The sequence below is a fragment of the Syntrophotalea carbinolica DSM 2380 genome (assembly GCF_000012885.1).
Classification (GTDB): Bacteria; Desulfobacterota; Desulfuromonadia; order Desulfuromonadales; family Syntrophotaleaceae; genus Syntrophotalea; species Syntrophotalea carbinolica.
Genome location: NC_007498.2, coordinates 865,074 through 979,793, shown reverse-complemented (window position 1 = coordinate 979,793; position 114,720 = coordinate 865,074). Strand labels below are relative to the sequence as shown.

The 114,720-nt window shown below is 54.8% G+C and carries 113 protein-coding genes, 2 tRNA genes and 1 pseudogene (2 of these 116 running past the window's edge); 41 read left to right on the top strand and 75 right to left on the bottom strand.

What is annotated here, in order from left to right:
- The 11 genes from PCAR_RS04955 to yedE form a co-directional block, all read right to left on the bottom strand.
- Positions 1-46: the start of an HAD family hydrolase gene (locus tag PCAR_RS04955; protein ID WP_200858987.1), read on the bottom strand. The gene continues 449 nt to the left of window position 1, outside the view; only the first 46 of its 495 coding nucleotides appear in the window; the start codon lies at positions 44-46; the stop codon falls past the left edge of the window.
- Positions 47-138: 92 nt separating this feature from the next.
- Entirely contained in the window at positions 139-849 is a 711-nt protein-coding gene (locus tag PCAR_RS04950; RefSeq protein WP_041531589.1) for a phosphate ABC transporter ATP-binding protein, read from the bottom strand.
- Between the two features lie 8 nt (positions 850-857).
- Positions 858-1,742: a phosphate ABC transporter permease PstA gene (gene pstA, locus PCAR_RS04945; protein WP_011340541.1), complete on the bottom strand. Its 885-nt coding sequence runs from the start codon at positions 1,740-1,742 to the stop codon at positions 858-860.
- A complete protein-coding gene (pstC, locus tag PCAR_RS04940) occupies positions 1,739-2,599 on the bottom strand; it encodes a phosphate ABC transporter permease subunit PstC (RefSeq protein ID WP_011340540.1) in 861 nt (286 codons plus the stop codon). The genes pstA and pstC overlap by 4 nt, the downstream gene beginning before the upstream one ends.
- Complete coding sequence (locus PCAR_RS04935; RefSeq protein WP_011340539.1) at positions 2,596-3,429, bottom strand: phosphate ABC transporter substrate-binding protein; 834 nt, start codon at positions 3,427-3,429, stop codon at positions 2,596-2,598. The genes pstC and PCAR_RS04935 overlap by 4 nt, the downstream gene beginning before the upstream one ends.
- Positions 3,430-3,574: 145 nt before the next feature.
- Positions 3,575-4,156 (bottom strand): nicotinamide mononucleotide adenylyltransferase, encoded by a 582-nt coding sequence (locus PCAR_RS04930; protein ID WP_011340538.1) that lies wholly within the window; start codon positions 4,154-4,156, stop codon positions 3,575-3,577.
- A gap of 55 nt (positions 4,157-4,211) precedes the next feature.
- A complete protein-coding gene (gene apgM / locus PCAR_RS04925) occupies positions 4,212-5,513 on the bottom strand; it encodes an alkaline phosphatase family protein (RefSeq protein WP_011340537.1) in 1,302 nt (433 codons plus the stop codon).
- 114 nt (positions 5,514-5,627) lie between these two features.
- Positions 5,628-6,446 (bottom strand): sugar phosphate isomerase/epimerase family protein, encoded by an 819-nt coding sequence (locus tag PCAR_RS04920; RefSeq protein WP_011340536.1) that lies wholly within the window; start codon positions 6,444-6,446, stop codon positions 5,628-5,630.
- A 155-nt stretch (positions 6,447-6,601) separates the two neighbouring features.
- Positions 6,602-7,669, bottom strand: a complete 1,068-nt coding sequence (selD, locus tag PCAR_RS04915; protein WP_011340535.1) for a selenide, water dikinase SelD — start codon at positions 7,667-7,669, stop codon at positions 6,602-6,604.
- Between the two features lie 245 nt (positions 7,670-7,914).
- Positions 7,915-8,133: a sulfurtransferase TusA family protein gene (locus tag PCAR_RS04910; protein WP_041531254.1), complete on the bottom strand. Its 219-nt coding sequence runs from the start codon at positions 8,131-8,133 to the stop codon at positions 7,915-7,917.
- A 10-nt stretch (positions 8,134-8,143) separates the two neighbouring features.
- Positions 8,144-9,229 carry a YedE family putative selenium transporter gene (gene yedE / locus PCAR_RS04905; RefSeq protein ID WP_011340533.1) on the bottom strand — a complete coding sequence of 362 codons (1,086 nt, stop codon included), beginning with the start codon at positions 9,227-9,229 and terminating at the stop codon, positions 8,144-8,146.
- A gap of 471 nt (positions 9,230-9,700) precedes the next feature.
- Between yedE and selA the strand changes: the two genes are divergently transcribed.
- Positions 9,701-11,086, top strand: a complete 1,386-nt coding sequence (gene selA / locus PCAR_RS04900) for an L-seryl-tRNA(Sec) selenium transferase (protein ID WP_011340532.1) — start codon at positions 9,701-9,703, stop codon at positions 11,084-11,086.
- A gap of 414 nt (positions 11,087-11,500) precedes the next feature.
- Positions 11,501-14,431 carry a sensor domain-containing protein gene (locus PCAR_RS17685; protein WP_011340530.1) on the top strand — a complete coding sequence of 977 codons (2,931 nt, stop codon included), beginning with the start codon at positions 11,501-11,503 and terminating at the stop codon, positions 14,429-14,431.
- A gap of 131 nt (positions 14,432-14,562) precedes the next feature.
- On the opposite strand, the gene PCAR_RS04890 is transcribed toward PCAR_RS17685, so the two are convergent.
- From PCAR_RS04890 to PCAR_RS04865, 6 genes are all read right to left on the bottom strand, one after another.
- Positions 14,563-15,765: an ABC transporter permease gene (locus tag PCAR_RS04890; RefSeq protein ID WP_011340529.1), complete on the bottom strand. Its 1,203-nt coding sequence runs from the start codon at positions 15,763-15,765 to the stop codon at positions 14,563-14,565.
- Positions 15,765-16,472: an ABC transporter ATP-binding protein gene (locus PCAR_RS04885; RefSeq protein ID WP_011340528.1), complete on the bottom strand. Its 708-nt coding sequence runs from the start codon at positions 16,470-16,472 to the stop codon at positions 15,765-15,767. Before PCAR_RS04885 ends, PCAR_RS04890 begins: the two co-directional genes overlap by 1 nt.
- Complete coding sequence (locus PCAR_RS04880; protein ID WP_011340527.1) at positions 16,469-17,773, bottom strand: efflux RND transporter periplasmic adaptor subunit; 1,305 nt, start codon at positions 17,771-17,773, stop codon at positions 16,469-16,471. Before PCAR_RS04880 ends, PCAR_RS04885 begins: the two co-directional genes overlap by 4 nt.
- Positions 17,770-19,209 (bottom strand): efflux transporter outer membrane subunit, encoded by a 1,440-nt coding sequence (locus PCAR_RS04875; RefSeq protein WP_011340526.1) that lies wholly within the window; start codon positions 19,207-19,209, stop codon positions 17,770-17,772. Before PCAR_RS04875 ends, PCAR_RS04880 begins: the two co-directional genes overlap by 4 nt.
- An 11-nt stretch (positions 19,210-19,220) precedes the next feature.
- On the bottom strand, positions 19,221-19,904 hold the full coding sequence (locus PCAR_RS04870; RefSeq protein WP_011340525.1) for a CerR family C-terminal domain-containing protein: 684 nt from the start codon (positions 19,902-19,904) through the stop codon (positions 19,221-19,223).
- A gap of 285 nt (positions 19,905-20,189) precedes the next feature.
- Entirely contained in the window at positions 20,190-21,014 is an 825-nt protein-coding gene (locus PCAR_RS04865) for a mechanosensitive ion channel family protein (protein WP_011340524.1), read from the bottom strand.
- 785 nt (positions 21,015-21,799) lie between these two features.
- Between PCAR_RS04865 and PCAR_RS19120 the strand changes: the two genes are divergently transcribed.
- A complete protein-coding gene (locus PCAR_RS19120) occupies positions 21,800-23,275 on the top strand; it encodes a flagellin (protein WP_011340522.1) in 1,476 nt (491 codons plus the stop codon).
- 32 nt (positions 23,276-23,307) lie between these two features.
- On the opposite strand, the gene PCAR_RS04855 is transcribed toward PCAR_RS19120, so the two are convergent.
- Entirely contained in the window at positions 23,308-24,498 is a 1,191-nt protein-coding gene (locus PCAR_RS04855) for a tyrosine-type recombinase/integrase (protein WP_011340521.1), read from the bottom strand.
- Positions 24,499-25,168: 670 nt separating this feature from the next.
- Here PCAR_RS04855 and PCAR_RS04850 point away from each other — a divergent pair.
- The 4 genes from PCAR_RS04850 (at position 25,169) to PCAR_RS04835 (ending at position 28,296) form a co-directional block, all read left to right on the top strand.
- The gene (locus PCAR_RS04850; protein WP_011340520.1) at positions 25,169-25,951 is read left to right on the top strand and encodes a hypothetical protein; all 783 of its coding nucleotides are present in this window, start codon (positions 25,169-25,171) and stop codon (positions 25,949-25,951) included.
- A 139-nt stretch (positions 25,952-26,090) separates the two neighbouring features.
- A complete protein-coding gene (locus PCAR_RS04845) occupies positions 26,091-26,825 on the top strand; it encodes a hypothetical protein (RefSeq protein WP_011340519.1) in 735 nt (244 codons plus the stop codon).
- Positions 26,826-26,951: 126 nt separating this feature from the next.
- On the top strand, positions 26,952-27,734 hold the full coding sequence (locus tag PCAR_RS04840) for a hypothetical protein (protein WP_011340518.1): 783 nt from the start codon (positions 26,952-26,954) through the stop codon (positions 27,732-27,734).
- Between the two features lie 139 nt (positions 27,735-27,873).
- On the top strand, positions 27,874-28,296 hold the full coding sequence (locus PCAR_RS04835; protein WP_011340517.1) for a hypothetical protein: 423 nt from the start codon (positions 27,874-27,876) through the stop codon (positions 28,294-28,296).
- Positions 28,297-28,365: 69 nt separating this feature from the next.
- Here PCAR_RS04835 and PCAR_RS04830 read toward each other — a convergent pair whose 3' ends face one another.
- The 7 genes from PCAR_RS04830 to PCAR_RS04800 all read right to left on the bottom strand — a co-directional run bounded on the left by PCAR_RS04830 (position 28,366) and on the right by PCAR_RS04800 (position 33,376).
- Positions 28,366-29,556 carry a tyrosine-type recombinase/integrase gene (locus PCAR_RS04830; RefSeq protein WP_011340516.1) on the bottom strand — a complete coding sequence of 397 codons (1,191 nt, stop codon included), beginning with the start codon at positions 29,554-29,556 and terminating at the stop codon, positions 28,366-28,368.
- A gap of 223 nt (positions 29,557-29,779) precedes the next feature.
- On the bottom strand, positions 29,780-30,220 hold the full coding sequence (locus tag PCAR_RS04825) for a DUF2787 domain-containing protein (RefSeq protein ID WP_011340515.1): 441 nt from the start codon (positions 30,218-30,220) through the stop codon (positions 29,780-29,782).
- 14 nt (positions 30,221-30,234) lie between these two features.
- Complete coding sequence (locus PCAR_RS04820) at positions 30,235-30,735, bottom strand: JAB domain-containing protein (RefSeq protein WP_011340514.1); 501 nt, start codon at positions 30,733-30,735, stop codon at positions 30,235-30,237.
- An 89-nt stretch (positions 30,736-30,824) separates the two neighbouring features.
- Positions 30,825-31,199: a hypothetical protein gene (locus PCAR_RS04815; RefSeq protein ID WP_011340513.1), complete on the bottom strand. Its 375-nt coding sequence runs from the start codon at positions 31,197-31,199 to the stop codon at positions 30,825-30,827.
- Positions 31,196-31,531, bottom strand: coding sequence for a YkvA family protein (locus tag PCAR_RS04810; RefSeq protein WP_041531584.1), 336 nt, complete (start codon positions 31,529-31,531; stop codon positions 31,196-31,198). Before PCAR_RS04810 ends, PCAR_RS04815 begins: the two co-directional genes overlap by 4 nt.
- Before the next feature lie 32 nt (positions 31,532-31,563).
- Positions 31,564-31,929, bottom strand: a complete 366-nt coding sequence (locus PCAR_RS04805; protein ID WP_011340511.1) for a hypothetical protein — start codon at positions 31,927-31,929, stop codon at positions 31,564-31,566.
- A gap of 325 nt (positions 31,930-32,254) precedes the next feature.
- Positions 32,255-33,376 (bottom strand): hypothetical protein, encoded by a 1,122-nt coding sequence (locus PCAR_RS04800; protein WP_011340509.1) that lies wholly within the window; start codon positions 33,374-33,376, stop codon positions 32,255-32,257.
- Between the two features lie 312 nt (positions 33,377-33,688).
- Between PCAR_RS04800 and PCAR_RS04795 the strand changes: the two genes are divergently transcribed.
- The 3 genes from PCAR_RS04795 to PCAR_RS04785 all read left to right on the top strand — a co-directional run bounded on the left by PCAR_RS04795 (position 33,689) and on the right by PCAR_RS04785 (position 37,612).
- The gene (locus PCAR_RS04795) at positions 33,689-34,237 is read left to right on the top strand and encodes a hypothetical protein (protein ID WP_011340508.1); all 549 of its coding nucleotides are present in this window, start codon (positions 33,689-33,691) and stop codon (positions 34,235-34,237) included.
- Positions 34,234-36,015, top strand: coding sequence for a DNA polymerase (locus tag PCAR_RS04790; RefSeq protein ID WP_011340507.1), 1,782 nt, complete (start codon positions 34,234-34,236; stop codon positions 36,013-36,015). The genes PCAR_RS04795 and PCAR_RS04790 overlap by 4 nt, the downstream gene beginning before the upstream one ends.
- 400 nt (positions 36,016-36,415) lie before the next feature.
- Positions 36,416-37,612 (top strand): hypothetical protein, encoded by a 1,197-nt coding sequence (locus PCAR_RS04785; RefSeq protein ID WP_148204299.1) that lies wholly within the window; start codon positions 36,416-36,418, stop codon positions 37,610-37,612.
- Between the two features lie 175 nt (positions 37,613-37,787).
- Here the strand turns inward: PCAR_RS04785 and PCAR_RS04780 are convergent, their stop codons facing one another.
- Entirely contained in the window at positions 37,788-38,408 is a 621-nt protein-coding gene (locus PCAR_RS04780; protein ID WP_158447403.1) for an MAE_28990/MAE_18760 family HEPN-like nuclease, read from the bottom strand.
- Entirely contained in the window at positions 38,408-39,472 is a 1,065-nt protein-coding gene (locus PCAR_RS04775) for a DUF262 domain-containing protein (protein ID WP_011340504.1), read from the bottom strand. The genes PCAR_RS04780 and PCAR_RS04775 overlap by 1 nt, the downstream gene beginning before the upstream one ends.
- 770 nt (positions 39,473-40,242) lie before the next feature.
- On the opposite strand from PCAR_RS04775, the gene PCAR_RS04765 reads away from it, so the two are divergent.
- A tRNA-Thr gene (locus PCAR_RS04765) sits at positions 40,243-40,318 on the top strand.
- A 702-nt stretch (positions 40,319-41,020) separates the two neighbouring features.
- Here PCAR_RS04765 and PCAR_RS04760 read toward each other — a convergent pair.
- Positions 41,021-42,961, bottom strand: coding sequence for a UvrD-helicase domain-containing protein (locus PCAR_RS04760; protein WP_011340501.1), 1,941 nt, complete (start codon positions 42,959-42,961; stop codon positions 41,021-41,023).
- Between the two features lie 371 nt (positions 42,962-43,332).
- Between PCAR_RS04760 and PCAR_RS04755 the strand changes: the two genes are divergently transcribed.
- From PCAR_RS04755 to istB, 4 genes are all read left to right on the top strand, one after another.
- Positions 43,333-43,551 (top strand): glyoxalase superfamily protein, encoded by a 219-nt coding sequence (locus PCAR_RS04755; protein WP_011340499.1) that lies wholly within the window; start codon positions 43,333-43,335, stop codon positions 43,549-43,551.
- A gap of 108 nt (positions 43,552-43,659) precedes the next feature.
- The gene (locus PCAR_RS18995) at positions 43,660-44,136 is read left to right on the top strand and encodes a hypothetical protein (RefSeq protein WP_245523336.1); all 477 of its coding nucleotides are present in this window, start codon (positions 43,660-43,662) and stop codon (positions 44,134-44,136) included.
- On the top strand, positions 44,051-45,145 hold the full coding sequence (locus tag PCAR_RS04750; RefSeq protein WP_245523323.1) for a Mu transposase domain-containing protein: 1,095 nt from the start codon (positions 44,051-44,053) through the stop codon (positions 45,143-45,145). Before PCAR_RS18995 ends, PCAR_RS04750 begins: the two co-directional genes overlap by 86 nt.
- Entirely contained in the window at positions 45,142-45,909 is a 768-nt protein-coding gene (gene istB, locus PCAR_RS04745; protein WP_011340498.1) for an IS21-like element helper ATPase IstB, read from the top strand. Before PCAR_RS04750 ends, istB begins: the two co-directional genes overlap by 4 nt.
- Before the next feature lie 568 nt (positions 45,910-46,477).
- Here istB and PCAR_RS04740 read toward each other — a convergent pair.
- From PCAR_RS04740 to PCAR_RS19200, 4 genes are all read right to left on the bottom strand, one after another.
- Positions 46,478-46,906 carry a protein-export chaperone SecB gene (locus PCAR_RS04740; protein ID WP_011340496.1) on the bottom strand — a complete coding sequence of 143 codons (429 nt, stop codon included), beginning with the start codon at positions 46,904-46,906 and terminating at the stop codon, positions 46,478-46,480.
- A gap of 1 nt (position 46,907) precedes the next feature.
- The gene (locus PCAR_RS04735; RefSeq protein WP_011340495.1) at positions 46,908-47,390 is read right to left on the bottom strand and encodes a toxin-antitoxin system HicB family antitoxin; all 483 of its coding nucleotides are present in this window, start codon (positions 47,388-47,390) and stop codon (positions 46,908-46,910) included.
- A complete protein-coding gene (locus PCAR_RS04730) occupies positions 47,377-47,637 on the bottom strand; it encodes a type II toxin-antitoxin system HicA family toxin (RefSeq protein WP_011340494.1) in 261 nt (86 codons plus the stop codon). Before PCAR_RS04730 ends, PCAR_RS04735 begins: the two co-directional genes overlap by 14 nt.
- A gap of 182 nt (positions 47,638-47,819) precedes the next feature.
- Positions 47,820-48,014 (bottom strand): thermonuclease family protein, encoded by a 195-nt coding sequence (locus tag PCAR_RS19200; RefSeq protein ID WP_425358611.1) that lies wholly within the window; start codon positions 48,012-48,014, stop codon positions 47,820-47,822.
- 588 nt (positions 48,015-48,602) lie between these two features.
- Between PCAR_RS19200 and PCAR_RS17675 the strand changes: the two genes are divergently transcribed.
- Positions 48,603-50,288 (top strand): glyoxalase superfamily protein, encoded by a 1,686-nt coding sequence (locus PCAR_RS17675; protein WP_011340493.1) that lies wholly within the window; start codon positions 48,603-48,605, stop codon positions 50,286-50,288.
- 222 nt (positions 50,289-50,510) lie between these two features.
- Positions 50,511-50,720, top strand: a pseudogene (locus PCAR_RS18275) (integrase core domain-containing protein); the annotation flags it as partial.
- A gap of 224 nt (positions 50,721-50,944) precedes the next feature.
- On the opposite strand, the gene PCAR_RS04720 reads toward PCAR_RS18275, so the two are convergent.
- From PCAR_RS04720 to PCAR_RS04705, 4 genes are all read right to left on the bottom strand, one after another.
- A complete protein-coding gene (locus PCAR_RS04720) occupies positions 50,945-51,571 on the bottom strand; it encodes a LysE family translocator (RefSeq protein WP_011340492.1) in 627 nt (208 codons plus the stop codon).
- 214 nt (positions 51,572-51,785) lie between these two features.
- The gene (locus tag PCAR_RS04715; protein WP_011340491.1) at positions 51,786-52,982 is read right to left on the bottom strand and encodes a multidrug effflux MFS transporter; all 1,197 of its coding nucleotides are present in this window, start codon (positions 52,980-52,982) and stop codon (positions 51,786-51,788) included.
- Positions 52,983-53,015: 33 nt separating this feature from the next.
- Positions 53,016-53,504 (bottom strand): MarR family transcriptional regulator, encoded by a 489-nt coding sequence (locus PCAR_RS04710; RefSeq protein ID WP_011340490.1) that lies wholly within the window; start codon positions 53,502-53,504, stop codon positions 53,016-53,018.
- A 284-nt stretch (positions 53,505-53,788) separates the two neighbouring features.
- Complete coding sequence (locus PCAR_RS04705) at positions 53,789-54,595, bottom strand: DUF364 domain-containing protein (RefSeq protein WP_011340489.1); 807 nt, start codon at positions 54,593-54,595, stop codon at positions 53,789-53,791.
- Between the two features lie 194 nt (positions 54,596-54,789).
- Here PCAR_RS04705 and PCAR_RS18770 point away from each other — a divergent pair, with 194 nt between their 5' ends.
- From PCAR_RS18770 to bamE, 4 genes are all read left to right on the top strand, one after another.
- Positions 54,790-55,278, top strand: a complete 489-nt coding sequence (locus PCAR_RS18770) for a hypothetical protein (protein WP_158447402.1) — start codon at positions 54,790-54,792, stop codon at positions 55,276-55,278.
- A 15-nt stretch (positions 55,279-55,293) separates the two neighbouring features.
- A complete protein-coding gene (locus PCAR_RS18765) occupies positions 55,294-55,479 on the top strand; it encodes a hypothetical protein (protein WP_158447401.1) in 186 nt (61 codons plus the stop codon).
- A 198-nt stretch (positions 55,480-55,677) separates the two neighbouring features.
- Positions 55,678-56,106 carry a nucleoside 2-deoxyribosyltransferase gene (locus PCAR_RS04690; RefSeq protein ID WP_011340487.1) on the top strand — a complete coding sequence of 143 codons (429 nt, stop codon included), beginning with the start codon at positions 55,678-55,680 and terminating at the stop codon, positions 56,104-56,106.
- A gap of 263 nt (positions 56,107-56,369) precedes the next feature.
- Positions 56,370-56,633 (top strand): outer membrane protein assembly factor BamE domain-containing protein, encoded by a 264-nt coding sequence (bamE, locus tag PCAR_RS04685; RefSeq protein ID WP_011340486.1) that lies wholly within the window; start codon positions 56,370-56,372, stop codon positions 56,631-56,633.
- Between the two features lie 118 nt (positions 56,634-56,751).
- On the opposite strand, the gene PCAR_RS18760 is transcribed toward bamE, so the two are convergent.
- The 8 genes from PCAR_RS18760 to hemG all read right to left on the bottom strand — a co-directional run bounded on the left by PCAR_RS18760 (position 56,752) and on the right by hemG (position 63,626).
- The gene (locus tag PCAR_RS18760; RefSeq protein WP_158447400.1) at positions 56,752-56,895 is read right to left on the bottom strand and encodes a hypothetical protein; all 144 of its coding nucleotides are present in this window, start codon (positions 56,893-56,895) and stop codon (positions 56,752-56,754) included.
- A 96-nt stretch (positions 56,896-56,991) separates the two neighbouring features.
- Positions 56,992-57,192, bottom strand: coding sequence for a cold-shock protein (locus PCAR_RS04680; RefSeq protein WP_011340484.1), 201 nt, complete (start codon positions 57,190-57,192; stop codon positions 56,992-56,994).
- A 390-nt stretch (positions 57,193-57,582) separates the two neighbouring features.
- Positions 57,583-58,638 (bottom strand): molybdenum ABC transporter ATP-binding protein, encoded by a 1,056-nt coding sequence (gene modC / locus PCAR_RS04675; protein ID WP_011340483.1) that lies wholly within the window; start codon positions 58,636-58,638, stop codon positions 57,583-57,585.
- Positions 58,635-59,324, bottom strand: coding sequence for a molybdate ABC transporter permease subunit (gene modB / locus PCAR_RS04670; RefSeq protein WP_011340482.1), 690 nt, complete (start codon positions 59,322-59,324; stop codon positions 58,635-58,637). Before modB ends, modC begins: the two co-directional genes overlap by 4 nt.
- A gap of 35 nt (positions 59,325-59,359) precedes the next feature.
- Positions 59,360-60,097 carry a molybdate ABC transporter substrate-binding protein gene (gene modA / locus PCAR_RS04665; protein WP_011340481.1) on the bottom strand — a complete coding sequence of 246 codons (738 nt, stop codon included), beginning with the start codon at positions 60,095-60,097 and terminating at the stop codon, positions 59,360-59,362.
- A gap of 276 nt (positions 60,098-60,373) precedes the next feature.
- Entirely contained in the window at positions 60,374-61,090 is a 717-nt protein-coding gene (locus tag PCAR_RS04660; protein ID WP_011340480.1) for an FKBP-type peptidyl-prolyl cis-trans isomerase, read from the bottom strand.
- 153 nt (positions 61,091-61,243) lie between these two features.
- Complete coding sequence (gene ylqF / locus PCAR_RS04655) at positions 61,244-62,086, bottom strand: ribosome biogenesis GTPase YlqF (RefSeq protein ID WP_011340479.1); 843 nt, start codon at positions 62,084-62,086, stop codon at positions 61,244-61,246.
- A gap of 127 nt (positions 62,087-62,213) precedes the next feature.
- Positions 62,214-63,626: a protoporphyrinogen oxidase gene (gene hemG / locus PCAR_RS04650; protein ID WP_011340478.1), complete on the bottom strand. Its 1,413-nt coding sequence runs from the start codon at positions 63,624-63,626 to the stop codon at positions 62,214-62,216.
- Positions 63,627-63,766: 140 nt separating this feature from the next.
- Between hemG and PCAR_RS04645 the strand changes: the two genes are divergently transcribed.
- Positions 63,767-64,657 carry a DnaJ C-terminal domain-containing protein gene (locus PCAR_RS04645; protein WP_011340477.1) on the top strand — a complete coding sequence of 297 codons (891 nt, stop codon included), beginning with the start codon at positions 63,767-63,769 and terminating at the stop codon, positions 64,655-64,657.
- 26 nt (positions 64,658-64,683) lie between these two features.
- Here the strand turns inward: PCAR_RS04645 and hemH are convergent, their stop codons facing one another.
- The 4 genes from hemH to PCAR_RS04625 form a co-directional block, all read right to left on the bottom strand.
- On the bottom strand, positions 64,684-65,709 hold the full coding sequence (hemH, locus tag PCAR_RS04640; protein WP_011340476.1) for a ferrochelatase: 1,026 nt from the start codon (positions 65,707-65,709) through the stop codon (positions 64,684-64,686).
- A gap of 44 nt (positions 65,710-65,753) precedes the next feature.
- Positions 65,754-66,785: a uroporphyrinogen decarboxylase gene (gene hemE / locus PCAR_RS04635; protein ID WP_011340475.1), complete on the bottom strand. Its 1,032-nt coding sequence runs from the start codon at positions 66,783-66,785 to the stop codon at positions 65,754-65,756.
- Positions 66,775-67,875, bottom strand: a complete 1,101-nt coding sequence (locus tag PCAR_RS04630; protein WP_011340474.1) for a radical SAM/SPASM domain-containing protein — start codon at positions 67,873-67,875, stop codon at positions 66,775-66,777. Before PCAR_RS04630 ends, hemE begins: the two co-directional genes overlap by 11 nt.
- 153 nt (positions 67,876-68,028) lie before the next feature.
- Positions 68,029-69,138 carry an NAD(P)H-dependent flavin oxidoreductase gene (locus tag PCAR_RS04625; protein ID WP_011340473.1) on the bottom strand — a complete coding sequence of 370 codons (1,110 nt, stop codon included), beginning with the start codon at positions 69,136-69,138 and terminating at the stop codon, positions 68,029-68,031.
- Positions 69,139-69,464: 326 nt separating this feature from the next.
- Between PCAR_RS04625 and PCAR_RS04620 the strand changes: the two genes are divergently transcribed.
- Together PCAR_RS04620 and PCAR_RS04615 are read left to right on the top strand one after the other, a co-directional pair.
- Positions 69,465-70,427 (top strand): sensor histidine kinase, encoded by a 963-nt coding sequence (locus tag PCAR_RS04620; protein WP_011340472.1) that lies wholly within the window; start codon positions 69,465-69,467, stop codon positions 70,425-70,427.
- Positions 70,424-71,134, top strand: a complete 711-nt coding sequence (locus PCAR_RS04615; protein WP_011340471.1) for a response regulator transcription factor — start codon at positions 70,424-70,426, stop codon at positions 71,132-71,134. The genes PCAR_RS04620 and PCAR_RS04615 overlap by 4 nt, the downstream gene beginning before the upstream one ends.
- A 90-nt stretch (positions 71,135-71,224) precedes the next feature.
- On the opposite strand, the gene PCAR_RS04610 is transcribed toward PCAR_RS04615, so the two are convergent.
- Together PCAR_RS04610 and PCAR_RS04605 are read right to left on the bottom strand one after the other, a co-directional pair.
- A complete protein-coding gene (locus PCAR_RS04610) occupies positions 71,225-71,890 on the bottom strand; it encodes an NAD(P)/FAD-dependent oxidoreductase (RefSeq protein ID WP_011340470.1) in 666 nt (221 codons plus the stop codon).
- Between the two features lie 79 nt (positions 71,891-71,969).
- Positions 71,970-72,335 carry a response regulator gene (locus tag PCAR_RS04605; protein ID WP_011340469.1) on the bottom strand — a complete coding sequence of 122 codons (366 nt, stop codon included), beginning with the start codon at positions 72,333-72,335 and terminating at the stop codon, positions 71,970-71,972.
- 300 nt (positions 72,336-72,635) lie between these two features.
- On the opposite strand from PCAR_RS04605, the gene PCAR_RS04600 reads away from it, so the two are divergent.
- Entirely contained in the window at positions 72,636-73,595 is a 960-nt protein-coding gene (locus tag PCAR_RS04600) for an ornithine cyclodeaminase family protein (protein WP_011340468.1), read from the top strand.
- 12 nt (positions 73,596-73,607) lie between these two features.
- On the opposite strand, the gene priA is transcribed toward PCAR_RS04600, so the two are convergent.
- A complete protein-coding gene (priA, locus tag PCAR_RS04595) occupies positions 73,608-75,806 on the bottom strand; it encodes a replication restart helicase PriA (RefSeq protein WP_011340467.1) in 2,199 nt (732 codons plus the stop codon).
- Positions 75,807-75,961: 155 nt separating this feature from the next.
- On the opposite strand from priA, the gene PCAR_RS04590 reads away from it, so the two are divergent.
- The gene (locus PCAR_RS04590) at positions 75,962-76,819 is read left to right on the top strand and encodes a metallophosphoesterase (protein WP_011340466.1); all 858 of its coding nucleotides are present in this window, start codon (positions 75,962-75,964) and stop codon (positions 76,817-76,819) included.
- Here the strand turns inward: PCAR_RS04590 and aroF are convergent.
- Entirely contained in the window at positions 76,788-77,828 is a 1,041-nt protein-coding gene (aroF, locus tag PCAR_RS04585) for a 3-deoxy-7-phosphoheptulonate synthase (RefSeq protein WP_011340465.1), read from the bottom strand. The genes PCAR_RS04590 and aroF overlap by 32 nt on opposite strands.
- A 241-nt stretch (positions 77,829-78,069) precedes the next feature.
- Between aroF and trmB the strand changes: the two genes are divergently transcribed.
- The 4 genes from trmB to PCAR_RS04565 all read left to right on the top strand — a co-directional run bounded on the left by trmB (position 78,070) and on the right by PCAR_RS04565 (position 82,013).
- Entirely contained in the window at positions 78,070-78,768 is a 699-nt protein-coding gene (gene trmB / locus PCAR_RS04580) for a tRNA (guanosine(46)-N7)-methyltransferase TrmB (protein WP_011340464.1), read from the top strand.
- Positions 78,761-79,957 carry a tRNA pseudouridine(13) synthase TruD gene (gene truD, locus PCAR_RS04575; protein ID WP_011340463.1) on the top strand — a complete coding sequence of 399 codons (1,197 nt, stop codon included), beginning with the start codon at positions 78,761-78,763 and terminating at the stop codon, positions 79,955-79,957. Before trmB ends, truD begins: the two co-directional genes overlap by 8 nt.
- Before the next feature lie 310 nt (positions 79,958-80,267).
- A complete protein-coding gene (locus PCAR_RS04570) occupies positions 80,268-81,053 on the top strand; it encodes an IclR family transcriptional regulator (RefSeq protein ID WP_011340462.1) in 786 nt (261 codons plus the stop codon).
- A 150-nt stretch (positions 81,054-81,203) separates the two neighbouring features.
- Positions 81,204-82,013 (top strand): alpha/beta hydrolase, encoded by an 810-nt coding sequence (locus tag PCAR_RS04565; protein ID WP_011340461.1) that lies wholly within the window; start codon positions 81,204-81,206, stop codon positions 82,011-82,013.
- On the opposite strand, the gene coaE is transcribed toward PCAR_RS04565, so the two are convergent.
- Positions 81,949-82,584 carry a dephospho-CoA kinase gene (coaE, locus tag PCAR_RS04560; RefSeq protein ID WP_011340460.1) on the bottom strand — a complete coding sequence of 212 codons (636 nt, stop codon included), beginning with the start codon at positions 82,582-82,584 and terminating at the stop codon, positions 81,949-81,951. The genes PCAR_RS04565 and coaE overlap by 65 nt on opposite strands.
- Positions 82,585-82,707: 123 nt before the next feature.
- Between coaE and PCAR_RS04555 the strand changes: the two genes are divergently transcribed.
- Positions 82,708-84,333 carry a HEAT repeat domain-containing protein gene (locus PCAR_RS04555; protein ID WP_011340459.1) on the top strand — a complete coding sequence of 542 codons (1,626 nt, stop codon included), beginning with the start codon at positions 82,708-82,710 and terminating at the stop codon, positions 84,331-84,333.
- A gap of 6 nt (positions 84,334-84,339) precedes the next feature.
- Positions 84,340-85,671 (top strand): HD-GYP domain-containing protein, encoded by a 1,332-nt coding sequence (locus tag PCAR_RS04550; RefSeq protein ID WP_011340458.1) that lies wholly within the window; start codon positions 84,340-84,342, stop codon positions 85,669-85,671.
- Positions 85,672-85,680: 9 nt separating this feature from the next.
- On the opposite strand, the gene PCAR_RS04545 is transcribed toward PCAR_RS04550, so the two are convergent.
- Entirely contained in the window at positions 85,681-86,280 is a 600-nt protein-coding gene (locus PCAR_RS04545) for a HEAT repeat domain-containing protein (RefSeq protein WP_011340457.1), read from the bottom strand.
- Between the two features lie 507 nt (positions 86,281-86,787).
- On the opposite strand from PCAR_RS04545, the gene PCAR_RS04540 reads away from it, so the two are divergent.
- From PCAR_RS04540 to PCAR_RS04500, 9 genes are all read left to right on the top strand, one after another.
- Positions 86,788-87,645, top strand: coding sequence for a sulfide/dihydroorotate dehydrogenase-like FAD/NAD-binding protein (locus PCAR_RS04540; protein WP_011340455.1), 858 nt, complete (start codon positions 86,788-86,790; stop codon positions 87,643-87,645).
- Between the two features lie 8 nt (positions 87,646-87,653).
- Positions 87,654-89,066 (top strand): NADPH-dependent glutamate synthase, encoded by a 1,413-nt coding sequence (gene gltA, locus PCAR_RS04535; RefSeq protein ID WP_011340454.1) that lies wholly within the window; start codon positions 87,654-87,656, stop codon positions 89,064-89,066.
- A 232-nt stretch (positions 89,067-89,298) separates the two neighbouring features.
- The gene (locus PCAR_RS04530) at positions 89,299-90,633 is read left to right on the top strand and encodes a sigma-54 interaction domain-containing protein (protein ID WP_011340453.1); all 1,335 of its coding nucleotides are present in this window, start codon (positions 89,299-89,301) and stop codon (positions 90,631-90,633) included.
- A 193-nt stretch (positions 90,634-90,826) separates the two neighbouring features.
- Entirely contained in the window at positions 90,827-91,300 is a 474-nt protein-coding gene (locus tag PCAR_RS19195) for a NifB/NifX family molybdenum-iron cluster-binding protein (protein WP_011340452.1), read from the top strand.
- A 2-nt stretch (positions 91,301-91,302) separates the two neighbouring features.
- The gene (locus tag PCAR_RS04520; protein ID WP_011340451.1) at positions 91,303-91,662 is read left to right on the top strand and encodes a NifB/NifX family molybdenum-iron cluster-binding protein; all 360 of its coding nucleotides are present in this window, start codon (positions 91,303-91,305) and stop codon (positions 91,660-91,662) included.
- 108 nt (positions 91,663-91,770) lie between these two features.
- Complete coding sequence (locus tag PCAR_RS04515) at positions 91,771-92,649, top strand: ATP-binding protein (protein ID WP_011340450.1); 879 nt, start codon at positions 91,771-91,773, stop codon at positions 92,647-92,649.
- The gene (locus PCAR_RS04510) at positions 92,646-93,545 is read left to right on the top strand and encodes an ATP-binding protein (RefSeq protein ID WP_011340449.1); all 900 of its coding nucleotides are present in this window, start codon (positions 92,646-92,648) and stop codon (positions 93,543-93,545) included. The genes PCAR_RS04515 and PCAR_RS04510 overlap by 4 nt, the downstream gene beginning before the upstream one ends.
- A gap of 76 nt (positions 93,546-93,621) precedes the next feature.
- A complete protein-coding gene (locus PCAR_RS04505; protein ID WP_011340448.1) occupies positions 93,622-93,960 on the top strand; it encodes a NifB/NifX family molybdenum-iron cluster-binding protein in 339 nt (112 codons plus the stop codon).
- Positions 93,961-94,179: 219 nt separating this feature from the next.
- Positions 94,180-95,037: an Mrp/NBP35 family ATP-binding protein gene (locus tag PCAR_RS04500; protein ID WP_011340447.1), complete on the top strand. Its 858-nt coding sequence runs from the start codon at positions 94,180-94,182 to the stop codon at positions 95,035-95,037.
- Positions 95,038-95,095: 58 nt separating this feature from the next.
- Here the strand turns inward: PCAR_RS04500 and PCAR_RS04495 are convergent, their stop codons facing one another.
- From PCAR_RS04495 to rpsM, 21 genes are all read right to left on the bottom strand, one after another.
- Positions 95,096-96,424: a KamA family radical SAM protein gene (locus tag PCAR_RS04495; protein ID WP_011340446.1), complete on the bottom strand. Its 1,329-nt coding sequence runs from the start codon at positions 96,422-96,424 to the stop codon at positions 95,096-95,098.
- Between the two features lie 303 nt (positions 96,425-96,727).
- A tRNA-Met gene (locus PCAR_RS04490) sits at positions 96,728-96,804 on the bottom strand.
- Between the two features lie 52 nt (positions 96,805-96,856).
- Positions 96,857-97,588, bottom strand: coding sequence for an SPOR domain-containing protein (locus PCAR_RS04485; protein ID WP_011340445.1), 732 nt, complete (start codon positions 97,586-97,588; stop codon positions 96,857-96,859).
- Positions 97,589-97,603: 15 nt separating this feature from the next.
- Positions 97,604-99,268, bottom strand: coding sequence for an arginine--tRNA ligase (gene argS / locus PCAR_RS04480; protein WP_011340444.1), 1,665 nt, complete (start codon positions 99,266-99,268; stop codon positions 97,604-97,606).
- 275 nt (positions 99,269-99,543) lie between these two features.
- Positions 99,544-99,900 carry an FtsB family cell division protein gene (locus tag PCAR_RS04475; protein ID WP_011340443.1) on the bottom strand — a complete coding sequence of 119 codons (357 nt, stop codon included), beginning with the start codon at positions 99,898-99,900 and terminating at the stop codon, positions 99,544-99,546.
- Positions 99,901-99,972: 72 nt separating this feature from the next.
- The gene (locus PCAR_RS04470) at positions 99,973-100,278 is read right to left on the bottom strand and encodes a ComEA family DNA-binding protein (RefSeq protein ID WP_041531246.1); all 306 of its coding nucleotides are present in this window, start codon (positions 100,276-100,278) and stop codon (positions 99,973-99,975) included.
- A gap of 134 nt (positions 100,279-100,412) precedes the next feature.
- A complete protein-coding gene (locus PCAR_RS04465; protein WP_011340441.1) occupies positions 100,413-102,518 on the bottom strand; it encodes an LPS-assembly protein LptD in 2,106 nt (701 codons plus the stop codon).
- The gene (locus PCAR_RS04460; protein ID WP_011340440.1) at positions 102,515-103,783 is read right to left on the bottom strand and encodes a bifunctional folylpolyglutamate synthase/dihydrofolate synthase; all 1,269 of its coding nucleotides are present in this window, start codon (positions 103,781-103,783) and stop codon (positions 102,515-102,517) included. Before PCAR_RS04460 ends, PCAR_RS04465 begins: the two co-directional genes overlap by 4 nt.
- Positions 103,784-103,788: 5 nt before the next feature.
- A complete protein-coding gene (gene accD, locus PCAR_RS04455; protein WP_011340439.1) occupies positions 103,789-104,637 on the bottom strand; it encodes an acetyl-CoA carboxylase, carboxyltransferase subunit beta in 849 nt (282 codons plus the stop codon).
- A 328-nt stretch (positions 104,638-104,965) separates the two neighbouring features.
- Entirely contained in the window at positions 104,966-105,640 is a 675-nt protein-coding gene (locus PCAR_RS04450) for a uracil-DNA glycosylase (RefSeq protein WP_011340438.1), read from the bottom strand.
- Complete coding sequence (locus PCAR_RS04445) at positions 105,637-106,938, bottom strand: DEAD/DEAH box helicase (protein WP_011340437.1); 1,302 nt, start codon at positions 106,936-106,938, stop codon at positions 105,637-105,639. The genes PCAR_RS04450 and PCAR_RS04445 overlap by 4 nt, the downstream gene beginning before the upstream one ends.
- A 177-nt stretch (positions 106,939-107,115) precedes the next feature.
- A complete protein-coding gene (locus PCAR_RS04440) occupies positions 107,116-107,736 on the bottom strand; it encodes a phosphoribosylanthranilate isomerase (RefSeq protein WP_041531575.1) in 621 nt (206 codons plus the stop codon).
- A 90-nt stretch (positions 107,737-107,826) separates the two neighbouring features.
- Positions 107,827-108,627, bottom strand: coding sequence for an indole-3-glycerol phosphate synthase TrpC (gene trpC / locus PCAR_RS04435; RefSeq protein ID WP_011340435.1), 801 nt, complete (start codon positions 108,625-108,627; stop codon positions 107,827-107,829).
- The gene (gene trpD / locus PCAR_RS04430) at positions 108,624-109,682 is read right to left on the bottom strand and encodes an anthranilate phosphoribosyltransferase (protein WP_011340434.1); all 1,059 of its coding nucleotides are present in this window, start codon (positions 109,680-109,682) and stop codon (positions 108,624-108,626) included. Before trpD ends, trpC begins: the two co-directional genes overlap by 4 nt.
- A 22-nt stretch (positions 109,683-109,704) precedes the next feature.
- Positions 109,705-110,271, bottom strand: coding sequence for an anthranilate synthase component II (locus PCAR_RS04425; protein ID WP_011340433.1), 567 nt, complete (start codon positions 110,269-110,271; stop codon positions 109,705-109,707).
- Position 110,272: 1 nt separating this feature from the next.
- Positions 110,273-111,757 carry an anthranilate synthase component I gene (gene trpE, locus PCAR_RS04420; RefSeq protein ID WP_011340432.1) on the bottom strand — a complete coding sequence of 495 codons (1,485 nt, stop codon included), beginning with the start codon at positions 111,755-111,757 and terminating at the stop codon, positions 110,273-110,275.
- Positions 111,758-111,895: 138 nt separating this feature from the next.
- The gene (gene rplQ / locus PCAR_RS04415; protein ID WP_011340431.1) at positions 111,896-112,363 is read right to left on the bottom strand and encodes a 50S ribosomal protein L17; all 468 of its coding nucleotides are present in this window, start codon (positions 112,361-112,363) and stop codon (positions 111,896-111,898) included.
- 41 nt (positions 112,364-112,404) lie between these two features.
- Positions 112,405-113,421, bottom strand: coding sequence for a DNA-directed RNA polymerase subunit alpha (locus PCAR_RS04410; protein ID WP_011340430.1), 1,017 nt, complete (start codon positions 113,419-113,421; stop codon positions 112,405-112,407).
- Between the two features lie 43 nt (positions 113,422-113,464).
- The gene (gene rpsD, locus PCAR_RS04405; protein ID WP_011340429.1) at positions 113,465-114,094 is read right to left on the bottom strand and encodes a 30S ribosomal protein S4; all 630 of its coding nucleotides are present in this window, start codon (positions 114,092-114,094) and stop codon (positions 113,465-113,467) included.
- Between the two features lie 20 nt (positions 114,095-114,114).
- Positions 114,115-114,510 (bottom strand): 30S ribosomal protein S11, encoded by a 396-nt coding sequence (gene rpsK / locus PCAR_RS04400; protein ID WP_011340428.1) that lies wholly within the window; start codon positions 114,508-114,510, stop codon positions 114,115-114,117.
- Between the two features lie 11 nt (positions 114,511-114,521).
- Positions 114,522-114,720: the 3' portion of a 30S ribosomal protein S13 gene (gene rpsM, locus PCAR_RS04395; RefSeq protein WP_011340427.1), read on the bottom strand. It continues 170 nt past the right edge of the window; only the last 199 of its 369 coding nucleotides appear in the window; its start codon lies off the right edge, out of view — the gene reads right to left on this strand; the stop codon is at positions 114,522-114,524.

The following is a 114,720-nucleotide window of genomic DNA, read 5'->3' as shown; positions in this document are numbered from 1 at the left end:
TGGGGATGGCAAGGGGCAACATGGGCAATACCTTTCGTTGAAACACCAGGCGATGGCCAGTCCTTTAAAAACCGCCCCCCGGTTAAAAATGTCAGACGATGATCCTATGTACGGGACGAACGGCCAAACGTCCGCAGTTTATTTCTCTGTTTGCGCAACAACGGTGTTCCCGTCAAACCTGACGATGTTGTCCGAGATCCGCATCACCTGTTCCTGATAGTGGGAAACAACCAGGATGGTCAGACGATCCTTCAACCCGACCAGAAGTTCTTCAATCACGGCGGTAGAAGCCTGATCCAGAGAAGAGGTAGGCTCATCCAGAAGCAACACTTCCGGCTCCATCACCAAAGCACGGGCGATGCAGAGTCGCTGTTGCTGCCCCCCCGACAGCGTGCGGGCATCGTCGTTCAGCCGGTCTTTGACTTCACTCCACAAATTGGCCATTTGCAGGGCCTGCTCCACCCTGGCGGCTACCGTTTGCCGATTTGTCTCACCGGACAGCTTCAGGGGAAAAGCGATATTTTTACGGATGCTCATCGGCAGCGGGTTGGGGGCCTGAAAAACCATGGCCACCATTTTTCGCAAGTCCGTCACCGACATGCCGCGGGCGTAAACATCCTGCCATTTACCCTGCAGCTCGATCTCCACCCTGCCCGTCATAGCCGCATCCGGCAGGTTTTCCCAGAGGCGGTTAAGGGTCATGAGAAAGGTGGATTTGCCGACCCCGGAAGGCCCGGTCAAAGTGCTGATCGCATGCTTGGCAAAACTCACGTTGACATCGTTCAATATCGCCCGATCCCGGTAGAAAAAATCAAGATTGGCGACACGTATCTTAACATCGTCGGTCATGACATGGCTCATGGTCGGTAAAAAATAAAATGGCTCAACCCCTTTCTGATGCCGTACGCCACTGCGAACAGCAGAGCGCAGAGCGACAGAAGGATAATGGATGCCCCATATCCCTGCATCAGTTCATCGGGGTTGGAATATTGGGATGAAATATAATAGATGTAAAAGGGCAGCGCTTCGTACTGGGAAAACAGGGAGCGCGGCAAACCGGCGGAGGCAACGGCTCCCGTGAGCATGATAACCGCCGTGTCTTCGGCGCAGCGCCCAATGGCGAGAATAATCCCGCTCATAATCCCGGATAAGGATTTGGGTATCAACACCAAAAAGATGTTCTGTAATCTGGTCGCCCCCAGCGCCAGTGCCGTCAGACGAAATCGCGGGGATATCCCCTCAAGAGCCGCCTGTGTGGTCCGGATGATGTAGGGCAACACCAGAAACGACAGGGCGAGGCTCGATATGAGCAGGCACGGGCCGATATCGTTCGAATACTGTTTATGCAGAAAAACGGCAAAGGAAAAACCGAACAATCCGATCACAATGGAGGGAATGCCGGACAAAACGTCGAACAGGGCATCGAGCACTCTTTTCACCCGCCCCCCGGCATACTCGGCCAGATAAATTCCCGTGGCGATGCCGATCGGTATGGCCCAGAAAATGGACAGAAGGATAAGCACCAGGGTACCGACAATAGCCGGGAAAAGGCCGTCAAAGACCCGTTGCTTAAAGAGCAGTGCCTGCAACGGTGAAGCATCGCCAAAAATCAAGGACAGATCGACGGCCCGCCCCCCTTTGACGAACAAATAGCCCATCAGCAGAAATACCGCGCAAAGCAGCATCAAGCCGGCGGCCCATGCGAACAGGACCGTAAGCCTCTCGAGGATGCGTAATCTCAAGGTTTTCTGTCCTCCGCATAGCTTATATACCGAACCAGAAAGGTCACTGCCATGGTGAACAGATAAAGCACAACCCCGCAGGCAAAAATGGACCGGAACTCGGGGCTCTCGTAATCCGCTGCAATCACCAGGGCGATATGCGCTGTGAGCGTCCGGGCCGGCTCCAGAACCGATGCCGGCACCCGCACCGCATTGCCGGCCAGCATAAGGGCAATAAGAGTGTCGCCCACAGCCCGTCCCAGTGCAAGGATAACCCCGTTTAGCATCCCTTTTTTCGCGGCAGGCAGCATGACATACAACAGCTTTTGCACGTGACTGGCCCCCAGCGCATCGGCTGCATCCAGGTACGAGCGGGGAATCCGGTCGAAACTGTCACTAAAAAACAGTGTCATGGTCGGTGAAATCATGATGCCGAGCACCAGGGCGGCGGTGAAAACGCACATCCCCGATCCGCTCTGAAACCATTCCCGAACCAGCGGAACGACAAGGAATATCCCCACGAAACCATAGATAACCGTCGGGATCCCGGTCATCAGCTCGATGATCCGGCGCAACCCTCTGCTCACCGGTTTCGGGGCGATGGTCGCAATCAGGAATGAACAACCGAGGCTCACGGGAAAGGCAACCGCCAAACTCAAAAAAGAGATGGCCGCCGTACCCACGATCATCGGATAAATCCCGAACGATCCCTGGTACGGCGACCATGATTTCAGCAGGAGGTGATATCCCCCGCCCTCTCTTATCAGGGGCAGGCCCATGAACACCATAAAGACCAGAATCCCTATGGTGATCGAAGAGCTTGCCACTGCGGAGAGGAAAAAAGCCCTCTCCGCAACCAGTTCCCCGATTTTTTTCATCGGACGGGAATAAATCCGCGCTGCTCAATAATCTTTTTGCCGTCGGTTGTATAGAGAAAATCGATGAATTTCTTTGTCAGGCCGTGCGGTTCGCCCTTGGTATTGCTGTAAAGGCCACGAGCGATCTTGAAGCTTCCGTCCTGTACGCTCTCGATAGTCGGCACCACGCCATCCAGTGCAACCGGAGCCACACTTGCATCGATATGCCCCACGGACACATAGCCGACGCCGTAGGGATCCTGCGCAATAGCCGATTTCATCGCACCGTTGGATACGACGACATGGGCACCGGTGGTCATCTGCGCCTTATCCAGCCCTTTTTTCCAGAAAACCGCCCGGGTGCCGCTTGCTTCATCGCGGGTATAGACGTTGATTTTCCGATCTGCACCACCCAGCATCTTCCAGTTATCAAGCTTGCCGGAAAAGATATCGATCATCTGGGTTTTGGTCAACGCCTTCACCGGATTGTTCGGATGAACCACCGGCGCCACACCGTCGATGGCCCACTTGTAGAGGTTGAGCTGATAGCGGCTGATTTCTTCCTCGGTCGCTATGCGTCCGCTGTTGCCGATATCGACCAGGCCCTCTCCCACCTGCTTGATACCGACACCGGAGCCGCCCCCTGCAATACTGATCTGGATGTCGGGATTGATGACCATGATTTTCTTGGCGACGTCTTTCATCACGGGAATATGCGCCGTACCGCCAGAGATCTTCAACACCCCGCTCTCGCCTTTGAACACATCCAGACTACCGGCAAAAGCCGGTGCATACGCTGCAAGCGAAACAGCAACAACCAATACCAGTTGAATCAAAGAAAACTTCCTCATACGCTCCTCCAATAAAAATAGAAAAAATACTCCAAGGAAGCTAACAAATGCCCCGTTTGTTGTCTAATTGTAATTTTAAATAAAAGTGATACTAGCTATTGGTTTTATCAATAGCACAGGAAAGGCTCGATGCCGGTCCGGGTATTCAGGAAGACTGAACCATGGCCCGCAAGCGTCCGGGAATACCCCACCTCTTCATAAGATCGGCTACGGCAGGAGGGACCAGATCTTCCCAGGGCTCGTTGTTTGCCATCCGGCGGCGGACATCCGTAGCACTGAGGCCTTTCCGGGTGAGCGGCACCTCCCTGAGAACATGCGTCGCCAGACCGAGGGAGGTGAAATACGCCAGCTTCCGCCTGCCCCAGTCGTCGTAGATGGAGAGAAAAAACAGCGCATCGAGGGGCACATAGTATCGATACAGCTCGGGCATGTTGACGGGAAAAGGAACCACGGAATAGTGAGACGATGCGATCCCCGCCTCTTCCAGGGCGGCGCGCACCATGGTGTAACGCTCGAAATAGGTCAGAGGGTTGGCGACCGAACTGCTACGATGCGGATCCGCGGCTTCGGTTTTGGTCAAAAACGGATCCGGATTGGTGATCCCCACGACCAGATGGCGGCAAAGGGCCTTCCCCGCCAGAAGATAGGCCAGATGATCGTTGTGGAGAACCTGGAAACGGCCATGAATGACCCCCGTTTCGGCATCCGCCATCGGTTCATGTGTCATGGTCCAGACCTCTTCCTTCTATGCTTCGAGCCGTAACAAAACACAGGCCCAAGGCTCAATCGATTCGGAGGGGCGTTGATATCCCCGAAGCGAAGGGCCGCTCATCCGGTGCGTCCCTGAGTCCCCAGAGTTTGCCCCGGTCAAGAAAGTTCAGGATCAAATACATGAGTTCCGTGCCCCTGACGAGGCTCAAACCTCCTGAGGCGCAGCTTACCTCGTCGAAGGTCTCGACGTCATCGCGCCGCACATACTGTCCGACCATAACCAGCGGCACCGTCTCGCCGCTATGGATCATGCGACCGGAAGAAGCTGTGGAATGGTCGGCGGTAACGACAAAGAGGATGTCATCATCGGGGACGATCTCCTCGAGCACATAGGCTATCGCGGTGTCGATGGATTCTATCACCCGCTTTTTGAGAAGGGGATTTTTGGTATGACCGGCCTGATCGGCAATCTTGGTATGCACATGGACGAAATCAAACTCTCTGGCCTGACACGCCATGGCGAGCCGCGCCTGCAGATCCCTGCCGGGGTCGCCCGTGTCCCTGACCCCGCGGGTGTCCATGCCGAGCACCTGACCGATCCCATGGTACACGGCGCCGGAAGCGATCAGCAGCCCCTTAAGCCCCCACTTGTCGGCAAACGATGGCAGGCTGTGCAGCATACCGGCCCGCTGCGTACCGACGGCATTGACGGCAGCAAGCCCCTCCCGGATACGCTGTCGATTGAGAGGGTGTTCCGAAAGCGTCCGATAACTCCATCGCAGGTAATCATTGAGAAACCGCGCCGTGTTTTGCGCACAAGCATCATCCGCCATAGCGCGCAGAGGGAAAACCTCCATCAGGGGACGCCCCTCGATGATCGGATTCGAATCGGTAACGCCTTTCGACACCTTCCCCCGGAGACGGAGGATGCCGCCGATCCCGCCGGTAGGCAAAAACACCGCATCGATGCCGGATCGGCTGAAGTTTCGTACCGCCCCCTGAAGTATCTGGCAGTCCTGCCGGTCCAGCGCGGGGTTTTCGTGACGCAGCACAAGGGCCTGCCGCCGCTTCTCCACGGAGAAGATGCGGGCCAGCAAAGCCACATCGTTTTCCCGGATATCGAGACCTTCACCCAGCGCTTCCACAACACCCCGCCCGGGAAAATCCTCCATGCGGTATCCGAACATGAGAAAATGGGCAAGCTCGCTGGGTAGCGCGGTTCCCTGGAGATGGGCATGAAAAAGCCCGTTCATGCCGAGGGAGGCAAGTCTGTCAAGATTGGGGGTGTGGGCAGCCTGGAGAGGAGTCCGGCCGTCAAGGCAGGAGTGACTTCGGTCGCCGAGACCATCGAGAAGAAGAAGAATACAGCGCATGCCCGGTCCTCTGGAAAAAGAAAGACGGATTTCTCAGAGTATACCGAAGACTGTGCGGTTTCCTAAGTGAAAACGGTGCGAGTGTCCACCCGACGCTGCCGGACGCACGTTTGCCTAGATTGCACCGAGGGGAAAGGAACTTGGTTGCCGAACCTCAACGGTTTGCGGAGAGGAGGCTTCGAGGTAGTTTTGCAGCAGGTCGCGGGTGTGCAGCAATTCGGACGGATTCATGAGTTCGATGACCCACCAGTCGCAGGATTCGGCCAGGCCGAGAAGATCCAGCCGATCGCTGATATCCGCCAGATCGGCGGGCGGGACATGGCCATAACCGTCAAGCTCCGTATGGTAGACATGCGCATTAAGGAGCCTGTCCCGATGGGGCAGAATGTATTCGTCGAAAATGGATTTGTGCGGATGCAGGTGGCGCACCGCGTGGGCGTGGCCGATATCGATGGTGACGTAAGCGTCGCTTTCCGTCACGATGCGGCGAAACACAAGGGGATCGTTGGTCAGCGGCGTGGTCAGGTTTTCCAAGGCCACGGCAACGCCATTGCGTCGGCCATGCTCCACGAGAGTGGTCAGGTTGGTAATGGCACGGTTCAGGTCGATCCCCTCGCCGGAGGGGTTGCCAAGCCCGGAATGCACCGTCATATAGCGCCCGCCGGCAGCGGCTACCTGGTCGACGGTACGCAGCAACAGCGCCAGGGAGTCATCGCCCCGCTGATCGCTGTAAGCCACATCCACGCCATGAAAACGACAGTGGTAGCGTACCTGAAACCCGTCAAGAACCTTTATCTGGGAGAGAAGCTCCCTCTCCGGAAGCGAGGGATCCAGGGACCAGTCGATAGCGGAAAAACCGTTTTGGTCGGCAAATGCTGCGAGTCTTTCCGCATCCTGATCGAATATGTTGCACATGGCGATGGTCGGTTGCATGGGCCGAACATATACCTTCGTTGGTGATAAATCAAATCGATAATACCAACAAAAGGCTGCACTTCAATCGGTTTTACCGATAGACACTAACACCCACCCCGGCCTCGCTGGTTTGCAAAAAAAATTCGTTGCTTTAAAAACCATGGGAAGACAAATCACCGGATCTCGACAGCATGTCCGCGGTCCGCAACAACCTCGCCGATCGGAACGGCAAAACAGCCCTGGTCTCCGGCAAGACGGATATACCTCTCGGCGGATTCGACGGCAAGGGCAATCAGAAGCCCGCCGGAAGTCTGGGGATCGTACAAGGGGATGAGATCGTCCGCGGCAAAGGGCTTCAAATCCTCTTGGCGTCCAGGGCGGGCGTCCACCAGCAAACGGGAGTAGAAATCCCGGTTGCGGTAGCAGCCACCCGGCACCAGACCGTCGTTGATCAGATCGGCAACACCGCTGATAACCGGTATCGCACTCACATCCAGAAGCAAGGTAACCCCCGCTCCCCGGGCCATCTCCGAGGCATGGCCGATAAGGCCGAAACCGGTGACGTCGGTACAGGCGTGGGCGCCGCATTCCGTCATGATCCGTGCGGCCACATTGTTCAAGGTGCTCATCCAGCGGCAGGCCTCATCCAGCGTGGCGTCGGCCACCATCTCCGCCTTGATCCCGGTAGACACGATGCCGGTGCCGACAGGTTTGGTAAGAATCAGAATATCGCCCGGGCGGGCGGTGGAATTGCGTATCACCCGATCCGGATGCACAAGACCGGTCACCGCAAGACCGTACTTGATCTCATCATCCTCGACGGTATGCCCTCCGACCAAACATGCCCCGGCTTCGCGAATCTTTGCGCTGCCGCCGGCCAGGATCTCCCGCAGCACTTCGGGGGAAATGCTGCATTCCGGGTAGAAAACCATGTTCATGGCGGTCACGGGCTTGCCGCCCATGGCGAAGACATCGGACAGGGCATTGGTCGCGGCGATGGCACCGAACTGAAAAGGGTCGTCTACCAACGGGGTGATGATGTCCGTGGTCTCGACCAGGGCACAGTCGTCCCCAATGCGATAAACCCCCGCGTCATCGGCAGTCTCCGGCCCTACGAGGAGATTCGGGTCACTGCCTTCGAACAATCCGGACAAAGCTTCTTCCAGGCCCCCCGGGCCCAGTTTGGCAGCTCAACCGGCCGCTTTGACCATATGGGTAAGTTTTATTTCCTGTCTGCTCATATAAAACACATTCCCTTTCGGATGCTTTCGACACCGGTCGTGCGGGAAAGCAACAAATGAACTCCTGCGTCATTCCTGGGTCAGGCATCTCTACCACAAACCGGCAAAGCGATTCAAGTTCCCCCGTCAAAACTCCGGTTGCAGCCAGTAACCGTCAATGGCAGCGGAAGACCTGTTTAAAAGAAGCCCCCAGCCCAACGAAAAAGGCAGAGGGCTTCTCCACGCACCCCAGGGGAGGGTCGCTACTAGCCCTTTTTCATCGTTATGGAGAACTCGCCGGACTCATCCGTAATGTCAGCCACCGTCCACCCGCGATTGTTCGCGGCGCGACAGACGTTCTCCTTGGAAACTTCACTATCGACCAGAACCTTAATTTCACTGTCGTTGCCGGCCTTTATCGCATTCAGCGTCATCAGGACCGGTTGAGGGCAAGATAGTCCGCGAGCGTCTACTGTCTTTGTCATGGTTTCCTCCTTAAACAACACTTTTTCTCATGGTAAACCCGATAAACAGGCACACCACAAGGCCGATCACAACAGCCTGGATGCCATAGGGGCCAACACCGGCCGGGGAACTGGCCAATCCGAAATTGTGACTGAACGCAGCCCCTGCAATCATGCCCAGCACAAAAATGGCGGCATCACCATCACCCTCGCCGGCCAGAAACAACTGGCGACCGGGGCAGCCCCCGGCAAGACAGAAGGCCAGCCCCGCCAACATCATCCCGGCAAAATTCCAAATCTGCATGGTGTGGGCAACGGGCTGTCCTTCAAAACCCGGATGGAATTGGCCGAACAACAGGTTGGCAACAAAAGCGGCAACGATAAGCGCGATGAATCCCGACATCAGGTGCATGTGCCGGAAGAGCACCAGGTCCCGAACAGCCCCCATGGTGCAGAACCGACTGCGCTGAGCTATAAACCCGATAAACAGACCGATCCCCAGGGATATCAGCAGCGGTGCATGCATCGCACCCGGCCCTTTCAAACTGTAAAAGAGCACCCCGCTTTTTGCCTCACCGGAAACGGCGGGAAAAATAAACATCAACACCAGCAAGCCCAACATCATAAGGGGCAACATCCATCCAGCCGCAACATGCGTGCGCTGGGTACGGCCAAGATTGTATCCGCCTTTTAAGAACAAGGTACCGATCCAGATACCTACGCCCAGCCCGAGCAATCCGAAGATTGCGGAACCATCACCGCCGGCAAGACGCAATGCCGCCCGCCACGGGCAACCGAGAAACACCAGCGCCCCGATCATGGCAAAAGCACCAAGAACGAATCGGACGATGGGAGCCGAACCAAGACGCGGCCGGAATTCCCTGAACAGGTAAGCTGCGATCAACGCCCCGAGGACAAAGCCGATCACTTCGGGACGAACATACTGCACCACCCCGGCACGATGAAGCCCCAGCGCTCCGGCAATATCCCGCTCGAAACAGGCGACGCAAACGCCCATGTTGCCCGGGTTTCCCAGTTTCTGCAAAAGAGCCGCAAGAACACCGATTACAGATCCGACACCGATGATGCCCCAACGTCCCGCCAAAAAGTTCTTCATTCCTTCCTCCTTACCTCACGCATAACTCCCGATAGAATGGACAATCTGTGCCGGTCCGTATGGCGACAGGCACATCTCTACAAAACCCCTTACAGACCATACGGAGAATGCCCGCATAACCCAACGGGCACCCACCCTGGCCGGCGTGGGATCAAAAGATTCATAACTGATTTTCGGGCGAATTAATTTGAAGGGAAAATAAACACATACAATTTTTCATAACCCATGTCCAATGGGTAATATGGATAGAAGATCGCCGTTCTATCGATTTACTCCATGCATCGTAAAAAATCGCAGACGCTCCCGACGCCCATGCGACGAGCTCTGCGCCCTTGACAATTCATTTCGAGCCTATAAAATGAGGCCGCTGAAATCGCAACCCGACCCATTTATCGCGCACTCAGAATTTCCGGAACCCAACTGCAAACAGGGCTGCTCAAATCGCCGTTTTCCACAGGAAAGGCCACGCTCTTGCTCAGAAATATCCCCAAAGTAGATAAGGTCCTGGAATGGCCCGGCATCAAGACCCTCATGGAATCATATCCCCGGCCGGTCATTATCACGGCGGTGCGTAATGCCCTCGACCAGCTGCGCGCCGAACTGCTGGCCGGTACCGCAACCGTTGAGGTTCTCGCTGAAGAAGCACTGACCGGACGGGTAGCCAACACCCTGGAAAAAATGAACATGCCCGGTCTGCGGCGGGTCATTAACGGAACAGGCGTGGTCCTGCATACGAACCTGGGACGGGCTCCGCTGGCCGAAGCCCTGCACGACACCATGCGCGATACGGCTTTCGGATACAGCACTCTCGAGTTCGATGTGGAAGCAGGAAAACGGGGCAGCCGCGCGGTCCATGTGGAGAAACTGCTTTGCGACCTGACCGGGGCCGAGAGCGCGGTCGTCGTCAATAATAACGCCGCGGCGGTGATGCTCGCTCTTTGCTGTCTGGCCCGTGACAAGGAAGTCGTCGTGTCGCGCGGCGAACTGGTAGAAATCGGCGGATCGTTCCGTATTCCGGAAGTGATGGAACAAAGCGGAGCGATCTTGAGGGGAGTCGGTGCCACCAACCGGACCCACCCCCGGGATTACCGCGCAGCCATCACGGAAGAAACGGCCCTGCTGCTCAAGGTGCATACCAGCAATTTCGCCGTGGTCGGTTTTACCACCGAGGTTTCCACCGAGGAACTCGTCGGCATCGGCCGCGAAGCATCCCTGCCGGTCATGGTCGACGCGGGAAGCGGCACCCTGGTCGATCTTTCGGCCTACGGACTGTCCGGCGAAAAAACGGTACGCCAATACCTCGATGCCGGGGCGGATCTGGTCACCTTCAGCGGCGACAAACTTCTGGGCGGGCCGCAAGCAGGCATCATCGTCGGCAAGCGCCGCAGTCTGGAAGCCATGAAAAAACACCCACTGTTGCGGGCGCTGCGCGTCGACAAAGTCACCCTCGCTACCCTTGAAGGGACATTGCGCCTGTACCGGGACGAGCAACAGGCTTTGCAGCAAATCCCCACACTGCGCATGATGACGCTGCCGGCAGAGGAACTGGCCTCCCGTGCCAGAAAAGCCGTGCGGCGCATGCGACGAACCCTGCCTGCAAGCGTATCCCTGAAAACCGCGCAAGGTTTTTCACAGGTAGGCGGCGGCACCTTTCCGCTATTGCAAATCCCCACAACCCTGATTTCCGTTACCGTGGACAACCTCTCGGCACAACAGCTGGAACAAAAGCTGCGCACCAGGGCGCTGCCCATCATCGGCCGGATATCCCAAGGCACCTTCCTCCTCGATCCGCGCACTCTGGCGGACAAGGATATTGCGGATATCATCGCCGCCTTGCAGAGCATCGCAGCCAGCTAAGATCGCGTTCGATGCCGGCATACAATTAGCCGCAAAAATGCGGCTTCGAAAACATTTGGTGCTGCCCCCTCTTTGTGGCACCCCCAGCAGACTTCATCTTTCACTTCGCCCATCTTTGTCCCTGCCCGCCGGAAACAAAGTATCGATCCCGTGACAAAACCGGTACACATGTGGGGCAACAGGGACCTTCATTCCCCACAAATGCCCGGGGCAGCCCCTGCCAACTGCCACAAAACCAGGCTGACTACCGCCCCGCAATGCATGGCATCAGTTTTGAATAACGTACAGTAAGCCATCTGCCCTGATAAATTTCGAGGACATTCCGGGCACATGCACTTTATGTTCTTTAAATGGACTTGAACAACGGACCCTGCGACATAGCCGGCAAGCGTTAAATGTAACAAAGGGGCAACAATGAGAAAACGTACCGTGCAAGTTACGGCCTTTCCCGGGAATCGCTGTTTTCGGCGCACCCTACTCCACATCGTCGCCCCCTTGAGCCTATGCCTGCTGTTTTTGGTCGTTTTACAGACAACCCTGCCTTTGTGGGTCACCGTTGCACTGTGCCTCGGCTTGCTCATTCAGATGTTGGCAGGTTGGCACGGCATGGAGGAATATCGTCGCGGAGAACGGTTGCGGGCAGATACACAGAGAAACCAACTGCACATCGAAAATGCCATTTCAGCCATAGCCGTTCAGGAGATCGTACTGGACACCGACGGCCAGGCAGTGGACTTCATCTTTTTGAGTGCCAACCCGGCCTTCGAAACGCACACCGGCCTCAAGGTCGCGGACATTCTCGGACGCCGCGTCACAGAGGTCCTTCCCGGGATTGAAAAAACCCATTATATTGAAAGCTTCGGCAAGGTGGCTCTGACCGGCGAGGTGCTTATCTTCGAAGAGTATTCCGACCTGCTGGGCAGGCACTTCCGCATCCATGCCTACCCCCTGGGCGAGAAGTGTTTCGCCACGATGTTTAGCGATATCACCGAATCCCATAATGCCAAAGAAGCGTTGCAGGAAAACCAATCTCTTATACAGTCGCTGCTGCGAAGCATGCAGGATCTGGTTTTCGTCCTCGACACGGATCTTGTTTTTCAAACCTATCACCAACCCGCCTGCGGAAAACTTTTCGTCCTCCCCGAGCAGTTCATCGGCAAACACCTCGATGAGGTAAATCTTCCTGAAGAGGTTGTCCAGGCTACAAAAACAGCACTGGAGCATACTCTCACCACCGGCACCGTCACGCACACGGAATACTGGCTCGACCTCCCGGACGGACGGACCTGCTTCGACATGTGCATAAGCCCCTATCGCGCGCAAAATCGTCAGATCAAGGGCCTGACCTGCGTTGCACGCGATATCACCGAACGCAAACAGGCGGAAGAGACCCTCGAAAAACGCATCCAGGCTCTGACCCGGCCGCTGCACGATGCTGCGGAAACCACCTTTGAAGAGTTGTTCAATCTGAAGGATATCCAGCAATTGCAGGCCGATTTCGCTCAGGCGACCGGCGTTGCAGCCATCATCACGCAACCGGACGGCACGGCCATCACCGCACCGAGTAATTTCGGTCGTCTTTGCAAGGATATCATTTGCAAAACAGCCAAGGGACAAGCCAATTGCCGGCATTCCCGTGCCCTGTTGGGCCAGCCATCCAACCAGGCACCGACCATTCGCACATGCTTTAGCGCCGGGCTATGGGAGGCGGGCGCAGCCATATTGGCCGGCGAGCATCACATCGCCAACTGGCTGGTGGGACAGGTTCGCGACAAAACTCAAAGCGAAGAACAGATGCGCGCTTACGCCCGGAAAATCGGGGCCGATGAAACCGTTACCATCGAAGCCTTTCGCGAAGTACCCGCCATGACTCGCCAGCAATTCGCGAAAGTGGCCCAGGCTCTGTATTCCATGTCCAGGCATTTGTCGGTTTCCGCTTACCAGAATATGCTGCAGGCACGCTTTATCAGCGAGCAGAATAAAGCGCAGAAAAAGATCGCCTATCTGGCTCATTACGATCAACTCACGGGATTAGCCAATCGCAGTCTGCTAAAAGAGCGATTTGACTACGCCGTCCGGCACGCCATGCGCTCCGGTTCCCAGGTAGCCCTTTGCCTTCTCGATCTGGACGGCTTCAAAGCCATCAACGATCTGCAGGGCCACCATGTCGGCGATCAGTTGCTGTGCGAGGTGGCCAAACGGCTGCAAACCTCGATCCGCTCCACAGATATGGCGGCCCGCATCGGCGGAGACGAATTCGTCATACTGTTTACGGATATGCAGAAAACCAGCGTTGCCACAACCTTGGTTCAAAAAGCCATGAGCTGTTTCACTTCGGCTTATGACTTACAGGAGCATACCCACACCATAACCGCCAGCATGGGCGTGGCGATTTTCCCTGAGGATGGTCACGATTTTCCAACCTTGTTCAAACATGCCGATGCGGCCATGTATTTTGCCAAAGAGTCCGGCCGCAACGGCGTCCAGTTTTTCCGGCAGGAGATCGGTCAGCGGGTACAGAATCGCCTGACCATGGAAACGGAATTGCGTCAGGCCCTGCAAGAAGATCAACTGGAACTACACTACCAACCCATCTGGCAACTCACTGAAAAATGTATCGTTGGTCTGGAAGCCCTGGTGCGCTGGCGACATCCGCAAAAAGGACTGCTCCCGCCCGACCGGTTCATTCCCATAGCCGAGGAGTCCAACCTCATCCAGGCCCTGGGCCAATGGGTTCTCAATGCGGCCTGTCGGGACATGCGTAGCTGGCGCAATCAGGGATTTGAGAGTTTGCCGGTCTCCGTCAACATTTCCGCCCGCCAACTCTTCCACGACGATTTCACCTCCTCTCTTGCCCGGCTGCTGAAAGAGTATGCCCTGCCCCCCGAGCAGTTGGAACTGGAGGTAACGGAGACCATCTTCCTGCAAAAAGACACCACAGTGGAAAAAGTAATGAACCATCTCAAGAATATCGGGGTGGGGCTTGTGCTGGACGATTTTGGCACCGGGTATTCGAGCCTCAGTTACCTCAATCGTTTTCATATCGACAAACTGAAAATCGACCGGTCGTTCATGGCGCATATCTGTCAAAAAGAGCAGGATGCCATTCTGACGGCCACTATCATTCGCATGGCCCAGAGCCTGGGCATGCAGGTCGTTGCCGAGGGCGTAGAAACCGCCGGTCAGGAACTGTTCCTGATGGAGCAGGGATGTGACCTGGCCCAGGGATATTTTTACTACAAACCCCAACCGATAGAATCTCTCCGGGATATCTTTGTCCAGAACAAGCTGTGCTCCCGGGCACTGGAAGATCCCGAGCAACCCATGCCGCAACCCTCGGCATAGACAAGGCTGTCACAGCAAAGCGGCAACCACCGTCCCGATCCCCGCCCTTTGCCGGTAGCGAGACCGTCCATCCCGCCAAGCGGAGAGACGGCCGCGCCTGCCATCCTGCAAACCTGCCTCCAGGTTTGCGTTCACTCGTGGCGCAACGCGTCGATGGGGTTAAGACCGGCTGCGCGACGCGCCGGGAAATAGCCGAAAATCACACCGATGGCGGCCGAGAACAAAAAGGCCAACAGGTTGATGCTCGGGTCGAACAGGTAGGGAATGCCCATCAGCCCGGCAAGCGACAGGGACGCCACGGTCGCTATCACAATGCCGATGAAACCGCCGAGGCTGGAAAGCACCACGGCCTCGATAAGGAATTGCAGCAGCACTTCCCGCTCCAGCGCGCCGATGGAAAGGCGGATCCCGATCTCGCGGGTGCGTTCGGTCACCGACACCAGCATGATATTCATAATCCCGATCCCCCCTACCAGCAGGCTTACCGCTGCCACCGCGCCCAGCAGCATGGTAAGGATCTTGGTCGTACCGGTAAGGGTTTCGGCAATCTGCCGGGTGTCCATCACCTGGAAATCATCGTCTTCGCTTTCCCCGATGTTGCGCCGTTCACGCATCAGCAACGTCAGCTGTTCCTTGACCGCATCGATGGAAGCACCATCGTTTACCGATATCATCAACCGGCCGATATCCTGGCTTCCTGCGAGACGACGCTGCACCGTACGCAAAGGCATCACCACGGTATCATCCTGGTCCGAGCCCATAGCCGACTGGCCCTTGGGTTTAAGCAAACCGATGACTTCGCAGGAAAATTGCTTGATGCGGATATCGGCTCCCACCGGGTTCTGCTTGCCGAACAGCTTCTCCCGTACCGTTTCACCGAGAACGCAGACCGCCCTGCCGGAGCGTTGTTCGGCTTCGGTAAAAGTACGCCCTGAGGCCAGATCCCAACCTCCCGCTTCGAAATAGTCGTCATTGCTGCCGGAGATGGCCGAAGACCAGTTCTCGGCCTGATACACGGCGGTCGCCGACGTCGTAACGACCGGAGCGACCAGCTTGGCGGCGGGTATCTGGTTACGGATAGCCTCGACGTCGGCACTCTTGAACTTGGCGGCATCTCCGGACCCGGGTCCGAAACGCTGCCCGGGCATCACCATCAACAGGTTGCTGCCCATGCTGGAAATCTGGTCGGAAACCGACTGGGTGGCACCATTGCCGAGAGTCACCATGGTAATGACGGCGGCCACGCCGATAACGATGCCGAGGATGGTGAGAAAAGAGCGCATCAGGTTGCGCCGGATCGCCCGCAATGCAAGAAGCAACGTGTTCCACAGCATCAGGACACCTCCCCGTTACAGCTATCGCTTTCCACCTTGCCATCAACGAAATTGACGACGCGTTTGGCATACTCGGCCATCTCAGGTTCGTGAGTAACCATGAGCACGGTAATGCCGTGTTCCCGGTTGAAGTTACCGATCAGGTCCATGATTTCCTCACTGGTTCGCGTATCGAGATTACCGGTAGGTTCGTCGGCCAGCAAAACCTTGGGGCGGGACACGATGGCTCGGGCGATGGCGACGCGCTGCTGCTGGCCCCCGGACAGTTCCGCCGGCGTGTGCTGTTCCCAACCCTGCAGGCCCACCTGCGCCAGGGCTGCGCGGGCAGCGGCATGGCGGGCTGCCGCCGGTTCCCCACGGTAGATGAGGGGCAATTCGACATTCTCCAGTGCCGTGGTGCGTGACAACAGGTTGAAGCCCTGAAATACGAAGCCAAGAAAGTACCGCCGCAACAGTGCGCGCTGATTGCGCGACAAGCGCTCGACGTGTACCCCCTGAAACTCGTAACTGCCGCCAGTGGGCGTATCGAGGCATCCGAGAATGTTCATGGTCGTGGACTTCCCGGACCCGCTGTGTCCCATAATGGCGACAAAATCACCGCTTTCGATAGAGAGATCGATACCTTTCAGGGCCTGAAAAGCGGCCTGTCCGCTACCGTAGGTCTTGGTGATGCCGGTCAGCCGAATCAAGGGGTCGGAGATACTCATGGCTGCATACTCACGGTTTCGGTTATGACATCCATGCCGACCTGCAATTCTCCGTCGAGGATCTCGGTAACACGCCCATTGCTGGCTCCCGTTTTGACCTGCACCGGGGCCGCCTGTCCGTCACGCAATACCCATACGCACTGGCTACCGTCTTCAGCGACTGCCGAAGCTTGGGCCTTATGGGTACGGGCGGGGGGATGCGGTATCAGAGAACTGACCAGGCTACCGCCCGATTTTTCTGCCGACGTATCCTCCGATGGCGTAAAGCGCAACGCGGCATTGGATACCAGCAGCGCATTTTCGTGGGTAAGGGTTGTAACCACAGCGGTGGCGGTCATGCCCGGACGCAAACTGAGATCGTCGTTCGCAACCTTCAGTACGGCAGGATAGGATATGACTCCGTCATCATCGGAAGCATTGAACCCGACCCGGGTGATCACGGCCTCGAAGTTTCTGTCCGGCCACGCATCGACGCTGAAACTGGCACCTAATCCGGCTTTGACCTGACCGACGTCGGCTTCGTCCACATCGACTTCGAGTTCCATCTTGGAAAGATCCTCGGCCAGGGTAAACAGGGTCACGGCTTGCAGGGAAGCGGCCACCGCCTGTCCCGGATCTACCGCCCGCTCCAGCACCACCCCGTCAATGGGCGACCGGATATGCGCCTTAGCGAGGTCCGTTTCGTCGCTGCGCAAATTGGCTTTGGCCTCGGCGATGCCGGCCCGGGCATTCTCCTGGTCGGCTTTGGCGCGGGCAACGTCCGCCTCAGCGGCTTCCATTTCGGTTTTGGATGGCACCTTGCCACCGGACAAGCGCGAAACCTCACGGTATCGATCAAGTTTGGCATGGGTCTCTTCGAACGTCGCCAGAGCCTGTTGCAGTTCCGCCTCGGCAACTTCGACAGCGGCCCGGGAATGGGCCACCGCGTCTTCGAACTTGGACAGGTCGAGTTTGGCCAACAGCTGCCCCTTGGTCACGCGATCGTCGTCGTCGACATAAACGGCATCCACCGTACCGGAAAGCTCACTGCCGACCTCCACCTGATTGGTCGGTTCCAGATTCCCCGTAGCGGTCACCTTAACGACCAGCTTACCCTCGGTCACCTTTTCGGTCAGGTACTGCGGCCCCTGAGAATCTCCGTTGCCCCTGAACAGGAAAAATCCCGTCAGCAACAACACGATGGCTGCCGTAATCAGGGCCCAACGCCAACGGCGCAGGACACCGCCGCCAGCATGGGCGGTTAGCAGGGCTTCAAAACCGGTTTCGGCACTATCACTATTGTTTTTGGAAATATCGTTCATGACGCGTCCCTGTTATCTTCCGTTTGAGGCTCCGGCGACCAGCCGCCGCCAAGGGCCTTGTAGAGTTGAATCTGCGCACCGGCCAGATCCCCAGCACTGCTGGCGAGGTCGTCCTCGAGACCGAGCAGAGTTCGCTGGCTATCGAGTACGGTGAGAAAGTCGACAAGACCACCCGCGTAACGCTGCTCGGCCAGTTGCAGCGTTTCGCGGGCCGAGTCGGCTGCCAACGTCAGCGTCTCTCGCCTTTTGCCGGCATTGTTGACCGCAACCAGCGCATTCTCCACATCTTCAAGGGCGGTCAGCACCGCCGCCTTGTAGGCCAGCCGAGTCTGTTCGAGCAGGGCATCCTGGGTCTCGATATTGGCCCTGATGCGCCCGGAGTCGAAAATCGGCGCGGTGATCGAGCCCAGCAACGAGTAGACGGCGGCACCGCCATTGCTAAGCGCCGACAAGGTAAGAGCTTCCAGCCCGATAGAACCGGACAGCTTGAAACTCGGATAACGTTCCGCTTCAGCCTCGCCCAGCCGCGCAGTCTGCGCCGCCAATTGGCGCTCGGCGGCACGCACATCGGGACGCTGACGCAGGATATCGGCCGGGATACCGACCGCCGCAGCACGCTCGGCCAACGGAATCGCGCCGGCAGACTCCAGCCGGGAGCCCAGTTCAGCGGGGGAACTGCCCAGCAGTACGGCAAGCCGGTTACGAGCCTCCGCCCTGGTTGTCCGCAACGCGGGCAGACTTGCCCGCGTACTTTCCAGCTCGGTGCGGGCCTGAGCAACATCCAGCTCGGAAACCAATCCTGCCTGGAGACGCCAGCCGGCAAGTCGATAGGTTTCGCTCAGAGAAGCAATATTATTCTCCGCAACACTCAGGCGACGCTCGGCGGTACGCAGATCCACATAGTTAAGGACCACTTCGGCAACCAGCGAAACCTGCGTATCGCGCAGACTCTCGACACTGGCATCGACGTCGGCCGCCGCCGCTTCCACACCGCGACGCAGGCCGCCGAAGACATCCGCCTCCCAGCTCGCATCGAACCCGGCGCTGTATAACTCACTGGTGGAGCCTGATCCGCTTTCTTCGCTCGACTGGCTGCGGGAAGCCGAGGTCGCCACGTCCACCGAAGGCCCGAGCTGAGATCCAGCCAAGGCACGTTGCGCCCGTGCCTCGCGCAGCTGCGCCCTGGCCGTGGCCAGATCCAAGTTGGCCGTCAGCGCATCGGTTACCAGGTCGTTAAGCACCGGATCGTTGAACTCCTCCCACCAGCGACTCAGGTCACCCGGTTCGGCAGCTTGTCCCTGGTTATCGGTCGCCATACTCCAGGTTGCCGGTACATCCGCCACCGGCGGAACGTAATCCGGCCCGACAGCCACGCAGGCGGTAAGCCCGAGACAGGCCAGAACAAACATGGTGCGAACGCAACGTATCGTATTCACGGAAACCAACCTCATATCTTCGACGCAGGCGTGTTGTCGGATTCAGGGGATGATGAACCTACGGGTAAATCCTTGCGGATGGCGGCAATCCCCGCCAGGGTAAAGGTCAACACATGTTCAATAAAGGCATCAAGATCCTCAACGGGATGGGGACCTTCGAAGTTTTTGGTTCTCTGATTGACCCTCTTTATCAGCATTGGATGAAAACACATACTGATAAGGCAGGTTTCACAATAAACAACCTGTTGTTCGCTGGCGTTCGGCCCGAGCAGCTCCCGCATCAAGGACAAAGTCTTTTCACGCAGGGGAATAAATTCGGCCTTCATGATCTCCTGAAGAAGGCCGGTAGGATTAACTATCTCCATCCAGGAAATGAAGAATTCCCTACTGTCTTCGTCGGCAATCCGCCCCACCAAGGCCTTTACATGCCCGCGCAACCGTTCGGTGGCAGGCGCACCCGCACTCACCCCGCCGTCCACCGGATGAGCCTTGACGGATTCGGTAAAGCAATGCCGCCACGTCTCCTGATAAAGAGCCTCCTTGCTGCCGAAATAATAACTCACGGCGGAAACATTGGCGCCAGCGCGCTTGCATATCTCCGACACCGTCGCATCGCGAAAGCCCTTTTCCATAAACACGACACTGGCCGCGGCCAGCAGCTTTTCCCTGGTTTCACCCGATCTCTGTTGTGCCATAAATGCTCCAAATAAATTCAAACGTGTATTTTAAATCTACATTTAAAATACACGTTTGAATTTGTCAAGCTATAAATTTGATCTTTCGACCGACGCCGTTGGCCCAGTATCCCAACCAGGCATCATGTCTGGAACATGCGGATCCTCCTCAAGCCTCGTCCATCGCCCCGTACCCTTGTTTCCCGCACCTCCGAACAACAGGCTCGGCAGGCCTTTTATGCCTTTCCCCGGGCACAAAAAAAGGCCGGCAAAACCGGCCTTTTCGAAAAACGCTCTCTACGACTGTTATTTATCCAGGTGAACATCCATTTGCGGAAACGGAATATTCAATCCGACTTCAGCGAACCTGCGATAAACGTTTTCCTGCATATAGAAAAATACCGGCCAGTAATCCGCAGAATTTACCCAGGCCCGCACGGTGAAGTTTACGGAGCTATCGGCCAGTTCTCCCAGTTCCACAAAAGGTGCCGGATCATCGAGAACCTTATCATTGCTTTTCAGTAACCCCATCAACACTTCTTTGGCCTTGTCGATATCGTCACCGTAAGCAATCCCGAACACCCAGTCTACCCTGCGGGTCGCCTCGGTGGAATAATTCACCATCGAGGAAGTAGCCAGTCCGCCGTTGGGAATGATAATGGTCTTGTTATCCGGAGTTTTCAGAATCGTATTGAAAATCTGGATTTCCTTGACCGCCCCCGTATACCCCTGGGCCTCGATAACATCGCCCACCTTGAATGGCCGGAAAGTCAGGATCATCACTCCCCCGGCGAAATTCTGCAGCGTACCGGAAAGGGCCATACCGACGGCGAGACCGGCGGCACCGAGGATGGCAATGAAGGACGTCATCTGGATACCGACCATCCCGAGGACACTGACAACAACCAGCACCTTGAGGAGATTACCGATCAGGCTTTTAAGAAACGGTCGCAGAGATGGATCCATGCCTTTCTTTTCCATCAACCGGTTGAAACCCCTGGCGATCATATTTGCCAGGTATAACCCGATAACCAGGGCGAGTACCGCGCCGACCAGTTTAGGCCCCCAAGCCACAAACAGGTTAATCAAAGTGTCCAGATACTGTCCCCCGTTTTGCAATTGCTCCTGCATAACAACCTCCTTCATCGTTCCAAACGCGTTGCGATGTTAAACGGAAAATCCCCATATGAAAACCGCACTTGTCAAACCGCGGTATCTCCGCAAACCATTTAAAATGTATCCTGACCAAGATGGTTTGCAATGAATAAAGACACTCTACAACAAATAAAAGGTTTTCCCAATGAATTTCACCTGACCAACCATCTATTTAATCTTTTCGCAACAGCGTACCGGAAATTACCCGTCTACAAAATTCAGCAACATACCGCGTCGGTCGCAACTCCCGGACAGTCCCTGACCCCGCCCGAGCATGGAGTAGCTCAGGTTTGATCCCATCCCCGAAAGAGATTGACATCCCATCCGTTTTGCGCTAAATACATGAACCTCACGCAGCATGAACCTCATACAGTTTTGCCACCCTAGCTCAGCTGGTAGAGCAACTGATTCGCAAGCCTTCAAACGTCCGATATTAGGGCGTTTTTTTGTTTCTGATTCCCCTTATTTTTCATCAACTTTCGCAAATCCCTGCAAACATCCACGGCCCCACCACCGGAACCTGCGGTCCATCTGCGGTCCACAACCTTGTTCCCTTGGACCAAATCGTTTTTGACCGCCTGTCCCTCTCAAGCACATAGCGAATAGAATCACAACACGCTCCTTGGTGCCAAAATGCGCCCAGCCTCCCCCCTCATCAAAAAGAAAAAACCAATAAAAAGCCGTTTTATTAATTTTTCTAAAGTCTTTAGGAGGTTGGTCGATAATAATGTAGTAAGGCAAACAAACCACGAGGAGCCACTATGCCTTTTGTCATCAACACCAATCCCCTTGCGCAAATCGTCCAAAACAATCTCGGAAAAACCAACAAATCACAGGCCGATGCCATGCGGCGACTATCTTCCGGTCTCCGGATCAACAGCGCCAAAGATGATCCCGCAGGATTAGCAAAAAGCAACCGAGTCCAAACCGAGATCCGATCCCAAAACAAGGTCATTGAAAACCTCAATCAAGGGGTCGGCTATGCCCAGTTTGCCGACGCAACCCTTGAGGAGATAGGCAATCTCATTCAGAGGGGCAGGGAATTGGCTGTGCAAGCAGCAAACAGTACGCTGTCAGACAGTGATCGACAATCTCTGAACGAAGAATTCGGTCAAATCAAGGAGCAGATCGACCAATTGGCACAAACATCATCTATGTTTGGGCAGTATCCTTTAGGAGGGGATTCCAGTAACACGGCCGTGGTTCCAAGTCTCGGTGAAGTTTTCAGTGAAACAAGCACAGCCGGCGGCATAACAAGTGGAATAACATTGATTGATCCAGATCTTTCGCCTATTGCAAAAATTCCCCAGGGAGCGACTAATGTTATGGTCGATGTTGCACCAGAGTGGCTAGGCAATCCATACCAGCCAGATATTGATATTCAGGTTTTCACGGTAGATGGGAAACATCTCGTCGGAACGGGATTGGGCGATTTTACCTGGGAATCTAATGGCGTCAACAACGCTCAAGACATGAACACTCTCTTCATTTCCGAATCCAATGGTTTCGCTTCAGGCGCTGCCTATGATCCTACAAATCTCCTATTTGTCGACCATCTTGGAATGGGTGCTTTTGCCAACACCGGAAGCTACGGAGGAATGAATTTTACCTATAGTGGAGATGGGGATAGTTTTGAATCCATCGCACCGGGTGGTGATCCAGAGATAAACAATGGAATAGTATTTTCAACCCAAGCAAGAGAACAATTCACCGTAGATGAGGCAACCGAAGACCTCTTGGTATTTGCCCATGGTGCGGGGCAGGTAAGATTAATTGCTGAGTGGAGCAATATGCCAGAGCCGTCGTCGGGGCAAGCCACTCAAACTATCCCACAGACAATGAAAATATTGGCCAACACAACCGCCAACTCCGATAGTGACTATATCGACATACAAAAAACCCCTGCAGACCTAGCAGCATTAGGCCTTGAGTCAGTTGTCATCGACCCTCCGGAAGCAGCCGAAATTGCTCTAACAAAATTGGCTGAAGCTCTCCAGATTATGGACAACCACCGTAGCTATTACGGCGCTACCATGACCTCTTTAGAGGGACGTATCAGCGCCACGGCAGCTGGTCGCGAAGCAAATTCGGCATCCCTAAGTCGCATTCTGGATGCAGATTTTTCTACTGAAGTCTCTGAGCTAACCAAGGCAGATGTCCTACAGCAAGCAGGGGCGTCAATCATGGCCCAAGCCAACAGTCTCCCGCAGATTTCTCTAGAGCTTTTGAAAATGTAGCGTTCCCCAACTGGTAGGGGAACGCTACATTTTTACTGATTCATCACCTCTTTTAACTGCTCGGCCAGATGGTCCGAAGCGTCCTTGGTTTTGCTACCGGAAATATGGGCATACCTCTCGGTCATTTTAACCGAGCTGTGCCCCAGACTTACCTTGATCGTCTCCAGCGATTCCCCCAGGTTGGCCAACAGACTGGCATGGGTGTGGCGCAGGGTGTGGATGACCACATCCGTCCCCTGCAACCCCGCCAGCTTCAGCGCGTGCTCGAAGGTCTTGCGCACCGTCCCCAGCGGCTTATCCTCCGAACTCCCGGGGAACAGATAGGGATTGCTAGGGTTCCGGAAGTCCTTGAGCTTCTCGATCTCGGCAAGACTCAGCGAATTGAGATGGACCACCCGCGACTTGCCGTTTTTTGTCTCGGGAAGAAGCATGGTCCGCCCCTCCATGGACACATCCTCCCATTTGCTCTTGAGTACCTCCCCCGCACGGCAACCCGTGAACAGAAGCAATCTCAGGGCACAGGCCGCTAGCTGACCAGGCGCCTCCTCCAGGGCCGCCAGGAACCGCTTACACTCCTCCATGCTCAGGTAGCGCGTCCGTCCCGGATTGTCCCTAAACTTGGACACCCCAGGCATCGGGTTCTTCCACGGGTCGATTTCGCCCCACTTCACCGCCAGATTGTAGAGGACATTCAACACGGCATAGTGCCGGTTGGCGTTGGTCCCCGAGGTGCGGGCCTTGACCTGATTCAAATATCCCTGGATCTCCTTCGGCGTCAGGCAGGTCAGCGGCACCTCGCCCCACTTGGGAATAATCTGATTGGTGAGCTTATTGTAGTCATCCTTCCACGATTTCTTGGTCTGCTTGGCGTGCTCCAGATACTTCCGGGCAAACTCGCCAAAGGTCTTCTGCTGTTTCTGCTGCGCTCTCGGGGATACCACCCGTTCTCCGAGGGCCAAATTGCGCTGCATCTCGTTGGCCATCTGCTTGGCCAGAGGGGGCTCGATGGACGGATAGGGTCCGATGGCGACGACCTTCTTCCGCCCGTAGAGCCGGTAGCGGAACAGCCAGCGCTTATTGCCCCGCATGTTGACGCAGATATGCAGGCCCGGTTCGCCGGTCGAATACTCCGTGGCCGTAGCCTGTGTTCCGGCTGGATCGTGGGACGGAAGGCCGTCGATGGCCTTTTTGGTCAGTGGAATGGATCGGTTCGTGTTCGCCATAGTTCTCCTCCTCCGGGGACATTTTTTCGATGGAACTGATACCATGCTTTCGGCGGTCCATCTGCGGTCCGCAAAATGCTCTGAGAATTCTCTCGACCTTTCTATTCCCTCGAAAAAATACGCAAAACCCTCTGCCCTCTTCCGCCGATGCGCAACTTCCCTCTCCGGCCCTTGAAAAACATGGCTTTCTCCATCCTCCCCTCCTCCCCGAAAGAGATTGACATCCCGCCCGTTTTGCGCTAAATACATGGACCTCATACAGTTTTGCCACCCTAGCTCAGCTGGTAGAGCAACTGATTCGTAAATCTTCAAACGCCTGATATTAGGGCGTTTTTTCGTTTCTAGTTTTCCTTATTTTCCATCACCTTTCGTAACTTTCCGCAAACATCCACAGCCCCACCACCGGAACCTGCGGTCCATCTGCGGTCCACGCTCCTGTTCCCTTTCCATTCCTACAAAACTCTAAAAACTCTCCCTGAAAAAGGGGCTCCATCACACCGTCCGGGCATCGGCCTACTCCGCCATTTCATTCCGCCATCCACACTCCCCCAAGACTTGCCACGACAAAAAATCCGGTGCTTTTTTCTTGGCACACTCCAATGCTGGTGATATCTTAGTCGGCGTTTATTTGTAACATTTCGAAATTATTTCACCTAGTGTGGAGGTTGCCATGAAGAGTCATTTTTACGGAGTGGTTCTCGGTCTATTTCTGACCCTGTTCGCCGGCACGGCGATGGCGCAAGGCCCGGCGGTTTCCGCCCTGAACGGCAAGACCGAAGTGTTCGGCGGCAGCGTCGACGGCGACGGGGCGATCATCGGCGCGGGCAGCGTCTCGGTGCCCCTGGGCGATTTGCTCGGGCTGCAGCTCGACGGGGCCTGGGGCGAGCTGGACGGCGACGACGAAATCAGCGGCATGGGGCTGCACCTGTTCGCCCGCGATCCGTCACGCTACCTGCTCGGGTTCAACATCTCCCACGCGGAGCTGGAGGATTTCGAGATGCGCCGCTACGCCCTGGAGGGCGAATACTACGCAGGACGCTTCACCCTGGCGGCACTGGGCGGCCTGCAGGAGGGAGATGTGGACGATGCCGGGTTCGGCAGTCTTGACCTGCGCTGGTATCCGCTGGACGACCTGAAGCTGGAACTCGGTGGCAGCATCGCCGATGACGACGAGCGCGTACACCTCGGTGCGGAATATCAGGTGGTGGCCGGTCTGGCGGTATTCGTCGACGGGGCGCTGGGGGATGACGATTACGACCACGTGCTGGCCGGTGCCCGCTACTACTTCGGGGCCCAGAAACCACTGATCCGGCGCCACCGCGAGGACGATCCGGCCAACAACATCGTCGCGGGGCTGCTGCAGAGCCTGGGGAGTATCTCCGACGCGGCATCATCGTCCCGGGCGGCGGAGAGTTCTGACGGCATCATCGTCCCGGGCGGCGGACTCTTCTAGCGGCACCGGGGAGTTCTTTTAGGAGAGTTTGCCGGGGCTGTTTCCGGGCTGTCAATCAAAATTGGAAATCGAAGTCCCCGGGGGAGGGCCCTGCTTTTTCCGGGGCTCATACCTATGATTTGAAAAGGTGAAAGTGGACATGCAAGAGCTTGCCAACGAATACCGCGAAATTCTGAAAGATTTAGACGTCTCATTTCTCGATCCTCATCATCCCTCAGGGAGAAGAGAGGAGGGACTCTCCGGACTATTTTTGACCAGCATTCCGAAACAGTACAAAGCTGCAAAGAATAAGATCATGATTATCGGCAGGGAAACAGCCGGATGGAACGTACTAAACAGGAATATTCAGGAGGAGTTTACAACCCTCTCAAGTTATATCGAGAAGGCACTGACCAAACACCGGGAGTTTTTCGAAAAACAACTCAACATAAGAAACTCTCGGGGACAGACCTTTCATAACTTCACCAGAGCCGTGGCGAAGAAATGTGGAAAGGAAGGGATCATCTATTCCAATCTTTTCTGTTTCGATTGGAAAAAGGGAAGTCCGATAGGTTGCCCCTATTTTGAAACAATCAAAAAATTCTCCGAGCAATTGGTAAAACTACAGATCCGGTTTTTCGCACCGGACATCATTATTTTCGCCAACGGGATGGATTCGGTCCCCTACCGCAGGGAATTTTTCCCGATCGCAGGGGATAACAAGGTTTGCCATAACGGGCGTGATTATTCCGATCAGGGCATCCCCAATGGACAGCTATGGGAGTTCGATTTGTTTGACAGCATCCGTTGTTTCCGGATTCATCATCCATCGGCTTACGCCCAAAAAGCCAAAGTTGCCCGGAAGTTCCTGGTTGACCTATTGCCTTCCGCATAGTCGAAAGATTAGTCGGTAATGGGACAAAAATGTCCGTTTCCGGTTCCGACATGTGAAACAAAAACAATCATTGAAAAGCCGGAAAGACCCTTTTTCATCGGTGCTTTTTCCGGTATGGAGGTTGCCATGAAGCAGCGTTTGAGCAGTGTTATTTTAGCTCTTTTTCTGACCCTGTTCGCCGGCACGGCGATGGCGCAGGGCCCTGCGGTTTCGACATTAAACGGCAAGGCCGAAGTGTTCGGCGGCAGCGTCGACGACGACGGGGCGATCATCGGCGCGGGCAGCGTCTCGGTGCCCCTGGGCGACCTGCTCGGGCTGCAGCTCGACGGAGCCTGGGGCGAGCTGGACGGCGACGACGAAATCAGCGGTATGGGGCTGCACCTGTTCGCCCGCGATCCGTCCAGGTATCTGCTCGGGTTCAACGTCTCCCACGCGGAACTGGAGGATTACGAGATGCGCCGCTACGCCCTGGAGGGCGAATATTACGTCGGCCGCATCACCGTGGCGGCGCTGGGCGGCCTGCAGGAGGGGGATGTGGACGATGCCGGATTCGGCAGCCTCGATCTGCGCTGGTATCCGCTGGACGACCTGAAGCTGGAACTCGGCGGCAGCATCGCCGATGATGATGAGCGCGTACACCTCGGCGCGGAGTACCAGGTGGTGGCCGGTCTGGCAGTGTTCGTCGACGGGGCGCTCGGAGATGACGACTACGACCACGTACTAGCCGGCGCCCGCTACTACTTCGGCACGCAGAAACCGCTGATCCGCCGTCACCGCGAAGACGATCCGGTTAACAACGTCATTGCGGGTTTGCTGCAGAGTCTGGGGAGCATCTCCGACGCGACATCATCGTCCGGGGCGGCGGAGAGTTCTGACGACATCATCGTCCCGGGCGGCGGAGAGTTCTGACGACATCATCGTCCCGGGCGGCGGAGAGGATTAATAAATGTGCGCAGCGTTTTTCCGAGCTGTCAAACAAAATCAGTGACGTTAAACCCCGCAGGACCTTTTTTGGGTTTTGCGGAGTTTGCTCTTCCGGGAGGACACCATGACTCTAAGAGATCAACTGGTTGCACTCGCATTGAAGTGGCAAGAAAAGTACGGCGTGGCACCGGCGATCACATCGGCGGTTTCCGAGTATGATGCGGCGATGATTCTGGGCATGAGCGAAGAAGAGTACTCTTCGTATATGCAGGATAAAACCGCCGTAGCGAGAGGTCACGATTTCGTTTTCCGGGGGGGACGCTACCAGATCAAGGCCCACCGCCCCAGCGGCAAGCCGGGCAGCAGGATCACCAATGCCGGCAAGGTCCGCAATTATGACTGGGACGTGCTGATCTGGATTCGCTACGATGTGGATTACACCATCGAGGAAGCCTGGTCCTGGGAGAGGGACGCTTACATCAGGGCATTTGATGCAAAGTCCCGGATTTCCCCGGAAGATATGCGAATGGGTACGCGAATCGCCTAGAACGTTCCCGAATTGAAGACAACACGCTAAAAGACAGCATTCCCCGCTAGAGAGGGAATGCTGTCATCATTATTGATTCATCACCACTTTTAACTGCTCAGCCAAATGGTCCGAAGCGTCCCTGGTCTTGCTACCGGAGATATGGGCATACCTCTCCGTCATCTTCACCGAACTGTGCCCCAAACTAACCTTGATCGTCTCCAGCGATTCCCCCAGGTTGGCCAGCAAGCTGGCATGGGTATGCCGCAGGGTGTGAATGACCACATCCGTTCCCTCAAGCCCCGCCAGTTTAAGCGCATGCTCGAAGGTCTTGCGCACCGTTCCCAGCGGCTTATCCTCCGAACTCCCCGGAAACAGATAGGGGTTGTTCGGCTGCCGGAAGGCCTTAAGCTTCTCAATCTCGGCAAGACTCAGCGGATTGAGATGGACCACCCGCGACTTGCCGTTCTTGGTCTCGGGAAGAAGCATGGTCCGCCCTTCCATGGACACATCCTCCCATTTGCTCTTGAGCACCTCCCCCGCACGGCAACCCGTGAACAGAAGTAATCTCAGGGCACAGGCCGCCAGCTGCCCCGGCACCTCCTCCAGGGCCGCCAGAAAACGCTTGCACTCCTCCATGCTCAGGTAGCGTGTCCGTCCCGGATTGTCCCGGAACTTGGACACCCCGGGCATCGGGTTCTTCCCCGGATCGATCTCGCCCCACTTCACAGCCAGATTGTAGAGGACATTCAACACGGCATAGTGCCGGTTGGCGTTGGTCCCCGAGGTGCGGGCCTTGACCTGATTCAGATACCCCTGGATCTCCTTCGGCGTCAGACAGGTCAGCGGCACCTCGCCCCACTTGGGAATGATCTGATTGGTGAGCTTATTGTAGTCGTCCTTCCACGATTTCTTGGTCTGCTTGGCATGCTCCAGATACTCCCGGGCAAACTCGCCAAAAGCCTTCTGCTGTTTCTGCTGCGCCCTGGGGGATACGACAGGTTCTCCGAGGGCCAGATTGCGCTGCATCTCGTTGGCCATCTGTTTGGCCAGAGGCGGCTCGATGGCCGGATAGGGTCCAATGGCGACGGCCTTCTTCCGCCCGTAGAGCCGATAGCGGAACAGCCAGCGCTTATTGCCCCGCATGTTGACGCAGATATGCAGGCCCGGTTCGCCGGTCGAATACTCCGTGGCCGTAGCCTGTGTTCCGGCTGGATCGTGGGACGGAAGGCCGTCGATGGCCTTTTTGGTCAGGGAAATGGTTCGGTTCGTGTTCGCCATAGTTCTCCTCCTCCGGGGACATTTTTTCGATGGAACTGATATTGAGTCAGTCGCTCTTCCCTCCAAATGGGTTGAAATCCAATAGAATGTTGGTTGCCTCCGGGCATCCGGCGGTCCACTAGCGGTCCGGAAGGTGGGTTTCGACCAGAGGTGTCTCCTCCTTTCCGGGCAAAAAAGGGGGAGGCAGACGGCTCTACGCCCCCACCCTTTTTCTACCTCTGGGTCACAGCGGTTCGACCTCGACCCGGAACACCCCCATGCGGTAGTACACGCAGAAATTGTGCTGCCACAGCTCGAACATCCCGGCCCCCTCTTCCAGGGGGAAGTCGATCCCGCCCTGCTGGAACAGTCCCAGCGACGCGTCGAAGTCGAGGTCCTTGACCAGTTCGGCGTAGGGAGGTTGGCCGAGATAGAGAAAATCGGTCACGTACAGAATGCTCCCGTCAGCCGCGACGGCGATCTCCACCGGATGGTAGCCACCCTCCAGGGCGGAATAGTGTGGGTCCCGAAAGTTCAGAACCAGCCCCTTCCCCTCCGGAACGTCGGCCTTCCGGATTTCGTCTTCAAGGATTTTGGCCAGTTTGGGATGTATCGGGAGCGGAAAGGATCGGGTATTGAATCTCGTGGGAGAGTCTTCTCGGGAAGCTGAAGTTCGGTCGGACATGTCGGATACTCCTTTCAAAGCAGGCCCTGTTCGGCAAACGAGAAGAACCCGTCGCCCAGGATGATGTGGTCGAGAACATGGATGCCCAGCATCTCCCCGGCCTTGACTAACCGGGTCGTGACCTCCTCGTCCTCGTGGCTGGGTTCGGTCTGACCGGAGGGGTGATTGTGGACCAGCACCAGACCGGCCGCCGAGGACAGCAGAGCACTCTTGAAGACCTCGCGGGGATGGACGATGCTGGCGCTGAGACTGCCGACGGACACCCGGTCCAGACACAGCAGACGGTTCTTGTTGTCCAGGTGCAGGGCCATGAAATACTCCTTGCTCTCCGCTTTCAGGAAGGCGAGCATTTCGGCCACCTTCCGGGGAGAGGTGAAGGCTTCGTCCAGGTAGCCAGCGGGAAGCTCCTTAACTTTGAGCGTCTCGAACACGGGACGGATGACTTTCAGGCGCAAAGGCAGCTTGCGCCGGATCAGGGACAAAGGTTCGGACAGGGATGTGATGACTTCGGTCATGGTGACAATCCTCCTGAAATTTCGGATACAAAAGACAAAAGCCCATTCCCGCGAAGGAATGGGCCTATCTGTTAGGGCGGAACAAAAGGTCAGGCGATTTCGGCCAGCGCTTCGAGCTGAAGACGCAGACCGGTGTGCAGCCAAGGAGCGTCGGGGATGATCAGGGTCAGGGTTCTGTCGTCGTCGATCTGGATGACCGCCTCGTACACGGCGCTCTCGCCTTCCCGGTAGGCGAACACGTAGTCGAAGAGAACCTCCTCCGGTCCGGACAGCAATCCTCCCGGACCGGCTTCGGGGAAATCCTTTTCCACATCGTCGCCGGGTTCCAGAACCACGATATGGCCATGGCGTTCCGGATCGTACAAACCGTCCGTCCCTTCGAACTGGGCCATGCGCAGTACTGCCAGAGGGGGGATACGGTCTTCAAGAATTTGGGCCTGGGCGGTCGAGGTCAATCGGATCACGGGGACTCCTTTCCGTCGCCGAGCAACCGCGTCAGACGCTGTTCCGCCCTACCGCGCATGTCGTCGGAGACCAGATAGTTCACGTTGCCCAGCAGCGCCGTCATGGCCGCTACATCGTCGGCATAGCCCACCACAGGCAGCACGTCGGGCACCGCGTCCAGCGGCAGGATCAGGTAGCCGAGCACGCCGAGGATGGCGGCCCGCACCCAGATGGGGACTCCGGGAGAAACTAACAGTTCCCGCAGCAGCAGGGCCTTAAGCAGAAGAATGCGTCCGGCGGATCGGGGAATGACACGGAGCTTGGTCCAGAAGTCTGCATCGCTATAGTGCACGGAGCAGGATGCGTAGTCGTCGTGGCGTTCGGTCATGGTCTACCCTCCCCGCACAGATGTTCCCGGAGGATGGCGGCGACCTGCGGTGCATAGTCTTTCTCCCGGGGGCAGACGAGGGTCACGCCGGCCCCGCTATTGCCCCACAGCACGACGCCGACCAGACAGTCACCGTCGAGGAAGACACCCTCCAGGGCAGAGGACAGGTCCCGCCCGATGGCGCAGGACACGCTAACGGGAGTATCCCCGCGCTCGACGTAGGCGACGAAGCCGTGGTCTTCGGGATCGGGGTTGCTGCCGTAGATGGCCTGGAGGTGGTCCAGGGCGTGCTCGACGGCGCTACGGTGGGACAGTGGAAGTTGCTTGAGGTGGGGATCGAAAAAATCGCTGAATTTGTGCATGGAAAGCCTCCTTGGTTGGTTCTGATCATCACCAAGGAGGTAATATCTGCTTGAAATGGGGTTTGTTACGGTTTTGGGCAATCCTCAGATTGCTAAGACGTATCCCCGCCGGGGAGAGGCAGGGACAATTAACACCGCTGACTGACCGGCCAACCGACCGGGAAAAAGTCTTTCTTTCTAGATAGGTAGACATGCACGGCCGATAGGTACGATCGCCTCTCCCTTTTTCCTTTTAAAAAGAAAAGGAGAAAAAAGAGTTTAAACTATCGACCGTGCCGACCGTGTGGGGAAGTCTCTACGACTCTTCGCCTGACGCAAATCTTCCCTACCGCTCATCGTCACCGGACGAATCGTCCCGGATTGGAATAGATACCCTTTGGTTGAACTCTAGCCTATCCTGGCGGCTTCTCCGGTCTGGAGGATATACTCGCCAGAGCCTTTGTCGGGGAGTAAAATCCTGCCATCTCTTCCCCTTGCCCACCTTGCGCTTCACACTATTGTAGAGATTGGTTTTCTTGAAAATCTCAACCTCCAGGGTTTTCTGGTCCGGGTATATCCCCGGAAGAACGATCCTGTCCGGTCGATGGGGTGTTTTCTGGGGATCAAAATTGATCTTCGGTGCTTTGTCGAACCGGCCTAGAATAATCTCCGAGATCCCACTCTCAGTATCTTGAAGGACCGTCGACTTTTCCCCTCCCCACCCCTTTTCGCTGTAGAAGTTAACCAACTTCACCACCCTGATCTCTATAGAGCACATGCGGAGAAACCGGCCAACGCTGCTCGCAAGACTGCCGGCGCTGATTCTGTCGCGGTACACCTTGAGATAGGCCATCCCGGTATGCCGCTCGAAAAGACATAGAACTTCGCCGTTCACGGGAATGGGGGCGGAGCCTTCATCCTGGGCGGCCTCGAACCACTGAATCCCTACCGCGTGAAGAGCCAAAGTACCGACCTCCGGCGTTTCTCTATCAAAAACATCCTTGAGGTCATCTCCCAGGCTTTCTTTCAAAATCCGGTAAAGCGTTCTGGGGCTATAGGGAACATCCGGCTTGAAAAGCTTCCCCCCAACCTCTAGCACGTACCTTCCTCGATGGCCTCCTGCCTTCCCGGACGATACTGTCCCCTTCTTTTTTTGAATATCCCTGAAATACGATAGGCGCTCCAATCTGTCGGAAGAGGGCAATTCCTTCCAAAGAGGAGCGAGAAATTCGACCAGTTTTTTGTAAGGGTAGCGTGTCACCCAAATGCATTCCCGGAACACGGCTTTTTCAAACTCCGAAACCCTTCCGGAATACTTAGGGATTGTCCCCCGTCCCCGAAAGTCCTCCCGATTCTTCCATCGTGCTACCGAAGCCACGGAGATGCCAAATTCCTCGGCAATTTCTCTATACGTTTTCGGGGACTCATGGATTTTCCTTCTATCTTCAGGACTTAGCCGCTTAGCCATTTCACCATCCCGGTTTTTTTTAGCAACCCCAAGTGTTCACTTAGGACTTGTCAAATAAGAACAAAAATTTTTCCCTATACATATCAAATAGTTACAAACAAGAAAACAGTTATGCGGAGTATCGACTGCCAAAAAAGCATCCGAAAGCGTTTGGCCAGTCGATTCTCCCGAAACCCCTCCACAAAAACCTTAAAAACCTGAATTCCTACACAACTACAACACCTTACACGGTTTCCGTGAGACAACTACACCATCGAAACGCCAGGGCCCGGCGGTGAAGACAACTTTTACTTTTTAGAGAGGAATTCACAAATGGAAAACTTCAACTTGAAAGATTTGGTTTTGTCCGACTCCTACGCCGCACCGGCTACCGCTACCCCCCAAACAGGAGAGATCGAACTGGGATATCCTGGAAAACTGGATTTCTGCCGGGTCCATCCTGACAAAGAATATTTGGCGCAGTTGCTGATCCTGGACGATCCCCGGGGGAAGCAAACCTATATCACCTCCCCCCGCTTGGCTGACGAGCTAGAGGGCGATGCCGTCCCCGCCGTAGTGGCCCTCTGCGCCAACCAGCACGGCGAGCAATTCCTGTGGGTTGCCAAACTCCCGTGGTACGACGGTGAGCCCTTTGCGACTACCCGTCTCGAAGCCATGGATCGGGCGCGTACCGAATGGGTCCGCTTGCGCCGCAGCATTACGCGGAAGGGATACGATATCATCTCGGCCGCAAAACCTTTCCCCGAACCCGTATGGTCCGACGAAACGTTTGAAAACCTTATCCGTCAGGCGTTTAAAAACAACGTGATCGGTTCTCTGGACCACCCCATCGTCAAGAAGCTCCGGGGGGAAGAGGCATGATCCTCTGTGGAAAACCTTTTGAAAAGGTAATCCTTTTGGATTCTGAATTTTCTCAACCTCCGGGGGAAAGGCCGACGCCGCATTGCTTGGTTGCTAAGGAACTTTTCTCGGGGAAAACAGTGCGAGTCTGGATCGAAAAGGGGGAGCAGCCGCTGGCTGCTCCCTTCCCGACGGACAAGAATACTCTTTTTGTTGCCTATTTGGCCAGCGCGGAAATGACCTGTTTCCAGGCTTTGGGTTGGAAGTTGCCGGCCTATGTCATCGACCTGTATGCGGAATTTTGCCTCCTCACGAACGGCTTCTTCTTACCGAGGGGCAAAGGATTGCTTGGTGCCTTGGCGTATTTCGGCGAAGAAATACTAGATGCCGTCGAGAAGAAAGACATGCGGGAACTGGCCCAGAGGGGGGGACCCTATACCGAGGATGAGAAAACGGACTTACTCGACTACTGCCAACGCGACGTGCTGGCCCTTGAACGCCTCTGGAAGCACATGGTTCCTCACCTGGATGGTGACCGGTCCCTGTTACGGGGGGAATATATGAAAGCCGTTGCGAAAATCGAAATGACGGGCATTCCAATCGATACTCTTGCGCTCGCCGATCTTCGCGAAAACTGGGAGGTAATCAAAACCTCATTGATCGAGGAATTGGGAGCACCATACGGAGTCTACAAAAATGGCAAATTCAAAACCGACCTCTTCGTTCAGTACCTGAAAAACAAGGGTATCCCTTGGCCCCTTACGCCGACGAGAAAACCGAAAACCGATGCCGATACATTCAAGGAGATGGCCAAGTGTTACCCCGAGTTGAAACCGTTGAAAGAACTGCAGCAACTATTGGGAAAGTTGAAATTGAACAAACTACAGGTCGGAACGGACGGACGTAACCGCTATCTGTCGGGGGTTTTCGGCTCGAAAACAGGGCGGAACCAGCCTTCGAATAGCAAATGTATTTTCGGTCTCCCCTCGTGGATGCGAAAACTCGTGCGGCCGGGGCCGGGAAACGGTTTGGCGTATCTCGACTACGAACAGCAGGAATTCGGTATTGCCGGAGCCCTCTCGGGGGATGAAGCCATGAGACAGGCCTACATTTCGGGCGACCCCTATCTTGCATTTGCAATCCAGGCCGGAGCGGCCCCTCGGGGAGCAACGAAGGAAAGTCACGGCGACATCAGAAGCAGGTTCAAAGCTACAGCTTTGGGAGTTCAATACGGGATGGGGCAGGACCGACTGGCCATGAACCTGAACATTAGCAAAGGGGAAGCCAAAGCGCTGTTGGATTTGCACCGGAAAACCTACGCCAGATTTTGGCAGTGGCAGCAGGACATCGAGAACAAGGCGTTGATCGAAGGAAGTATAGGCGGGGTTTTGGGCTGGAAGATGCGGATCACTTCCAAGACCAAAGACCGGACGTTGGCAAACTTTCCGATGCAGGCAAACGGTGCGGAAATGTTGCGACTTGCCGTGTGCCTCTGCGCAGAGCGAAATATCAAGATCGTCGCCATGGTACACGATGCCCTAGTGATCGAAGCTCCGATTGCTGGGCTCGAAGCCGCAAAAAGCATTGCGATCCAGGCTATGAAAGAAGCCAGCGAGATCATTTTAGCGGGATTTTCGCTCAGAATCGAGGCTGAATCGATCATCTATCCTGACCGGTTCCCGGCCAAAGACAGCAGCCAACTCTGGGAACGCGTGTGGAAGATCATCGATAGGGCAAAAAAAAGAAAGAAAACGGAATTAACCGCAGATAATCAGGAAGGAAAAGATAATGGGTGCTGAAAAAGGGAAAAAAACACCGGACGATATTTTGCTTGAACTTACGGAAGACATTTTTCGGTTCCATACCCCGGAAAAGCTTCCTTGCGCCATCTTCGAAAGGGAAGGACACCGGGAAACGCACAGGATCGAATCCAAAACATTTGCTTACTATCTGTGCAATATATACCTGCGCGAAACGGGTCGGGCGATTCCTCAAGGATCCCTGGATACGGTCGTACGTCAACTTGCGGCCCAAGCGATTCACAATGGACCCGAAATACCTGTCTTCTCTCGCGTTGCTCCATGCAACTCGAACGGTATTGCCGTGGATCTGGGAAACAGCTCTTGGGATTCCGTAGTCGTAACCCCCGAGGGTTGGGGGATGGATTCGCCTCAATTCCCTTTCACAAGGACGGCAGCGATGACTGCCCTGCCCTTTCCCGACCAATCGGGAAAAATGGAAGAACTTTGGGATTTCGTCAATGTGAGATCCGAAGAAGCCCGACTGCTCCTCGCAGCCTGGATCATGTGCGCATTTTTCCAGAAAATGCCCCACCCCATCCTGGTGCTCCAGGGTCAACAGGGTGCGGCCAAATCCACTACGGCGAAAATGCTGCTGTCCCTCGTGGATCCCAGCGCAGTCCCTTTGCAATCGCTCCCTTCGTCGGAAAGGGACATCCTGATCGCGGCCCAGAATTCGTGGGTTTTGGCCTTTGACAACATTCGACGGCTCTCTCCCGAAACTTCGGATAGCATGTGTCGTCTATCGACGGGCGGTGGCTTGCGGACCCGGAAATTGTACACGGACTGCGACGAAATCTTTTTCAACGCGACCCGACCTTTGATTTTTACGGGCATCTACAACATCTGCAAAGAGCAGGATCTGTTGAGCCGCGCATTGGTCATCGAATTGGAGGCTATTTCGCACCATCAGCGAAAAACCGAAAGCGAGTTGATGGCCCGTTTTGAGGAAGCGCGTCCGCGCATTTTCGGAGGCATTCTGACAGCCCTCAGCGGAGTCTTGCGCGAACTCCCGCAGGTTCATCTTTCCAGCGCTCCTCGTATGGCCGATTTTGCGAAGATCGGGGTCGCATTGGAGCAGGCGATGGGTTTGAAACACGGGGCGTTTTTGGAGGCCTACGCCGCCAACATCAATCAAGCCATTGGCGCTAGTCTGGACGACGACCCGGTGGCCAAGGCTGTCATGGATCTGGTCACCGAAGAGGAAGAATGGAAGGGCACTGCTTCACGACTTCTCAAAGCCCTGAGCCGTTTTGTCTCCACCGAAGCGAAAAGATCGTCGGATTGGCCCAAAGCGCCCAATCGCCTCTCCAACCACTTGCGCCGTCTGGCTCCCGGACTGGCTGCGGCAGGTATCGATGTATCATTCGACCAGAACATCGGCGGGGAAAAGCGCGTAATCGGCATAGCGCCAAAAATCGGGGAAGAAATGGAGCAGGAGCAACCTCCGGTACCGGCCGCCGAAGTACGTATCGAACCTGGAGCGTCCGGTGAAAACCTTGAAAATACTGACACTTCCGAACCGACGGCCGAAACCACCGATGATTGTCTTCCAAAAATAGCTAAAAAATTCAGCTTAGAAGACTTCAAATTGTAAGTATGGGACCTACCGGCCGGACCGTCCGCCGGCCGGTAGGTTTTAGGATCTTCGAGCTTTTGCTTCTCTTAAACATTAATGGGTCTAGGGGTGAGTCGTTACGCTCCAGTTGATTATTCAGAAGTATCCGCCCCTTGTCCTCACCGATCTCGAAAAGGTCCGGGCCTCCAGGGCTTCATTGGGTTGAATATGGTGGTAACGACAGCCTATTATCGACCTGAATTGCGAGGTCGTACATAATATCATATACGGCATCCTCGTAAGTACGGTAGTATCCCACCTCTGAAATTATATTGTTTTCTCCGTGAGCAATCTGGTTACGGCGACCGACAAGTGTGTTCAGCTTTACCCGATGTTCCCTCACCTTATCGGCACTCAGGTCTGCGGCCTCCAAGAGCTCAATAAGCACGCTGGGCCACAAATTAGACTGAGTATCCACGTCGGGGAATTGAGGAGGAGCAGAGAGATGACATGATTGGAAATTGACGATCTCACTCAACAAATCTCCATTAGGCATATTTTTCAGTATTTTCAGCCGACTTCCTAAGGCAAATAATCTTGTAGACTGGGGCAAATCCCGACAAATAACACCAGATCTACCAATCACATCATAAAAGGAAGCCAAAGTATTTTTGCAAAAGCCTTCATAGTGAGCATAAAGCATTGCCCATGCTGCCCGTAAAAGCCCGAGTTTTTGGCCTGCAGTAACTCCTGGAGATGAAAGTAAAAGCCGCATATTTGCGATTTCTTTTTCCCTCCAGTCTAAGTCATTCGAGATGGTTTCCAAAATGCTCATCATTCACTCAGATATTTTGAAACCACCGAAATCCGGTTCTCTAGTTTTTGAATGGTGTTCGCCCCAGGACCTGTAGCTTCCAAAAAGTCAGGATCGGAAAAGGCTAACCGCAATTGGTCTTTAACATGCTGCGGTGTCATCTGTTCAATAGCCGGGTAATTATTGCTAAATGCACAAACTGCCGCTTCGTAGTAGGCCGGGGCTAATCTCCCGGTGGGCTCACCATCTTCATTGAATCGGGTAAATGCCTCATCCCCCGCCTTATCATTTATCAGTTTGAATACCTTTTCGAAATGACTGCGCTGTTCAGACAAGTTGAACCCGGCTCTCTGGAAGAGGACATCTTCCATAAATGAATCAAGCCACTCCTCAATGTTACCCTTATATCTTTCTCGATAAGTAGTGGCCGCGAAAAAGCGCAAAACCAGTTCTTCGTCCGCCCGTTTTTCCTTGAAAGAGTCCGGCAATCGGGATGTTGTTTCAATAAATGCAGGATACTTTGCCATTTCCTGAATGGCATCATAAAATAAATCGCCGCCATCAACCATGCGCGAACTACAGTTCCTGATTTCTTGGGCTGACAACAGAGAGCCTCCAGTATTCAGGCGTTTAAACATCTCATACTTAACAAATGCGTCTCCAGATTTGTTGATTATGGTTGCTCGAATTGGTGATCGCTTAACCTTCAACCGCACGGCCAAAGGAAGGTCCTGGAATCGTCGACCATTTAACTCAGGGAGGATATCACAACCGACCAGAATTAGTTCCGGTTCGCCAATTGCGGAGTGATCAAGAAACTGAAGAACCGAACTTGTTCTCTGCAAGCCATCAATTAACTCCAAAATGCCGTTATTGCCTTCAATTAGGAAAATGGGAGGTATCGGGAGGCCGAGAATAATCGACTCAATTAGCCTAGACCGCTGTTCAGTTGACCAACGGAACAGTCTTTGGTATTCAGGGCGAATGACTATCTCTTTATCATTGTGAAGGTTTAATATTTCCCCAAATGAAAAATCAACAGCGGTAGTGCGTATCTCACGGTTAAAATTTGATGTATCATCCATTTGATATCCCTCACCATGGTTTAGTTTCGCGGGAAAGATGAGTCTTTGTTATCCAACGAGTCTGTAGAAAAACACAATAACCCTCTCCGTTAGAAAGTCGCCTTTGAGGTCTTATCTCAGGTCCAATTTCTTAGATCGGAGAAGGTTTCTTATGCCCTGAAAATTTGTTTCTGAAGAAAATAAATTTTTCTCTTACAGCCTCAAAGGTCATGATAATCAGCAGAGACATGATGTTTCGGCCGCCACAACCCAATTTGCTTTTCAATTTAGCACCGAACTATTACAGCCAGGAAGCTTTTCACCCGCCGGATTGTGTCCAACTCCGAAGATTTTTGGATCGGTAAAGCGTAGCCTTAACACGCCTTTTTCTGGAGTCCACAAAAAATAAACAAAAATCAATGTAGCTAAACTAAACCCCTAAGGTCAAGCGTAAGATGTCTGAAAAGTTGTTTTCGGCTTTAAAGAAAACCGGAAAAGAAGGGTACGGGGAAATTTCCACTACCCCCCGAATATCGCAACAATGCTGAAGATCAGATCAATGTAACATCGAAATTTGGCGGTCCATCTGCGGTCCGCAAAGTGCTGAGAGTATTCTCTCAGCCTTTCTATTCCTTCGAAAAACTTTGCAAAACCATCCTCCCTCTCCCACCGATGCACAACTTTCCTCTCCGGCCCTTGAAAAACATGGCTTTCTCCGCCCTCTCCTCCTCCCCGAAAGAGATTGACATCCCGCCCGTTTTGCGCTAAATACATGGACCTCATACAGTTTTGCCACCCTAGCTCAGCTGGTAGAGCAACTGATTCGTAATCAGTAGGTCGTCGGTTCAAATCCGATGGGTGGCTCCATAAAATCAAGGGGTTAGCGATTTTCTTGCTAACCCCTTGCTGGTTTTTGTCTTTTAGGTAGCGCATAGGTAGCAATAAAATTTCGGTCCCTCCATCCTGAGAGAGCCTTCAATCCTTACCTCGAACCGTACATAATAGTTTTGTTTCGCACCCAAACTATTCTCAAAAAGGGCAGTTCAGTTAAAGATTAAATTTTTCATAACAGTTTTGCATGGCCAAGCCTAACCTTGAAGCTCGCCGTTAAGTGTCCGAGTTGCCCACGGAAAATTCAACTCACGTCACAAACCAGAAATGCTTCAATATTCCCCCTATCCTTTTCTGCGAAAAGTGAACTCACAATTCCATTAACCACAGCAAAACATTACCCTGAAAATCCCAAACTTTCTTTTTATAAAATCAGCTTACTGCAAGATTTGCAGGTTTTAGAAAAATACAAGGTAGGGGCGGCCAAATTATAGCGCTCGGGATACCAGGCGCAAAACCCTTCCCCATCCTCCCACCTAGCATTTCCAAGGCACTATATAGTGCCTTGACCTCACCCCGCTGACTGGGCCAGTTGCAGGCTAGTGATTCCAGGAATTGGAGGAAAAGTTTCGGCATCGCCTCTTAAGAATGTGCAACATCTATTCAAGGGGGAGTTTAAGGAAACATCTCGACATAGGTCGTATTATTACAAATGTCCTACAGCTCAAGTACGCGGCATTACGATTGCGATCCATTTTTTTCTTCAATCCATTCTTGAAGGGCGATTGGTGCCAGAAGCACATGCTTGGTTCGGGTAATCGCAACATAAAGGGCTGAGCTTGCCTTAGCGTAAGATTTTTGCTCCTCATCCCATAAGACATCAACTGTATCCGGGGCCAACATCAGCCGGTTAAATTCCATGTTACGAGAATCTTCGGCGCGTCCAACGGCATAAGAGTTGTCGACTTCTGTGATCTTGGATCTGGCCATGGCCCAGTCCTTGGCTGCATATCCCCGTTCGAGCATCTTGTAAATTCCCTTAAAACTGCTATTGCCTTGATTTTGAAAATAGTCGACCAGCTCTGACCATTTCCAGAACTTCCTCAGATCTCGATGCGTCGGACATATCCCGAAATTTTTTAGGCTCAAAACATCGCTGACAAAGGCATGGATGTCCTTAATATTAGAGATAAGTTTGAAATTGATATTTTCGTTTGCCAGTCTCTGAATCCACTCCCATAACGACCATTCGTTTGAGACCAAGATAGTCGTAGGGAGATCCGGGATAGAGGCTTTTTTGTAATATTGCACGTCAGAGATGATCTCTGAATTACCGCAATATAGACCTCTTGACTCAAGGGGGTGGGCATTGATTACGGGATTTATAATTTCTGACAGTTTGGTTCCGGAACGATATGAATGGGTAATCCTGCGTTCGCGAATGCTTAAAGATCGCTGATGTGAAACACCTTTGAGGTTCTGGAAGCACTCACCAAGAGTGATTGTATTCTGGGGACTTACGTCGAGAATTTGCAGGATGGAAGGCTCAATGTCATGCGCTTCATCAATTATCACAAAAGAAAAACGTGCCGGGATCGGCAGCCCCAACAAAGAGACCAGTTTGACCTGATGATATACCCGTACGGGTAGTTCTATGCCCTGACTTGGCTGTCGCGTTATTTCCCAAATACCATTGGCTGCCTTGAGCACCGCCTCGGAAAGCCAAGCAAATTCTGCCGACGAGGTCTTTTGGCTAAATTCTGTAAACCAATTTGGGAGATGATGGTTCCCGATCACGGTATCAGCACTAAAGCAATAATTGCTTACCGTACCGATCGCTGCTAGAACAAGGGTTTTGGAGGTGACTTGCCCGATTGGTGTCAGGTTGAATAAGGCAATGATTTCCTTATGAGGAAACGGCATGTTTTGGGGAGAGGTGTTCTTAAGGTGAGAAAATTCGACGGGGAGGATCTCTGACACCAAATGCCCGAATGTCTTATGGGTGTATTTCTTTCGTAGTTCTTTTGGTAACGCCTGAATCTGGTTGTATGTATAGGTGAGGATCAGCATTTCGTTTGGGTTAACCCCTCGAGATTCAAGCACCTCCAGAAGCTTGGCGATCAGAAATGTCTTCCCGGTTCCAGCATAGCCCTGCAGATGAAGCGGTTCATCAATCTCGGAGGCTACAAGATTGATAATTCGCGCCTGTTCTTCGGTCAGAAAGTAAGAGCGGTTCGTTCTGACAATGCTTTCCCCTAGATAAAGTCCGCCTGTGTACCTTTTTTTGAATTCAAAGTCCCACTCTTGTTTCGCTGTCAGATAGTCTCTTTTCTGGATGGTTTCGCTAGTGACCAGCTTGACCCCTAGTCGATACATGTCGGAGGCGCCAGCCTTAATCATTTTGATCGCCAGATTCTCAATCAGCCCTCTTTTGAGGATATCTGCACGTCCTTTTTGCGTTTCTGCGCAGGCGATATCGAAAGTGTCGCTGAGGATTCTTTCAAGAGCTAGAACGTTGAACGTTTTTTTTATGAGGTTTGGAATCTGCTGCAGGGCAAACAGCCCGAGTATTTCATCCAAGTGGGTTTCTGCAAGCACGGCTTGAAAAGAAGAGCCGGCCTCAAGCAGGCCATAAAGAGTTTTTCCTGATACGGGTATATATAGGGTTTCTTGCAGCATGCGGCACTCCTCCTGCGAGCCTTCAAGTTGCAGTTGATATATTCGGCTTCTTAAAGTTTCGTTACCAATTAAACCAGTCATACAATTCACACACAAGACAAAACCGCTCATCAAGCTTAGCATAAAGGCTTTACATGCCCCTTTTGGGCCGGTATCCTGAGACAGCTTCATACAACTGCGCAAGCGACCCTATGGGGCACTATGGCCTGTCGCGCCACCCGTCCGCACCGACAGCTTGTCGGAAAGGTAAAGCGACCATTACTCACAACCACCAAAGAGACCCCTCATAGCATCTGTCACCGGGTCAGTAACGCGGGCAACTGACATTCTTTGGTAAAGGACAGATTCGATTTATTAGGGAGATTCTCTTGATGAAGTCTTTTGATTCCGTTGAGCATGCGAAAGCTCACGCGAAAAAACTCACGCTTCCCCTCCTACAATCAGTCATCCCCAATGCAAAACTTGCTAACGCTCTTGAGTTAATCGCCAAAGAGTCAGGCTTTAAGACTTGGCGAGCGCTCAAGTCGCACTTGGAGTCGCCCGCCTACCGTTTTGGACTTCAAAATCTCGGCATGGTTTTGATAATCTAAATTTGACCAGTTTAAGGGCCTTGTGATTACCCAAAAATGACCACCCCCGGCATTCCTTCGGTACTATGGTTTTTCACCACGACAATCGAAGGAGAGAGGATGCTCAGGATGGATCAATACGAACACGTTCGCACGGCCCATCGGGTCTACGGCCAAACCATCAGCGAGATCGCCCGCATTACCGGCCACTCGCGCAACACCATACGCAAGGCGCTCAGCGAATCCCACAGCGGCTATTCGCCGCGCCAGCAGCAGCCCTATCCAGTACTCGGCCCATTCATGAAGACCATCGACGACTGGTTGAGCGAAGACAAGGACCGACCTCGCAAACAACGCCATACCGCCCAGCGCGTCTTCGACCGGTTGGTGGCCGAGCGCGGCTTTACCGGCAGTGCCTCCAACGTGCGCAAATACAGTGCGCGAGGCCAAAGAGCGGCTGGGAATCAATGCTCAGCGGGCCTTTATTCCGCTGAAACCCGAACTCGGTCAGGAAGCCGAGGTGGATTGGGGCACGGCCACGGTCATCCTGCAGGGTCAGGCGATGAAGGCCAAGTTTTTCTGCATGCGCTCGAAAGGTTCGGGTAAACCGTTTGTCCGCCTGTATCCCTGCGAACGCCAACAGGCCTTCTTCGATGGCCTGATGCACGCTTTCGCCTTTTTCGGCGGGGTCTTCCCACGGCTGATCTTTGACAACCTCACCAGCGCGGTACGCAAGGTGCTGCAGGGCAAGGCAAGGGTGGAACAGGAGTCCTTCACCCGCTTTCGGGCCTATTACAATTTCGAGGCACGTTTCTGCAATTCGGACGCCGGACATGAAAAGGGCGGCGTCGAGGGCCTGGTCGGTTTTGCACGGCGCAATTTCATGGTGCCGATACCCGAGGCACAGTCTCTTGACGAGATCAACGAGCGTCTGCTGCAGCAATGCATTGCCTACGGCCGGCACACCATCAGCGGCAGGGATAAGCCGGTAAAGGTGCTCTTTAAAGAAGAGCGTTCCTGCCTGCTGGCCCTGCCCGAGGTGCCCTTTGTCAACACGCGGCTGCTGTCGGCCAAGGCGGACAAGTACGCCACCGTCATCGTCGACAAGAACCGTTACTCCGTGCCGACCGCCCTGGTCGGCCGCACCCTGCGGGTGATCTGCCACGTCGATCAGGTGGAGATCTTCGCCCAGGGACGGCGCGTGGCCGGCCATCGGCGTCTGTTCGCCAACAACCAGTGGCAGCTTGATCCCGACCACTACCTGGAACTGCTCCAGCAGCGTCCGCAGGCTTTCCACAGCGCCCGCCCGATCCGCGATTGGAAGAAGCGCTGGCCGCAGGCCATGCACCAGCTTCTGGAGCGTTTTTGCCAGAGTCACGGCGAAAACCGCGGCATCAAGGCGTTCATCGAGGTGCTGCTGTTTCGTCATCACCCGGCCGAACAGGTCCAGCAGGCCATTGCCACGGCCGTTAAGGCTGAGATCAGCGCCAGCGCTGGTGTCCAGCATCTGCTGCACCGCAACCAGCCCACGCCGCAGATTGTTTCCCTGGAGCGCTACGCCCGGCTGCCCGAGGCCGACATCTCGGTCTATGCCCGACTGGGAGGTGGATCATGAGCCGAGCCGCCGACGCGCTGCTGGTGCAACACAACCTCAAGGCCCTGAACCTGACCAACATGGCCCGTCACTTTGAACAGCAGTTGCGTCAGGCCCGAGACGGCGGCCTCGACTACAGCCAGTTTCTGCTGGAGCTGACCGAGCTGGAGCTGCGCATCCGCTGCGAGAACCGCGAGAAACGCCGCCTCAAGGAGGCGAAGTTTCCGTTGCTCAAATCCTTGGAAACCTTCGATTTCGAAGCCGTCCCTCAGCTTGACAAGCGCCTGGTACGGGACCTGGCGGCAGGCGATTACCTCAAGGACCGTCGCAACGTGATCCTGATGGGAAAAAGCGGCACCGGCAAGACCCATCTGGCCACCGCCCTGGGCATCGAAGCCTGCCGCCAGAGCAAACGGGTACGCTTCGTCACCGGCTACGCCCTGGCCAACGAATTGATCGAAGCGCGTACCGAAAAGGACTTGAGCCGCCTGCTCGGAAAATACGCCCGGCTTGACCTGCTCATCCTCGATGAACTCGGGTACGTGCCCTTTTCCAAGGAAGGGGCGGAACTGCTCTTTCAGATTCTGGCCGAGCGTCATGAGCGCGGGTCGGTGGTCATCACCACCAACCTCGGTTTTGCCGACTGGACCCAGGTCTTCGGCGGCCCCAACATGACCGCCGCGCTCTTGGATCGGCTCACCCACCGTGCCCGTATTATCGAATGCACCTGGGACAGTTACCGCCTCAAGCAATCCCTGAAAGGAGGTAGAAAGAAAACAACGTAGCTTTGAAAACCGCCCGTTTATCACCCGCTGGGGGTGGTCAAAATTCGGTAATCACAGGTGGTCAATTTTCGGTTGTCATTTCCAGTCACATTTTCGAAATTCCATTTTCAACCCCTTGCGGGGACAAGCAAATTTTCAGACCTCTATCTAGCGAAAGATCGGGCACTTCGCGTCACCCCCGTGACCTGCCCTACCAAGGACCCGTAAGTGCCCACAGGACGATGTTTTCGCCCTGTGCCATGCGCTCTGCTGCCATGCATGTGAGAGGGGGGGTAGCACTTCGTGGTGCGTTGCTTGTAAGGGAGATGTAGGGCTGTGGTGGGGTGGCCGGGATACTGGTCCACGGCTTGGCGGCCACTGTGTCGCGTGTGTTGCCGGTCATCCGTTCTGGTAAATTGCGCAGGTCAGTTGAATTGTTCTGTTTCAGATTCGCATCCCGCCTCATCCTTGCCCGTTCCTGCTCAATCTTCTTTAGCTTACGGAACTCACCAGCATAGATAGGGATGTTTGAGAATGGAAAAATAAAAATCGGGTATGAAAATTGTTCATACCCGATCAAGCTTCGTAGCTATTTCTTGATTTTTAAGACAGGCAAGGTGAAAGGAGGAAGTCCTGTTTTTGCCATTGAGCTTTGAATCAACTCTCTAGCAAAGGGATGCAGATTCATAGGAACGTTTCTTTTTTGAAACATTTCAAGTAAATCTTCATCGGCTTTCATTTCTGTATGATAGAGAAGAAGATATTTTGCTTTTAAATCAAAAACCTTCCTAGTCTTTTTTTCGTCTTCAGAAACTTCCTCCACAGAGAAATTAATCTCTTGATTAATTTCGAGAAACTCATTTTTAAGTTTTGAGGCAACTTTTCCCAGGCCAAAATTGGCTGTAAACTTTGGATAAATTTTTGGATCCGGGAAGGCTAGCCTTTTGTATTGAGTTGAAGACAGATAAATATCAACAAGCTCAATGCTTCCAATAAATTCAGAGTATTTCTTGTCCATATCACATTCCCACAGCACGGCGATAACACGAAAAAGGCACAACTGTTGGGCTTGGTTTCGTAACAGAAAATTTTACTTCAGGCACAGGCTCAGGTGTCAAACACAGATCTTGCACCAATATCCCAACCTGCCAAATCGCCTGTCTCTCAGCTAACAGAGCTACAATGTGTTGATTTAAGCTTACACCTTCCCTCTCAGCCGCCATGGCAAGCTTGCCATGCATAGACTTGGGCATACGTAACGGAAATTTTCCGCTATAACTCGTCTCTCTCAAAGCTTCAGGTAAAGGGATATCCAAGCCATCTTCAATGGCTGTGGCTAACCATTCACGCATAGCATCTTCAATCATCTCCAAGGCTTCGGCTTTAGTCTCACCAACAGAAATGCAGCCTTCGAACTCGTTGACTTTAACAAAATAGCTACCATCATCGGGGATAATTGTAGTTGCATATGGAAGGCTCATGTATTCTTCAACAGTTTTCATCGTACCACTCCTCCAGGTTCAGTTGTTTGATGACGCTTTTCACATATGCCTGGTTGACGGGTCTTTTCTTTGGAACCGTAATTGGATAGGAGCCCTGCTTTCTAAAGGTGTAATGGCTGCTGCCGCCGCGCGGCTGGCAGCATGTAAACCCGAATCCCTCTAAAAGGCGTTTCAGTTCTTCGAACCTAACATTTTTGGGATTGCTCAGAACCGTTTCGACTAATTTTAAAAGTCGTTTTTCTGTCATGCAGAGCTCCTATGTGGGACTTGCATGATATCACATACGATATCACAATCAATAAAAAAATCAAAAACCAACTATTTGTCCTTATCAGAAAAAAGCCCGAAGCGTCACGCCTCGGGCCAGTGATTCCCATTACCACTTCGGCTTTTTCCCACCGTCATACGATTTCGCCAATCCCCGATCGATCAACTTCTGCCTAGGCTGCTTTCATCCACAAACACATCGGCTACGATCCGGAAATATTTCCCTCGCTGCATGTTCCGTAAAACAATCCGCTGGCCTACACGTGATCGCTGAACCGTGTACTGTTTCGCCCGCCTGGCCAAAGCCTTCACTGTGGGCCGATTATCTCTCATTTCAGGTGTATCGATGCCGTTAATCTGGATTCCAATCCGTTCACCAACGACGGGCGGGTAACCCTGAAGGTTTACCCGGAAAGTGTTCCGATCTTAGATACTGATCACCTTAGGAAACCGTAAACCATAAGGGAAATCGCCCCACCACATAAGGCAGTGTCGCCCGCAATGGGAGCAAAAGTTTCCGCGAACATTCGCCCGACAATCTGGGCAGGCCATGACACAATCCTTCCCCCTAACGTTCTGCCTATTAAAAACGCAGTATCAATTTGTGATGCACAACGAAAAGAAAACCCCGGTCTGGTGATCAGAGGCATTCGATAAAACGTCTTGCTTGCTTAACTCTGCGACAGTTGTGAGATACGTCGATGACCAGAATATATGTATTGACTTTCGTTAAATTATCTCCTTTACTAAAGACAAGGGCTTTGCGGAGTCCTGACCGCTCGCAGGCTTTAATGCCATGGTGAAGCTCTTCGCAACCGCAAGCACATCAAGTTTTTCCTCATCCGAATCGGTCGACAGCAAACTTCCAAAAGGGCTGTTCGGTTCGTCAACGCGAGCACACGAAACGCCGGGCGGCAACTATCCATACTTTTTGGAGGTATAGTTATGTCCATCGCTTCAATGTCAAACTCTCTCCCCATAGTTCAAGCTAAGAAAAAAGCCAAGCGCCTCAAATCATTTCTCAAACCCCGATTGCCAGAAATAAGTCTTGGCGAGTGTCTGAACATTATTTCAAGGCTGGAGAATGAGAGAGATTGGAATTCTTACCTCGCCAAACTGCAACAAGCAGCATCAACTAGAGAGCACGGGGATAAGGCCGAGAATTACATAAAAAAAACAATCCTCCCGTTGATCGCCAGTATTGCTGCCAAGCACAAGATGAACGTTATTTTGGATCCGGCCAAAATAGAGAACTGTGAAGCTACGGATCTACAGCCGAATCGAAAAAGAATATCAATGCGCATTGAGCCTATTCAGCCACACGGAGGAACCTATTGTGAGCCTTTTCTTGATGCCTCTATGACATCACTGAGATTTGGGTGTGATTGGACCAATGTTAAACTCAACTTCATCTTTCCAAAAGAAGCATTCTCTGTTGTGGCAAAACTCATATCTGGAAATAAAATTTGTAACGACGCTGAACCACAAATAACCCGCTTCGAAACCCTGCAAGAGAAACAATACATGCTTACGCTCAACACAAGCGGCGTCAGCGACACAGTAGACCACGGCCTAAACATTCAGACTGATCAAACGATGTTAAAGGTCTTGCAAAAGGGTTTCGACCGATTCTTCGTGCGCTATTGCAGGGTGATAAATGCATATATGGCTCTGCGTGGGCGATGGGGCAATAAGAAGCTCGTTACAAATTTGGAAAATTCCATCTGGAAATTGAACTGCGACGACCCTACATACATGGCCGTTTCAAACTATTTCTATTCTACAACTATTGCAGGCCTTGTTTTTCATGGTGTTCTTGGCAGTGCTGGACCTTATATTCTCGGGGAGGATGGCTCGATTGAAATAGGGGTATGTTCCATCATTTACCTTGAGAATGAGGATAACGAGACACCGAAGGGTTATTACATTGCAAAATACGGCGATAGTTGGCAAACGTCAATTTACCTGAAGGGGTTCAATGAAAGTGACATCAATACACTCACCGCTGAATTCGGAATACCCAGGGGCCGTTTTCCCGAAAAAGAGACTTCATTTTATCAAACATCTGCATTCGATGCCCTTTGCGATTGGACGGTGAAGAATCCCCTCTACGCAAAAAGAGTCGGTCGGGACGAGGGAAGGTATCTCCCCGACTGGTACGAGAAAGTGGTCGCAAGGAAATTCACCCAAGACACAAAAACTACTAAGCAAGATTTCTTAAATGCAATCGAAAAAGAGCCATACCTGATCGACCAAGGAATTCGGTGCAGTTTCCACATCGACCAGAAGAAGTCTGCAGAAGAAAATAAAGCAGTATTTCATAGCCAAAGAGAATCATTTGCACGCTTTGGTTACAAGGAATTTATTCTTTGCTGCGAATGGCTCCATGGATGCAACCAGAGGAAAACAATCAATTCATCTTTTAGCAGCTACAAGCTGAAACACATGGTTGAGGCTTGGGCAAGGAAAAGTGGTAAAGGCAATCAGTACGTGAGCAATGGAGCATTTATTGCTGCTGCAATTCACATGGGATTTGACTGGAAACCTGACTTCGATTCGCCGAATGTCAGATTTAACATTTCAGGGAAATCTCCAGCTATAACAGCATTAAAAGAAACTGTTATCATTTGAGGTAATATAAGAATAGGGGGTGCCATAAAAGCACCCCCTTCATTCGCAAACTGCCCCTGTCTTAATAGGTCAAAATGGAGGTATGTCAATGAAATGGTGATGCCAGACCGCTCTAAAAGTCGTTTTGTGAGCTTCACCGATACATTCAAGCAAAGTCCCATAATTCCCGCAAACCGGAACACGTAGGGCCTCTCTATTAAAAATTGCTGGGTGGTTTAGAGCTACATCCAGCCAGGAAATCCGCAGCAGAACGCTTACATTGAGCGCTATAATCGGACGGTCCGCTATGACTGGCTGTCGCAATATTTATTTGATTCCATAGCTGAAGTTCAGGACTATGCAACTCGTTGGCTCTGGACATACAACAATGAACGACCGAATATGGCAAACGGTGGAATGACACCGAAACAGAAGCTGGCCATGGCGGCCTGAACCCTACTTTTGAGTCCTGTTAAAAATGGGATGATTACCCTCAGATATTCCAAGCGTTACCACCCCACCATGGGCCAACTTAAAGAAATGAGATATCAATTCAACACAGACAAGCCAGTGGTAGCCCAAGAGGCAGAATTACGAACGTCTTGGGATCAGAGACTTTAGGTTGGGAATTGCTGCATAGTTAATCCAGCAAATCGTCAGGTGAATACATTTGCTGCTTACTGCCTTATCGTAGCAAGTTTCAGTGCGAGGCCCATAAAAACAGTACCGGCAATTTTATTCAGGATGTTCTGAGTTCTGTCCGAGCGCTTAAGCAAGCCACCAAGGGTACCTGCAAGAAGCGCAATGCCTCCGAACACCAGTATTGTCGCTAGAATGAATAATCCCCCAAGCAGAACAAGTTGGACAGCTACGGGACCTTTGGTTGGTTCGGTAAATTGTGGAAGAAAGGCCAGAAAAAAAATGGATACTTTTGGATTTGTGATGTTCATGATGATGCCACGAGCATACAACTTCCGGTAACTGACAATTCCTTCCGGCCCGCCCTGGATAGTCTCTGCTGAGGCTCGAAAGGCTTGCCACGCGAGATAAACGAGATAAGCCGCACCCAGTAATTTGAGAACTGAAAAAGCAAGAATGGATGTTTGAAAAATTATAGCGACTCCAAGGGAAACAGCGATAGTATGTGCAATAAGCCCAGTACACAAACCGAGCATAACAATGAGTCCCGGCCCCTTTCCACGCAAAGCAGACTGCGTCAGAACAAAGATGTTGTCAGGGCCTGGTGCAAGGCCCAGTAAAACAGAGACGCTGAAAAAGGTCATTATCGTTTCGGTAGATAGCATATCATCACCTTGTTATCGGTTCGCACCAGCAAGACGGACATGACATGATCTGTCGATGCGACACAAGTTGGCATCCCTTCCCCCCGGCAAATCGACTTCAATGTTTTTCCGTATTTTTGAATAGCTATGTAGTGTGCATCCAGAAACTCAGGATGCACACTGCGTAGTTTTATCTGTCAGATATGCACCCATTTCGTTCTTTCAGGGTTTAGGATCATGCTGGCTGTCGGATGAAGGAGCGCTCCCTGAGGAGCAGCCAGAGGCTGCCGCAAACTATCCCTACAGTAAGCTGCATGAGCCCCAGGCTAGGAATCAGCTCGCTTTGCGTTTCAAAGGATATGAGAAACATGCCCACGCTCCCCATGAATAACGCCATGAAATTGATCAGGGAGGCTGCGGACCCGGTATCCTTGTCCTGTTGGGATAAGAGCAGATTGGCTGTAGGTGGCCGCATCATGCTGATGGCAACAGTGGCCGTTAGCATTGGCAGGGCAAACATCACTGGTGATGAGTCGCCGGTCGCCTCAATACAAATGCCGCTGACAGTTAAAAGGGCCAGACAACCTGAAATAATATGGGCGGATGATATCCTTCTGGACAACTTGATGTACAGCAAAGGGCCCACAAGAGATCCCAGTGCATTTAGACCGAAATAATAACTGTACATTTGTTCTGACATCTCAAAGCCCTGAATATAAACATAGGCTGATGCGCCTATAAAGGCAAGTAACGGCAGCGGCACCAGAGAAAACAGAATCAGGGGGACGGCGAATCCGGGGTTTTTCAGCACCACACCGAGTCGGGCAAGGGAATGAGTAAGAGATCCTCCATATCGCGTTTCAAGAGTTTCATCCAGAAGCAGGGAAAGGCACAGGGACAGCACTCCGACCCCTGTTAAAACCCAGAAAATAGCATACCAGGACATGACCTTCAGGATTATAGCCCCTGCTACCGGAGCTACAACCGGTGCTACAACAACCATGGCCATGACAATAGCCAGGACCGATTCCCGTTTTCGTCCTGAATAGAGATCCTTGACCATGGCCGTGACCACTGCTTCGGCTGCCCCGCCGCCAAAACCTTGGACTACCCTGGCAATAATAAGCATCGTTACGTTGCCTGAAAGGGCGCACCCGGCGCTGCCCAAAGTGTAGAGGGTCAGTCCTATGAGAAGAATCGGCTTTCTTCCGTATTTCTCACTGACAGGTCCCCAAACAAGTATTCCCAAGGCAAAACTAATCAAAAAAAGGCTAAGGCTCAGATTGACCAAAGTCTGATTTGATTGCAGCGTCTTCACCACATGGGGAAGTGCCGGCAAGTAAAGGTCAGTAGACAAGGGTGGAAAGGCACTAAGCAGAGCAAGCATAACAATAATTGACCGATCGCTGAAATATCTCTGCTTGGTATTCATTTAAAGAACTCCTGAATGTTTTAACCCAATTTCTTATTTTTCTTTATTGCAAACTTTAATTTCGTCCTGAAGGACCTTGTTCAGAGTAACCATGACGTTGTGCCATTTCTCAAAACTTTCCATGCCCATCTTATTGACCAGAATTTCAAACCAGTGAGTCAACTGTGTTCGGACATGACTCACATGGGCATCGAAATCAGGATTTACCGAGAGCAGAACTTCTCTTCTATTCTCCGGATTGACTTCGCGCAAGACCAGACCTGACTTGACCATCCTTTCCACCAGAGCTGATGCCGCAGCTTTGGACATTCGCATCGCCTCTGCAAACTGCTTCAAGGCGCAAGGGGATATATTTTTCAAGATCAAAGCGGCATGAAGGTGATTGGAGGACACGTTTTTAAAGGCGTCATCAATCATCTCTGATTTAATATTCTTGATCACAATGGACTCCAGGTAGTCTTTTAGAAGGCCGTCGGTCTCAACAATGAAAGCCACCTTGGCTTTGAATGAACTATCTGCCATCTGACATCTCCCCGATATACTTACGGTCGGCTTACTCTGAATAATCGCCAGGAGTAATATCCCCAAAAAGTGAGCCTGCCTGGCTGACACGGCACACAATAATATCAATGGATTTGATTGTCAATTTTTTTGACAGTCAAGCCCGTAAACATTATTTGCGCCACTATGAGAAAATATGGGTAAACCAGGACGCGAAGCAAACAATGTCATAATCGAACGGTTCTGGTGCCCCTGAAAACCAGTGTATTAACCTGAGCACTTTCGAGGCATCCAGAGACATACAGTCAGCGGGCGGGCATAGCCCATATCTTGGATGTGGCTTCCCCCCATTTGCCGCCGCTTGAAAAACGTTCCAGGAACAGGTCCAGATCTTTTACGCGGGTAAACCCTACGGCATCGACGCCGAGAGCGAACACCGTATCGGGAAGAAAACCCGCCGTCGGCCCCATCATGGCCACAAAGGCGGCGTCGATGCAGTGGGGGATCACTGTCAGCAATGAATCGTTCAGAACGGTTGTAGCCGTAATAAGTATTTTGTCGCATCCGCGCAGTGCTTCAGGATCGTCGGTCATGGTAAAGGGATGGGATCCTTCCCGCAGGTCTTCGGACAGTTCGACAACCACGACTTCGCCCGCTTTTTCCACCAGTTTATCCATCATCGGGCGAAAAAAGCCGACCACTCCGACGCGGCTCGATTTATCCAACCGCAGGATGTCGAAAAGGTCAGACTCCGTGTCCAGTCTATATGCACCGGGATTTGTATTTAAGAAGTCCTGCGACAAGGCATTCAGTACGGCAAGGCCCGCGGTCTTTTTCAAGGTATCCTCGGTAAGCAGCCATGACATGATTTCATCGGCAGTTTTGCCCACTATCTCGTCCGGATCCCAGGCCACATAGCGTTGCATGGCTTGGTCATCACGGTGAAACAGATTATAACTGAAACCGACAGCTCCGTTTTCCAAAACCGCCACAGTGAATGGGGGGATCTTTGTATCGCACACCGGCGTTTTGACAAAACGTTGTACCTTGACAGACAAACTGTCCGGGCATTTATTCCGTACCGATGCAATCAGATCTTTTCTCAGCGACATGGCATTTTCTCCCTGCAGGTTTGTTCACTACGTCGAAATAAGTTTCTTCTCACGTTTCGCTAGCACATTTGGACTTTTTAAGCAAGTCCGGAGAGCCGCCATTTCGATCATCGACACGGTAACCAGGAGTTGAACGATCCTAAAAAGACTTCGCCTCAATGCGATAAATCTTTTGATCCGGGATTGCGTTCCTGGTGAAAAACAACATTAAAATATGCCGGATGCCGTTGGGGCCACAGCAAAAAGGTCACCTACAGCAAAAGCTGCACGCGACCTTCTCCGGCAACGGAAAGCCGGCCTTGGAATCCGAGGCATGTGAAAATTCAAGCGCGCGGTTCGGAGACTGTATCCTCCCTGGCCTGCTCGTCCACGGCCTCGATAATCTCAGCAAAAGCATTGCCTTGCACCGATCCCGCTTCCATCAACTTCTGTGCTACAGCCTGAATCTGGCACCAGTTTGCGGCGACCAGATCATCCGCTTCCTTCAACAACGCCTTGATTTCGCCGGTGGACATAAAGTGGGTGAGTTGGCAGATTTTGCGATGATCCGATCTGGAGGGCTTTCTCGTATGGGCCTGGCAAAAACGTTTTTCTGCGGCATGCCCAGCCAACAGAACAAGTGCCGTATGCCTTGGATTTTGGTGTCCCGAAAAAAATTGGCAAAACCCCTCCACTTCTTTTGATGTATGGATGGAGAGATGGGCAAACCGTTGCCCGAAGCGGTAGCCAACCACCGCGTGGCCGGCTTCATGATAAGCTACGGTCGCTTTGTCTATCGGCACCATGGGTCTGACCTGATTCTGCCGAAGTGCATCGCCTACGGCATTGAAATGTTCGCGTTCAAGTTGTGGAAAAAGCTCCCTGACTATCACGCATTTCGATAGCTACCCGCTCCAGCGGACAAGCAGGGGGCCGCCTGCCTCGTCGCAGCATTGAACCAACCCCTTACCATGGTATAGTTAAGCCCCGCGAAGACACCTGAAGCAAAGCCATACTTCGGGGACAGCTGCAAAACAAGGGATAAATAAACAATACCCGCCATAAGCAGATAAACAACCTCAGGATTTTCTACGGAGACGTACATGAAGATATTTTTTTCGGGATCCATTCGCGGTGGAAACAAGTACCGTCGACAATACGGTCAGATACTGGCATTCCTGCAGGCCTTTGGCGAGACTATTTCGGAACATTCAGACCGGCCCGAAGCCTTTGACGACGGAGGGTTAAAGGGGGATGCGGCCATTTATGCCCGGGATACCCATTGGATCAGGGAAGCCGATCTTCTTGTCGCGGAGGTTTCCCAACCATCCATTGGAGTGGGCTACGAGATTGCCTATGCGGAAGCCAGGAATATTCCGATCCTGGCGCTCTACCATGTCGGGGCCGAAAGCCCCATGTCGGCCATGGTTTTCGGTAATCCGAAAATCACCTCCATCCGCTACGATTCCCTGTCCGAGCTATGGCCCGTGCTGAAGGACACGCTTGCCGAAACGCACTTGCCTCCCAAGTAGTCACACCCGGCTGAACTTGAATTCTAGCGGGCATAGCCACTACGACCCTGCTCTTTTCAGGCAAACACCGCGATTAACCAAGGAGCCATCACGCAGGCCACTGCTTCGAAGCAGCACTCGGTAAGCGTGCCGCGGCACAGGATTTATTTGACTTTACACATGGATAACTAATAGACTTTGCCAATCCATATGTTACCTGAAGACCAAACTGCGTCCATCGTGAAACCACGGAATTTATGGATCAACCATGAAGGAGACATCCTGTGAAATTCAAATTTACGTTTATAATTTTCGTCTTTTTGGTGTTATCCGGATGCGCCCCGTGGAAATCGGTCGACAAAATTGATTTGGGGATGACAAAAGCGCAGGTTCTTCAGCTGGTAGGAAAACCCGAAAGTGTCAATGGGGCTGGAAATGAAGAGTATTTCTGGTACGTTCCTGCCAATAAGTTCTGGACAAGTTATTATGTGCGATTTATCGACGGTAAAGTCGAATCCTACGGACTCGTGGACGCCGACAAAGAATAACGCCTTAACTGGGCCTGTCTGTTGCCTAACAAATACCAAAGCAGCCAAACAGCATCGTACCTGAGTGCAGTTTCCGTTGAAACACCTGTCTTTTCTAAGTCATCGGATGCGCAACAGACTATTCCTCCTCAGGCGATTGCTGGAGTTTTTCCTCCCTTTTGCGCTTCTTCTCTTCCTTTTTAGCTTTCTTGGCAAGTTCTTTCTGGCGTTTTTCATAGCCGTAATTCGGTTTCTTGGCCATGGTGTAACCTTTCCGACGCATGTTGCGCCTGCTATGAGACGGCAATACCACCACAGATAAAAAAAGAGCCCCGCGATTATTCGCGGGGCTCTTTTACAGATTAATGCTTAATTTTACTTAAACTCTGCGTACATTAACCGATTGGGGGCCCTTCTGGCCCTGGGTAACCTCGAAAACTACGCGGTCACCTTCGGCGAGGGATTTGAAACCTTCGCCCTGAATTTCGGAAAAATGTACAAACACATCAGGTCCGTTATCCTGCTCGATAAAACCAAAACCCTTTGCGTCATTAAACCATTTTACTGTACCTTCTGCCATTTTTTCTCCATGATCCCGAATGGGAACTTTTTGTTGTGTAAATTCGGACCACCCGGAAAATAAAAAACACACATCCCAAGAAGGGCCTGTGTGTTTGATCCATGCTGACACCTTGTCAGACTGGTGATCGAAAAAACGCTTACACAAACTTGCTTAAGTGAAAACACAGTAGCACGATGCAACGTTGAATGCAACGCTTAAATACCTATAAAATAAATAAAAATTCGTTTTTAAGCTCCCCGCTCTGAAAAAGAGGGGCCGACCTCCTTAATGGAGACATGGCACGATGGCCACGATCCGGCCTTTGTCGGCCCCTATTCCACGGTTGCCACACCAAACAGGAGAGCCCGCTGCTCCCGCCACGGAACAAAAAATCGAATTACGAGGCAATCAGTAAAGCTTTCGAAATGCGGAGGCTTTGATCACCGCGATGGTCGCGCCCCCCTCTTCCAGGCCGAGATCACGCACAGCCTCGCCTACCACCTGCGAAACCAGTTGCTGGCCGTTGCAATCGAGCTCCACAGCGACTCGATTGCCGACATCAAATATTTTTTTCACCCGGCAATGCAATATATTGCGTGCGCTGCTCGCTTCCGGATGACGTTTGAACAGGGTTATTTCCCGGGAAGACAGCTCGAACATGCTCGCCTGCTCTTTACCGCCAACGGTCACAATCAGGTCCTGGTCTCCCCAGCGATAAACAAACAGGTCCTTTTGATTACGCGGATCACGCAATTCAAGGATGTTGGTATACCCTTCCTGGGTCGTCCCCATGCGATGCAAAGCCAGTTGATGAGCGGAAGTCTGAGCACGGATCCGGCCGTTGGCGAACTCAAATACCTGATCGGTCATCAAACGCATCTCGCTAAGCGAATGGCTGATGAACATCAAAGGTATCTTAAACTCCGCAAAAACGTTTTTAAGATAAGGAATGATCTGAAATTTAAGTCTCTCATCCAGACCGTTAAGGGGTTCGTCCATCAAAACCAGGCGCGGACACGAAAGTACCGTGCGGCCAAGAGCCACCCGTTGACGTTCTCCTCCGGAGAGTGCATCCACTTTGCGGCTTAGCAACGGCCCCAGGTCAAGCACCTCGACCAGCGCATCGGGATCAATCACTCGCTGGGCTTTGGGGATCCGTTTGTAGCCGTAAAGAAGATTGCGTCTTACCCCCATGTGAGGAAACAGGTGGGCATGTTGAAACACCACGCCGATACGGCGGTTTTCCGTTGACCGATTGATTCGCGACCTGCCATCGAAGAGCGTTTCGCCATTAAGACGAATAAAGCCGCGATCCGGCTTAAGCAGACCGGCGAGCATGTGCATCAGGGTCGATTTGCCGCTACCCGAAGGACCGAAGATCCCGACGCGCCGACAGCGCACGGAGAAGTCCGAGGCAAAGCAGAAATCGCCAAGTTGCTTTTCGACGGAGACTTCAAGGTTCATGGGCGATGGCCTCGTTTGAAACGCCTGATCATCCCTTCGTTAAAGATCAGGACCGTCAATGCCAAGCCGATGGACACCAGGCACAGCCCCAGAGCCATACGATCGCCGCCCGGGGTGCTGGTATAGTCGAAAATCGCCAACGGGATGGTCTGGGTTACCCCCGGAATATTGCCGGCAAGAACAATAGTCGCCCCGAACTCACCGAGACTGCGGGCAAACATCAGGGTAGCACCGGCAAGGATCGCGCGCGCCGACAGCGGAAGGATTACCGTAAACAAGGTGTCGTACCAGCGCGCTCCAAGGGTGCGGGAGGCCTGTATCAGGCTATCGTCGATTTCCTCCATGCCGATACAGATCGACCGCACCAGCAGGGGAAAACCGACCACCATCGACGCAATCACCGCGGCCTTCCAGGTAAATATGATACGTATGCCCATATCGGCCAGCATCGCTCCAAGCCAGCCATGGTTCCCCAGAGATAACAGCAGCAGGTAACCGACCACAACCGGCGGCAGCACCAGCGGCAGGCTGACCATGCCATTAAGCAGAGGCTTGCCCGGCAACCTGGAAAAAACCAGCAAGTACGCAGCCGCGAAACCAAACGGTATGGATACCAGGGTGGCCGTAAAAGCCACCCGGGCGGAAAGGGCCATGGCCTGCACATCGGTCGGAGAAAATGCGATCATGATATAGGCTCTTGCAAGAAGTCCTTTACACAACCTCAGCGCACGACAAAACCGTATTTTTTCAGAATCGTCGCGGCCTCAGCGGTTTTGAGATAAGCCAGAAATGCAGCCGCTTCGGGCTTTTTAATCCCTTCAGCGGTCAAGGCAATCGGGTAGGTCACCTCATTGTAAAGAGATTGCGGAACCTCCAGCAGGATCACCGCGTTCTGGGCCAGCAGAGCATCGGTCTTGTACACAAATGCTCCGTCGGTCTCGCCGCGATCGGCGTACATCAGCGCTTGGCGCACATCCTTGGCCAGAATAAGTTTAGGTTGCACTTTTCCGTACAGCCCGGCAGCCTGCAGGGCCTGCTGAGCATATTGGCCGGCCGGTACGCTTTTGGGACTGCCGATAGCGATGCGCCGGAGGTTGAGGATATCTTCGAGTTTGCCGACCACCGGCCCCTTCTGGCCGACCAGAACCAGAGAATTATAAGCGAAACTCTGAACCGCATCGGCCGAAATCATGTTCTTTTCCACCAGATAGTTCATCCACTTGGGATTGGCGGAAATATAAAGATCCGCCGGCGCCCCCTGGGCAATCTGTTTGGCCAGGGCCCCCGAAGAGGCGAAGTTAGGCAGGACTTTGACATCTTTGGCCTTTTGCTCATAAGTGGCCACGAGTTCCTTGACCGCATCGGTCATGCTGGCTGCCACCGAAAGCCGAACCTCGGCAGCAAGGGCAGGAGACACCAGAAGAATGGAAAGCAGCAGGGCAACCAGAAGCGAACGCATAAAAAATTCCTTTCCAGAAAAAGAAGAGAAGTGTTGCTGAAACTGTCGCAGCCTGAGGGATTGTTGCCGTCATCGTTGGCGGGAAGCACCCTGTCCTTTGATACGATAGTGCCACTAGGCCACAATCGTGTCAATGAGAAAATGTTCCTATCCCCCCCAGGCGAATTGCCATCATCGCTGCAAATACGAACAGCCTTCAGGCAAGGACCTGAAGGCTGTTCGTTCTGATTCTTATAACGTTTAAATATCCGATTACACATCGGAAGAATTTCTGCGCTATTTTTCCTGCGGCTTGACTTCCAGCAGTTCGACTTCGAACACCAACGTGGCGTTGGGACCGATGCGGGGGCCGGCACCACGCTCGCCGTAAGCCAGTTCGGGAGGCAGCACCAATTGCCACTTGGAGCCTTCCTTCATCAACTGCAAGGCTTCCGTCCAACCGGGAATGACCCCGCCGACGCGGAGTTCGGCAGGCTCCTTACGGGCATAGGAACTGTCGAACTCGGTGCCGTCAACCAGCGTTCCGCGATAATGCACCTTGACCATATCTTCGGCTGCAGGCTGTTTACCGGTGCCTTCGGTGATCACCTTATACTGCAGACCGCTGGGCAAGGTTTGAACACCCTCTTTTTTAGCGTTGTCCTCGAGGTACTTTTTGCCCTCTTCCGCATTCTTGACGGTGGCCTCTTCGAGACGGGTCTTTTCCTTGGCCACCATTTCCTTCTGAAACGCCACCATGGTTTCCCGAATTTCGTCATCCGTCAGCAACGGCTCGGTACCGGCCAGGCCGTCTTCGATACCTTTCATCAAAAGATCGGTACTCAATTCGACCTGCTGGGCCTTGAAATCCCGCCCAATGCGCAGACCGATACCGTAACTCACCTTGTCTTGCAGCGATTCCATTTTGACGACGGCCTGCTCCTTGCCGGAACAACCGCCGATGGTAAGCACCATGGCCACAGCGGCCAGGGAAATGCTCATGCCACGTTTCATTGTATTACCTCCATGGGTAAAAAGGGCTGGTTTAAGCGTGATGGATAGCCAGACTATCTTCAGCGCATGCAACTTGTAAATTGTTTTTATTAGACATCGGTTAAACGTCTGTCGCTATTCGGAACAAAGCAACGATACACCGGGTTGCTGGAATCACTCCGTTCCCGTATCGGCCAGACTCTCCATACTTATACGGCCCAAACGGCCTGCCTGCAGATCATGCAGCACAATCTCGGCGGCACGTTGCCGATCAACGACACCTCCCGCCATCAGACAACCGCGACGGCGACCGACCTGCTCGATCAGCAATTCGCCGTTTTGCGGAAGCTCCTTCAGGCGATAGCGCTCTATAAGCTGTTGGGGATAACGTTCCAGCAGAAAATCCCCGGTAAAAGCCGCAATCCGTTCGTGGTCCATGGCGTTGTCGCCGATGGCCCCAGTGGCCGCCAGACACATGGCGCCGCGCTGATCTTCCAGATTGGGAGCCAGCACGCCAGGGGTGTCGAACAACAAAATCCCGTTGCGCAGATCAACCTGCTGTGCGCTGCGGGTGATGGCCGGCTTATCCCCGACTTTGGCGATTTTGCGGCCGCACAAGGTGTTGATGAGGGTCGATTTGCCCACGTTGGGAATACCGACAATCATGATACGCAAAGGCTTTCCCGGCCCGCCACGATGGGGAACCAGACTGCGGCTGAGACGAACCAGACGGGTCAATTCGGCTTTGCGCGTGGCATTGATGGCCAAGGCCTTCATCCCCTTGCCGCGGCTTTCGAAAAAACGCACCCACTCGCCGGTAACTTCGGGATCGGCAAGGTCGTTTTTGTTCAGAACCTTGATGCAGGGCTTGACGCCCCGCATTTCGGCGAGCAGCGGATTACTGCTGGCCATCGGCAGACGCGCGTCGAGCACCTCGATGACGAGATCGATTTTGGGCATGGCCTCGGCAATCTGTTGCCGGGCGCTATGCATATGTCCTGGGAACCAATTAATCATTTAAGTTTCTCACTACAAAACCAGGCAGTTGTAGCGCTGCCCGGCCTTTCATTACTGCGACCCGATATTAAGCAAACGCCATGCCGGGTCGCATGGGTTAACATTCGAAATACGGTCTGAAACCGGTTCAAGCCTGCTGGCGCTGCTGCATCAACGTCAAGACCCGGCTTGCCACACGATCTGCGGCGGCGACGCAATCGTTAAGCCCGACGCCGTAAAAGGCGTTTCCGACCAAAAACAGGCCCGGATAGGCGGCCGCCTTGTCCTCCAGAACCTTCAGGCGCGCCCCGTGACCGGACACATATTGGGGAATGGCCGCTGTATGGCGGATAATCCTAACAAAATCGGGCGCTTGTTTTATGCCCATGGATCGGGACAAATCTTCCTCAACGCGTTGCTGTACTTCATCCGCACTCAGCTGGGCAGCATCGGGACGGGTGGCGCCGCCGAACATGGTGCGCAGCAACACGTACCCCGCCGGGGCCCGGCCGGGAAAAATGGAAGAGGACCACAAGGTTCCGAGGCTGTGCATGCCCGAACGGCGCGCCGCCAGGTAACCGAAGCCGTCCAGCGACAACGGCAGGGCTTCGCGACGGTAACCGAAACAGGCAATCTGCAGCGGCGCGTAGGGAATCTGTCGCAACTGCGCCGCCATCGGAGCGGAAAACCCTTCCACCTGGGTGGCCAACGCCATGGCCGGCACCGCAGCCACCACGATATCGGTTTCATGCACCCGCCCCTTATGCGTCCGAAGGGAAAATCCCTCCTTCAGCGGCGTAATAGCGGCCACCGCATCGCCCAGGTGAAGGTTTGGAGCGAGAAGCCGGGAGAGTCCGTCTGTCAGCTCCTGAATCCCTCCGCCGAAGGAGGTAAGAATCCCTCCGGGTCCTGCCGCTCCGGCCACCGCTTTACCGGCCCGGCGTTCGGCGCGTTTTTTTCGTGCTAACAGCAACAGAGCGCGTATCAGGCCACCGTATTGCTGTTCCAGTTCGTGAATACGCGGGAAACAGCTGCGCAAACTCATGGTTTCGGGATCCCCGGCAAAAATTCCCGCCGCCATGGGGCCGACCATTTGATCGAGAGCCTCCCGCCCGAGGCGGCGGCGTACGAAATCGGCCAAGGTCTCATCCGTCAGGTCTTTGCGGCGAGGTACCAGCAACTCCGCCGCCAGCCGCAGCTTGCCGGGCCATGACACCAGCGAGGAGCGAAAAAAGTCGGCAGCCGATTCCGGCACCCTTTGCAAACGCCCCCCGGAAAAGATAAACCTTTTGCGCGCTGCGTCGTTGGATCGCAACAGCTGCTCGGCCAGGCCGGCCTCGCGGCACAGGTCCAGAGTCATCGGCTTGCTGTCGAGAAAACCGTTCGGACCCCATTCGCAGAGATAGCCGTCAACCTTTTCGGAGCGTATCTTGCCACCGGAGCAGTCCTCTTTCTCGAAAATATCGAGAGTCCATTCGAGACCGAGCCGACGCGCCTGCTGCTGAATGGCAAAAGCCGTGGCAAGACCGGAGATACCGGCTCCGACAACGGATATGTTCATGCGACCATCCCTTCTGTGCACCAATTTCCGACCGCGCTACGCCACCTGCGCAAAGGGGAACCTTGACGACATCAGTCGGGCTACTTATATTACCATGTAGCCCACGCGGCTGACTTCGTCTTTTCAATCAGGAGAAATTCATGGCCAAAGACTACTATGCCATTCTGGGCGTCGCTAAAGACGCCGATACCGATACCATCAAAAAAGCGTACAGAAAACAGGCGCTCAAATACCATCCGGACAAAAACCCCGGCGACAAGCAGGCCGAAGAACGTTTCAAGGAAATCACCGAGGCTTACGCGGTGCTCTCCGACGCCGACAAACGCCGCCAGTACGATCAGTTCGGCGAGGCCGGATTCCACCAGCGTTATAGTCAGGAGGACATCTACCGAAACTTTGATGTCGGCGACATGTTCCGCGAGTTCGGCTTCGACACCAACGATATTTTCGGGCGTCTGTTCGGCGGCGGCCGGGGAGCCTCCTTTTTCCAGGGCGGTCGGCCGCGTGCGGTCAAGGGCCAGGATTACGTCATGCACCTCAATCTGCCTTTTCGCCAGGCGGTGCTGGGCGGACAACGCCGTGTCGACTTTCGTGGCGAGGGCGGCGTCGAACACCTGCAGGTCAACATCCCGCCCGGCGTCGAGACGGGTCAGCGTCTGCGTATTGCCGGCAAGGGCGGCGCCAGCCCGGCAGGAGGCCCCCGCGGCGACCTTTTTCTGGAGATCAAGGTCGACCCGGACAGCCGCTTTACCCGCGAGGACCGGAATCTCTATGTCACGGTACGCGTGCCCTTCAGCGGCGCCTGCCTGGGCACCAGCGTGGAAGTCCCGACTCTCGACGGAGAAAAACGGGTCAAGGTTCCGGCGGGCATGGCCAGCGGCGGCAAAATCCGCCTGAAAGGCTTTGGCGTACCGGCCCACGGCCGCAATAAGAACGGCGACCTGTTCGCCGTCATCGAAATTGCCGTACCGAAAAAAACCTCAGCCGAACAAAAAGAATTACTGGAAAAACTTGCCGAGGCCGGACTTTAAACCGGGCCCTGAGCATTTGACGAACCTTACGGCGTTCCCTGGCAGGGAGCGCCGTTTTCATTCTGCCGCGAATCCCGCCAGGAAGCGGGCACCCGGGACGCCACCAGAGAGGCCATGGCACGAATAAAACCGGGATCATCGTTAAACGCCGCAACCCGCTCAAACCGCGTCATGCCCCGCCGCAAAGCATAATCCCGATACCCCTGATCGATTTCATGCAATGTCTCGACGTGATCCGAGACAAAAGAAACCGGTACCACCAGCACCTCGCGGACGCCCTCATCCACCAAGGTGTCGAGAGCCTCGGTTACGCTCGGCCCGATCCATCGCACCGGACCGCTACGGCTTTGAAACGCCAATCTGGAGCGGGATCGATATTCCGGCAGACGCTCCAGCACGCCGCGCATGGTGGTACGAACCTGATCCAGATAAGGGTCGCCTTCCAGGATAAGTTTTTCCGGCAGGGCATGGGCACTGAACAGCAGCGTGACCCGATGACGCTGTTCCCCGTCAAAACGCGCCAGAGCCTCGCGAACAAGGTGCGCCAGGGCATCCAGAAACGGTGGCCAGTCGAACCAATCGTGAATCAAGCGGTAGTCCAGCTCGGGACAGAAGCGGACCGCATGGCGGCAGAAATCGTTGATACTGCTGCCGCTGGTAGCTGCCGTAAAATGGGGATAGAGCGACAGCACCATGGCGCGTTTCACCCCCTCGCGTCTCAGGTGGGTCAACACCTCCTTGGCGCGCGGTTCCCAGTAGCGCATAATCACGGCCGTACGCCACTCCTCTCCCAACAACCGACCGATGGCGCGGGTCTGGCACTCGGTCCAGATTCGCAAAGGGGACGCACCGCCGATGGCCTCATAAGCGCGCCGCGCCTTGGGTGCCCGCAGGCGCGCCATGAGTCGGGCAAAGGGCCGCTGCAGCCATGCCCCCCCCGGCAGTCGAATCAATTCCCGATCCGAAAACAGATTGCGCAAAAACGGCGCCACCGACTCCGGCCTGTCCGGCCCTCCCATGTTGAGCGAAATCAGAGCCGTTTTTTCGGCCATACAGGCTTTTGTCCGCCATACCGGACGATCCACTGCAGGCTCCATCAGCTTTGGGTCAAACGGTGTACGCAATCGACCAGAAAGGCGGCGTTCTCCGGTGGCACCTCCGGCAGAATACCGTGACCGAGATTAAAGATGTGGCCGGGGCGTCCGGCATTTTCATCCAGAATGCGCCGCACTTCGCGCTCAATGATATCTTGCGCGCCCAGCAATACCGATGGATCGAGATTGCCCTGCACCGCCATACCGTTGCCGAGGATATCCCTGGCACGGTTCAAAGAGGTACACCAGTCCAGTCCCACGACCTGTCCACCGGCCATGGCAACCAGATCGAGCATGGCACCGGCCCCTTTGACGAAGTGGATCAGGGGAATCCCGAAATCCCCCAGTGCAGACAGCAGACGACGGCTGTAAGGCAACACGTAACGCTGGTAATCGGCAGGCGAAAGGATACCTCCCCAGCTGTCGAAAACCTGCAGAGCCTGGGCACCGGCCTCGGCCTGGGCCCGCAGGTAGACTATGCTGGTATCGGTGATCTTGTCCATCAGCCGGGCGTAGGTCTCGGGGGCTTGATACATGAGACGTTTAAGGGCCAGGAAATGCCGGCTGCCGGCGCCTTCCACCATATAACAGGCCAGGGTGAAAGGCGCGCCGCCAAACCCGATCAGGGGAACGCGACCGTCCAGCTCCCGCCGCAACAGGCGGATGGTCTCCAGCACAAAGGGAACATCCTGCTCCGGCTGCAGCACGCGCAACGCTTCCACATCCGCCGCAGTGCGCACCGGCGGCTCCAGCACAGGGGCCGGCCGATAAAACAGGTTCTGCCCCATAGCTTCGATAGGAATGAGAATATCGGAAAACAGTATGGCGGCATCGACGCCCAAGGCGTCAACGGGCTGCAAAGTCACTTCGGCAGCCAGTTCCGGCGTTTTGCATAATTCCAGAAATTTTACCCGCTCCCGGATCTTGCGATATTGGGGCAGATAACGACCGGCCTGCCGCATCAACCATACCGGGGTGCGCGTTACCGGTCGGCCATAACAGGCATTGATGAAATCGTAGTCCTCAGGCATCATTATTATCCTTCAAAACCCCAGCCTTGCGCGGCTGGTAACTGCAAAACGGTTCTTCCGCGAGATAATCGCCGTACACGGCATCCGCCCGGGCCCGGCACCCCCCGCAGGTTCGCAGATATTCGCACACCCCGCACTTGCCGCGATAGGCACTGAAATCCCGCAACTCCTGCAGCAGGGAGGATTCGAACCAGAGTTTGCGAAACGGGGTCTGTTTGACGTTACCAACGGCCCGGGGAAAATAGGAACAGGGTTTGAGATCCCCGAAAGCATCGATAAAACAGATGCTCTGTCCGGCCAGGCAGCCCTTGCCGCCACCGGTGGAAAACGACAGGCTGCGCCTTGCCAGACGCTGACCGTCGGCTTGCGCCAGTTGCGGTGCGATGCGGTAATAGTGGGGAGCGCAGGTCGGCCGCATGAGAATGTCCTGTTCGTCCCGCTCCTGCCGGTAGTGCCAGGCCAGGATGTCTTCGTAATCGGCGGCGCTGATCAGTTCGTCCAGAATATCCTCGCCGCGCCCGGTCGGCACGATCATGAACAGGTACCAGGCTACAGCCCCGAGCTTTTTGGCCAACGCAAAGGTGGCGGCGATGTCCGCCTGGTTGCGTTTTGTAAAAGAAGAGTTTATCAGAAAAGGGAGACCATTGCGGCGCAAGGTCTCGGCCGCGCGTATAGTGGCATCAAAAGCCCCAGGGCAACGGCGAAAGTCGTCGTGGATGGCAGCGCGGGAGCCATCCAGGGACAGCGAAACCATGCGGATCCCGGCGGACTTCATTTCACGACAGATCGCATCAGTCACCAATGTGCCGTTGGTGGCCATGCACATGCGCAGGCCCTGATCGGTGCCGTAAGCGGCAATATCGAAAATATCGTCGCGCAACAAGGGTTCGCCGCCGGATAAAACCAACACCGGCTTGGAAACAGTGCAGATATCGTCGATCAGGCGAAACGCCTCTTCCGTACCGAAACTGCCATCCGGCGCATCGGCATCGGACGAACAGCGGCAATGGATACATTGCAGGTTGCAACGCCGGGTACTCTCCCAGGCGATCCATTTGGGCAAGAATTGTTGTGCGGTGTCATTCAATCTCATCCTCCCGACCGAAAAACAGGTCTGATTCTGGGATGATACATCACAATGGCAGTCGGGAACAAGCGATGCCGACTCCCTCAAGGGCAGGTCATATAAAAAAAGCGGGGTACGCCAGGCGCCCCCGCTTTGTTTACTGTTGTGAAAAATACGACATCAGGCATTAACCGCCAGGCACCGGCTGTCCTGATGGGACAAAGCGAACAGATCGTCGAAAATTTCCTGTACGGTCGTTATTTTATCGGCTTTCCAGGCATTGGTCCCGCAAAAAATCAAGCCGGTATCGACATCTCCGCGTTGGGCCCGGTCGAGCGCTGAGACAATGCAGAAACGCTCGCCGGTTTCTTTATAGGTGCATTTTTTCAGGCACGCACACATGCAACCGGTGCCGCTGTCGAGATCCCGCTGACGGACACGGTCGATATTGCCGACCAGCGCGCGCCCCGGCAACCCTGCGGGACTCATGATCAGGCCGATATCCTCGGGGCGGCTGTCGAGATAAGCCTGTTTGAAAGCGGGCTCGGCATCGCACTCTTCGGTGCAGACAAAGCGGCTTGCCATCTGCACGGCATCGGCACCCTGCGCCAGAGCTTGCAGCACGTCCTGACGATCCCAGATGCCGCCGGCTGCGATCACCGGTACGTCTTTCTGGTAAACCTCCTGGAAATGGGCTTTCACCTGACGTACGGTTTCATACTGATCGTAGCAACCGGTACCGATCTTCTCCGGTTTTTCACCCAGATGTCCCCCGGCAGTATCGGGATCTTCCACCACCACCGCATCGGGCAGACGCTTGTAATTCTGCGACCACTTGCGGGCAATGAGCTGGGCGGCACGCACCGAAGATACGATGGGAATCAAGGCCACGTGAGGATAATCGGCGGTCTGGGCCGGCAGGCTCATGGGCAGGCCGGCACCACTGACAATATACTTTGCACCGGCTTCACAGGCAGCCCGTACCATATCGTCGTAGTTGGTCACGGCCACCATGCAGTTCACACCGATAACGCCTTCAGGGGCAATGGCATAAGCTTTGCGAATTTCATCCTTGAAAGCCTGAATGTCGGCGGCAAAAAAGTTACGTCCGTTGTAATGAGAACTGTTGAGGCCGATACCGGCGGCGGCCACCGTGCCGAAACCGCCACAACGAGCAACGTGACCGGCCAGGTTGCCGCCGGAAACCCTTACCCCCATCCCCCCAAGAACCAGGGGAAAGGGAGTGGAATATTGACCGATGACCAGTTTTTTAACAACGGTATTTTTCATAATACAAATCTCCAAGTCTGACCCGGCCGTCTCCATACGCCTGATCGCCAAACCACCTGAGACGCATAACATACGCCGCGTGGAATGATCGGCCGCTTGCACACATGACGGTGCAATAAGCGCCATGAATCAAAAGACTCTGTTCAGGTGTTCGCAGCAGAAAGCTTCATTTTGCAAGCCGGGTAAAATAGCCTTTACAGGTGCATCATACTAGCAGAAAGCCCCACCCCCCAATGTAATACTTGTGTAAAACCCTCCGTTACATTGAGCAGTGCAAGCCTGCTTTTCTCTTGTCCCCGGCGGCTACCGATGGTAAACAAAGGAGCATGAAAACATGGCGTCGCGTTATCAATCCGTTAATGGCCCTGATCGGCATCCAGTTGGCCTGGGTGCTGGTCGTTGTGTGCTGGGTAACCTGGTTTTTGCAGAATCACCGCAAGCTGAGGCTGCTGGCCGAAAAGTACCACCCGGAGCTGCTACTCGGACGTTACGACTGGCTGCTGCTCATCGAGGGTTTAATCCTGCTGATCGCCATACTGGCCGGGGTTTATGTCATCTTTATCTACTGGCGGCGGCAGACCTCGCTATATCGGGCCCAAAAACAATTCATCTCCCAGGTCAGCCACGAACTACGCTCTCCCCTCGCCTCCTTGCAACTGCATCTGGAAACCATCCGGATGCGAAAACCCGACCCGGCCCAAATGCAGGATTTTCTCGACACCATGCTGGACGATACCGTTCGCCTCAACAACATGGTGGACAATCTGCTGACGGCCAACCGCCTGGAACAGCGCTGGCCGCGTCTGGACCTGCGTCACGGCAACCTCTCCGAAACCATCGAACAGTACCTGCAACAACAAGCGGCCAGCTTGCCCGAGGACTGTTCTCTCGAAGCCGACATCGAACCGAATCTGTTTTGCCGCTTTGAACCCCATGCCATAGAGATCATACTGCGCAACCTGCTGGAAAACGCCATACTTTACGCCAACGGCCCCGCCCGTATTCGCGTGGAACTGGCCAGTGAAAGACACCGCTGCCATTTGCGTGTAACGGACCAGGGGCGCGGCATTGCCCTTAAAGAGCAGAAAAAAGTTTTTCGCATGTTTTACCGAGGCAGACACGAGGGCGAAACCATTCGCGGTTCAGGCCTGGGGTTGTTCATCGTAAAAACCCTGGCCTGGCGGCACAAGGGCAAGGTGTGGCTGGAGAGCAAAGGCGTTGACCAGGGCACTACGGTGCACGTCCTGCTGCCGCGCACGTTCGACCCTTCGACAGGAGGCGCACCATGATCTCTCCGCACATTCTACTGGTTGAAGATGAACTGCACATCGCCCGTGGCCTGATCTTCAATCTGGAGCAAGAGGGATACCGCGTCATCCATGTCAGCTCCGGCGAACAGGCGTTGGAACTGGCCCCCTGGTCGCAATGCCTGCTGGTTATACTGGACCTCATGCTGCCGGGCATTAGCGGCCTGGAAGTTTGTCAGCAACTGCGGGCCCAGGATCCACGCCTGCCGATACTGATCCTGACCGCCCTGGGCAAGGAACAGGATCGCATCGCCGGATTGGAAGCCGGCGCGGATGACTACCTGACCAAGCCTTTCAGCCTCACCGAGTTTCTGCTACGGGTGCGCGGCATGGTAAATCGTTCCAGCTGGTACCGCAGTACCCCGGCGGCCGAAGAATGCTTCCGTTTTGGCGACAATGCGGTATACCTGCAGGACCATCGCGCGGAAACGCCGCGTGGCGACATCGACCTTACCGAACTGGAAGTGCGCATGTTGCAGATTTTTTTTGACCATGAGGGCAGCATCCTGACTCGGGAAAAATTGCTGGCCTCGGTCTGGGGACTGGCACCCGACACGGAAACACGCACCCTGGATAACTTCATCGTGCGGCTGCGAAAATACTTCGAACCGACCCCGGCCCGCCCCAGGCACTTTTTAACCGTTCGCGGCAAAGGCTACAAGTTCTGTCGCGAAGAGACCACTGCCTGACCCGGTGCATTCGGGTTCCGCAAGCACTCCAAATAAAAAACGGGGGAGCCACAGCTCCCCCGTTTTTTGTTATTTCCTATAAAACCTGTATTACTTGCCCAGAACTTCCGCCCGGAATGCGTCCAGACCCATCTCCTGGACAAACTTACCGATGCGCCCCTTGCGATTGTTTGCCTTGAACCAGTCCACGACCTTGGCAACGATCTGAATGGCTTCTTCATCGGTGGGCACATGCTCCACCAGTTTCTGGGAAAGGCGGGGCATACCGCCACCGTTGCCGCCGACCATCACATTCCAACCTTTAGGGGTCCCGATCAGGCCGAGATCCTTGATACAGGCCTCGCCGCAATCGTTGGCACAGCCGGAAACGCCGATCTTGAATTTCCAGGGCAGATCCATGCCATGATACACCTTATCCAGTTCCAAACCAACGCCCACGGAATCCTGCTGGCCACGCTTGCAGAAGGTCGTACCCGGACAGATTTTAACCGAACGGACGCACATACCGATGGCCGCCCCCGGTTTTTCGCCGACAGCCTCCCATACCTCATCCAGCTTATCCTCGTCGATCCCGACGATGGCAATACGCTGGGCACTGGTCAGCTTCAAAGCTTTGGCATTGAATTTCTCCGCGACATCGGCAATCTTGCGCAGAATTTCAGGGGAGGTGATCCCACCAGGAATATGCGGTGCGATGGCAAAGGTTTCCTGGTCACGCTGAACAATGGCACCTTTTTCCAAAAGGTCCTTCTTCATAAAGATATCTCCTTCTTCAAAATAGGTTGTTTACATATCCAAATAACAAGGCCCCGACAGGTTCCGGGAAACCTACTCATCAAGCAATCAGCTTTCCTACCTGCCCCCGTAAATCATCCAGGCGAAACGGTTTGGACAAATACCCGTCCACGTTCATTTCAACCGCGCGGCCGCGCTCGGACTGCTGATCCTTGGCTGTCAGGATCAGAACCGGGCAATCCGGGATGGCAGGATCGCTGCGCAGCTTCTGTACCGTTTCGAACCCATCCATGCCACCGGGCATCATAATATCCATGATGACCAGGTCCGGCGATTCACGCCTGGCGAACTCAAGGGCCTGCTCGCCGCTTTCGGCAAGGATGATCTTACGATCGGAAGCTCCCAGACTGACCTGCAATAACGCTCGAATAGTCGGCTGGTCATCAACGACTAGAATTTTTTTCACCTTTTTTATCCGCCTCTATTCCCCGGAATCACTCATACAAAAGTATACAAAAGTGTTGGCATCAGCCTGGAATCCGATAACTATAAAGCAACTTTCTGGCAGGGGCAAGGCAATCTTAACCTGAATAGTCTTACTTTGCCCCATGCTTCACCATGGCTGCCCTCCGCGCTGCGGCAACATACCCAAGGTTTGGGCTTGGAAGACAACCCTAAACCCCCTATAATTTGTGCATCGGGATCGCATCCACCCCAACGCACCCTCATGATCACCCAACGCAACTCTTGCCAAAGGAGAGGCCCGATGGCCCTGTTTCTAAACGAGCACGACGTCCGGCAAATAGCGAACATGCCACTGGCGCTGCAAGCCGTGGAAGAGGCCCTGCGCCAGCACGCCCTTGGCCGGGCGGTCAACATCCCCAGGGAGCGCACCCGTGTCCAGAAGGGTGCACTGCACATTTTGCAGGGAGCGGTCGACAGCCTGGACGTCATCGGCTTCAAAGCCTATACGTCAACCCGCGAGGGGAATCGCTTTTTGGTGCATCTTTACCATGCGACGTCCGGACGGCTGGAAGCCATTATCGAAGCCAATTTTATGGGGATGCTGCGCACCGGTGCAGCCAGCGGCATCGCCAGTCGTTACTTGAGCCGGCCGGACGCCAGCGTTGTAGGATTGTTCGGTGCCGGCTGGCAGGCGCGCGGTCAACTGGCGGCCCTTTGCGCGGTACGGCCGATTCGACAGGCCAAGGTCTTTGCCCGCGACCGTCAACGCCTGGAAGCGTTCTGCCGGGAACAGGCCCGTCAGCTCAACATCGAGGTGTTGCCGGCGCAGGATCCGGAGCAGGTAGTCCGGGACAGCGACATTGTCACCACCGTCACAACGTCCGCAACGCCACTATTCGACAGCGAGTGGCTGACTCCCGGCTGTCACATCAACGCCGTCGGCAGCAACGCTCTGATTCGGGCCGAAATCGACGAAAAAACCATCCGCCGTTGCGATCCGGTGGTGGTCGACGCCAAAGATGTGGCTGCCCGCGAATGCGGGGATCTGCTGCCTTTGCTGGAAAAGGGTCGTATCCGCTGGTCGCAGATCCAGGAACTGGGCGACATCATTATCGACCGGCTGCCCGGCCGCACCAGCCCGACCCAGATCAGCCTGTTTGAATCGCACGGCATGGCTATCCAGGATCTTATGCTGGCGGCCTACGTGCTGCAACAGGCTAAAAAACAGGGACTGGGTATGGATTTGCCGTTCGGCGATTAAAACACTGTCGGCTCACAGCATATCCAGCGGGTCGACGTCGACGGTCATGGTCACCTTGCCGGGCAAAGCCCGTCGCAGTACGGGCATGCGGGTCAGGAGGTGGCGCAAAGGTGGGCGCGTCGAGGCCTTAAGCAACAGCTGGTAGCGGCTTTTGCCCCGCAAGCGGGCCAAAGGACAAGGTGCCGGGCCGAGAACCTCGATGCCGAGGTCCATCGCCGGGCCCAGAAGTTCCGCCACCAGAGCTTCTGCCGCGGCCTCGACCTGCTCACGCACGGCACCGGAAAGAACGCAATTGACCAGAAAACCGAAAGGCGGGTACCCCAACTCCTGCCGCAACGCCAGCTCCTCCCGGGCAAAACCGACATAATCGTGCCGCACGCAGCAGTCCAGGGCAAAGTGTTCATGGGCATAGGTCTGTACAAACACGCGTCCCGGACGCTCGCCCCGCCCCGCTCTTCCGGCAACCTGGGTCAGCAGCGTGAAAGCGCGCTCCGCGGCGCGAAAATCGGGCAGATTCAACAGATTATCGGCTTGCACCACCCCCACCAGCGTCACCCCCGGAAAATCGAGCCCCTTGGCCACCATTTGGGTGCCCACCAGCACATCTATAGCGCGTTTCTCCATAGCCGCCACCAGCGACTGGTGGGCACCTTTGCGTCCGGTGGTATCCCGATCCATCCGCGCGATGCGCGCCGTCGGCAACAACTCCTGCAATTCCTGCTCGAGCTTTTCGGTTCCGGCCCCCTCCGGCAGCAGATCCGCCCCCTGGCAGGCCGGGCATTGATCGGGGGGAGGCTGGCGGAAATCGCAATAGTTGCACCGCAACTCCTTTTGCCCCAGGTAAAAAGTCAGGGTGATATCGCAATGCGGACAGCGCAAGGCCTCACCGCAATCGGCACAGAGCAGATACGGCGCAAAACCACGGCGATTAAGCAACAACAGGGATTGTTCGCCGCGTTCCAGATTGGCGACCAAGGCATCCTTCAAGGCCTGGGCCAGGATCCCCTCGGGACGATCCTGGGTCAGGTCGATCAATTCCACCTCCGGCATGGGGCGACTCATAACCCGCTGCGGCAGCTCCAGGTAAGCGATTTTCCCCTGGCAGGCACGGTGGTAGGTCGTCAAGGCCGGCGTCGCACTGCCCAGCAACACCAGCGCCTGCTCCATCTGCCCCCGCATCAAAGCCAGGTCGCGGGCATGATAGCGGAACCCGTCGCCTTGCTTGTAGCTCGATTCGTGCTCCTCGTCGACAATGACCATGCCCAACCGCTGCAGGGGAGCGAAAACCGCCGAACGGGCACCGATGACAATGTCGACCTCACCGCGCGCCACACTACGCCAGGCATCAAAACGCTCCCCCAGAGACAAACCCGAGTGCAGCACCGCCAGCGAGGCACGTCCGCCGGCAAACCGGGCGCGAAAACGGCTGACCAGTTGCGGTGTCAACGCGATTTCGGGTACCAGCACCAGAGCTTGACGCCCGGAGCGCAACACCTGCTCGATGGCTTGCAGATACACTTCGGTCTTGCCGCTACCGGTGACGCCATGCAGCAACATGGGCTGAAAACCACCTTGTTGCAGAGCGGCATCGATGGAGGCAAAAACCTCGGCCTGCCGGTCCGTCATATCAACAGAGGTGTCTGCCGCAAGGGTCATATCCGAAAAAGGATCGCGCAGACGCTCCCTCTGCCCCTCGAGCACAAACCCTTGATCCACAAGCGCCCGCAGACTCGATTGACAATTGGGAAACACGGTCAGCAATTCGCTGCGGGCGACACAATCGACCCCTCTCAGATAGTCCAGCAGCTCTCGCTGCCGTGGCCCGCGCGGCATGCCGACCATCTCGGATGCCTGATAGATACGTTCGGTAAGAGCTTTCACCTCATGGTTGCCGCCCGACAACCCCGCCGGCAAGGCGGTACGGATGACTTCTCCCAAAGGGTACTGATAATACGCCGCCGCGCGGCGGAAAAAATCGACCATCGCCGGCGGGAAAGCAGGCTCGGAACCGAGCAGTTCAATCACCGGCTTCAGACCGTCCACCGCGCCCGTTTGCACATCGAGCACATACCCCGTTGCGGTACGCCGGCCCAGGGGCACCCGTACGCGCATGCCGCACCGCGCGTTCGAAACAAGAGCTTCCGGCACCAGATAGGAAAGAGTGCGGTCCAAAGGAGCCGCCACAGCCACCTCGGCAACCAGACCACTCATGCGGCATCGCCCCCAGGCAGATAAAGATATGCTATCGTCATTACAAACAACCTCTGATCGGGCCTTCGATAAGGCAGGTGACCGGTTGCCCCCACCGTTCATATTGTGGTACACGTTTTCAACGGCATTGCAGCCGTCCTGATCCAGGTTAATTTATGTCTGCTGTCAAACCAACCATCAAATCCCTGTCCCGTCGTCGTTTTTTGATCGGCGGAGCCGTCATGCTGGGTGGCCTGCTGACCGCCGATATCACGCTGCGCCAACCCCGGGATTTAAGCATGGAAGAATACATCCTGCGGCTCGCCAAAATCCCCCAGGGCAAGGAATTGCGCCTGGTTCAACTGTCGGATCTGCACCTACGCACCTCGCGTGGGTATTTTGAACGGGTTGCCCGGACCGTCAGTACAATGCGCCCGGATATCATTCTGCTTACCGGAGATTATCTCGAACAGAGTCGCAATCTGGCAGGGGTTTTGAAATTCTTGCAACAGCTGCACGCCCCGGCAGGGATTTTTGCCGTGCAGGGCAACTGGGAGTACTGGGCACGGCTGGAAGGAGAGAATCTGCGCCGCCAGTTCAGCCGGGCGGATGTAACGCTGCTGATCAACGAACGTCGCGACGTACGGATCCATGGCCTGCCCCTGTCCATCCTGGGCCTCGACTATCCGTCCCCCGCCGACCAGGTCGCCCGGCTCGTCAAAGAAGCCTCTCCGAAGCGCCTTAACGTCATGTTGTCCCATGTCCCGGCTTTCAACCACCAGTTGCTCGACAAGCACGTCGACCTGGTGCTGGCCGGGCACACGCACGGCGGACAAGTGCGGCTGCCACTGCTGCCGCCGTTCTATCTGCCCCGTTATTCCGGATCCTTCGTAGCCGGATTCTACAAAGCGGGATGGGCCGGGGTACCCCTTTACGTCAACCGCGGACTGGGCACCAGCATGCTACCGATTCGTTTCCTGTGCCCACCGGAAATAACCCTGTTCAGACTTGTGTCTCAAAAGCAGGATCGTTGAGTTTCGCAAAGCAATCCTGCAAAAACCTCAACTCTTTCATCAGCAGTGCAAAACCCTGCCCGTCGAGACTCTGTGCGCCATCGCAAAGCGCCTTGTCCGGTGACGGATGCACCTCAATCATCAATCCATGCGCCCCCGCCGCCAAAGCCGCCCGCGCCATGATCGGCACCAGCGGACGCCGACCGGTAGCGTGACTCGGATCGACGATGATCGGCAGGTGGCTCAAGGCTTTGACCAGCGGAACGACCGACAGATCCAAGGTATTGCGGGTTGCCGTTTCAAAGGTGCGGATCCCGCGTTCGCACAGAACGACCTGATCGTTACCTTCGGCCACGATATATTCGGCCGCGGCCAGAAATTCCTCGATGGTCGCACTCATCCCCCGTTTGAGAAGAATCGGACAACGCAGACGCCCCACTTCCTTAAGCAAATCGAAATTCTGCATGTTGCGGGCACCGATCTGCAACATATCGGCGTAACGGCACGCCACTTCAAGCTGTTCGATACGCATCACTTCGGTAACCACCGGCAGTTCGACTTCGCGACCGGCCGCGTGCAATATCTTGAGCCCCTCAACCCCCAACCCCTGGAACGAATGAGGTCCGGTACGAGGTTTAAAGGCTCCGCCGCGCAGAACCTGCGCCCCGGCCGCCTTGACCAGGTGCGCCGCCGCCATCATCTGCTCTTCGCTTTCAATGGAACAGGGGCCGGCCATCACCACCGGCGGACCACCATCCCCCAGCGCAGCCGAACCGACCTTCACCACCGTCGCCATGGGATGAAAATCCCTGGATACCATTTTATAGGGCTTGCTGACATGGATAATCTCCAACACCCCGGGAAGATCGCGGATCGTGGTGTCATCCACATAGCCGCGATTACCCAACACGCCGATGGCGGTTCTCTCGCCACCGGGAATCGGCTGGGCTTTTAATCCCAACGCGGCAACCGCCTGTTCCACAGCGCGAATCTGCTCTTCAGATGCAGTATGATGCATAACAATAAGCACAACAGCCTCCTTGACGACTTATATATGACAGGGATGAAAACCTCGGATCCGCCGGGAAAAGACCTACCAGAGATCACATGCAGGGGACCCGTTCAGCCTAGCTCCTGAGCCCCTGAAACACAACCCTTTTTCCTTCGGGAACAGAGGCTGCCCCGAAAGGCAGCAAGGCTAAAAAAAACTTGTCAATCGGCACCAGAAAAGATAACCTAAGGACTTTTCCAAAAACACGTGGGACAAAGCCATGACTCAGCACATGATTGAAATCAAATCGCCCTATTTCCTCAGAGAAGAGAGCCTGGCTTCGCCGGCAGATTTCGCTGCGGTATTCGGCAACCGGAACCCCCTGGTGCTGGAGATCGGCTGCGGCATCGGGGATTTCGTCACGCAACTGGCCAGTAGCGCGCCGGAACGAAACTATCTCGCTATCGACATATACAACAAGGGCTGCAACAAAACCTGCAACAGGCTGGAACAAGCCCGCCTCACCAATGTACGCGTCATGCGCATCGAGGCGCGCTACCTGCTGGAGCAGTTTTTAGCCACCGAAAGCCTGGCAGCCGTTTACATCAACTGCCCGGACCCCTGGCCGAAAAAACGCCACCTCAAACGGCGCCTGGTCAACGAGCGATTCCTGCAGACGCTGCTGCATTACCTGCAACCGGGCGGAGAGCTGTTTTTCAGCAGCGATGTCGCCGATTACGCCCATGCCGTCACCGCCCACCTGAATCAGATCAAGGGGTATGAGAACAGATTGCCGGTACCCGTCGCCCTCGACATGGCCGGTTATCCGCTATCGAAATACATGCGTCGCTTTCTGGCCCAAGGTCAGTCGATCCACTTTATACACCATCGCCGCAACCCGCAACATACCTGCGAAACGGCCGCCCCCCAACCGGTCCACAGAGGTTTCCGCACTGCCTGGAGCGCAAACAATGGCTAACTATCTAACCGCAAAGCTTCCCGGTATCGGAGGCAGCATCAAAACCTGCCCGGACGATTTCCTGGTCGAAGAATTGCCCCTTTATCCGACCTGCGGCGAAGGCGAACACCTCTATCTGGAGGTGGAAAAACGCGGCATGACAACCTTCGAATTACTCAAACGTCTTTCCAGGGCACTGCAAGTCAACGAGCGCGCCATGGGGTATGCCGGGCTTAAAGACGCCCAGGCCACCACCCGACAGTTCATTTCCGTAACCGATTGTTCCGCGGAGCAAGCCCTTGCCCTTCAACTCCAGGATATTCGTATTTTATCGGCCCGCCGCCACCGCAACAAACTGAGGCTCGGGCATCTGGCCGGCAATCGCTTCACCATCACCATAAGGGATATCGACAGCGACGCGCTGGAAAAGGCCCGCGACATCCTCCATGTCCTGCAGATGACCGGAGTCCCCAACTTTTTCGGCGAGCAACGCTATGGCGCACTCGGCAACTCCCACCTCATCGGCCAGGCCATTGTGCAGAAAAACTTTTCCCAGGCGGCAGCCCATATCATCGGCGACCCGGACAAAATCATCCATCCGGAGTGGCGTCAGGGCGCCATTTTGTATGCCGAAAACCGCCTGGAAGAAGCCGAACAGGCCCTGCCCCGGCGCATGCGCAACGAACGCAACCTGGTTCGCAGCCTGCGTCAAGGCCGCAGCGCCGAAAAAGCCGTACGCCGCCTGCCGGGAAAGCTGCTGCGGCTCTACCTGTCGGCCTACCAGTCGCACCTGTTCGATCGCCTGGTCAGTATGCGCCTTGAAAGCCTTGAAACCCTATGGACAGGCGACATCGCCTACAAACACGACAACGGCGCCTGTTTTCTGGTCACGGATGCAGCGTTGGAGCAACCCCGGGCGGACCGGTTTGAAATCAGCCCCACCGCGCCGTTATTCGGCCACAAGGTCATGATGGCGGAGGCGCAGGCCGGCATTCTGGAACAAGCCCTGCTGGCCAAAGAGGGTATTACACCGGATGATTTCCGCCTCGGAGCCGGACTTTCCATGCCAGGCGAGCGGCGGCCGTTAAGAATCCCCATCTCCGAAACAGCCAGCAACCAGCAAGGCAACGAACTGGAGCTGTCGTTTTCATTGCCCAAGGGCAGTTTTGCCACAACGGTCTTACACGAGGTCATGAAAACAGACGTTTAAAGCCGCACCCCATAAACTTGGCTTGGCACTTGCATTAAAAAACAGTTATCCTGAACCGTTCGTCACAATTCGTCAGCCGCCGCATGGACCGCCGGCATAAAAAGCCGACCCATTTCAACCGTTGCTGTTGACATCTATAAAACATAATTTTATATTCAAACAAACACTCGTTTACGCCGTTGCGAAAAGGCCGCGATAAAGTGCCTGCGACAGGCGTTTTTAAACAGATGCTGTAAAACAATACACTTTTCTTATTTTTCTACCAAACCGGCTCCTGCCGGAAATTTAAATTTAAAGAGGGACCCGAAACATGGCAAAAAAAGAAAAATCCGAGTATATGATTCAAGCGGTATCGCATGCCCTCGACCTGCTTGAACAATTTCACAGCGACGATGTCGACGAACTCGGCGTTACGGAACTGAGCAAGCGTCTGAGACTGCATAAAAACAATGTCTTCCGTCTGTTGGCAACCCTTGAATCCCGGGGATACATTGAGCAGAACAAGGTTACCGAAAACTACCGACTGGGACTCAAATCCCTTGAACTCGGTCAGACCTTCATCAAAAAAATGGGCTTGCTGCACCAGGCCAAACCGGTGCTCGACAGTATTGTGGAAGATTGCAACGAAACGTCCTACCTGGCGATTTTCAAGGAAGGCCATATCGTCTACCTTGACGTGGTCGAAACGCACCTGACCGTGCGCGTCGTTTCCCGGGTCGGTTCGCGACTGCCCGCATACGCCACCGCAGCCGGCAAGGTGCACCTGGCTTACATGTCGGAAGAAGAACTTGACGCTATTTTACCCGAGGATCTCAAAGCCTACACCGAGTACACCATTACCGACCGGAACAAGCTCAAGGAAAACCTCAAAGAAGTTGCGGAGCAGGGTTACGCTCTCGACAACGAGGAACTTGACCTTGGCGTTCGCTGTGTATCCGCCCCCATCCGCGACTATACGCGGCGGATTATCGGCTCCCTGAGCATCTCCGGTCCGTCGATCCGTTTCACCGATGAGCGCATCGAAAAAGAGCTCATGCCGCTGGTGGTAAAGGCCGCGGACGAGCTTTCCAGCCGCCTGGGCTTCCATAAGAGCTAAGACGCAGACCAGGCAAAACCTGCCGTGGGCATCGGCAAAACAACCAGGGTGGCCACTGCAGGTACGTTCATGACTGGATCATAACGAGCCGACTTTCATGTTACATTTTGCGACATGAAAGTCGGCTCGTTGCTTATCGCGGGGTACAGCATGTCTCGAACCAAAAAAAAACAGCAGACGGTTTCTGCGCCGCGCCCGGAGAATCAGGCATTCCGGCTTCGCCCAGGCGTTTCGGGCAATCCCGGCATATTGCTTGTGCATGGCTTCACGGCATCGCCATGGGAAATGCGTCCCCTGGGGAACCTTCTTTACCAGGCAGGCTATAGCGTTGCCGCAGTACGTTTGCCGGGACACGGAACCACCCCCGAAGACCTTTGCCGGCGCCGCTATGAAGAATGGCTTGCAGAGACCTGCAGGACCTACAACCTACTGAAACAGGAAACCGGCAAGGTACACAGCATCGGCATAAGCACCGGCGCCCTGGTTTTACTGGCCCTGGCCGCCGAACAAAACCTCGACAGTCTGGTTCTGCTGTCGCCTTTTCTGTCCATGATGCACCGACTGGCGCCTTTCACCGGAATTTTGCGTCACGTACGGACCTATCAATCGCGCCCGTTGCCCGAGCACCTGACCGACTTTTATTACGACCGACGCCCGATCAATGGCGTCTACCAGATCTGCCGATTGATCCGTCACGTGCGCGCCGCGCTGCCTCAAATCACCACGCCCACGCTTGCCATCAACGCCCTGGGCGACCGTACCGTGAAAGCCCACAGCGGCTACGAACTATTTCTTCGTCTGGGAAGCCCCGATAAGGAATACCATATGTTCGGCCCGCAAACCGGCCACGGACTGGCCACTCCGGACCACCCGTCATGGCAACCGATGCTCGATCTCATCCAGCGCTTCCTGACGCGTGCGGATCAGGACCTTTCATGCCCGGAACCAACCGCGCCATAAGAGCGACCACCTGGTCTCTGGTTTGCTCCAGCGAACCATTATTGTCGATAACATAATCGGCACGCGCTAGCTTCTCGTCCAGGGGCATCTGCGAGTCCATGCGGGACCGGGCGGCCTGTTCGTCAAGACCGTCGCGCAACATCAGGCGTTGCAACTGAACCTCCTCGGCAACCGACACCACAACCACGGCATCGACCTGTGTATCGGCGCCGGCCTCAAACAAAAGCGGGGCATCATAAACAACAAGCGTTGCAGACGCCTGTGCCAACGCCGCGAACCGGCGCCGGGCCAGTTCGGCAATGGCGGGATGGGTTATGCGGTCAAGATCCAGACGCGCCTGAGGGTCTGAAAAAATCTTCTTTGCCAGCCATGCCCGGTTTAATGCGCCGCCTTCGCACAGTACCTCAGCCCCGAATCGCCGGGCAATGCGGGCAAGGGTCGGCGATCCGGGCTGCACGATCATCCGGGCCAGATCATCGGCACTGACCACCTTGGCGCCCAGAGTTCTAAACATCTCCGCCACGATACTCTTGCCGCTGCCGATGCCACCCGTCAAACCCAAGACCAACATATCGCCTCCTTCCCGGTGAATTGCGTATTTTGCCCGACATAAAAGCTATTTACAAGCCGCATGCAAAGCGATAAAGTATGTGCGTATAAGAAATCCCAAATTTCTACTCCGGGAAAACGCCCTGTGACCAGTCAAAGCCACCGTTCCTGTACCATGGATCAATTACAGACGGCCTTGATCAAGTTGATCAAACTGATAAAAACCGTCCGGTTCTATCCACCCGAGCACCCCACACTCAAGCATGTTGGCGAAGAAACCTTCGACGCCTTTCAACCGCTTCTGCAAAATGGCAATCTGGCGTTAACCGTCCGCAAAGATCGCATTCTGTTCGACCACGAGGACGCACCACAGGAACATGCCGGCATCCGCAATCTGGCTCATTTTCTATTCGCACGGCGCATACAACGGCTGTTTTTTTTACCGGAGCTGACGACGCGCGACCTGATCGTTTTTTCCCGCAACGTCACACTCAAAACCACCGATATCCAGGCGAAAGGCGGCCTGCAGGAATTACTGCTGACGGAACAAACAACCGGCATCTGGATCAACGAACTGGATCTGTCCGTAATCAAGGCAGCCAAAGAACGCATACAGCACCAGACCGAACAGATCTCGGTGGGCACCGAGCAAAATGCGGCTGCCGCCTCACCAGAAAATCAACAGATTGATCATCAGCAGGGCGTCACTTCGGAAAACACCGGAGACTTTGCCCTGAATGAACATCTCATCGACCAGCTTTCCCTGGAGCAGCTCCTCACGCAATTGCCCCGCGAATCCTCGGACCGCCGGTTTAAACTGTTACTGAACCGCGTACCGCCCCTCGTTTTTCAGCACCTTTCGGAATGTCACCTGCCACTGGTGCTTCAGACCTTCCAGGTACTGGCATCTCTGCTTGGCAACCGGCAGTTGCACAAAACCCGCCGCGGCGAAACCCTTACGTGCCTGCACCAAGTGACATCGCCCATCGTCATCGACTTCCTGATCGACACCCTCTGTACGCGCGGCGTACCGAAAGAGCTGCGCGATCGGATCATGCAAACGTTGGTATTCTTGCGGGACAAATCGGTGGCGCCCCTGATAAACCGCCTGACCAGGGAAAAAGACACCCTGGCCCGCAAGCTGCTCTCCACCAACCTGGTAAAGCTAGGCGCCACGGCCGTACCCGAGCTGATCAGCGCTTTGCAAAACAGGCATTGGTATGTCGTACGCAACGTGGTCGCGATCCTCGGTCAGATTGCGAATCCGCACACGGCCAGCCATCTCATACCGTTAATATGGAGCGATGACCTGCGCATCGCCCGAGAGACCATCCGCGCCCTGGCACGCATCGGTGGAGACCAGGCAGTCGATGCCCTTCTGCAACTGGTTGACAGCAGCCACCGCGAGCTTTATCCTCAAGCCATTATTGCGCTGGGCAGTATCAGGAATCCGGTCGCGGTGCCAAGCCTCGTCAAAATCATCCAGAGCCGCGATCCGTTCATGAAAAAAACAGAGATAAAAATAGCTGCCATCAAGGCTCTGGGCCGCATTGCGTCAGACGAAGCGGCACCGCAACTCGAGCGCCTGGCCAAAAGCCGCCCCTGGTGGAAAAAAGACCGGAAAACGACCTTGCGCATCCAGGCCATTGCAGCACTTGTCAAAATCGGCTGCCCATCTTCACAGCCGGTACTGGAAAACCTCTGCCGTGCAACAGACCATCGCATAGCCCAATCGGCATCCAGAGGCCTGAAACAATGGCCGACAAACTAGGCGATTATGCAGACCGACCCTCTCATTCAATTTGTCAACAACCTGTCCGGCGCCCTCAAGGGATTGCGTCTCTACCCCCTCGAGCATCCGCTTATCCAAAAGCAACTGCATGAAACGAATCGCCTTACGGGTTATCTGCTGCAGGACCAGCGACCATTGCGCCTGGGGATACTGCAGGATACCCTTTTCGCGAACGACCACCTGTTTGCCGACCCTCATCCTGCAGCGGAAAACCTCTGTCGCCTATTGCAGGAGAAACAGCTTGCGGGCGTCGAGTTTCTCGACGGCGTGACCGCATCCGAACTCAAAGTCTTTTTACAACTCCTGAATGGCACCGCCCTGGGGCACGAAGAATTTGAGGCGTTGCTTCGCGAGAACCATGTTCGCCATATCCGTTTCCTGCCTGAAGAGCAAGACGAGGAAGAAGGTCGCCAATCGGCTCGTAAAATTTTCGGGCGCGCTCTCAAGGTCGTCAACTCCATCTTTCAAGATGTTCGCATGGGGCGCATCCCCTCCTCCACCGAAGCCCACAAGGTCGTCAAGGACATGGCCCGCATGACCCTTGCGGACCCCCATGCCCTTCTGGCGCTGAGTCTGCTGAAAAATTACGACAACTACACCTTCACCCATTCGGTCAATGTTTCCGTGCTGGCCCTGGCGGTTGGTAGAGCCGCAGGATTATCGGAGGAGGAGCTGCGCACCCTGGGAATCGGCAGTCTGCTTCACGATATCGGCAAACTTAAAATCGATATTGCCATCATCAACAAGCCTGGCAAGCTGAACGAAGAGGAGTTTGCCCAGATCCGCCAGCACCCCCAGCTGGGCGCGGAAATCATCGATCAGATGGGCGGCATGGACGACAGCGCCCGCGCCATCGTCCTGGGCCATCACCTGCATTTCGACAGGTGCGGTTATCCTCAAAAGGCCGCGATCAAGGGCTCTTTTGATCTCATCGACATGACCACCATAGCCGACACCTACGATGCCATCACCACCCTGCGCCCATATCAGCGACCGGTGACGCCGCGCAACGCCATTAAAAAACTGCTTTTGCACTCCGGCACCCTGCTGCACCCGGAGTACCTGGAAAAATTCATCTTTTCACTCGGCACCTACCCGGTAGGCACTCTGGTTCGTCTGGATAACAATGAAATCGGGATTGTCGGCCAGGTCGGAACCGACAACCCCGACTCGGTACAGTTAAAAATCCTTTTTGACGAAGCGGGTGTTCACCTGGAGGAACCTCGCGTCATCAACCTTTCCGCTCATCAAAATAAACGGATCGTCTCCGAAGTCGATCCGTTTATCAAAGGCGTGGAAGTCCTCGACTATCTCTAATCCCCCGAATCATGCTTCCGCCAGACTCTCGCGAGCGGATCCCTCAACCCCCAAACATCCCAACGCCATGACGGCGCTGCGCCGAACCCGGGGGCTGTCATGACGCACCAGACCCAAAATAACCGCTTCAGCCTCTACGGAACCGATACGCCCCAGGGCATCGAGCACACTGACCAGCAACTCTTCATCCGAGCTATTCAATGCAGCCACCAGATAGGGCACGAGCCGTTTATCGCCGTAATTGCCCAGAGCACTTGCAGCATGAACCCGCACCGCAGGATGCGGATCCTTGAGATGCCGCACGAGAAACTCCATGGCCTTGACATGTTTTTTTTGCCCGAGTACCTGGATAGCGGCGCAGCGAATATCCGCATCGGCGACCTTGAGAGCCGCCAGCAAAGGCGGAAACACCCGCGAACTCTGAACTTTCTCCAGAGCAAACACCGCGCGCACCTTCTGTCCGCGATTTCCGGACTTGAGAATCTGCAGAATTTCATCCAGACTCAACACAGCCTCAAGCCGCTCCAGGGCTTCAGCCGCACCAAGCCGAACGGTTTCATCCGTATCGCGTAATGCTTCGCGCAATGCCTGCCGCCGCTTTTCCAGCATAACGAATCACCCCTGTTTTAGTAGTCTACAAAACGGCCGAAATCGGAGGGGCCGGCAAAAGGCAAAGCCGGACCGGGGCCAGCATACCACGATTACCCGCCGAGGGTATATCTCACGGCCATTGCGCAGGCATCGCAGCGAGCCCCTCCGATCCTGTCCCGATCAAGAAACCTATCAGAAAATCCCCCTTGAAACAACTTTCTCACAACATTCAATCCCTGGGCGGCAAAGCCCCGGCATTCCCTTCCAACAAGGGCAAACCAGGTGGTGGTCACATGAACTGCGGCACAAAGAAAGACGCCAGCCATTTCGTATACATAAAATCAATCGCCAGACAAGGTATGGGTTGAATTGGAAAACCCAAACTGCTACTATCGAATGGTTTACTTTTCTGTTTTACTGCCCATTTTTTGAGCTTAAACTCGCAAGCTTAGCGGGAACTGGTTATTTTTTCACCTTCCGGGGTCTGAACATTTACCGTTCCTTCTTTATCTAGCTGGAGAAAATATGTTCGAAGTTCTGCAAAACGATACACTGGCGCCCAACGTGCATCGTATGGTTATACGCGCCCCACGCATCGCCAAAGCCCGCCAACCGGGACAATTTGTCATCGTGCATCCCGAAGAGGGCGGAGAACGCATCCCCCTGACCATCGGCGATGCCGATCCGCAAGCGGGCACCATTACGCTGTTTATCCAGGCCGTTGGCGCCTCGACCCTGAAAATCGTGAACACTCCGGTCGGCGGCTCGATTCGCGACATTGCCGGACCGCTGGGCAAAGCTACGGAGATCGAACAGTGGGGTCGTGTTGCCTGTGTGGGAGGCGGACTCGGCACGGCGGTTCTTTATCCGCTGGCCAAAGCTCTGGCCGAATCGGGCAACGAGGTCACCACCATCATCGGCGGGCGTTCCAAACCGTTCATCATTCTTGCCGAGGAGTTGGCGGCTTTTTCCACCGAGGTCCTGGTGGCCACCGAAGATGGCAGCCAGGGACAGCAGGGCTTCGTGACCAATGTCCTGCAGGATCTGATCGACAATCCGGACAAACGCCCCAGTGCGGTGTTTGCCATCGGCCCAGTCCCCATGATGCGGGCGGTCGCCGAACTGACGCGGCCCTACGGCATAAAAACCATTGTCAGCCTCAACCCCATCATGATTGATGGAACGGGCATGTGCGGCGGCTGCCGCGTCAAGGTTGGCGACGAAACCAAATTCGCCTGCGTCGACGGGCCCGAGTTCGACGGGCACCTGGTTGATTTCGGATTGCTTATGGACCGTTTGTCCATGTACCGGGATACCGAAGCCAAAATCCTGGAGGAATTGCCGAAAGAACTGCGCGACAAAATCATTAAAGTGAAACGATAATATATATCATGAAAAGACAAATGACCCCCAAGGAACGCATGGCTATCGATCGGGTGAAAATGCCCGAGCAGGACCCGCAGCGCCGCATCGGTAATTTCGAAGAGGTAAATCAGGGGCTTAACGAAGAACAGGCCATCCGCGAGGCGCAACGCTGTCTGCTCTGTAAAAACCGCCCGTGTGTCGCCGGCTGCCCGGTTCGGGTGCGGATCCCGGAATTCATCGCCGCCCTGGCCGAAGGCGATCTGCCCGAGGCTGCGCGCATCCTGCTTGCCGACAACACTCTGCCGGCGGTCTGTGGCCGGGTTTGCCCCCAGGAAAGCCAGTGTGAAAAGGTCTGCGTACGCGGAAATAAAGGCGCACCGGTTGCCATCGGCTACCTCGAACGGTTTGTGGCCGACTGGGCCCTCGCCCACCCCGAAAAACTTCATAAAGAATCCCAACCGACCCCGACCGGTAAAAAGGTCGCCATTGTCGGTTCCGGGCCGGCCGGCCTGACCATGGCCGGCGAACTGGCTCGCAAGGGCCACGGCGTTACCCTTTTTGAAGCGTTACACGACACCGGTGGCGTACTGCGTTACGGCATCCCCGAATTTCGCCTGCCCAAGCGGATTGTCGATATCGAGGTTAAGCGGCTCAAGGATCTCGGTGTGAACATCGAATGCAATGTCGTGGTCGGCAAAACGCTAACCCTCGATGAGTTACGCGAGGAATTTGATGCCGTATTCATCGGTAACGGCGCAGGTCTGCCGATCATGTTGAACATCGACGGCGAGAATCTCAAAGGTGTTTACTCGGCCAACGAATATCTGACCCGTGTCAACCTGATGGCCGCCTGGCGCAACGATGTCCCGACGCCCATCATCCACGGCAAACACGTTGCGGTCATCGGCGGCGGCAATACGGCCATGGATGCCGTGAGGACCTCACGCCGCCTGGGTGCCGAACAGTCCATCATCGTTTACCGACGCACCGAGGCGGAAATGCCGGCCCGCATCGAGGAGATTCACCATGCCAAAGAAGAAGGTATCGAGTTCATATTATTGGCGGCACCGGTAAAAATTCTCGGCGATGAAAACGGTTGGGTCAAGGGACTGCTTTGCCAGCGCATGGAACTGGGAGAGCCCGATGCTTCCGGCCGGCGCCGCCCGGTTCCCATCGAAGGCGAAACCTTTACTCTGGATGTCGACGTGGTGGTCAACGCCATCGGCACCCGCGCCAACCCGCTGTTAACCGCCACCGCCCCGGACCTGAAATTGAACAAATGGGGCAACATCGAAACCGACGAGCACGGTGCGACTAACCTGCCCGGCGTGTTTGCCGGCGGGGATATCGTGCGCGGCGGCGCGACGGTTATCCTGGCCATGGGCGACGGCAAATCATCGGCCCAGGCTATCGATGCCTATTTGAGCCAAAAAAACTGAAACATTTTCGCATAACCGACGATCGAGGCCCGTGCCATCCGCACGGGCCGTTTCATATCCGGTAACGCAACAGCCATGACCGGGACAATCTGTCCGCCCGCCCAATGCTGCCCCGTGTACAAAGTGCGGAGTTGACCCTAAAGCCCTGGTGCCCCTGGCCGGCTCGCAACGCCGCGAATTCCTTCCGCACCACCCCCTAGACCCGAAACCCAAAACCGGCTATGCTGCATCTATGAGCACGCATCCACACAACCTGCAAAACCACCTGGCCACCATCCTCGACAGTGTTGCCGACGGCGTATTTACCGTAGATGGCGACATGCACATCACCTGGTTCAACCATGCGGCTGAACTTATCACCGGCTTTAGCCGTGAGGAGGCTCTAGGCCAGCGCTGCTGCGAAATCTTTCGGAGTTCGATCTGCTTTTCCGAATGTCCGGTGCGAAAAGCCATGGACACCGGTTTGAATGTGGAAAACCGGGAAATCGACATACTCGATCGCCACAATCGCGAAGTTCCCATCTCGGTATCGGCCTCCGTGCTCCGTGATGCCCAGGGGGAGCCGGTCGGCGGTGTCGAAACCTTTCGGGATTTAAGCCGCATCCATGCCCTGCAACGGGAAGTCACCGAAAAATACCGTTTCCAGGACATGGTCAGCCGCAATCCGGCCATGCGCAAACTCTTCGACGTGCTGCCTGATATTGCGGCCAGCAACGCAACGGTATTGCTACAGGGAGACAGCGGCACCGGCAAAGAGCTATTCGCACGAGCCCTGCACAATCTCAGCCCGCGCAGCCGACATCCCCTGGTGATCCTGAACTGCGGAGCCCTGCCTGAACAGTTACTGGAAGCCGAAATCTTCGGCGCACGCAAAGGAGCCTATACCGGAGCCACCGAAGACCGTCCCGGACGCCTGCAACAAGCCGAAGGCGGCACCCTTTTTCTGGATGAAATCGGCGACTTGCCCTTGCCCTTGCAGGTAAAACTGCTGAGAGTCCTGGAAAACCGGGAATACCAGCCCCTTGGCGCCCGTCGACCCCGCAAGGCCGATGTGCGCTTTCTCGCCGCCACCCATCAGAATCTCGAAGCGATGGTCGAGCAGAAACAGTTTCGCCAGGATCTTTACTTTCGCCTGAATGTCGTCCCGCTGCGCATCCCTTCCTTGCGTGAACGCAGTGAAGACATCCCGCTGCTGCTCGATATGGCGCTGGATCGCTTCAATGGCATCTATGGTAAAAAACTGCGTGGATTCTCCCCTGAGGCCATGTCGTTATTACTCGACTATGATTATCCGGGAAACGTCAGGGAACTTCTCAACCTCGTTGAGCGTGCCGCTATCCTTTGCCGCAAGGACGTCATAGAACCGGATCACCTCCCCCCCGGCATACGGGTGGCGCCCCCTACCTGCACACCCAACGGTCAAAAACAGCCGGGGATGCCATCGGCCACCCAGTTATATGCCGTGCTGGCACGCTGCAAAGGCAACCGAACAGCCGCCGCCCAACAACTGGGGATTAACCGCAGCACCCTCTGGCGATGGCTCAAACGCCTGGACCAACACCCCTAAGCGTTGCAACACCAGCAACAACACGCAACACCCCCTGCAACACCGCCAAACATTCGATATTATAGACCTTTCCATTGAAGGCGTTGCATATGCAACACGCAAGCCCTTCCCCACCCTCACTCACAAAAACCCAAGTCCCTCCCTAAATAGCTGTTTTTTCTACACTTTAACGTAACATATCCCATTCTTGGACATGGCACGGTATGTGATAAGTATATCTGTCATGAAACCACGTTACCCTTCGGAAGCTACCTATCGTCTGGCCCTGCCCTGTTATGAAAACAGGATCATGCCGCGTTTTGGCATCGCTCGGAGCTTCGTTTTCGTCGATATCCAGGACCACAACCATCGGGTAGACAAGGTAATTAAACATACATGGGAGCCGGACACGGGTCCCAACTTGCCGAACTGGCTGCTTCAACAGCATGTGGACGGGATCCTGTGCGGCGGCATTCATCCACGCTTTCAAATCGCCCTGGAAGCTGCAGGCCTGTGGGTAATCTGGGGCGTCCGCGGTGATATCGACGCGGTTTTAAACCAATGGATGGATTCCGAGCATCGAGAAGCAATGATCAACGGATGCAGCAACTTCACAAGTTGTTGCCGCGTGCAACACCCCATGGGATGCCCCCCTTTGCTCCCCCCCAACTGCAAAAGGAGAAAATAAACATGAAAATTGCCATCACCGCCCAGGGCAACACCCCGGACAGCGCCGTAGACCCGCGCTTTGGACGTGCAGCCTGGCTGCTCATCCACGACGACAGCAACGACGCCTGGGAATGCATCGACAACGCCGCCGGCCGCGACACGGCCCATGGCGCCGGCATTCAGGCGGCGCAAAAGGTTGCGGACCAGCAGGCCGAAACCCTGCTTACCGGAGCCATCGGACCGAAAGCCTTCGCCTCCCTGCAGGCAGCAAAAATCCGTATTTTTCACGGCGCCAAAGGAACCGCTCTCGAAGCTCTCGAAGCTTTTAAGGCGGGGCAGCTTAAAGAAGCCAGTGAAATGGATGCCACAGGAGGAGTGTGACCCGGCGCCATCCGGGCATCGTCCGTCGCGGCAGAGGGCGGAGGCTGGTACCCGCCGCCCTCAAAATGCCCCCCTTGCGACAGCCAACCAGCGAAGAGAGCTAAGTCAATGAAAATCGCTATTGCCAGCGGCAAAGGCGGTACGGGCAAAACAACGGTTGCGACAAACCTCGCCCAACTGGCCGCCAGCCAAGGATACCAGGTCGCCTATATCGACTGCGACGTTGAGGCCCCCAACGGCCACCTGTTTTTACGACCCGATATCACAAGCGATGACACGGTGCATGTCACGGTGCCGGACATCGATCCGACCCGCTGCAACCATTGCGGTGTCTGTGCGCACTTCTGTCAGTTTAATGCCTTGCTGTGCTTACCCGGAGAGGTGCTTCTGTTTCCCGAACTTTGCCATAGTTGCGGTGGTTGCCAGCTTATTTGTCCGCAGCAGTGTATCTCGGAGCGGGAACGAGAAATCGGCCAGTGCCAAATCGGCAAGGCGGGCCAGGTGGATTTTGTTTCAGGACGTCTGAATATCGGCGAGGCCAAAAGCCCCCCGCTGATACATCAGGTAAAAAAACAGGCCCCGGAGACCGACCTCATGTTGATCGATGCGCCCCCCGGAACCTCCTGCCCCGTGGTGGAAAGTCTGCGCGATTGCGATTTTGTGGTGCTGGTAACCGAACCGACTCCGTTTGGCCTGCATGACCTCACCCTTGCTGCGGAAATGGTCCAACTGCTCGGGATACCCTGCGGCGTTGTCATCAATCGCTCCGCCGAAAACGACGAGGCCACGTTGGCCTATTGCAACAGCCGGCGGATACCTGTGCTGGCCTGCCTGCCGGATAACAGAAAAGCTGCTGAAGCCTATTCGCGCGGCGAACTGATTGCGCAATCCTTACCATCGTTCAACCAACCCTTCACAACGTTGCTCGAGCGGCTTCTGCAGCAAACCAAACATACCGGTTCCCCACAGCAAAGGTGTCACCCATGAAACAACTGACGGTTATCAGCGGCAAAGGCGGTACGGGTAAAACCTCGGTGGTGGCATCCCTTGCGTTTCTGGCAGACCAGGTGGTACTGGCCGATTGCGATGTCGACGCCGCCGATCTGCACCTGGTTCTGCCCCCTACACCGCTCTCCAGCCACCCTTTCAGTGGCGGCAAACAAGCCTTTATTGAGACCGCCAAATGCCAATTGTGCGGAACCTGCCAGAAGCTATGTCGCTTTGAGGCCGTGCGTGGCCCGGACACCCAAAGCGGCTCCCCCGAATCTGGCTACTCTATCGACAGTACCGCATGCGAAGGATGCGGGGTTTGCGCTCATTTCTGCCCTGCCGAAGCCATCCGGTTTACGGATGCGCAAAATGGCGAGTGGTATATTTCGGACACCCGTGTCGGCCCCATGATCCATGCTCGACTCGGCATCGCCGAGGAAAACAGCGGCAAGCTGGTCTCCCTGGTACGCGAGGAAGCCCGTAAACTGGCAAAAAAACAGCAGCGATCAACCATCATCATCGACGGTTCGCCAGGCATCGGGTGTCCGGTCATGGCGTCGATCACCGGCACCGATCTGGCCCTGCTGGTGACGGAACCGACCATGAGCGGGCTGCACGATCTGCAGCGCGTAGCCGACCTGACTGCGCACTTCCATATCCCCACCATCATTGCGATCAACAAGTGGGACATCAACCCCGAGGTAACGGCACAAATCAAAGAGACCGCAAAACAGCGCAAAATCCCCGTAGGCGGCCTGATACGCTACGATCGGTCAGTCACGGCCGCCCAGATTTCCCGTAAAACGATCGTCGAACTCGATCATGCTCCCGCCGCAGCGGACCTGCGACAGCTATGGGACACTGTCGCAAAAGCCCTGTTCGCAGAAGCGTAATTCAAGGAGCGGCAACATTCACCCTACGACAATCCACCGGTCACAAAACACCGAAATCTTCAAAGGAGATGCAATTATGAAAATCGCGATTCCTCTTGTCCATGGAAAACTCAGTCAGCATTTCGGCCACTGCGAAGAATTTGTCTTGTTGGAAATTGGTGCCGACAACAAATCTATCGCCGGCAAAAGCCTGCATCAACCGCCCGCTCATGAACCGGGAGTACTACCCCGCTGGCTCGGCGAACTTGGTGCCGACGTTATCATCGCCGGAGGTATGGGCCGACGAGCCCAGGACCTGTTCACCGACAACGGCATCAAAGTGGTGGTCGGCGCAGCAGCCGAGGCTCCGGAAAAACTGGTCACCGATTACCTGCAGAACACCCTGGTGGTTGGTGAAAACTACTGCGACCACTAGTGGCTGGCGCAAAAACCCGCACCGCATATCTCTAAAATCATTTTGGTATCGCCAAAGCCCGGCCTCGGGCTTTGGCCTGCCCAGACATCAAACCCGGTGAAAGCAACGCATGAAAGCGGGCGAGCCATAAAACAGGATGAACCACTCGCAAAACATCCTGTGTGCGAACCGTGCAAAGACACCCACTGCGTGCTTTCCCCAAGGAAGGACCGAAAAGCTATGAGTTCATGTACCTCATCCGTTGAAACTCCCTCCGATCAACCGAGCGCCTGCGAATTGAAAGCAAAAATGAAACAACGCCTGGATCGCATCAAGCGTAAAATTCTCGTCATGTCGGGCAAAGGCGGTGTCGGCAAAAGCTCCACAGCGGTCAACCTGGCCCTGGCCCTGGCACAAGATGGTTATGCCGTCGGCCTGCTCGATATCGATCTGCATGGGCCCAGCGTCCCCAAAATGTTAGGCCTGGACGACAGTCAACTGCAAAACGGGCCGGATGGCCTGCTGCCTGTGGAATATCTGCACAATATGAAGGTCATCTCGGTAGGGTTTCTTCTCGGCGGTGCCGAAGAAGCCCTGATGTGGCGCGGACCGGCCAAAACAGGACTTATCCAGCAGTTTCTGCGTGATGTGGAATGGGGGGATCTTGACTTTCTGATCGTCGACTGCCCGCCCGGCACCGGCGATGAGCCCATGACAGCCGTCCAGACCCTGCTGGATGGGACTCAAAGCAGCGGCGCGGTCATCGTTACCACGCCCCAGGAGGTCGCCCTGCTGGACGTACAGAAATCGATCACCTTCTGCCGCCACCTGGAAATGCCGGTACTTGGCATCATCGAGAACATGAGCGGTTTTGCCTGTCCGAAATGTGGGGAGGTCGTCGACATTTTCAAATCAGGCGGCGGCCAGCAGATTGCAGAACGCATGAAAGCGCCGTTCCTCGGCAAAATCCCCATGGATCCTGCCATGGTGATGGCCGGAGACAGCGGCAAACCGTATATCGCCATCCAAGGGGATTCCGCGACCAGCGAAACCTACCGGAAAATCGCCGCCAGCTTCATGCAAGACATCGACAAGTAACTCCCAGTGGTGCCTCCCTGCCGGGAAAGGCCATTCCCGGCAGAGGGGCTCCCCATGATCAGGCTTCCCCGGACTTCATCCCGCCACTCTTTTGCATGGCATTATATTCCTCCGTATAGAAAAAGCTTTCCCGGCCGAAAGCCGGCCGCAGCTGATCCAACCAGATGGCCGCAGGGTCGTAGCGCGCGAAAAAGGGCCGCTGCGCCCAGTCGGGATTGCGGGCCTGAATAAACCGCAACACGAAGACTTTCTCCTGGCCGACCTCGGCCACCCCCTGGATTTCAACCTTGCCCGGCCCGGCGCTCATGGACGGCCCCCTTACCGTTCGTGCCAGGCCTGACAGCTTCTGGATAGCTTGCCGATATATCTGCCAGCAGCGCTCCAGAGGAATGGCAAAGTAATGACGTGCACCCGTGTCACGTGCCACGAACAGATAGTAGGGCACCATTCCCAACCGCACCTGGGTTTGCCATAGACGCACCCATACCTGAGGATCATCGTTGACATGGGCCACCACGGGAGACTGCGTCCGGATCGTGGCCCCCGTCGCCTTAACCCGCTCGATGGCCCTGCGCGCCACCTCGGTTTCCAATTCACGCCAATGATTGTAATGGGCCATCACGGCCAGATGTTTCCCACCCTTCACCAGGCGCTCGAACAGACGCAACAGGTCATCCGCATCCCGATCGGTGAGAAATCGATAGGGCCAAAAACTGAGAGATTTGGTGCCGATACGAATCGTCTGCAGATGTGCGAATTCGGGACTGAGCAGTGGCTCAAGAAATTCGGCAAGACTTGCAGCTTTCATGACCAGGGGGTCCCCGCCGGTTACCAGCAAATCGGTCACTTCGGAATGTCGGCGCAGATAATCAAACAACCCCGGCGTACGTGGCCCCATAATGCGCATATCGCGCTCGCAAACGAACTGTGGCCAGCGAAAACAAAAGCTGCAGTAGGAATGGCAGGTCTGCCCCAAACGCGGAAAGAACAGAACGGTTTCGCGATATTTATGCTGTAATCCCGGCAATTTGTGTCCATCGAGACACGGCACATTGAGGGTCTGCTGCCCGGCGGGATGAGGGTTGAGACGCAACCGGATCTCGTGTACGGCCCGATCCAGGGCCTGGCGATCCGCACCGCTGGCGAGCAGCGATGCAATCTGTTTAAAATCGTCCGGCAACAACATACCCGGGTCGGGGAAAACCAACCTGAACATGGGATCGTGCGGCACCTTGCCCCAGTCGATCAACTCATCGATCACATAGCGGTTGACTCTAAAAGGCAAGACCTGGGACACCACCTTCATACCGAAACGATACTCGGCTGACAGGCACCCGAGCTCGGCTATACGGTCAAAATGATCCGGGGTATAAGCATGATACTCCATCGGCCTCTCCCTTCGTTCAGGCAGGTTCGCCAAATACCCTAATCATACCAGATACCGTGCGGATAGCCTCATGCTGCGACACGATCACAGGACCCGGCATGGACTTCGGCCTATCATAAAAGGCGTTGGAGCGATGGGAATTTTGTCGGTGAAAAGCGGTGATGAACAGAAAAGATGCGGAAGATAAAGCCCATGCGTGCAGGGCCGCCATGGTAACGTGTCAATCAACACCTCCGGAGAAATCCGAGCGTCCCGCACCATAAACGAAAGGGCCATACATTGCTGTATGACCCTTTATTTGATTGGTAGCGGGGGGAGGATTTGAACCTCCGACCTTCGGGTTATGAGCCCGACGAGCTACCGAACTGCTCCACCCCGCGTCAAGGAAGTGAACTATACTCCCATCGAAAAAGAATGTCAACCCCTGCTTTGCTAACGCTTTCGCACCAGAGGCGCACTGGCCAAATGAGCGGCTTTCAAGGTCGACGCCGCCCCGTCGGCAGCACTGCGCGTCGCAAAAGGACCGACGTAAACCCGGTACCAAATCCCCTTGCTGCCAAGATCGGCCTTCTCCACAAAAGCGGCGTAACCGCTTTTTGACAGACGCTCCTGAAGATTTTTGGCGCCGGCGATTTTTTGTACGGAAACAACCTGAATAGCATAGGCACCACCGGAGGCAGGTGGCGGCGTGGCCACGACCTTTGCCGGCGCGCTTGCAACGGGTTTCGGTTTCGGCGCAACAACTTTGGGTTTGGCAGCGACCGGCGCCGGCGCAACAGGCACCTCCTCTGTCAACGAAGGGGTGTCCCGCCGCACATCAACCGGGTCGACAGAAGGTTCGGGCGGCTGATCCGGCAGATTGATACCACTGCCGATAGGCGGCTGATTGCCTTCAGGCAAGGTGTTGTAAAATGTCAGCTGAGGAGCCGCCGGGTCCTCGACGGAGGACGCCGTGCCAGCGCCCGGAGCGGTATCGGGCACAGGAATGGCAATCCGGTCCGAGGCGGTCAGATCCTCTTGAACAATGGTATCGCCACCACTTCGGCCGACCATAACGCCAAGCCCGTAGCTGACCAGGGCGATAACCAGCCCCAGCACCACCAGAACCAGTGTCTGTTTTTTTTCAAGACGTCTTTGCGAGCGGGAGACAACCTGACGGCTCATGGTTTTTCCTCCTGTTTACATGCGCTCCGGGGCTGAAACACCCAGCAACACCAAAGCGTTGTGTAAAACGGTGCGGACACAATTGACCAGATAAAGACGAGCCCGACTGACGTCCGGATCATCAACGAGGACGCGCCCCTTGTTGTAATAACTATGGAAACGCGCTGCGAGTTCCTGTAGATAAAAAACCACCCGATGGGGTTCGAAATGTTCCGCAGCCCCGTCGACTACCTCGGGGTAGCGAGACAACAGCTTGGTCAATGCCAGTTCGTCTTCGAGGGTAAGACAATCGAAGTCGACCTCGCCCAGTTCCGGCATGGCAACCCCCTGGTCCTCGGCATTGCGGTTAATGCTGCAAACCCTGGCATGGGCATATTGTACATAATAGACCGGGTTTTCGGTGCTTTGCTTCTTGGCCAGATCCAGGTCGAAATCGAGCTGGCTGTCGGAGCGACGCATGAGAAAGAAGAACCGGCAGGCATCGCGGCCGACTTCGTCAATAACCTCGCGCAGCGTAACAAACTCGCCGGAACGCGTACTCATGGCCACCTGCTGACCACCACGCAGCAGATTCACCAGCTGTACCAGAATAATCTGCAGATCCTCGGGATTGCGATCAAGGCCGGCCAGAACGGCTTTCATGCGCGGCACGTAGCCGTGATGATCCGCCCCCCATACATCGATAACGGTATCGAATCCCCGTTCGAATTTTTCTTTGTGATACGCGACATCCGACGCGAAATAAGTGGTCGCACCGTTGGAACGGATCAGCACCCGGTCCTTGTCGTCCCCGTAATCCGTGGTGCGGAACCAGATGGCACCATCTTTTTCGTAGGTCAGGCCTCGCTCTTTGAGCAAAGCGATGCCCCGCTCCACCTCCTGCCGGTCATACAAGCTCTGTTCACTGTACCAGTTATCGAAGCGCACACCGAAAGCGGCGAGATCTTCATCGATACCTGCGCGAATCTTGTCGCCGCCGTAATTGGCGAAAAAGCGCAACGCCTCTTCCTCGGGCAGGTCCCGCAGGCGCTCACCTTCGCTCTCGAGCACCTCCCGCGCAAGGTCGATGACATAAACGCCCTGATAACAATCCGTCGGAAACTCGATGGTTTCACCGAGCAGTTCCCGATAACGCAGCAACAAGGAGCGCCCCAGGGTCAACATCTGATTGCCGGCATCGTTGATGTAATATTCACGCTGCACTTCATAACCGGCAGCGCCCAATACCGCGGCCACGGCATCGCCGGTAGCGGCACCCCGACCATGACCTATGTGCAACGGCCCGGTCGGATTGGCACTGACGAACTCAACCTGAACTTTACGGCCGTTCCCGGTATGAGTACGCCCGAAGAGATCGCCTCGGCGAACCACTTCATCGAGCACACCGAACCAGCAGCGCGGCGTCAGATAAAAATTAATGAACCCGGGTCCAGCTATTTCAACCCGACTCCACATGCCCCCGCCCTCGCCCAGCGCGGCCACGATCGTTTCGGCGATCTTGCGCGGGGCTTTCTTCTCCGCTCTGGCCATAGCCATAGCAACGTTCGTGGAAAAATCGCCATGCTCGGCATGGGCCGGCACTTCGAGATTAATCTCCGGAATCGTGCCGGAATGCAGTTGCTGTTGATCAAAACAGGCTTGAAGGGCCTCGCCAATATATTGCCGCAATCGCTGTTTCATTAAAAACGCTTTCTTTGTCGAAATAAAGCCTCTGTAGCCATGCTACAGATCGCGCTAACCACGATAAAATTGCCAAATGCCGTATGTTAGCCCTGCGCCGACATCCTGTCAAGCAGGACCACGGACAAAAAAATAACCCGGCGATAGCCGGGCAATGATCTTCTATTGGAACAGGTGTTTTTAGCTGCCGGCCCGAATCGTGGCTGCAGGCCTTTACATGAAAGCCTGTATTGATCTCGGGGCAACAGGTCCCCTGAAAAACTTCCGCCTGCCCATCAGGGCGCAGAGGATGTGGCCGGTCCGACATGGTCGGAGGGATTGCTCTCCGTCGGAAACTGATAAACCACCTCGCCATCCCCCACCATACCCAATTCCTTTCGGGCAAGTGTTTCAATATAGATGCGGTCTGTCTTGAGTTGTTTAATTTCCTGTTTCAATTCACGATTAATATTCTGCTTTGCGGCAACCTGTCGTTCCAGGTCCATTTTTTGACGACGGGCCTGCAACATACGCAAAGCACCCTTTTCTCCAAAGAGACCGGCACCGAGCACCAATAGGATAATGACCACCGGTACTAGCGGGATCCGCTGCCCCAGACTTCGTACCCGGGCTGTGGGTTTAGAGTTTGCCATAACTGCGCTCCCGGTAGAACCAGGACCAAAAGTCCTGCAACAAAAGCAGCCTGACCCGGCCGCCCGATTAAATCAGTTCAGCACTATCCGATCACGAATCTTGGACAGGGTCTGCGTACCAATCCCTTTGACATGAAGAAGGTCTTCCACGTTGGCGAAAGGCCCGTGTGCTTTACGGTAGGCTACAATTCTGTCAGCGGTTACAGCCCCGATCCCGGGTAAAATTTGCAACTGTTTCGCTGTGGCGGAGTTAAGCGATACGGCTGTAGTTGCTATTTCTGATGCCGTTGCAGCCGAAATTTCCCCGGAATACCCAACCGATGGACTTAAAGCGAGCAAACACACCATCATGATCAAACAGTTTACCAGAATTTTCATAGCATCTCCTAACAGTAGTTGAATGCGACAGACCGCTCCCCGCATGCCGTGAAAATCAGCAGGGTTATCGTTTATTAACATTCATTATTGTTGGAGTCAATTAATTTTAGATCTGGCAACGTGATACGATCTTGTTACATCGTCGGTTCCAGGCGACTTCCGAAGTGGGAGGTCTTGCCGATACCCGTTAAAGCGAAACTGATGGTGAATTCCTGTTCATCGCCCCGGTCGCGCCAGGACAAAAACATACTCCAGCACTGCGCGCGATATTCAAGATTGAGTACATTTTCAAGGGTGGTGCTTTCGTCCAGAGCGTAACGCTGCTCGTAGTTCAAATAGACCGGCTTAAGCACGGCCAGATCGAGCTTGGCACCGAGGTATTCCTGTTCGTCACGCCGGTAGCGGTAACGCAGGGAAGCCGCGTTCCCCTTGCCATCCTCGAGGCCACCTTCTGCGAGGAAAGTGCGTAAACCGCCTCCACTGGTAGCTAGCCGCGTGTCCAGATCGAAATAGCTGTGGCGGGTTGGACGGAAGATGAGTTCTGTACGCAAATCGCTCCAGCGCTCGGCTTCCGGCCGTTCGGCAGCCAGCAAATCGGTATGTTCGGTAAGGGACAGGTCATACTCCTGAGCCAGACGCAAATACAGGAACTCATGATAATCCGCCTGCCCGGTGGGAGATTCAAGTTTGGCGACAAAACGATTAACCAAACCGTAACTGACCGTGTTGCGCCTGCCAACAAAGTCAAAACTCTCAAACTGCGGCAGGTCATCTTGATTAACTTTGGGTACATAATAGTAGATGACTTCAGGCTGCAGCACATGCTGGATCTTGCTCACCGTGTCGCCAGCGACGTCATAAACCCTGCTGAGGCGGGTACCCATGCGCAGGGTCGCATCGGGAATGCCTTTGTATTCCTGATCGCCGGACCAGGCATACAGTTTTTGTCGATAGCCGATTTCGGCTCCCAGTTCCAACCAGTCGCCTGGCGTGAACTGGGTCGACACAACGGGGCGCAGACTCAAACGGGCGACCTCAGCCCCCTTTTTCTGCCACAGATAGGTTCCCGAGGAATCCAGGCGAAAGTAAAACGGACTGTACCCCAGGCGCTGCCGCAGCATGTTGAAGCGCACCTCGGGTAAACGCTGCAGGGTCTGGTCGTCATCGACGGATGGCTCGTCGTCATCCTGGTTCAGCTGGCGTATGTATTTGAATTGCCCGGCCAGGTTGTTGTTGCCCCAATGGCGGCTAAGGGCTACCACCGATTCGGCACGAGAGCGATTATATTCTCCCGCCACTTCGCCAAAATCCGAAAAATAGTTTCGGCTGCTGACATACTGAACTTTCGAAGTCAGCCAGACCTGCCCCGGCAAAGTCCCCATATGCTGCCAATTAACCGCAACCTGATCGCTATGGCCGTTGAGCCCGGATACATGATAGAGCAGAGCTTCCCCATCGTTGTCATGACCGAGGAAATAGCGGTATTCAACGCCTTTGCCGACGCCCAGTTTCGAAAAATAGTCCAGGTAGAAAGTAGCGTCCATATGGCGATCGAGAACCTGGTAATAAACCAGAGACAATTCGGTACCGCGCTTATTGGACTGCCCGAAACGGGGCATCAAAAACCCGGATTCCCTCTCGACCTTGACCGGATATCCCATAACGGGAAGATACAAAACGGGTACATCGTAGAGATGAAACAGGACATGCTTGGCCCAGGCATAGCCACCCACGGTAACGTCGAGCTGCCGTGCGCTGAATTTCCAGGAAGGACGCTCACCGTCGCAGGTGGTGAAGGTACCGTTCTGAATGCGATAGTGGTCTTCCCCCAACTTTTCGATTTCATTGCCGGCAACGTGAAAATTGGCCTTTGGCAAAAAGATCCGGCCGTTTTCAATCGAACCGGTTTCCTTATTCAGATTTAAACGCAATCGCTCGCCGGTTACCAGCGCCTCCGGATCAAACAGCCGCACATGGCCGACGGCTTGAGCGTCGCCGGTTGTTTGGTTGAACTGCATACTTTCGGCGGCAAGCGTCTGGTCACCCCGACGCAAAAGGACATCTCCCTGCGCCTGATACTCTCCGGTTTTCTGATCAAAAACCAGTTCTTCGGCTTCCAATGACACGGGGGCGCCCGGAGTATCCTTGTACTCCTCGGCGCATGCGGCCCCCCCCTCCAACATCAACAATGCCAACAGCAGAAAGGCCCAGCCCCTCAGCACAATGCAATAGTTTTTCACCGGATCCTCTCCCTATCCATCAAATAGTCTCGCACAGCTGCAACCAAAAACAGCGATCCCGCGACAAGCACCACGTCATCTTCTCCCTGGTCGGCAAGAGCGGCTGTCATCGCATCGGCCGGGGTCGCATAAGCTTTGGCCAGGACTCCGGCTGCCCGTGCCGCCCGTACCAGTTTATCGGGTTCAATCCCCTGGTCAACAGGCGGCAAGGTAGCATACAGATGAGCCGTATGGGGCAACAAAGGGGTCAGAATATCATCAATGCATCGCTGCCCCTTGATCCCCACCACCCAGCGAACCTTTTTACCATCGAGACTTGCCAGATAACGGGCCAAAACCACGGCACCACCATGATTATGAGCACCATCGAGCAAAATGCGGCGCTGCTGCCGCCACCATTCAAGTCGGCCCGGCCACTGCACCTTTTCGACCCCGTAGCGCAGGGCTTCTTCGGACAAAGCCACCCCCCGGTTTCGTAACGACATGCATGCCGCCAGCGCCACAGCGAGGTTCTGTCGTTGATGCGCACCAGCCAGCCCCGGCCGTAAACCTTTCAATGTCAGTGACGGAGCAAAAAAATCGAAATGGGTATCGTGATCGATTATGCGGAAATCACGATCCCAGAGGCATACCGGCGCGAGCATTTCGGCAGCCTTCGTCAGCAGCACCCGCTGGGCATCCGGGTGCTGCTCCGCAATGACCACCGGAACCTGGCGCTTGATGATCCCGGCTTTTTCTCCGGCGATGGTGGCCAAGTCTGCCCCGAGATGCTCTGCATGATCGCAACACACAGGAGTAACGACGGAGATTTCCGATTCGACGGCATTGGTGGCATCAAGCCGTCCTCCCATGCCGACTTCCAATACGGCAAAATCGGTGTGTCGGTTCCTGAAATACACCAACGCCATAGCGGTTGTAAACTCGAAAAAAGTGACAGGAAGCGAGCCGACAACCGCCCGGACCTCATCGACCAGCGACACCATATCCGGTTCGCTGACCTGCACACCATCGATACGTATGCGCTCGGTAAATGAGTGAAGATGTGGAGAAGTGTAAAGCCCTGTGCGATACCCGGCCGTCTGCAAAATCAGTGCTGTGGCGGCGGATACGGAGCCTTTGCCGTTAGTGCCGGCAACATGCACGATACGCATAGCCCGTTCGGGATGATCCAAACGGGCCAACAGGGTTTGAATATTGGTCAGACCAAGCTTGATACCGAAACGTTGCAACCCATACAGATAGGCCAGGCTCTGTTGGTAACCCATGATTTTTATTGTTTCATAAAGATGCGCAACATCTGAGACAGACGTGCCTTCATTTCCGGCCGCCGGACAATCATGTCAATCATGCCGTGCTCAAGCAGATACTCGGAACGCTGGAATCCTTCGGGGAGCTTCTGACGAATGGTCTGCTCGATAACCCGCGGCCCGGCAAAACCGATCAAAGCCCGTGGTTCGGCCATGTTGACATCGCCCAGCATGGCAAAACTTGCGGTTACCCCACCCGTGGTGGGATCGGTCATAATCGAGATATAGGGCAAACCGGCTTCCTTGAGACGCGATAGAGCCGCACTGGTCTTGGCCATCTGCATAAGAGACATTATGCTTTCCTGCATGCGAGCGCCACCGGAAGAGGAAAAGACCAGACAAGGGCAACGGTTTTCCAATGCTTTTTCCACAGCCCGGGTGATCTTTTCGCCGACCACCGAGCCCATGCTACCCCCCATGAACGAGAAATCGAAAACGGCAACGACAACCGGTTGCGCCTCGATGGCCCCTTCGCCCCAGATCACCGCATCGTTCAATCCGCTTTTCTTAATCGCCGCGCTGATACGGTCGCGATAGCGTTTACCATCCTTGAATTCAAGAAAGTCCACCGACTTCATGCCGGCATCCCGCTCGACGAAAGAACCTTCATCCAACACCAGGGCGATACGCTCACGCGCCGATATCCGAAAATGATAATCGCACTTCGGACATACGTTCAGATTGCGCTCTATTTCCTTGGCATAAATAATTTCATTGCAGTGGGGACATTTACGCCATACCCCCTCGGGCATCTTAACTTTTTTGCTTTCAACAGGCACAATGGGTGCCTTCGATTTTTTAAACCAAGCCATCTCTCACCTCATTCACTCGTTTCCATCCGTCATACTCAAACAAGAAACTGTAAACTCATGATCTGGAAACCGGGATTTTGCCCTGGTAAGGGAATCAGCGATTCCGTGGAGCCCCGTTTCGCAAGCCGTGCAAGCCCACCTCCAGAGCCCCTCGTGCCGAAACGCGTCTTTCCTGGACAGAAACCAGAGACGCCCCGGCAGCAAGCCTATATTATATCTATACCGGTCGGGGTCTCACCTGTTTCATCCCGAAACTTCTTTGGCACGACATGCGACGTTACCCTGACACGATAAAAGCAGGTAAGTCTATGAGAGCCGGAAAATGATTTCAACCGTTTTCCGCCAGCTCGCGTATCTGAATCAGTAAATCGGCAAACATCCGCTGCGTCATACGTCCCGTGTTCACATTATAGCGGCTGGTATGGTAACAGGCCACCACCCATATTCCATGGGGCAGAAGATAACTGGCCCCGTGGGCAAAGGGGAACTCCGCCATGCGCTGGATATGGCCCTGCTCGACGCACAACCGCATATAACTGTCAAACGCAGCACGCCCCAAAGCCACCACGACCTTCAGGTTTGTCAGCCTCTTCAACTCTGCGGTCAAAAACGGACGGCAGAGATGAAATTCAGCGGCCAGAGGCTTGTTTTGAGGTGGTACACATTTGACCGCATTGCTGATATACAAATCATACAGCTCAAGACCATCATCGGAGCTCACGGCTTCGGCCTGACTGGCAAACCCGGCCTCATGCAGCAAAGGGTACATGAAATCACCGGCACCGTCCCCGGTAAAAGGCCTGCCCGTACGATTGGCACCATGGGCGCCCGGGGCCAGGCCCACCAGGAAAATACGCGCCTGCAGGTCGCCGAAACCCGGTACCGGGCGATTCCAGTATTCACTTCGCCGGCGCCCCTTGGCCGGCGGCAAATCTGCAATATAATCGACCAGACGCTGACAACGCCTGCACGAGGCTATATTTTCAAGAGTATAATGTGTCACGACTTGTCTTTTCCGGACGGCGCTCCGGATGACTTGCCTCGGGGACGCCTGCGCGGCCGGCGACGGCGCGGTGCTCCGTCCTTCTTCGGAGGAGAGCCGGGTTTTGCGGCAGAGCGGCCCCGCGCAGACTTTTTTACCGGCTTGTAGGCTTTGTATGTATGGCAGAAATCGCTGTCTTCAGGAAAGACGGAAGGAATTCGATGACCGATATAATCCTCGATATCGGCCAGATAATAAACCAGGTCCTCATCGGCAAAACTGATGGCCTTGCCGGCGGCACCCGCACGGGCCGTACGACCGATGCGATGCACATAATCCTCGCGATCCTGGGGCAGATCGTAGTTAATGACATGGGTTACGCCATCGACATGGATACCGCGTGACGCGACATCGGTCCCCACCAAAAAATGAATACGGCCTTCTTTGAACTCATCCAGAATACGCATGCGCTTTTTCTGGGGGATATCGCCGGAAATCAAAGCGGCCTTGAAACCATTGACCTGCAAACGACCGGTAAGGTGTTCGGCTTCGCGCTTGGTATTGACGAACAGCATCACACACTTGGCGGGTTCTTTTTTCAACAGTCCCAGCAGCAAAGCGAATTTTTCCCGACGGGAAACATGGTAAAGCACCTCTTCGATCTGCTCAGCGGTTACATTCTCCGGGGCGACTTTAATCTTTTCGGCCAGGTCCATGAATTCATAAGCCAACTCCATGACGCGATGGGACAAGGTAGCTGAAAACAGCATGGTTTGACGCCGATCGAAAGCCGGCAATTTTCGCAGGATGTAACGAAGATCCCTGATAAATCCCATATCGAACATGCGATCGGCCTCGTCTATGACCAGGGCTTCAATACTGCCGAGGGACACCGCTCCCTGTTTCACGTAATCGATCAGCCGCCCCGGCGTGGCGATAAGGATATCGACCCCCGCGTGCAAGGCCTGTCGCTGCTTCTCGTAATCGACACCGCCGAAAATCGGTTGGATCTTGAATCCGCAAAACTGTCCAAGCCCCATGGCATCTTTGGAGATCTGAACCACCAACTCGCGCGTGGGAGCGAGAATCAGGGCGCGCGGAGCACGGGTTTCCGTTTTTTTGTCGCTCATCAACCGAGCAAACAGGGAAATGAGAAAAGCGGCTGTCTTGCCGGTACCGGTCTGCGCCTGAGCAGCCACATCCTTTTTGTCTAACGCCAGCGGTATCGATTGTTCCTGCACGGGGGTCAGGGCGGTAAATCCCATGGCATCGATTCCCCGCTGGACTTCTGCGGGCAGGTTCAGCTCGGTAAATTTCATAAAAAATCCTATGATGTGCTTTATGCCGGGGACAATCATGCCCCCCTTGGGCCTCTCCGAAAACTTTTTCGTCCGAAGGGTACCGTTTTGGCATTAAAGCCGGGTTTGGTCAAAACTGGATGTTGCGGATTTCCAGCCTGCCAGAAACTGCAGAAACAACCTGCTATCGACCTTTTGTCAGACGGCGGCGCACTTTGCGTTATGAATAAATGCAGCGACTTTGTCAGGGTCCTTGATGCCGGGAGCGCGCTCCACCCCGCTCGACACATCGACAGCGTACGGCTGAACCGTTCGAACGGCATCGGCTACGCAATCCGGGTCAAGCCCCCCCGCAAGAATAGTGGGCTGCTTTTGGGCAACCTGAGAAGCCAGCCCCCAATCACAGCGATGACCGGTCCCTCCGAATTGATCGGGCACCCAGGCATCCAGCAAAACTCCGGACACGGGATAAAGAGGCATGGCATCCAAGGTACCGGCATCGCGCAGGCGAAAGGCCTTGATAACCCTGTAGGGAGCCAGGGCCTGGCAGGCCTCAGGGGATTCGTCACCGTGCAGCTGCAGGATATCTAGCCCGCAGTTAGCGGCGATTCGGCCAACATCTTCAGAAGCTTGGTTGACAAACAAACCGACAGTCGTAACCAGCGGCGGCAGTCCGGCGATGATGGTCGCGACCTGATCCGGAGTAACGCACCGCGAGCTGCGCTCATAAAAGACAAAACCAAGGGCATCGGCACCGCAGCGTACAGCGTGCAGAGCGTCTTGGAGGTTGGTTATGCCACATATTTTAACTCTCGGTATGTTCACAACATGCTCGCTACAAGGCAAACAAAGCCGATAACCGACGCCGGTCGCGTTCTTTTCGGCGTCGTTTCCGCCATACGATGAAAACTATTCCTCGCCCCTACCCGTACGACCCAAAAGCGTGGACAACTTGCCTTCGATGTCCTGCTCGCGCACGAGACTCTCGCCGATCAAAAAGGCGGCCGCCCCGGCATTCTGAAGGCGACAGATATCTTCCCGCGTACGAATGCCGCTTTCGGCAACCACGAGGCGATCCGCGGGGATTCGCGGCAAAAGTCTTTCCGTTACAGCGAGATCGGTATGAAAGGTTTTGAGATTGCGGTTGTTTATGCCGAGCATAGGGGTCGGGACCGACAATGCCCTTTCCAACTCTTCCTCGTCATGCACTTCCAGCAAGACATCCAGTTGAAGCTCAGCGGCCAGGGCGGCCAGATCAGCTAAAAGCGCATCCTCCAAGGCCGCCGCAATCAGCAAAACAGCATCTGCGCCAAAAACCCGTGCCTCATAGACCTGATAAGGATCGATGATAAATTCTTTGCGAAGCAGGGGCAGATCAACCACCTCGCGGATAGCGCCAAGGTATTCGAGTCGGCCGAAGAAAAAACGTTCATCGGTTAACACCGAAAGGCACGCCGCACCGGCACGGCTGTAACACCGGGCAATCTCCAGAGGATCAAAGTCGGGGCGAATCAGCCCCTTGGAAGGCGATCCTTTTTTCACCTCGGCAATAACCGCCGTCCCGTTTTGAGAGCGACGTTTCAAAGCCTGAGTGAAGGGACGTACGGCACCCGCATCGGACGACCGCGCTTTCAAATCGACTAAAGGCCGCTCTCGCTTTGCAGATCGAACCTCATCTTTTTTTACTTTCAAAATATCATCGAGTATCACGGCTGTGTCATCCTGATCAGGGCATTGAGTTTGGCCAGCGCAGCATGTTCGTCGATAGCCTGGGCAGCTGCACGCATGCCGTCTTCAATGCTGTCCGCCTTGCCCGCCGCCACCAAGGCGAAGGCACTGTTGAGCAAGACAATATCGCGACGCGGCCCCGCTTCGCCGGCAAGGATGCCTCGCACCAATTCGGCATTGTGGCGCGCATCACCTCCGGCAAGATCCTCCAATCGGCAACGTTGCAGGCCATAATCCTCAGGGGCGATGGTCGACAGGCTATACCTGCCCTCGCGGATATCGGCTATACGGGTCGGAGCAGTAAGGGTCACCTCATCCATACCATCCATGCCGTGCACCACGAACCCTCGACGGCAACCAAGCCGGCAAAGAACATCCGCCAAGGTAGCAACCAGGTCTTCCCGATAAACCCCAAGCACCTGACGGTCGGCGCCTGCAGGGTTGGTCAAGGGGCCGAGAATATTGAAAATGGTGCGGATACCTATCTCGCGACGGGGCCCGATGGCATAGCGCATGGCACCGTGCAACGCCGGCGCAAACAGAAAACCGATGCCCTCTTCGGCGATGCAGCGTTCCACGGTATCAACACCGATATCGAGATGCACGCCAAGCGCTTCAAGCACATCGGCGCTCCCGCACATCGAAGACACGCTACGGTTACCGTGTTTCGCAACCTTGACGCCGCAAGCGGCCACAACGAAGGCTACAGTCGTGGAGATATTGAACGACTTGGTACCGCTGCCACCGGTACCACAGGTATCGAGAACCGCTGCCATGGTTTCCTGGTCAAGGTTGATTTCTTCTCGGTCGATATCGAGAACACGTCCAACCCTGACCGGCGTGGCATGATCCCGCATGACCCGAGCGGCTCCGGTGATTTCCTCGACCGTTTCCCCCTTCATACGCAAGGCTACGATCAAAGCTCCGATTTGCGCCGGAGTCGCCTCCCCCCCCATGATCTGGTTCATGACCTCAATCATGTCGGATTCTTTTAGGTTCTGCCCTTCCACGACGCGGGCAATGGCCTGTCTAATCATGCATCCTCCCATTGACCGTGACTCAGCCTAAATGAAGAAAATTGCGGAGCAGATCTTTACCGGCCACCGTCAATATGGACTCAGGGTGAAACTGCACCCCCCACAAAGGCAATTCGCGATGACGAAGCCCCATAATTTCTCCATCGTCCGTCCAGGCCGTAACCTCCAGACAATCGGGGAATGTCGAACGCTCAATCACCAGGGAATGGTAACGGGTGGCATCAAAGGGATTGGGCAGTCCGGCGAACAATTCACGACCATCATGATGAATGGGGCTGGTCTTACCATGCATCAGCGACCCGGCCCGGACAATCTTACCGCCAAAGGCATAGCCGATGGACTGATGGCCCAGACATACCCCGAGAATGGGCAAACGACCGGCGAACCGCTTGATAACCTCGACGGAGATGCCGGCTTCCTTGGGTGAGCAAGGCCCCGGAGAAACGACTAACCGCTCGGGCGCACGCTGTAAGATACCGTCGATATCTATCTGATCGTTGCGATAGACTTCAACATCTTCACCCAATTCGGCAAAATACTGCACCAGGTTATAAGTAAAGGAATCGTAATTGTCGATCATCAACAACATGTCAGTCCAGCCCTTCACAAGCCATCTCAACGGCTTTCATGGCACCGCGTGCCTTGTTCAAGGTTTCCTCGTATTCGGATGCCGGATCTGAGTCTGCCACGATTCCGGCCCCTGCCTGCAAATGAATCTTACCGTTATGAACGACCAAAGTGCGAATGGCTATGGCCATATCCATATTTCCGGAAAAAGAGAAATATCCCACGGCGCCGCCGTAAATTTCCCTACGTGAGGGTTCAAGCTCGTCAATGATCTGCATCGCCCTGATTTTAGGCGCACCACTGAGCGTACCTGCCGGAAACGTCGCACTCAGCACATCAAACGCATCGAGGTCGTCGGCAAGTTGCCCTCGGACATTGGAAACGATATGCATAACGTGCGAATACCGCTCAATAACCTTCAATTCGCTGACCTCGACAGAACCTGTACGGCAGACCCGCCCCAGATCGTTGCGACCCAGATCGACCAGCATGATGTGTTCGGCCAATTCCTTGGGATCCTCCAACAGCTCTTTTTCCAAAGCAAGATCTTCGGCAGCATCGCGTCCGCGCGGGCGGGTACCGGCGATGGGCCGCACTTCAGCCATGGTTCCTTCCTTACGCACGAGTACCTCGGGAGAAGCGCCGATAACCAGAGTGTCATCAAAACGCAAAAAGAACATATAGGGAGAAGGATTGAGCGTTCTCAGAGCCCTATAGATATCAAACGGCTCGCAATCACCCAGGACCCCGGAAAATCGCTGGGAAAGAACGACCTGAATGATATCACCGGCGCGGACATATTCTTTGCAGCGCTCCACAGCCGCCATAAATGCCTCGCGACTGTAATTGGAAGAAAAGGATATAGGATTTTTCGCAGCCGAGGTTTGCTTGGCTCCCGGCAACGGCCGTCGCAGACGCTCAACAAGTTGATCGATGGCCAGGACACCCTGTTTATAAGCTGTTGCAGGACATCCCCCATCTTCGACATGCACATTGCAAACGACTTTGATAACCTGGCGCAAGTTATCGAAAATCAACAGTTTTTCGGTCAGAATAAAACAGGCATCGTAGGTGCCGATTTTACTCGGAGCATTATCGGGCAACTGTTCGAAGTAGCGCACCGTGTCATAGCCGCAATAGCCGACCATACCACCGAAAAAGCGGGGCAGCCCATCAACCGGTACGACGTGATATTTACCCATGATACTCCGAAGAACCTCGAGAGGTTGCGAAGCTTCACCACTATCGATGACATGGTTGTCGTCAAGCAATTCCCAGCGTTTTCCACGACACCGAAAAATCTTGCATGGACCGCTGCCAAGAAAGGAATATCGGGCCCACTTCTCGCCGCCTGCGATACTTTCCAGCAAAAATGCCGTTTTGTTATCGTCTATTTTCCGAAAGGCGGAAACTGGCGTTTCCATATCCGCCAGAATTTCCCGGTAGACGGGTATAAGATTGCCCTGCTGAGCTAATTCGGAAAATTCTTCAATACTTGGATAATACATACAGCCTCCAAAATTCGAAGGTTACAAAGTAGCATGCAGTGCCAAGAGGGGTCAAGAATCCTTAATCGAACAAAAAAAGGCAAGGAGAAAACTCCTTGCCTTTTTTCTTATGAACTTACGGGATAAACCGATGTAACCTTATTCGGCCTGTTTCGTATCCGCAGCAGCTTCGGTAGCCTCGGCAACTTCGGTCGCGACAGACTCGGCAACAGCCTTGTCGTCGGCAGCCTTACGCACGCGCGGGGTAAATTCCTCTTCGACCAGCTCGATAATGACCTGCGGAGCATTATCACCAAGGCGGTTACCGAGTTTGATGATCCTTGTATATCCGCCGGGACGGTCAGTGTACCGGGGAGCGATCAACTCAAAGAGTTTGCCGACAACCTTACGATCCTGAATCACCTTGATGGCCTGGCGTCGAGCATGCAAGTCGCCTCGCTTGCCGAGGGTGATCATACGATCAACAACTTTGCGAAGCTCCTTGGCGCGGGCATCGGTCGTCGTGATTTTTTCATGCTCGAGCAACGAAGTCACCATGTTGCGCATCATAGCAGCGCGATGGCTGGAGTTGCGTCCGAGCCGTCTACCGGATTTATTGTGACGCATGGTTCAACGGTCCTTTCTTTATAAATTCCTGCTCTTGGCCGCTACAGGTCTTCCTTACCTTCCTGAATCATTTTAAGGTATTCAGGATCGGGAAAGTTTTCGAGCATCATTCCCAAAGAAAGACCCATTTCTGCCAGGATATCCTTTATCTCATTCAAAGATTTCCGCCCGAAATTCTGAGTCTTGAGCATTTCAGCTTCGGACCGCTGCACCAAGTCACCGATAAGGTGAATATTGGCATTTTTCAGACAATTAGCGCTTCTTACGGACAGCTCCAACTCTTCGACGGAACGATACAGATTCTCATTGATCTTACGGCTCTCTTCACTCTCCTCCTCAACGACAGTCTCAGTTTCCTCATCGAAATTGATGAAGATCTGCAACTGCTCCTTGAGGATTTTCGCCGCATAGGCAACGCCGTCATCGGGACGCACGCTACCGTCGGTCAATACCTCGAGAATGAGCTTGTCGTAATCGGTAATTTGACCGACACGCGCGTTTGTTACCGTAAAGTTGACCTTTTTAACAGGCGAAAAAAGCGAGTCGATGGGGATCGTTCCAACAGGCGCCTTATCATCACGGTTGCGCTCAGCCGGAACATATCCTTTGCCCATGGCTACGACCATATCCAACTCGATATCCGCATCTTTTCCGCAGGTCAGAATATGATGATCGGGATTGAGCACGTCCACATGGGAATCCGTGATAATGTCAGCGGCGGTAATAACGCCAGCACCCTTTTTCACGATCCGAATGTTGCGACTATCAGATCCGTGCAGTTTGAGCAGCACCCCTTTAAGGTTCAGTATGATATCGGTAACGTCCTCGGTCACACCGGGGATGTTCGAAAATTCATGCAACACCCCTTTAATCCTTACGGAGGTAATGGCAGCCCCCTGCAGGGAAGACAGCAGAACTCTCCGCAACGAATTACCCAAAGTGGTGCCGAACCCACGCTCAAACGGCTCAGCCATGAACTTGCCGTAAGTATCCGACAAGGAGTCCGCATCAACCTGGAGGCGTTTAGGCTTGATCAATTCTCTCCAGTTTTTGTACATTCACATCCTCCATGATGAGGTAACTGCAACCACAAAGTGACCGTTACTTGGAGTACAGTTCGACGATCAGCTGCTCCTGGAAGGCAGGCGTGGTCATTTCCTCGCGCACCGGCAGAGTCTTGAAGGTGCCCTTGAAGGCTTCACGATCAAGCTCAACCCAGGAAGGCAGGCCGCGTCGCATGACACCGTCCAACGCATCATTGATACGAGTGATCTTGCGGCTCTTCTCGCGCAATTCGATCACATCGTTGGGACGCATGACATAAGAAGGAATGTTGACTTTGCGTCCGTTGACCAGGAAATGCCCCTGACGAACCAGAGCACGGCCTTCCGTACGGGAACTCGCGAACCCGAGACGGTAAACGGCACTGTCCAGACGACGCTCGAGCAGAACCAGAAGATTCTCGCCGGTCACACCCTTCATACTATCCGCTTTATCGAAATAGGCGCGGAACTGTTTTTCCAGCAAACCGTATGTACGTTTCATACGCTGCTTTTCACGCAACTGCGTTCCGTAATCGGAAACCTTGGTGCGGCCCTGGCCATGCTGACCAGGCGCATAGTTGCGCCGTTCCAGAGCGCATTTATCTGTATAACACCTGTCCCCCTTAAGGAACAGCTTCATAGTTTCTCTTCTGCACAAGCGGCAGACAGGCCCAGTATATCTAGCCAACGTTCATCCTCCTTGGTTGTTTAAACTCTTCTGCGCTTAGGCGGACGGCAGCCATTATGGGGAATAGGTGTAACGTCCTTGATAACGCTGATATTCAGACCTGCCGAAGAAAGAGCCCGCAAAGCGGATTCACGACCGGAACCGGGCCCCTTAACACGCACTTCAACGGAACGCAAACCGTGTTCCATGGCCTTCTTGGCAGCATCCTCAGCAGCAATCTGTGCCGCAAAAGGCGTGCTCTTACGCGACCCCTTGAAATTCATGGTGCCACACGTGGACCAGGAAATCACGTTGCCAGCAATGTCCGTAATGGTGACAATGGTGTTGTTGAAAGTCGCCTGAATATGGGCGATACCATTGGCTATGTTCTTTTTCTCTGCTCTTTTGCGTACAACTCGCTTGCTACCCTTAGCCATGGTTCCTCCCTTTACTTACGCTTACCGGCGACGGTTTTCCGCGGCCCTTTGCGCGTACGCGCATTGGTTTTGGTTTTCTGTCCTCGAACGGGCAGACCGCGCCGATGGCGCAGACCACGATAGCAACCGAGATCCATCAAACGCTTGATGTTACCGGTCACAACGCGTCGCAGGTCACCTTCGACCTGCATCTGACCGTCAATAATGTCG

Excerpts from the sequence above, each read along its gene's own strand:
- PCAR_RS04950 (WP_041531589.1), bottom strand. The coding sequence starts at position 849 with ATGACCGACGATGTTAAGATACGTGTCGCCAATCTTGATTTTTTCTAC.
- pstC (WP_011340540.1), bottom strand. The coding sequence starts at position 2,599 with ATGAAAAAAATCGGGGAACTGGTTGCGGAGAGGGCTTTTTTCCTCTCC.
- PCAR_RS04935 (WP_011340539.1), bottom strand. The coding sequence starts at position 3,429 with ATGAGGAAGTTTTCTTTGATTCAACTGGTATTGGTTGTTGCTGTTTCG.
- PCAR_RS04930 (WP_011340538.1), bottom strand. The coding sequence starts at position 4,156 with ATGACACATGAACCGATGGCGGATGCCGAAACGGGGGTCATTCATGGC.
- apgM (WP_011340537.1), bottom strand. The coding sequence starts at position 5,513 with ATGCGCTGTATTCTTCTTCTTCTCGATGGTCTCGGCGACCGAAGTCAC.
- PCAR_RS04920 (WP_011340536.1), bottom strand. The coding sequence starts at position 6,446 with ATGCAACCGACCATCGCCATGTGCAACATATTCGATCAGGATGCGGAA.
- PCAR_RS04910 (WP_041531254.1), bottom strand. The coding sequence starts at position 8,133 with ATGACAAAGACAGTAGACGCTCGCGGACTATCTTGCCCTCAACCGGTC.
- yedE (WP_011340533.1), bottom strand. The coding sequence starts at position 9,229 with ATGAAGAACTTTTTGGCGGGACGTTGGGGCATCATCGGTGTCGGATCT.
- PCAR_RS17685 (WP_011340530.1), top strand. The coding sequence starts at position 11,501 with ATGAGAAAACGTACCGTGCAAGTTACGGCCTTTCCCGGGAATCGCTGT.
- PCAR_RS04890 (WP_011340529.1), bottom strand. The coding sequence starts at position 15,765 with ATGCTGTGGAACACGTTGCTTCTTGCATTGCGGGCGATCCGGCGCAAC.
- PCAR_RS04885 (WP_011340528.1), bottom strand. The coding sequence starts at position 16,472 with ATGAGTATCTCCGACCCCTTGATTCGGCTGACCGGCATCACCAAGACC.
- PCAR_RS04880 (WP_011340527.1), bottom strand. The coding sequence starts at position 17,773 with ATGAACGATATTTCCAAAAACAATAGTGATAGTGCCGAAACCGGTTTT.
- PCAR_RS04870 (WP_011340525.1), bottom strand. The coding sequence starts at position 19,904 with ATGGCACAACAGAGATCGGGTGAAACCAGGGAAAAGCTGCTGGCCGCG.
- PCAR_RS04865 (WP_011340524.1), bottom strand. The coding sequence starts at position 21,014 with ATGCAGGAGCAATTGCAAAACGGGGGACAGTATCTGGACACTTTGATT.
- PCAR_RS19120 (WP_011340522.1), top strand. The coding sequence starts at position 21,800 with ATGCCTTTTGTCATCAACACCAATCCCCTTGCGCAAATCGTCCAAAAC.
- PCAR_RS04855 (WP_011340521.1), bottom strand. The coding sequence starts at position 24,498 with ATGGCGAACACGAACCGATCCATTCCACTGACCAAAAAGGCCATCGAC.
- PCAR_RS04850 (WP_011340520.1), top strand. The coding sequence starts at position 25,169 with ATGAAGAGTCATTTTTACGGAGTGGTTCTCGGTCTATTTCTGACCCTG.
- PCAR_RS04845 (WP_011340519.1), top strand. The coding sequence starts at position 26,091 with ATGCAAGAGCTTGCCAACGAATACCGCGAAATTCTGAAAGATTTAGAC.
- PCAR_RS04840 (WP_011340518.1), top strand. The coding sequence starts at position 26,952 with ATGAAGCAGCGTTTGAGCAGTGTTATTTTAGCTCTTTTTCTGACCCTG.
- PCAR_RS04835 (WP_011340517.1), top strand. The coding sequence starts at position 27,874 with ATGACTCTAAGAGATCAACTGGTTGCACTCGCATTGAAGTGGCAAGAA.
- PCAR_RS04830 (WP_011340516.1), bottom strand. The coding sequence starts at position 29,556 with ATGGCGAACACGAACCGAACCATTTCCCTGACCAAAAAGGCCATCGAC.
- PCAR_RS04825 (WP_011340515.1), bottom strand. The coding sequence starts at position 30,220 with ATGTCCGACCGAACTTCAGCTTCCCGAGAAGACTCTCCCACGAGATTC.
- PCAR_RS04820 (WP_011340514.1), bottom strand. The coding sequence starts at position 30,735 with ATGACCGAAGTCATCACATCCCTGTCCGAACCTTTGTCCCTGATCCGG.
- PCAR_RS04805 (WP_011340511.1), bottom strand. The coding sequence starts at position 31,929 with ATGCACAAATTCAGCGATTTTTTCGATCCCCACCTCAAGCAACTTCCA.
- PCAR_RS04800 (WP_011340509.1), bottom strand. The coding sequence starts at position 33,376 with ATGGCTAAGCGGCTAAGTCCTGAAGATAGAAGGAAAATCCATGAGTCC.
- PCAR_RS04795 (WP_011340508.1), top strand. The coding sequence starts at position 33,689 with ATGGAAAACTTCAACTTGAAAGATTTGGTTTTGTCCGACTCCTACGCC.
- PCAR_RS04790 (WP_011340507.1), top strand. The coding sequence starts at position 34,234 with ATGATCCTCTGTGGAAAACCTTTTGAAAAGGTAATCCTTTTGGATTCT.
- PCAR_RS04785 (WP_148204299.1), top strand. The coding sequence starts at position 36,416 with ATGACTGCCCTGCCCTTTCCCGACCAATCGGGAAAAATGGAAGAACTT.
- PCAR_RS04780 (WP_158447403.1), bottom strand. The coding sequence starts at position 38,408 with ATGAGCATTTTGGAAACCATCTCGAATGACTTAGACTGGAGGGAAAAA.
- PCAR_RS04775 (WP_011340504.1), bottom strand. The coding sequence starts at position 39,472 with ATGGATGATACATCAAATTTTAACCGTGAGATACGCACTACCGCTGTT.
- PCAR_RS04760 (WP_011340501.1), bottom strand. The coding sequence starts at position 42,961 with ATGCTGCAAGAAACCCTATATATACCCGTATCAGGAAAAACTCTTTAT.
- PCAR_RS04755 (WP_011340499.1), top strand. The coding sequence starts at position 43,333 with ATGAAGTCTTTTGATTCCGTTGAGCATGCGAAAGCTCACGCGAAAAAA.
- PCAR_RS18995 (WP_245523336.1), top strand. The coding sequence starts at position 43,660 with ATGGATCAATACGAACACGTTCGCACGGCCCATCGGGTCTACGGCCAA.
- istB (WP_011340498.1), top strand. The coding sequence starts at position 45,142 with ATGAGCCGAGCCGCCGACGCGCTGCTGGTGCAACACAACCTCAAGGCC.
- PCAR_RS04740 (WP_011340496.1), bottom strand. The coding sequence starts at position 46,906 with ATGGACAAGAAATACTCTGAATTTATTGGAAGCATTGAGCTTGTTGAT.
- PCAR_RS04735 (WP_011340495.1), bottom strand. The coding sequence starts at position 47,390 with ATGAAAACTGTTGAAGAATACATGAGCCTTCCATATGCAACTACAATT.
- PCAR_RS04730 (WP_011340494.1), bottom strand. The coding sequence starts at position 47,637 with ATGACAGAAAAACGACTTTTAAAATTAGTCGAAACGGTTCTGAGCAAT.
- PCAR_RS17675 (WP_011340493.1), top strand. The coding sequence starts at position 48,603 with ATGTCCATCGCTTCAATGTCAAACTCTCTCCCCATAGTTCAAGCTAAG.
- PCAR_RS04720 (WP_011340492.1), bottom strand. The coding sequence starts at position 51,571 with ATGCTATCTACCGAAACGATAATGACCTTTTTCAGCGTCTCTGTTTTA.
- PCAR_RS04715 (WP_011340491.1), bottom strand. The coding sequence starts at position 52,982 with ATGAATACCAAGCAGAGATATTTCAGCGATCGGTCAATTATTGTTATG.
- PCAR_RS04710 (WP_011340490.1), bottom strand. The coding sequence starts at position 53,504 with ATGGCAGATAGTTCATTCAAAGCCAAGGTGGCTTTCATTGTTGAGACC.
- PCAR_RS04705 (WP_011340489.1), bottom strand. The coding sequence starts at position 54,595 with ATGTCGCTGAGAAAAGATCTGATTGCATCGGTACGGAATAAATGCCCG.
- PCAR_RS18765 (WP_158447401.1), top strand. The coding sequence starts at position 55,294 with ATGGGCAAACCGTTGCCCGAAGCGGTAGCCAACCACCGCGTGGCCGGC.
- PCAR_RS04690 (WP_011340487.1), top strand. The coding sequence starts at position 55,678 with ATGAAGATATTTTTTTCGGGATCCATTCGCGGTGGAAACAAGTACCGT.
- PCAR_RS18760 (WP_158447400.1), bottom strand. The coding sequence starts at position 56,895 with ATGCGTCGGAAAGGTTACACCATGGCCAAGAAACCGAATTACGGCTAT.
- PCAR_RS04680 (WP_011340484.1), bottom strand. The coding sequence starts at position 57,192 with ATGGCAGAAGGTACAGTAAAATGGTTTAATGACGCAAAGGGTTTTGGT.
- modC (WP_011340483.1), bottom strand. The coding sequence starts at position 58,638 with ATGAACCTTGAAGTCTCCGTCGAAAAGCAACTTGGCGATTTCTGCTTT.
- modB (WP_011340482.1), bottom strand. The coding sequence starts at position 59,324 with ATGATCGCATTTTCTCCGACCGATGTGCAGGCCATGGCCCTTTCCGCC.
- modA (WP_011340481.1), bottom strand. The coding sequence starts at position 60,097 with ATGCGTTCGCTTCTGGTTGCCCTGCTGCTTTCCATTCTTCTGGTGTCT.
- PCAR_RS04660 (WP_011340480.1), bottom strand. The coding sequence starts at position 61,090 with ATGAAACGTGGCATGAGCATTTCCCTGGCCGCTGTGGCCATGGTGCTT.
- ylqF (WP_011340479.1), bottom strand. The coding sequence starts at position 62,086 with ATGATTAATTGGTTCCCAGGACATATGCATAGCGCCCGGCAACAGATT.
- hemG (WP_011340478.1), bottom strand. The coding sequence starts at position 63,626 with ATGAACATATCCGTTGTCGGAGCCGGTATCTCCGGTCTTGCCACGGCT.
- PCAR_RS04645 (WP_011340477.1), top strand. The coding sequence starts at position 63,767 with ATGGCCAAAGACTACTATGCCATTCTGGGCGTCGCTAAAGACGCCGAT.
- hemH (WP_011340476.1), bottom strand. The coding sequence starts at position 65,709 with ATGGCCGAAAAAACGGCTCTGATTTCGCTCAACATGGGAGGGCCGGAC.
- hemE (WP_011340475.1), bottom strand. The coding sequence starts at position 66,785 with ATGATGCCTGAGGACTACGATTTCATCAATGCCTGTTATGGCCGACCG.
- PCAR_RS04630 (WP_011340474.1), bottom strand. The coding sequence starts at position 67,875 with ATGAGATTGAATGACACCGCACAACAATTCTTGCCCAAATGGATCGCC.
- PCAR_RS04625 (WP_011340473.1), bottom strand. The coding sequence starts at position 69,138 with ATGAAAAATACCGTTGTTAAAAAACTGGTCATCGGTCAATATTCCACT.
- PCAR_RS04620 (WP_011340472.1), top strand. The coding sequence starts at position 69,465 with ATGAAAACATGGCGTCGCGTTATCAATCCGTTAATGGCCCTGATCGGC.
- PCAR_RS04615 (WP_011340471.1), top strand. The coding sequence starts at position 70,424 with ATGATCTCTCCGCACATTCTACTGGTTGAAGATGAACTGCACATCGCC.
- PCAR_RS04610 (WP_011340470.1), bottom strand. The coding sequence starts at position 71,890 with ATGAAGAAGGACCTTTTGGAAAAAGGTGCCATTGTTCAGCGTGACCAG.
- PCAR_RS04600 (WP_011340468.1), top strand. The coding sequence starts at position 72,636 with ATGGCCCTGTTTCTAAACGAGCACGACGTCCGGCAAATAGCGAACATG.
- priA (WP_011340467.1), bottom strand. The coding sequence starts at position 75,806 with ATGAGTGGTCTGGTTGCCGAGGTGGCTGTGGCGGCTCCTTTGGACCGC.
- PCAR_RS04590 (WP_011340466.1), top strand. The coding sequence starts at position 75,962 with ATGTCTGCTGTCAAACCAACCATCAAATCCCTGTCCCGTCGTCGTTTT.
- trmB (WP_011340464.1), top strand. The coding sequence starts at position 78,070 with ATGACTCAGCACATGATTGAAATCAAATCGCCCTATTTCCTCAGAGAA.
- truD (WP_011340463.1), top strand. The coding sequence starts at position 78,761 with ATGGCTAACTATCTAACCGCAAAGCTTCCCGGTATCGGAGGCAGCATC.
- PCAR_RS04570 (WP_011340462.1), top strand. The coding sequence starts at position 80,268 with ATGGCAAAAAAAGAAAAATCCGAGTATATGATTCAAGCGGTATCGCAT.
- PCAR_RS04565 (WP_011340461.1), top strand. The coding sequence starts at position 81,204 with ATGTCTCGAACCAAAAAAAAACAGCAGACGGTTTCTGCGCCGCGCCCG.
- coaE (WP_011340460.1), bottom strand. The coding sequence starts at position 82,584 with ATGTTGGTCTTGGGTTTGACGGGTGGCATCGGCAGCGGCAAGAGTATC.
- PCAR_RS04550 (WP_011340458.1), top strand. The coding sequence starts at position 84,340 with ATGCAGACCGACCCTCTCATTCAATTTGTCAACAACCTGTCCGGCGCC.
- PCAR_RS04545 (WP_011340457.1), bottom strand. The coding sequence starts at position 86,280 with ATGCTGGAAAAGCGGCGGCAGGCATTGCGCGAAGCATTACGCGATACG.
- PCAR_RS04540 (WP_011340455.1), top strand. The coding sequence starts at position 86,788 with ATGTTCGAAGTTCTGCAAAACGATACACTGGCGCCCAACGTGCATCGT.
- gltA (WP_011340454.1), top strand. The coding sequence starts at position 87,654 with ATGAAAAGACAAATGACCCCCAAGGAACGCATGGCTATCGATCGGGTG.
- PCAR_RS04530 (WP_011340453.1), top strand. The coding sequence starts at position 89,299 with ATGAGCACGCATCCACACAACCTGCAAAACCACCTGGCCACCATCCTC.
- PCAR_RS19195 (WP_011340452.1), top strand. The coding sequence starts at position 90,827 with ATGGCACGGTATGTGATAAGTATATCTGTCATGAAACCACGTTACCCT.
- PCAR_RS04520 (WP_011340451.1), top strand. The coding sequence starts at position 91,303 with ATGAAAATTGCCATCACCGCCCAGGGCAACACCCCGGACAGCGCCGTA.
- PCAR_RS04515 (WP_011340450.1), top strand. The coding sequence starts at position 91,771 with ATGAAAATCGCTATTGCCAGCGGCAAAGGCGGTACGGGCAAAACAACG.
- PCAR_RS04510 (WP_011340449.1), top strand. The coding sequence starts at position 92,646 with ATGAAACAACTGACGGTTATCAGCGGCAAAGGCGGTACGGGTAAAACC.
- PCAR_RS04505 (WP_011340448.1), top strand. The coding sequence starts at position 93,622 with ATGAAAATCGCGATTCCTCTTGTCCATGGAAAACTCAGTCAGCATTTC.
- PCAR_RS04500 (WP_011340447.1), top strand. The coding sequence starts at position 94,180 with ATGAGTTCATGTACCTCATCCGTTGAAACTCCCTCCGATCAACCGAGC.
- PCAR_RS04495 (WP_011340446.1), bottom strand. The coding sequence starts at position 96,424 with ATGGAGTATCATGCTTATACCCCGGATCATTTTGACCGTATAGCCGAG.
- PCAR_RS04485 (WP_011340445.1), bottom strand. The coding sequence starts at position 97,588 with ATGAGCCGTCAGGTTGTCTCCCGCTCGCAAAGACGTCTTGAAAAAAAA.
- argS (WP_011340444.1), bottom strand. The coding sequence starts at position 99,268 with ATGAAACAGCGATTGCGGCAATATATTGGCGAGGCCCTTCAAGCCTGT.
- PCAR_RS04475 (WP_011340443.1), bottom strand. The coding sequence starts at position 99,900 with ATGGCAAACTCTAAACCCACAGCCCGGGTACGAAGTCTGGGGCAGCGG.
- PCAR_RS04470 (WP_041531246.1), bottom strand. The coding sequence starts at position 100,278 with ATGAAAATTCTGGTAAACTGTTTGATCATGATGGTGTGTTTGCTCGCT.
- PCAR_RS04460 (WP_011340440.1), bottom strand. The coding sequence starts at position 103,783 with ATGGGTTACCAACAGAGCCTGGCCTATCTGTATGGGTTGCAACGTTTC.
- accD (WP_011340439.1), bottom strand. The coding sequence starts at position 104,637 with ATGGCTTGGTTTAAAAAATCGAAGGCACCCATTGTGCCTGTTGAAAGC.
- PCAR_RS04445 (WP_011340437.1), bottom strand. The coding sequence starts at position 106,938 with ATGAAATTTACCGAGCTGAACCTGCCCGCAGAAGTCCAGCGGGGAATC.
- trpD (WP_011340434.1), bottom strand. The coding sequence starts at position 109,682 with ATGATTAGACAGGCCATTGCCCGCGTCGTGGAAGGGCAGAACCTAAAA.
- PCAR_RS04425 (WP_011340433.1), bottom strand. The coding sequence starts at position 110,271 with ATGTTGTTGATGATCGACAATTACGATTCCTTTACTTATAACCTGGTG.
- trpE (WP_011340432.1), bottom strand. The coding sequence starts at position 111,757 with ATGTATTATCCAAGTATTGAAGAATTTTCCGAATTAGCTCAGCAGGGC.
- rplQ (WP_011340431.1), bottom strand. The coding sequence starts at position 112,363 with ATGCGTCACAATAAATCCGGTAGACGGCTCGGACGCAACTCCAGCCAT.
- PCAR_RS04410 (WP_011340430.1), bottom strand. The coding sequence starts at position 113,421 with ATGTACAAAAACTGGAGAGAATTGATCAAGCCTAAACGCCTCCAGGTT.
- rpsK (WP_011340428.1), bottom strand. The coding sequence starts at position 114,510 with ATGGCTAAGGGTAGCAAGCGAGTTGTACGCAAAAGAGCAGAGAAAAAG.